The organism is Streptomyces sp. MCA2, from assembly GCF_023544705.1.
GTDB lineage: Bacteria > Actinomycetota > Actinomycetes > Streptomycetales > Streptomycetaceae > Streptomyces > Streptomyces decoyicus.
The window spans coordinates 1-115343 of the sequence record NZ_JAMJFM010000008.1 but is presented as its reverse complement, the minus strand read 5'-3'; the positions used below and the strand labels follow the sequence as shown (position 1 = coordinate 115343).

Sequence of the window (115343 nt, the reverse complement as noted above, 5' to 3'; positions counted from 1 at the left end):
GTCGGAATCCAACTCCGCAACCTGCTGAGGAGACTGCGTTGATCCGCACCGAGGCCGGCGCCCTGGCCGAACTGCCCGCCGGTGCACGGGTGGTGATCAGGCTGCCCAACGGCCGCGCACTGACGGACGTGCTGCTCGCCTGCTTCGACCTGCATCTCGTCGCGGTCCCGCTGCACCCGCGCGCCACCGACCGGGCGGTCGCGGGGATCGCCGAGCGCGTCTCCGCGACGGCTCTGGTGGATGTCCACGGCCTGCACCGCACCGACCTGCCCGACGTCCACGCGGCCCCCGACGACCTCGCCTTCATCATGTTCACCTCGGGCTCCACCGGCCCGCAGAAAGGGGTCATGCTCAGCCGCCGCGCTGTCCTGGGCAACGCGGCCAAGACCGCGGCACTGCACGGATTGGCGCCGGACCGCCCCCACGGGACCTGCCTCCCGCTGTACCACTGCAACGCACTGGTCATGTCCCTGCTCGGCACGCACCTCACCGGCACGCCGCTGACCCAGCAGGCCGCCTTCGACCCGGCCGGCTACTTCGCCGCGCTGGGCGCCGCCGGAGCCAGGACCGCCTCCATCGTGCCCGCCCTGCTGGCGGACCTGCTGGAGGTGGGCCCCGACTGGCCGGACGGCCTGGAGTACCTGATCACCGCGGCCGCCCCGCTGACCAGCGACCTCGCCCGCCGTTTCCACCGCCGCTACGGTCCGCGCCTGCGGCAGGGCTACGGCCTGACCGAGGCGGTCAACTTCAGTTTCACCATGCCCCGGCTCGACGACGCCGAGTTCCGCGACCAGTACCTGGAACACGTACCCCCGGTCGGGGCACCGCTGCCGGACACCGAACTGCGGCTGGAATCCGGTGAGGTGTGGATCAGAACGCCGGACCTGATGACCGGCTACTGGCAGGACGGCCGTACGACCGCCGCCACGGTCACCGACGACGGCTGGCTGCGCACCGGAGACCTGGGCGAACTGCGCGACGGCCTGCTCGTCCTGCGCGGCCGCGCCGGTGAGCGCATCAACCGGGGCGGGGAGAAGCACTACCCGCTCGACATCGAACACGGCTGGCGCCGAGCGGGCCTGTCCGGCCGGTTCGCGGCGGTCGCGGTGGACGAACCCGCACTCGGCCAGGACATCGGGCTGGTCGCCACGGAGCAGCCGGTCTCCGCCGTACGCGCACTGTACGAGCGGGCGCCGCTGCGCCCGGCGGCCCTCCAGTTCGGCGGCCTCCTGGCGACGTCCACCGGCAAGCCCCGGCGCAAGGACATGAGCCGGGTACTCGCCGCGCGCCGGATGGCCCCCGCACGCTACGAACGGCTGCTGCGCTACGCCGCGGCCACCGCTCACGACCTGCTGCGCTCAGGAGCCGAGCACCCCGGCCTGCGCGCGCTGGCCGCGCAGGCGGAGGACCGCCCGCACGCCCACGAGGAGGCCGTCTTCGCCGCCTTCGACTTCCTGCGCGAGCACTGGCACCACGAGGACGACGCGGAACTGTCCCGGGCCAAGGCCCACTGGCGCACGAGGCTGCTCACCGAGTGGCCTCTGGCAGTGCACGGCGAGCTCGCCGCGGAAGTATCGGCCCGCCACGGCTTCGAGGGGCCGCCGGTGCCGTTCGGCACCGAAGCCCGCTTCGGCGGCGGCACCCTGCTCGTGCTCCCGCACGGGCCCCCGGCCGACGGCCCGGTGTGGCCGCTGGGCCCGCTGCTGTCCTTCCTCGACAGTTCCACCGGGGGTGGCGGGACGGATCGCTGGGCGTGGCTGGCCCGGCTGCGCGCCCGCGGATTCCCGGCCACGGGCTGCTCGGTACTGCGCGCCGGGCGACACGACCTGGGCGGCGTGCTGTGGGCACGACAGCCGGATTCCGGACCGAACGAGCACGCTGGAGCGACTGGATGACACACGGCACCGAAACGACCGGGCGGATGAAGCAGTCCCCCGACCACGAGGACGAGATCCTCGACGTCCGGCGGCATCAGGACCCCGGCCGGAACCGGCTGACTCCGGTGGTGCAACTGCCACCGGACGTCGCCCTGAGCGTGGTCGACGCCCTCGCCGGTCTGGTCCGGGCGGCACACCGCACGGAACAGGCCCACCCCACCCCCGCCGATGTGCTCACCCAGGCGCAGGAGTTCGAGGAGGGCGACGTCTTCATGCTGGAGCCCCCCTTCGAGGGCTTCTTCGCCGACCGTTACCTGATGGACTTCTACGACACCGCCGAACGCGACATCTGCTCGCGCATGCACCTGCACACCGGGCTACGGTTCGTGCGGATGATGACCGGTCCGGAGACCACGATCCGGGTCTCCAGCCTGTCCCCGATCACCGTGCGCCCCGCGACGACGGGCTGGACCGGTCCGCTGCGAGCTTTCACCGACGCGTTGCCCGGTACGCCCACCGGGGTGCGCCGGGAGCGGCACAACGTGATCGTGCCGCCGAACGCCTGGGTGGACATGCAGATCCCGCGCGGGGTGTCACACCAGTTCAACGCGGTGGGACCGAACGCGGTGATCGACTCGGTGCACCCGGAGGAATCCCTCGAGACGCTGCGCGAGGGAATGTCGGGATACCGGATGATGGCGCAGACCATCTTCCTCGCCAAGGACAAGAGCCCGGCCACGACCTGCGCCGACATCACCGATCCGGACCACAGCACCCGCCGCTGACCACGGCATCTGGCCGGGTACCTGCTCCGAGTCGGCACGCACCGCCGGCCACGGGCTCCGGACCACCGGCCCGAGGTGCGCAGGGTGCGAGAGCTGTGGCCGGTCGGCGATGCCCGGCGGGGGCGTCGCGCAGTGGACGCTGCCGGCGAGAACGTCACCGCGATCGGCACCTCATCGAAACGGGTACGCCACCGTGCCCGTCGTCGTGCCAGGGAACATCAGGATTCGGACTCGGTCCGCCGCTCACGCCCCAGCAGCGGCAGGCCCGGAGGATGCCGCAGCGCGTCCAACACGACGCGGACCGCCGCGCGAGGTGGTGAGCCGCGGCGGATCGCCGCCGTGATCGTGCGCGTCACGGGGGCCGCGAGCTCCCGGGTGGCGACGCGATAGCGGTGGTCGACCGCCAGGGCGGGCAGCAGCGCGATCGACAGCCCGGCCTCGACGTGCTGAAGGGTCATCATGTAGTTGCTGAACCGGCACACCACCCGCGGCTCGAACCCCGCATGACGGCACAGTCGCAGCGCGAGGTTCGCCATGTAGGACTGTGGGATGTCGAAGGCCCACGGCTCGTCCGCGTAGGCCGCCAGGTCCACCGCGCCGCGTCCTGCCGCGGGGTGCTCGGCCGGGACCACCAGCACGATCGAGTCGGTGGCCAGCGGTACGAGGTCGAGGTCCGGCCCCAACGGCAGTTCGTCGAAGTCCGTGGTGGTGATGATGATGTCCACGTCACCGACCCGCAGTGCGGGCATGCTCGCGTGCGGCTCCAGCTCCAGCAGCTCGACGTCCAGGTGCGGATGCTCGCGCGCCAGCCGGGTCACCGCCGGAACAGCCATGGTGTGGATCGCGCTCTGGAACGCCCCCAGTCGCACCAGCCCGGCCGGTTCCTGGCCGAACCCACGCAGCTCCGTCTCGACGGTGTCCATGTGATCGAGAATCGCCCGCGCCCGCCGCGCGAGGATCAGCCCGGCCGAGGTCAGCCGCACCCGGCGCCCCGTCCGTTCAAGGAGCTGTGTGCGCGTCTCGGCCTCGAGCACGGCGAGCTGCTGAGACACGCTCGACGGGCTCAGGTTGGCAGCCTGGGCAACTGCCCGGACGGTGCCCAGCGTGTCCAACTGACTCAGCAGCCGCAGCCTCCAGGGGTTCATCATGTCGCCATTGTTGTGCGGTTTTTCCGAACAGGACAGCCGGAATGGTGAGATGGACGTGCCACTCGGGGGCGACCTACGGTCGGGGACATGGCTGCTTCGACCACCACCGCACCGTCCACCACAACCTTCTGGGCCGATGCCGAGAGGCATCTCGTACGCTACGGCGGCGAATTCACCCCCGAGATCATCGACCGCGCGGCCGGGAGTTTCCTGTACACCGCGGACGGCCGGAAGATCCTCGACTTCACCTCCGGACAGATGAGCGCGATCCTCGGCCACTCGCACCCGGAGATCGTCGCGACGGTCCAGCGGCAGATCGCAACCCTCGACCACCTCTACAGCGGCATGCTCAGCCGGCCGGTGGTCGACCTCGCCCGGCGGCTGGCCGACACCTTGCCCGCGCCCCTGGAGAAGGCACTGCTGCTGACGACCGGCGCCGAGTCGAACGAAGCCGCAATCCGGATGGCCAAGCTCGTCACCGGCAGGCACGAGATCGTCTCGTTCGCACGGTCCTGGCACGGCATGACGCAGGGCGCCGCGTCCGCCACCTACAGCGCGGGGCGCAAGGGCTACGGCCCGGGTGCGCCCGGCAACTTCGCCATCCCGGTGCCGAACGCGTACCGGCCCGACTTCACCACCGCCGACGGCTCGCTGGACTGGCAGCGCCAGCTGGACTTCGCCTTCGACCTGATCGATGCCCAGTCGACCGGCAGCCTGGCCGCGTGCCTCGTCGAGCCGATACTCAGCTCGGGCGGCATCATCGAGCCACCGGCCGGGTATTTCGCGGCCCTGCAAGCCAAGTGCCGGGAACGCGGCATGCTGCTGATCCTCGACGAGGCCCAGACCGGCCTCTGCCGCACCGGGACCTGGTACGCGTTCGAACGCGACGGTGTCGTCCCCGACATCCTCACCCTGTCCAAGACGCTCGGTGCGGGACTGCCCCTCGCGGCCGTGGTCACCAGCGCCGAGATCGAGCAGGAGGCGCACGAGCGAGGGTTCCTGTTCTTCACCACCCATGTCGCCGACCCGCTGGTGGCAGCGGTCGGCAACACCGTCCTGGACGTCCTGATCGACGACAAACTCGACGAGCGCGCGCACTCGCTCGGCGCGTACCTCCGCCACGGTCTCCAGGACCTCGCCGACCGCCACGAGGTCGTCGGTGACATCCGCGGCCGGGGCCTGCTGGCCGGTCTCGAACTCGTCGTCGACCGCGAGACGAAACAGAGCTCGGACGAACTGGGCGCGCGAGTCACCCGGCGCTGCTTCGAACTCGGCCTGCACATGAACATCGTCCAGCTCCCCGGCATGGGCGGAGTCTTCCGAATCGCGCCGCCGCTGACCGCCACCGAGGACGAGCTCTCGCTCGCCTTGACGATTTTGGATACAGCGATCGGCGAGGCCTGCGCCGTCCTCTGGGGCCGGCAGGCGGAATACTCCGAGCAGGGCCGAGGCTGACCTGATCATGAGTGAGATTCTTGTAACGGGCGCGACCGGCAACGTCGGCCGACAAGTTGTGGTTCAGCTCCTGGCCACGGGCACCGCTGCACGTGCATTGGCGCGCGAACCCGCAACAGCCGGGCTACCGGATGGAGTCAAGGTCGCAGGCGGGGACCTGTCCGAGCCGGACACCCTGGAGGGGGCGCTGAAGGGGACCAACACAGTGTTCCTGATCTGGCCATTCCTTACGACCAAGGGCGCGCCCGCCGTGCTGGAGGCGATCGCACGACAAGACCGCCGCATCGTCTACCTCTCCTCGTCAGGTGTGAACGAGAACGCCGAACGGCAGACCGATCCGATCACCCAGCTCCACGCCGACATGGAGCGCCTGATCGAAGAATCCGGGCTGGAGTGGACCATCCTGCGGTCGAACACCATCGCCTCCAACGGGCGCGGGTGGGCCCAGCAGATCCGCACCACGCGCGCCGTTCGCGGCCCCGACATCGCCGCTACGGCGGTGATCCACGAGCGCGATATCGCGGCCGTGGCGGTCCATGCGCTGACCGAGGACGGGCATGTGGGCGCGAAGCACGTCCTGACCGGCCCGCAGGTACTGAGCAGAGCCGAGCAGGTACAGACGATCGGGGAAGCGATCGGCCGCCCGCTGACCTTCGAAAAGGTCCCCGTACAGGTCGCACGCCGGCAGATGCTCGCCGACGGCAAGCCGCCTGCTCTCGTTGAGGCGCTGCTGGCCAGCGCTGAAACGCGGCCCGAGTCGAACTTGATCACCTCCGCGGTGGAAGAGATCACCGGAGTGCCGGCGCGCACATTCCGCTCATGGGCGGAAGAGCATGCGGACGAATTCCGCTAGACGAGTAAGTCCGAAACAACTCGTGACCTCGGCGACCGGTTGGGGACTCCCAGTGACATGCCGACCCCCGGCGCTGGCCTTGACGCCGGTGTCAAGGTCTAGCGTCTCGGGTGAACAGGGAGGAGCTGCCGTGCGGATTGGGGAACTGGCCGAGCTGGCAGGGGTGAGCACGCGGTCGCTGCGTTACTACGAGGCGCAGGGGCTGCTGAGGGCTCGGCGGGCCGCCAACGGCTACCGCGAGTACGGGGACGAGGACCTGCGGATGGTGCGGGAGATCCGCTCGCTGCTGGAGCTCGGCTTCGGGCTGGAGGAGACCCGGCCGTTCGTCGAGTGCCTGCGCGACGGGCACGAGACCGGCGACCGCTGTCCTGACTCGATCGCCGTCTACCAGCACAAGCTCGCCGAGCTGGACGCCTGCATGACCCGCCTCGGCGCGGTGCGCGAGCGCGTCGCCGGGCAACTGGAGCGGGCTGTCGTGGCCCGAGCGGCCGATCCGCGCTGCGCATTCTCCCCTTGAGTTTCCGGATGATCCAGACCTGCCCGCCCGAGAGCAAGGGACGCCCTGATGACCACCAACGCCACCGCCGTCGTCACCGTAACCGACGACACCTTCGACCATCTGGTGCTGCGAAGCGCGCGACCCGTCCTCGTCGAGTTCTGGGCACCCTGGTGCGGTCCGTGCCGACAGCTGGCGCCGGTCCTGGACCAAATCGCCCATGAGGAGGCCGATCGCCTGACCGTCGCCAAGCTCAACACCGACGAGAACCCCGCCACAATGATCGCCTGCAACGTCCTTGCCGCCCCCACCCTTCAGCTCTACCGCGACGGCGAGCTCGTCAAGGAGATGGTCGGCGCGCGGCCGAAGCGGCGGCTGATGCAGGAACTGAAGGACGTCCTGCCACACGTTGGTCAGACGGATTAACCCCAAGCCGGCCAGAGAAGGAGACGGCCTTGCCTGGCCCCTCGTTCGGGGCGGGAGTGTTCGAAGGCGACTCCCGCCGCAACGTACCGGAGCACAGTGGGCAGCATGCCGGATGTGGACGGTCGTGCGCCTTCGGACGGCCCATACCGTCGCCGGTCAGGCGCGGTGCTGATGCCCGTAGTAGATGCCTACCTGCTCGTGGTATCCGGCATCGCCGAGGTGCTTTTCCTTCTCGAACTCCGGCGCATCCTTGATCTCTGCCTTGGTGCGCTCAACGTAGATCTTCTCTTCCGCGTCATCGATGCGGCTCACCGTCCCGGCGGGCAGCAGCACATGCTTACCGAAGATCCACACTCCGGTATCGACGACCAGATACGAAGCGCCAACTTCGTCCGAGTGCTTGTCGACCTTGCCGATGCTTCCATCGGTGGCCTCGACCTTGTACCCCGTCAGGCTCGCGCCCGCGGTGTAACCGGCGGTCGGCTGATAGCCCCAGATGTCGCTCATGAAATCGTCTCCTTCCTTGACTGCGATGAGGGAAACAGTGCTCTCATTCGAGGGCGCCTCCTCGCTGTCCGCGTGCCCCGCCTAGGGAACTTAACCCGGTGTCGTTGAATTTTTCACGCGTCCGACGACCACCAACCACCACGCCAGGCCTCACTAAGACCCGTCTCGAATCCCTGGTGGATCAGCAAACGGCGTCGGGGATTACGAACAGCCCCTAAAGCGCCGGGAAATCTCCTGCACCGGGCCCCTCAGAGCCTACGCAGATATGCACGCACACGGGTGGCCCGACACGTTCGTGCCGGCCCACCCTCAGCATCGAATTGTCGTTGTCTACCAGCGGTACCAGCGACCGCGCTTGCCGCCGGCTCCGGCGGAACGCAGTACGAATCCGAGCAGCCACACAGCAAGAACGACCACCGCCACGATTCACAGGGCCTTGAGCGCAAAACCAGCACAGAAGAGAAGCAGCAGCGAGCACAAAACGAGAATCAGGGGGCGACAATGATCGACCTCCAGAGCACCGCGTGCCCTCGACAACTCCTACTACTCTCGCCCGCCCGCATGAAGAGCTGGAAGATCCTCCGTGCCTGCCACCTGAAGGGCGACGGCGTCCACCACGCCATGGTCGGTATAGCCCGCCTGCACAACCTAGCCCTCGCCGGGTGAGCGCTGGCGTCACACTGCCGGGACGACTTTCTCGACTGCCTGGCCTCGCGCAGGGACAAACTGTTCGAGCTGACGGACGCATTGCTGTGCCGAGACAGGCCGGTGACCACGCTGCTGGCTCCCTCACGCTGACGGCCAAGCATCGGCGCGGGCACGGCGCAATGTACGTCGCGACATACGGCGCACTGCATGAGCGGGAACGTCGATGTGTCCCGACCGCGGCAGGAGAGGGTATGCCGACGAAGCCACGCCCCGCGTGCGCGTCCTTGCCTTCGTCAGCATCGCCGGCAGCCTCATCTGCTACCGCCCGCTCGGCCGGTGAACACCCCAGGCCGGTCGGCGTGCAGGAGGATTGCGTCCATGGACAGATCGAACGAAGCTCAAGCAACCGTCGGCAAACTCTGGGAAGAGCACCTGGCCGCGGCATTTCCCGCGGCATTGCGCGGTACGGAGCCGGCGGGCATCGACATGGTGATGCTCGATGCAGACATCGCCGGATGTGTGTTGACCTGGCAAAACACAGGCGGCTGCCTCAATGCGGATCGTCAACGGATCCTGCGCAGCCGCCTCAGCGGCCTCGATCGGGTTCTGCCGCTACTTGTCGAGACCAACGAGATCCATTACTACCAACGACTCCGCCGCTTGGCTGTCCTCACATCCGAACACGGCCCAGCGCGCACCAATTGATACGACGTCTGGGGGCGAGTGGATCTCCTTACTACGCTCAGGCCCACGTCTCCAACCCCAAGGGCCTCGACATCGACCACAGGCGTGCCGCTCTTACCTGTGATGCCGTGCGGTTCTGGACCAGGGGCGGTGTACCTGACACGCCACGCTGTTGCATTCGATGCGGCCATCGTGGGGCATACCCGCCGCGAGTTGAAAGTCACCGAAGCCCTCGGCCGCACGCCGTAGCCCCCTCCACCGCGCCAATTCGACAGCCATAGACTTCATGACCTGCGCAAAAGCGACGGGGGAACGGATCCATGAATACGGCGGCGGGTACAGGTGCGGGTGCGATCGGTGCAGCGGACTGCGAGCCTGCTCTGCTCTGCGCGGTCCGTGCCGACGACTCCGGCCTGGTGAAGAGGCTTCTTCTGGAGGGCAGCGACGCGGACGTGTGCGACGTCCGCGGGACGTCCGCGTTCTGCTTGGCGGTCGGGATGCGCTCCGGAGCCATCGCCCAACTGCTGCTCATGCACGGCGCGGATCCCGGGTTGTGCGGGCCGGACAGTCTGCTGCCGCTGCACGAGGCGGTCGATTCCGGCTCGTTGGCGCTGGTCGATGCGCTCCTGGACACCAGAGTCCGGGCACGGTACGACGATTCCGAGCTGCGGGAGGTGGGGAACCTCGCGCGTCACTGGCACGAGACGGGCGTCGAATCCGAACTGCGGCGCCGCACGGGTGCCCGGGGTGCTGTCGTGCGTATCCGGGTCCAGGACGATGAGTTCAACAGCGTCGACGAGTACTCCCTCGGCGGGATGACCGTACGAGACGGGCACGCGGGGATCCTCACGCGCCTGGAGGAACTGCTCGGCATCCACCCCTCCTTCGAGGAACTGATGGACCGGGCGCTGAGCCACCCCGACCAGGACCACACCGCATGGGGAAGTTCCACCATCCTGCTGGCCCATCGGCGCAACCGGGAGACCTGGACGGCGGCCGCGTCGCTGCGCACGCATCCGGACCCGTCCCACCGGTTGTTCGGTGCCGAGGTGTTGCGGCTGACCCATCTCTTCGACAACAGCGACGAGGACGCATTCGCCGGCCCGGCCCTGGACATCTTCGCCGACTGGTCGGCCGAGGAGGCGGACCTCGATGTGCTCACCGAGGTGCTGATAGCTGTCGGAGAACATGCCGGCCCCCGAGCAGAGGCGGCCCTCCTGCCGCACGCCGGCCACCACGACGCCCGAGTACGGCGCGCGGTGGCGCGCGGATTCAGCACCTGGCCCTCGCCACCTGCCGTCTCCGACGCCGTTCACAAGGTGCTGCTGGATCTGATGAGTGACCCGGACGCAGGGGTACGGCACGACGCCTGCCTCACGGTTGCCGATGGCAAGGACCACGATCCCGTCCTCACCGACGCCATGGCCGCTCTCCTGGACGACGCGGACCGCCGGGTCCAGGTCGTCGCGGTGTACGGGCTCGCCCTTCACCACGACGAACGGTGCGTCGAAGGGGCACGCCGACTTGGCCCGCCGCAGCCCGCCCACCCGGGTGAGGAGCACTACCTCGGCGCAGCATGGCGCTACGAGTGGCACCGCGACGGCCGATGACGCCCTCGTACGGGTCGGCCGGGCACCGGAGGGCAGGGAATCCCGTCCCGCGCGATTCAGTAGCCCCACGCGGCCGACCGTTTGCGTGACCGGACGGCTACCTCGCAGACCGCGAGCCGGCCGGAGCGGGCCAGAGCTTCGACGGGTACTGGTGAACCCGGATATCCAAACTTCCGGAATAGTGCAGGCGAGTCGGTCGTGTGGAGTAGCCGGTGCTGCGCCAAGGGTTGAGAGGTTGGCGGTGGCTCCTGGTGGAGGGGCACCGGCCCCCTGCCCTGCAACAGAACATCTTCGACGGCTACGTGGCAACCCTTCGGAATCTGCACCCTGGTGCCTCAAGCAACGAGCTCAGTACAGCGGCCACGCGCTGGGTTGCCCCACTGGAGGCTGCCGGCCATGTGGCCGGGGCGGCCATCGATCTCACGGCGTGCACCAGGGATGGCGCCGAGGTGGACATGGGATGCCCGGAAGCGGCCACGCCGGAGGAGAGCGAGGGAGCCTGCTATACAAAAGCGGAAGGGCTTCCGGAACGGGCACAACGTAATCGTGCGGTGATGGGCGAGGCCCTCAGCGCGGTGGACATGGTCAACTACCCGACTGAGTGGTGGCACTGGTCGTACGGGGACCGCTACTGGGCCCTGTGCACAGGGGCGGCATTCGCCCCCTACGGGCCTTGCGACCTGCCCCGAGGCAGCGTCCGCTGACTGTCCGAAAGGTTGACCTGCGGATCCCCGTACAGCTCAATGAGCAAGTCGACGTCGCCCACGGTCAAGGACGCAGACGAAGTCGATCCGCTTTGATCACACCATCCGTTCGATTCTTCAGGCGTGCTTTCCTCTTCCGAAATGCTTCGTGTGCGCGGAGGCGAGCAGCGCGGCGCATCCGCACCTCGTCCAGCAGGGGACATGAACCTGTAGGCCAAGGCGGGAGGCAAACGGAGAGACCTGGTCGCTTGGTGGGCTCTTACGCTGCGATGGCGTCAAGCCAGTCCTCGACGCCGACGACATCTGCCCATTGCGGGAACAGCTTTCCGGTGAGGACCCGGTGCACCTCGGGGTCGGTGTCGAGGCAGGCATCCGCCAGGACGGTGAGGACGAAATCCAAGTCGTTGGCCTGGCACAGGGTGTACAGCACTACACCGCTGGTGGCGATGCCGGTGAGGACAAGGCTGTCGATACCGCGAGCCCTGAGCACCAGGTCGAGGTCGCTGCCCGAGAACGCACTCGCCCGCCTCTTGGTGACCACGATGTCGCCCTGCTGGGGCGCGACGTCGGGGTGGATCTCGGTGCCGGGGTTGCCCTCGGTGAACAGGCCGTCCCGCACGGCGGCGGTGAGCACCCTGTTCCGAGTGCTGACGTCCGGATAGCCCGGGCGCAACCCGATGACCACGTAGATCACGGGGATGCTCGCCGCCCGGGCACCGTCGATCGCCCTGCGCAGGCGTGGCAGATATCCGGAACCGTCGTCCGCGATGTCCACGATGTCGCGTTGGACGTCCATCACGAGGAGCGCGCTGTCAGCCATGCTTGCGGCCCTTTCTTCACTGGGGAACAGGAGCAAGTCTCGGGAGTCAACCGAGCTGCCGTGGGGAACTTCGGAGGTCCTCACGGCGTCGAGGGCTAGGGCGTGTCCGCAAAGTCCCGCCTGGCTCGCGACGCCTGGCACGCACGCTCGCTGCGTTGTCGGGATCGTCCACGTAGGCCCACTACGAGGACGACCCTCCGCCTTGCGAGCGCACGCACCAGACGCCGCGAGCCCCGCCCTCCGGGCGGACGACAGGACTTTGCGGACACGCCCTAGCGCTCGCCGCCGTGTTGGCGTCCGGTGGCGGCTTGCGACGTCCCTCATGAGGCGACGGGGGAAGCCTGGCGCCTATGAAGGGAAGCGTAAGGGTTGTGCTGACGGCCGCGTTCTGTCACACCGCGCCGGATACCCAGGACGTATCTCGGCGACACACTGGCCGTCCTCGGCTGCCACGAAGCGCCCGAGCAACTCGCCGCCCCTGCCTTGGACCTGGGATACCTACCGCTGGCCCTGTCCCAGGCCGCCGCCTACCTCATCGACGCTGACCTCCCGATCGAGTCGCCCTTCGCCACCGTCCCGCTGCGGACGAAGCTCGCCAAGGGCGCCCGCTCACGAGTGGCTGCCCTGGCGAGGGACTTCCAGCCCGTGGAGTCCGCGCAAGCCCGTTGGCGAGCGGTGAACACGCCCCACCTCGTCGGCCTCGTGCGGGCCGAAGCATGCTGCGAACGCGGCCGCCTCGTCGAGCGCGGTGAAATGATCGCAGCATGAGACCGAACAGCGCCTCAGCCGACGTGCCCAGGCTTGAAGTCCACCTCCCCGCTCCCGGCGGCGGTCGGCTGTGGGCCGAGCGCAGCGGCACCGGCACTCCGGTGGTGCTGCTGCACGGCGCCGGCATGGACTCGCGGCTGTGGGACGCCATCGTCCCCGCACTGGCCAGCCACCACGATGTGATCCGCTACGACGCCCGCGGTCTGGGACGCTCCACACCCCCGGACCAGATGTTCTGCGACATCGAAGATCTAGGGGCCGTGCTCGACTACTTCGGCCTTCACACGGCTGCGTTGGTCGGGCTGAGCATGGGCGGGGAGACCTCGCTGGACTTCGCCCTCGCCCATCCCGAGCGGGTCAGCGCACTGGGCCTGGTCGGCACCTCCGTCAGCGGTCACGTCTGGCCCCAAGACCCGCAGTCGTCGGCCTATGCCACTGCCCGCCGCCAGCAGGATCCCGCGGCCCTGGCCGAGTTGGAACTGTCGATCTGGGCCTCGATGGGCCGCAGTGCTCCCGGAGGAGAACTGATCGAGACGATGGTCACGCAGAACGCACACCGGCGCATCGTCAGCGAGCGACAACTCCAACACTCCCCGGACCGCGATGCCGAAGCCCGGCTCGGCGACATCACCGCGCCGACCCTGGTCATCCACGGTAACTGCGACCACCCCGAGGTCAGCGTGATCGCCGAACAGCTCGTCACGGGCATCCCCGGCGCCCGCGGCCAACTGATCGCGGACGCCGACCACTACCTGCCGCTACGCACCCCCGAGCTCCTCACCAACCTGCTGCTGGCACACCTGCCCTGAGACCCGGAGCAACCACAGCTGAGTCACAACTATTGACAAGTAAAAACTCAGCTCGCCGCATGCCGTGCTGCTTCCGGCCAGGCACCGACGGTCCGATGAAGGCGTCTTCCAGGGCAGCGCCGACGAGGCCTGCCTCAGCATTCAGGAAGCTGACGAGTTGCCGACCGCCCCTGCCAGGAGCGTGCGGCGCGCCGAGGTCAGGAGCCCTTGACCTTCGGCTTGTTCTTGCCGGAGTCCCAGGTCCATTGGGTGTTGGAGAACGGCGTGCGGTTGAGGTAACTGCGGGCGACGGTGCCGAGGCTCGTGTATGCCTCCTCGGCGTAGCCGGTCTTCTTGCGGTCCTTGGCGTACTGGTCGATCTTCCCGTTCACTGTTTGGAGCGTCGTGTACTGGGCGCTGCCGGCGCCGATGATGAAGCGGACGGCGGCGTCGAACTGGTCGCCGGGGTCGTCGGCGCGGTTCTTGGGGCCCGTGAAGAGGTTGCCGGGCAGCCAGATGTAGACCTGCGCGAAGTTGTCCCAGCCGGTCGGCCGAGCGGCACCGGCCTGGTGGGTGATGGTCTTGTTCTTGATGCCGATGGCGAGATCCTTGACCTGCTGACGGTCTCCGGGCACGAGCGTGGTGCCGTACTTGTCGACGTTCTCGAGGATCGCGTTGAGCACCGGGGTCGCGGCGGTGAGGACCTTGTCTTCCAGGACCGCGTTCCACAGCCAGATCAGCCCGACTCTGGGGCTCTTGGGCACGATGTGGTGGTACATGAGCTCGACCGGGTGACCCGAGACCGTCCCGTTCCCTGGGGCCGGGTACGGGTGGGATAGCTCCTGCATGGCGAGGTTGTAGGCAGGCACGGCTGTTGGCGCTCCTCGTCTCGTCGGGCGGCGCGGGGCCGGTGAGCCGATGCTGCCAGGGAGTCCGTCACGGCGGACAGAGGCTGGGAGGGTTTCCGGCCACCGGAACGCTTGTGCGCCTCCTCGCCGCCGATCTGGGCCTCGTCCTCGGCCGCCCGCCGTACGACGGGCGACGGGCGACGGGTTGCACCATGACCCGAGCTTTCCAGGCCACCCTCAGGCTGAGGTAGTGGATACGAAAGCGAAGCGACTCTGATCGTTCACGGCTGCTCCTTGAGCAGCGCGGCCAGGCCCGACTTGCACGCTGCTACCACTCTTTTGGGTGCCGGTCGGGAGCAGTGCCGTTTCTGCTCTGCCGACGTGATCAGGATGGTCCCACGTCGGGTTGGGGCCGAGCGATCGAGGGCGGAAGCTGTGCTGCGCCGCTGGCATGGGGTGAATTGCCGTGGAGGCTTCTCCCCCCGCGCCGATGGCGAATAGCCGGTCCCAGCACGCGGGCCCAGGACAGAAGTTCTGGGGCAGGGGCGAACACAGGGACGTGGCAGTGCACCTGACTCCGCATGAGCAAGAGCGCTTGATGATTCATTTGGCGGCGGATGTCGCCGAGAAGCGGCGGGCCCGGGGGGTGCGGCTCAACTACCCCGAGACGATGGCCCTGTTGATCGTGCACGTCCTTGAGGGGGCCCGGGACGGCAGGACCGTTGCCGACCTGATGTCTTCCGGGCGGAAGGTGCTTGCCCGGGAGGAGGTGATGGAGGGCGTCCCCGAGATGATCGAGAACGTGCAGGTGGAGGCCACGTTCCCCGACGGCACGAAGCTGGTCACCATCCACGGCCCCTTCCCCGAAGTGGGCAAGGACGAAGAGCCGAACATCTCCCCGGGGAAGGTGGACTTCTCCCAGCGGAAGGGCGACGAGGAGGTCGCCTTCAACGACGGCCCCGGGCAACGGGACCACATCACGAAGCTGACGGTCGAAAACCCGACGGACCGACCCGTCCAAGTCGGATCCCACTACCACTTCGCCGAGGCCAACGACGGGCTGAAATTCCACCGCAAGATGGCCTGGGGCAAGCGTCTGAACATTCCCGCCGGCAGCTCTGTACGTTTCGAGCCCGGCATCACCGAAGAAGTCGAGCTCGTCCCCATCGAGGGTGAGCGCGTGGTCCACGGTCTGCGCGGCAAGATCAAGGGTCTGCCCGAGAAGATCAATGGCTCGCTGGACAACACCAAGGGTTCGTTCGACAAGGAGCGGGTGTGAATTCGATGGCTGAGTGCCCCAACTGCTCCTGCTGCCCGGAAGAGACGAACCCTTTCGGCCCGCTGCCCCGGTCCGACTACGCCGACCGGTTCGGCCCGACGGCCCGCGACTGTATCCGTCTCGCCGACACCGCGCTGCGCATCAAGATCGAGGATGACTGGTCGGGCGGGCCCGGCCGCAGCGGCAACGAAATGGTCTTCGGCGGCGGCAAGGTCATCCGCGAATCGATGGGGCAGTCCGTCGTGCCGCGGGACCCCGGCAAGGGCAAGACGGATACGTCAGCCGGCAGCACTGCGACCCTCCCCCCTGACACCGTCATCACCGGCGTTGTCGTCCTGGACCACTGGGGCATCGTCAAGGCCGATGTCGGCATCCGCGACGGCGACATCGTCGCGCTCGGCAAGGCGTACAACCCCGAGACGATGAACCGTCTGCACGACGGCGGGGTCAGCCACAACGGCATCGGCCCCAAGCCCACCGACTTCGTCATCGGCCCCGACACCGAGGTCATCGCGGGCAAGGACAGGATCCTCACCGCCGGCGGGATCGACACGCACGTCCACTTCATCTGCCCCGACCAGATCGATGAGGCACTGGCCGCGGGTGTCACCACGCTCATCGGCGGCGGCACCGGCCCGGCGGAGGGCAGCACCGCCACCACCGTGACGCCCGGGTCCTGGCACATCGACCGTACGTTTGAGGCGCTGGACGCCTACCCGGTCAACATCGGGCTGCTCGGCAAGGGCGCCACGATGTCCACGGAGTCCATGCTCGACCAGGTGGATGCCGGCGTCATCGGGTTCAAGGTTCACGAGGACTGGGGTGCCACCCCCGCCGTCATCGACAAGTGCCTCCAGGTGTGTCAGAAGACCGGTGTCCAGCTCGCGCTCCATGCCGACTCGCTGAACGAGGCCGGCTTCGTCCAGGACACCCTCGACGCCATCAAAAAGCGTTCCATCCATGTCTTCCACGTGGAGGGCGCAGGAGGCGGCCACGCCCCCGACATGATCAAGATGGTGAGCGAGCCGAATGTGCTGCCCGCCTCTACCAACCCCACCCGGCCGCTGACCGTCAACACGGTCAAGGAGCACTTCGACATGGTGATGGTCTGCCATCACCTCAACCCCGCCGTCCCCGAGGACCTGGCCTTCGCGGACTCCCGGATCCGGCCCTCCACCATGGCCGCCGAGGACATCCTGCACGACCTCGGCGCCATCTCCATCATGTCCTCGGACGCCCAGGCCATGGGGCGCATCGGCGAGATGATCATGCGTACCTGGCAGACCGCGCACGTGATGAAGGTACGCCGCGGCTTCCTGGAGGAAGACCAGCCGGCCGACAAGCCGGAGAACAAGCCGAAGGGCAAAAAGGCGAAGGACCGGGTGGCGGTAGACCAGACGCCGGAGCCTGAGCCGCCGCTGGCCGACAACAGGCGCGCCCGCCGGTACGTAGCGAAGTACACCATCAACCCGGCCCTCGCCCAGGGCATCGACGCCGTCGTCGGGTCGGTGGAGACGGGCAAGCTGGCCGACCTGGTGCTGTGGGAGCCGAAGTTCTTCGGGGTCAAGCCGCACATGGTCATCAAGGGCGGACAGATCGCTTATGCGCAGGTGGGCGACGCCAACGCGTCCATTCCCACGCCGCAGCCGGTCCTGCCGCGTCCCATGTGGGGGGCCACCGGCCTGGCTCCTGGCTCCCTCTCCTACAACTTCGTCACCGAGCGGGCCGTCAAGAAGAACCTGTCCAAGGGCCGCACGCTGAACAAGCGGTTCAAGGCCATCAAGGACACGCGTGGCGTCTTCAAGGAGCACATGAAGGAGAACAACGCCACTCCCGACGTCCGCATCGACCCCGACACCTACGAGGTCATCATCGGCGGAGCGAAGGTGACGGATGTGACGGCCTTTGTCGAAGGCCAGATCGTCGACCGTGCCTACGTCTCTGAACTTCCCATGGCCCAGAGGTACTTCCTCTTCTAATCCACCAAGAGACACCCATCGATGACGTAGAAGACCACTAGCGGAGAAACGAAGGAAAGGTGACCTGCGCTCCATGAACCGTGCCGCGCTGTTCGTCCTGGCCGACGGCCGGTTCCCGGCCGGAGGGCACGCGCACTCCGGCGGAGCCGAACCGGCCGTCGCCACGGGCCGCATCAGGGATGCGGCGACGCTGGAGGACTTCTGCCGGGGACGGTTGCATACTGCGGGCCTGGTCGCGGCGGCGCTGGCCGCCGCGGCCGCCGCGGGACACGATCCGCTTCAGCTGGACGAGGCCGCCGACGCCCGCACCCCCGTGCAGGCACTTCGGACCACCGCCCGCAAACTCGGGCGGCAGATGATGCGCGCCGCCCGCGCCACGTGGCCGTCGGCCGAGCTGGACCACCTGGCCACGGCCCGGCCACAGGGCGCGCACCAGCCGGTGGTACTGGGTCTGGCCGCCCGGTCAGCCGGGCTGGCGCCACTGGACGCCGCCTATGCCGCGGCGTACGAAAGCTTCAGCGGACCGGCCACGGCAACGGTCCGGCTGCTGAGCCTGGACCCGTTCGACGCCACCGCTGTCCTCGCCCGCCTGGCCCCGGAACTCGACCAGATCGCCGCAGCCGCCGCCGATGCAGCCCAGCGCATCCCCGACGAGGGCATCGACGCCCTGCCCGCCGCCTCCGCGCCGCTGCTGGACATCACCGCCCAGCACCACGCCGCCTGGCCGGTACGCCTGTTCGCCTCCTGACCACCACACCACACCACCTCGCACAAGACGGGTATGCGCATGCACCTCGGTCACGATCTCGACCAGAAGTTTCCCCACCGGCACACCTACGGCGCCGCCGCCCCCAAGCACCCCGACGGCATCCGGCGCGCCCTGCGGATCGGCCTGGGCGGGCCGGTGGGCTCGGGCAAGACCGCCACGGTCGCCGCCCTGTGCCGGGCGCTGCGCGCCGAGCTGTCCATCGCCGTCGTCACCAACGACATCTACACCCGCGAGGACGCTGATTTCCTGCTGCGTGAGGCAGTGCTGCCGCCCGAGCGCATCAAAGCCGTCGAAACGGGGGCCTGCCCGCACACCGCCATCCGCGACGACATCTCCGCCAACCTCGAAGCCGTCGAGGACCTGGAAGACGAGGTCGGCCCGCTCGACCTCGTCCTGGTGGAGTCCGGCGGTGACAATCTCACCGCAACCTTCTCCAAGGGGCTCGTGGACGCGCAGATCTTCGTCATCGACGTAGCCGGTGGCGACGACATCCCGCGCAAGGGCGGCCCCGGCGTCACCACCGCCGACCTCCTCGTCGTCAACAAGACCGACCTCGCCCCCTACGTCGGTTCCGACCTGGAGGGCATGGCCCGCGATGCAAAGGCCCAGCGCGGCTACCTCCCCGTCGCCTTCACCTCCCTCAAGACCGAGGGCGGCGTCAAACCGGTCGCCGACTGGGTCCGCGAACGCCTCACCCACTGGATCGAAGGCCCCGCATGACCCTCGCAACCGAACCCACCGCGCCGGCCGCCCAGTCGGTATCTGCCCCAGGAGTACAAGCCACCGCCCGCATCACAGCAGCCTTCCTGGGTGGCACCACCACCCTGCCCGTCCTCGACGGCGACGGGCCCTTCGAACTCCGGCGCCTGCGCTCGCGCGGCAGCGAGGCACGCGTGTGCGTGGTCGGCGCCATGTGCGCCCCCCTCGGCGGCGACCGGCTGCGCATCGAAGCCACCGCCCAGCAGAGCGCGGCCCTCCACATCACCTCTGCCGCTGCGACCCTCGCCCTGCCGGGCCCCACCCCGGAACACGCCACCTACGACGTACACCTGACCGTGGCGGAGGACGCGGAGCTCCACTGGCTCCCCAAGCCGTTGATCTGTGCCGCCGGCAGTAATCTGCGGCAGACGTGGACCGTCGACCTCGCTCCCACCGCACGGCTCGTGCTGCGCGAGGAGCAGGTACTCGGACGTGCGGGCGAACCGCCCGGCCATATGGCCACCCGACTCACCGTCCGACGCGGCGGGCGCCTGCTCCTCGACCAGGAAACCGAGTACGGTCCGGACACGCCCGGTTGGGACGGCCCCGCCGTCCTCGCCGACCACCGCGCGACCGGTCACATCCTCACCGTCGACCCGGCCTTCGAAAACAAGCCCCCCGAAGTCCAACTCTTCGTCGACGAGCCGGAAGGCGGCCAAGCCCTCCTGACACCACTCGCGGGACCCGCCGCGCTCGTCACTGCCATCGCCCCGGACGGCCTCCGTCTGCGTCGCCTCCTCGACACGGCACGGATGAGGCCGCCGAGGAGGGCATAGACCGATCCGCCGTCAACGGTCGGCGCCCACCATGGCCTGGTGCGCATCGCCTTCAACGGCTGGTGCAGGTAGTCCCCGGGCTGTCCGCCAAGGCCATGGGCCTGTCGGATGGGGACTGTTGAGAATCGCCGCCGCATGCAACTCACCGCATCCGACCAGCGAAGTGCGTGATCAACAACGCACCAGCACGCCCGTTTGGTGAGTCGCCCGATCAGTGGTTCCCGTCGTGTCGCGGGAGCTTCCGGGGCAGGCTGCCTGCGGGGCACACCGGTGGAGTATCAGCGGCGTCGGCCCATTGATGTTGCCTGTCGGCAGCATGCCTGTGAATGAGGGGGCGGCATGACGCACGGAATCGGGCCTGGGCACGTTCCCAGGGGGAATGATGCGGCATTACTGGCGGCGGGTATCGCCGACATGGCGGTCAGCGGATTGACTACCGTTCTGCGTGGCGTGCGCGGGCTGCTCGGCCGCGCGGACATGGGCGAACTGGCGGATGAAGGGCGGCAGGAGCTCACAGCCCGCGGACGTCTGGCCCTGGACCGTTTCGCCGCCGGCTCACCGGCGCATCTGGAGGTGCTGGCCCAGCACGTCACTGCCCGCCGTGGCTCCGCCGATGACTGACAGCGGCAACCAGTCTGCCTTCAAACCCCGTGTGGACGAGGCGCTGCACCGCTTCGTCGAGGACGAAATCGATCATCTGCTGGCGATCGACGAGGATCTGGCTCCCGTCGCTGAGCAGCTTCAGGTCATCACGACGCACGGAAAGCGTCTGCGGGCAGCCTTCTGTTACTGGGGCTGGCGGGCGGCCGGGCACCGGACTCCGACGCCCTGGTCCGCGCGGCCGCCGCGATGGAACTCGTCCACGCAGCGGCTGTCGTCCATGACGATCTGATCGACAACAGTGCGCTGCGGCACGGCCTGCCCACAGCCCACCTCGGGCTGCGGACCGCGGTGGCCGAGGGCCCGCGTCCGAAGGCCGCGGCCCGTTCGCTGGCGATGCTGGTGGGTGACCTGCTGATGTCGTGGGCCGGGCAGCTGTTCACCACCTGCGGCCTGCCCGCCGCCTATCTCTCGCGAGCGCGCCCGCTATGGGCGGTGCTGGCCCGTGAACTGGTGGCCGGGGAATGCCTGGAAATCCTGCGCACGGGCGGGCGTCCCGATACGGCTGCTTCCTTGCAGGTGATCCGCTACAAGACCGCCAAGTACACCGTCGAGCACCCCCTGCATATCGGCGGGGCGCTGGCCGGAGCCTCCCAAGAACTGCGGGAGCTGTTCACTGATTTCGGGCTACCCCTGGGCGAGGCCTTTCAGCTCCGCGACGACCTGCTGGGGCTGTTCGGCGACCCGGACCGCACCGGCAAGGCAAACGCGGACGACATCGCCGCGCACCGCCCCACCGCGCTGCTGGCACTCACCTGGCAGGACGCCACCGATGCGCAACGGCATGAGCTGCGCACGATGCTGGGGCGTCGCAGCCTCGACGAGGTGTCGGTCGCACGGGTGCGGGAGATCATGCACGCCACCCAGGCCCCCGCCCGCATCGAGCACATGATCACTGAACGGGTTCAGGCCGCCACCACCACCCTGCACCAGGCCCGTCTGCCGGCCGATTCAGCCCGCGCACTTGCCGGCCTGGCACAGACCGCCACCGTTCGCCGCAACTGACCGGACCGTACTCGACGTTCGCCAAATCCGCCCGCAAGGAGCCGTGTGACCTACACCGAAGCATCCATGGATACGCTCCGGCGGGTCGGAGACGAGCTCGCCGACGCGACCGTCGCGACCCTGTTCAGACGGGGGGAAGTGGGGAAGTTCAACACCCTCATGCGCTACCTCTCCACCGTCGGCCAGGACCCGCCCGACGGACTGCCGGAGGTGGCCCGCGAATACCTGCACGCCACCAGCGCACCGCCGGACTGGGTGGACTGGGGCGAGATGGAGAAGGCACGCCTGTTCTTCATCGACAACAACGTGCACATCTCCACCGCGCTGTCGTTCGCTTCCATGCCCGCCTGCTACGTCATCCCGCACATCGCGAAGCTGCTCAGTGCCACCCACTCCCTGAAGTACCCCTCCAAGCGCATGGCGGAGACCGGACAGTTCACGGTCTACCTCATGCAGCCCGACGCCTTCGAAGCGGGCAGCCGCTTCATCCCGGCCGCACAGAAGGTCCGGCTGCTGCACGCCTCCATCCGCCACCATCTCCAGCGCGAAGACCGCTGGGACACCGACAGCCTCGGCACGCCCATCTGTCAGGAGGACATGATCGGCGGGCAGATGCTCTTCTCCCTGCTGGTCCTGGACAGCCTGCACCGCCTGGGTATCCACATGAGCATCGACGGAGCCGAGGCATACTTCTACGCCTGGCGCGTGGTCGGCGCCATGCTCGGCATCGACCAGGATCAAGTCCCCAAGGACCTCGATGCCGCCCGCCAGTTTTTCGACCTGTACATGACCCGCTATATGGGCCCTTCCGATGAAGGCGCCCGCCTCACCCGCCAGCTCATCGACCTGTACGAAGAGGTCGTGCCCGGCACCCTCTTCGACCCCGTCGTCGGAGCGCTGATCCGTTACCTCATCGGAGACACCTGCGCCGACTGGCTCGACGTCCCCCGCACCGCCTGGGACACCGCCATCAAAGCCGCACCTGCGCTGCTCGGCATGCTCGAAAAGATCGAGGACCGCTCACCCCTGGGGGCATGGGCCCTGGACCGCCTCGGCCACTTCACCACCCTGCTCGAACTCAGCTCTCTCACCCGCGGCCGGGTCATGCACTACGCCATCCCCGAACAGCTCAAGAAGGACTTCGGCGTCACCTCCGCCACCCCCCGCACCAACCGCTGGACCCCGCCCGCCCCGAGCGTCACCACGTAAGACCCACCGCGCGTCACCTTCGGAGGCGAGCGGCCGCGCCTCCGCCGTTCTGCGCCATGCGCCCCTGGCCGGGGGCAGCTTCGAAGCGTGCCCACGAGGCCGCCAGAGCGACATCGACCACTGCCGCGACCCAGGCGCGGGGCTGAGGGCTGCTCCTTGCCGCTTCACGCACCGGGACATTCCCGGGACATGCCGGTACATGCCGCCGGGGCGGTGCCCGCGACGACGGATCAGCGTGGAGGTGCGAGAAACCCCTCGGCCACCCGGCGGACCTTGTCCACGACGTCTCCGGCTTCCTCATCGCCAATCCGCAACGCGGTGTTCGCGGCCATGAGGACCGCGTCGATCTGGAAAGCCGCGAGGTCGACATCGAGTGCGGCGATCTCACCGGCGTCGGCGGTGTGGCGCAGCTCGGCGGCGATGAGGTCACGCCAGTCCCGCTGGCAATGAAACAGTGCGTCGCGGACTCGCCCGGGGCGGCTGTCGAAGTCCGCGAGATTAGCCGCCCAGAAGCAGCCTCCCGGGAACAGCGGAACCTCTGCGTACTCGATCCACCGCTCGATCAGCGCACGCACCCGAGCCGCGCCGCGAGGCACGGTCCGAGCGGGGTGGACGACGGCCTCGTTGAACACCTCACGGGCCACCTCGACAGCGGCGGCTTGCAGGTTCTCCTTCGTCCCGAAGAGGGTCTGGACGCCACTCTTGCTGATCCCGAGATCGGTGGCCAGCCGGCCGAGACTGAGCCCGCCCAGCCCCTCCAATGAGGCCACGTCCACGGCATGGCGGACGATCGCCTGCCTGGACCGCGCGCCACGCAGCAGACGTCGGTCCGAAATCACCGTGCCGCTCCCCTCCCCGCCACCTGGGTGGACGACGGCGTCCTCATCCGACCGTTGCCTCAGTTCGCTCATCGCCGTCATTTTGCCAGACCCCTTGCCTAAGCGTACGACCGGTCGTACGTTTTCTTCGGGCGGCAGCTGAGCGCCCTTCATCACAGACTCCGGCCTCTGGCGCACTCGGCTCTTGGGGCTTGGAGTCCGCACGGCAACCGGGGGTGTGCGTTCGTTGGACGGCCGTCGAATGTTCGAACTGGCACAGGAGTTGGCTGTCGCCAAGAGCCGGCAGGACGTGCCCGCGGCCATGAAGCTCTTCCACCGCGACATGGTGCTGGAGGCTCCGGCCTTCGGGACGACGGCCCGCGGCCCGGATGAGAACGAGAAGGCGCTGATCGGGTTCTTTGCCTCGTTTCCGGATTACGGCATCGAACTCCAGGGCCATGCCGACAATGGCGATGCGCTGGTCTGCTGGGGGACAGCGAGGATGACCATGACGGGCGACCGGTTCGGCGTGGTCCCCGACGGGAGGCGTGCCGAGCTGCCGGTGTTCATCCAGTTCGCCTTCAAGGACGGCTTGATCGCCGGCGAGCGGTTCTTCTTCGACCTGTCGACGCTCTGCGCCCAGTCAGGTGTCTCGACCGACGCGGTCAGGCGAACGGTGTTCGGGGGCGCCGTGGATCCCGAGGCGTTACCGCATGGGCACCGCCAACCAGGCTTCTTGGACGCGCGCCACCCGCATCCCCCGTCTTCGACCAGCCGAATCGAACCGATCAGAGGCGAGGAAACGTGACAGCAGATCCACGGGTGAAGAACGTCGGCGAGATCAAGACGGTGCATCTCTTCGACATGGTCGTCGATTTGAATCCGCGGCTGGACATCGGCCACGGCCCGATGGGACAGCGGGTTCTTTTCGGCGCCGTCGGGGGGACATTCGAAGGACCGGGGCTACGGGGCGAAGTGCTGGCGGGCGGGGGCGACTGGACGTTGTTCCGTCCCGACGGAGTGATGACGCTCGACGTCCGGCTGACACTGCACACGCACGATGATGCGCTGCTGCACATGACCTACGGAGGCCGCTGGGTCACCCCGCCCGACCTGCGGGCCGACATGGCCGATGCCGACAAGAGGCACCAGGTCGACCCCGCTCGCTACTACTTCCGGACGAATCCGCTCTTCGAAACGGGGGCGAATCGATACGCATGGCTGAACGACATCGTCTGTGTGGGGTCGGGATACCTGGTCGAAGGCGGAATCGCCTACAAAGTCTCACAGGTCGTGTGAACGACTGCCACCACGTGGGGCTGGCCCTTCACCCGCAACGGCGCCTTGGTGAGCGCCGTGCACTGGAAGACGCAGTCCCTCCTCGGGCAGCGGAAAACCGATCGACAGGCCGGGCCGTACGGGCCATGATCCGCACTTGTGACAACTCCGAAGCAGCTCCTGGTCCAGGCCGCCGCCCGCAACAACGCCGAGTGGTGCGCGGCGATGAGCCGATCGCACGGCTTGGCCGGCGAGTTCGGGGCACAATCCTGGGCCGTTCCGGCTCGCACGCCGCCCTACTACCCCGACGCGGTGACGCTGGTGCCGGGTGCCGACCCGGCCGCGCTGACCGCCCGGATCGACACCACCGCGCCCGGCGCCTCCGTCAAGGACAGCTTCGCCGACCTCGACCTTACGGCCGAAGGCTTCCAGGTGCTGTTCGAAGCACAGTGGATCCACCGCCCGGCGAGTGCGCCCGCCCTCGCGTCGGATCTCGCCTGGGAAGTGGCGAGCACCCCGGACACGTTGAACACCTGGGCGCTCGCCTGGGCCGACGGGGACGGCAACACGGACCTCTTCCGGACCGAACTGCTCGACGACCCCGCCACCTTCGTGCTCGCCGGACACTCCCCTGACGGCAGGGTGGTCGCCGGAGCAGTGGCGAGCCGAAGCACCCAAGTGGTCGGGATCTCCAATGTCTTCGCGCTGGACAGCGCCCTTGACGCAGCCTGGCCAGTCGTACTGGACGCGGTGCACCGGCTGTTCCCCACCCTGCCGGTGGTCGGCTACGAGCACGGCGCTGACCTGGCGGTCGCCATCCGCCATGGCTTCGAGCCGATCGGTCCGCTGCGGATCTGGCTGCACGGCTAACTGAGCGGTGGTTCTCTCCCGTTGTTTCATTCCGAAATCTGAGGTTGGTATGGCCATGTGGGGTCGCGCCAAGAGATGGTGTTCTCGCCGGTGAGACGGCGGGCCATGAGGTGGGTCATCGCGAGGTGGATCATGGCTACGGAGCGGGGAGGGAGCGTCTCTTAGTCGCGGGCCAGGCAACGGTGGAGCATGAGCCATCCGTAGGTCCGCTCCACCGTCCAGCGTTTCGGGATCGGGGTGAACCCCCTGGTCCCAGGAGCATACTGGGTGATTTCCAGGTCGGGGTCGAGGGTCGCCGCGTGCTCGACGAAGTGCTTGCGGCAGCCGCCGTCGACCCACACCTTGGGGATGGTGGGGTGGGTAGCGGCGACCTGGTCGAGCAGGTGGGTGCCGGCCGCGGAGTCCTGGACACCGGCCGCAGTGACCAGCACCGCCGGCAGCAGGCCGAGCGTGTCGGTGACGATGCCGCGTTTCCTGCCATCGATCTTCTTGCCCGCGATCTTCTTGCCCGCGTCTGTGCCCTGACTCCCGGCGGGGACGCCGGTGAAGGTCTTGCCGCTCTATGCGTCGATCACGCGGGCCGACGAGTTCGCACTCCGGTCCTCCTTCTGACGGACGGGCCCGCTCTCGCAGCAGACTGTTGAGCTGGGCGAACAGGCCGGCCTTGTGGCATTTGGCGAGGTAGACCGTCTCCCAGGGGGGAAGTCGTGAGGCAGGTAGCCGCCAGGGAAAACGCCTGGGCATCCGGCGTCGCTGCGCACCGACCCCTCCGCCCGGGCCCCGCTGCGGGGTCCGGGCGGAGGGGTCGGTGTCGGGCGTCAGGCCGGTACCGCCTCCTTGTTCTCCCGGTCGGCCGGGACGGATTCGCCACTCCCGTCGTCGGGCCCGGATACGGATGCGGGGATGACGGCTTCGGATGCCGGGACAGTGGTTTGGCGCGACCTCACAGCGGCTTCCTCCTCGTGCCATCCCGGCGGGCCGAACAGGAAACCGACCCTGCCGCGCCAGGTACGGGCACGGCGGATGTCGCGGACCATCCCAGCGAACTCGTGGTAGTTGGCCTTGACCGGATTGTGGGTGCCGATGTTCGTGGTCAGCCCGTACCTGACGGGTTCGGTCTCCTCCGCATAGCTGCCGAACATCCGGTCCCACACGATGAGGATCCCGCCGTAATTCTTGTCCAGGTACGGGTTGTTGGCGCCGTGGTGGACGCGGTGGTGCGACGGGGTGTTGAACACGAACTCGATCGGTCGGGGAAGGCGGTCGACGCGCTCGGTGTGGATCGGGTACTGGAACAGCAGAACGATGGAGTGCGCCAGGAAGATCATCCAGGCGGGGATGCCGATCAGCGCCAACGGGACGTCCGTGACTGAGGCGAGGAACGATCCTGGGATCAGCCAGGGCAGACGCACCGCCGTGGACAGATTGAAGTGCTGGCTGGAGTGGTGGACGCTGTGGCCCGCCCAGAGCAGGCGGATCCGATGGTCCATCCTGTGCTTGGCGTAGTAGGCGAGATCAGCGAGAGCGAGGGCTGCCACCCACACCCGCCAGTCCGAGGCGGAGAGTGTGTGCGGTGCGAACGCCGCCGCGATCACCACGACCGGGAGCTGGATGAAGTGGTTGACGGGCTTGGCGAGTTGGCCGATCGCGTAGATGGACAGGCTGGTGGCGGTGTCGCGGGCGGAGACCCCGGCCCGGGCGGCCTTCGGTTCCTTCTCGCGGTGGTAGCTGATGAACTCGATGGCCATCAGCAGCAGGAACGCGGGTATCGCGTACAGACCCAGTCGGAGCGTCTCTTCCACTGAGTTACCTTTCCTTGGCTTGGTCGACTCGATCCGCCCCGGCCTCAGGTGTTGTGCCCGAGCACCGGGACGTGCCGTCCGGCGAACGGCGCGCCCCGGCGGCGAGGCGGGCGGTTTCCGGGGTTGCCGTGGAGCGGGAGGGGCGAGGGGCCGGAACGGCTCGCGGCCCCCTGCCGTCACTGGTCGCCGAGGTCCAGGAGGGAGGACCGGGCCCGGACTTCGCGCCAGATGTCCCCGGCGCGCCACTCACCGGCCGGCTCGGCGAGCAGCTCGGTCAGAGCCGCCAGCGCCTGGACGGCCTCGCCGCCGAGGTGCTCACGGATCTCTTCGTCCACCTCACGTCGGGCCTTATGGAACGCCTGGAGGAAGGCGATCGCGTCGGAGGTGGGGCGCACGATCTTCTCGCGACCGTCGCCGGGCGACTTCTCCAGCGACAGGAAACCGCGCTCGCACAGGTCGGCCACCACCTTGCTCGCCCCCTGGCGGCTGATCTGCATCTCGCGGCCGATCCGGGAGACCGTCAGCCCCTCGTTCGCCACGCACAACCGCAGAATCATGCCGTCCGGAAGTCGTCTGTCGGTGAAGCCGGCTGACGCCAGCTTCTGCTCGACCCGACGCCGGTAACCGATCCAGGAACGTACGAGCTGCGGGCCGAGCGCCGGCGCCGCGCTTCCGTCAGAGAATTGCGCAACCATGGGTGACAATATAGATGCGCACCCATGGTTGCGCAATCATGGGTGCGCGTTTTTTGGACGCCGGCAACGGCCACGGCACATGGAGGCGTCCGAGACGGGGCGTTGCGGCCGGCCACCCACTTCAGGCGGTCCCGGCGGCGACGAGTAGTGGAGTACGACGAGTAGTGGAGTACAGCGGGAGACTCGATGGCCGCCCCGGGCCCTCCTGACCAGAAACCCAGGCTGACCCGATTTGCCTCAATGCGACTGTCGGGGCGTGACGTACGACGGCACTCACCCGTGCCGCTTAGGGTGAGCACCGTTCTCGTTCGGCTGGCGTTCCGGACCAGGGGGTCTCGGCTTGGTCGGTGACAAGCCGAGCCGCAGATCGTTCAGAGCGGTGTGGGGCGGGGCGATCTCACCGACAGAGAAGGTGCACGGCGTGAGCCGCGCTTGCCCAGGAGCATTGGCCAGAGCGGGCGTTGGAAGAATCACCGGCTGGTCATCAACGGCATCCGGCAACGGACCGGTATCCCGTGACGGTACCTGCCGACGCGGTTCGACAGCCGGCAGACCTGTTACGACCGTCAGCCGCTGGTCGGCAGACGGCCCATGGGAGAAAATCTCGTGGGCCGTCCAGGCCGACGCCGACCAGCAAGACCGGCCCGGCGGACTCGACGGACTCGGCGGACTCGGCGACGGGAAGCACATTCACCACCGTCAAGGAATTCAGCCTGCCGGGCCGTGCATGCGACTGCACAGGAAACGGCTCAGACGACTATGACCCGGCGCCCTCGCGTATGACCGGCTTGGCTGTCGATGTGCGCCGCCGCGGCCTCGGCGAGCATGTACGACTTCTCGACCGGGATGTGGAGCTTCCCCCGCGAGATGAGGCCGGCGGCCTCGGCGAGTGCGTCCGGCACGCTCCCGGCCACGCCGGAGAATCGGACACCGAACTCCGGCGCACCGAGATCGGCGATGGAGATCACCTTCTGCGGATCCCCGGTCAGCTCGACGAGCTCGCGGATCACGCCCGAGCCGGCCAGATCGAGAGCTGCGTCAACATGGCCGAACTGCCGCACCCGCTCGACCCAGCCCTCGCCGTATGTCGCGGCGAGGGCACCCAGGCTACGCAGATAGTCCTGGTTCACGGCCCCAGCCGTGCCGATCACCGTGATGCCACGGTCGCGGGCGATCTGTAGCACCGCCGACCCGACTCCCCCGGACGCACCGCTGACCAGCAGCGTCTGCCCGGACTGCACACCCACCTCCCGGATGACGCGCAGCGCGGTCTCCACCACGGAGGGGTACCCGGCCGCCTCTTCGAACGTCAGCCCCTCAGGCATACGGGCCCAGGCCGACAGTACGGCGAACTCGGCATAGGTGCTCGAGCCTTCGCCGAACACGCGGTCGCCGACCTCGATCCCGTCGACGCCCTCGCCGACCTCGTCCACCACCCCGGAGGCGTCCAGCCCGACTCCGGCGGGCAACTCGATCGGATGGGCCGTCAGGATCTGGCCTTCACGGACCCTCCAGTCGACGGGGTTCACGCCCGCCGCCCGCACGGCGATGCGTATCTGACCGGGGCCCGCGTGGGGCTCCTCGGCGTCTATGAGTTGTAGAACGTCCGGACCGCCGAACTCGGCGAAGCTCACTTTCTTCATGCGGTCGAACGTAGCACTAACGGTTAGTGTTTTGAAACTGTTCTGGTTTTGCATTTGATAGCGTCAGGGCATGACCGAGCCGTCCGGACGCCGTGAGCGCAAGAAGGCCGCGACCCGCCGGAAGATCGCTGACACCGCCCTGCGGCTCTTCTTGGAACGCGGCTACGAAGCGGTGGGCATCCGTGACGTGGCTGCTGAGGCCGACGTGGCCGTCACCACGCTCTTCTCCCACTTCGCCTCGAAAGAGGCCCTGGTGTTCGAGCAGGACGATGACTTCGAGCAACGTCTCACTCAGACGGTCACCAGCCGGGCGCCGGACGAACCACTCATCCCTGCGCTGCGCCGCGAGATCCAGGCCCTGGTGCGACACTGCACGGCGGACAGCTCCGCCCCGATCTGGCACATGATCGACGCATCACCTGCCCTGCGGGAGTACGAGGAATCGATGCGGCTGCGCCATGCAGAATCGCTGGCAACAGCCATCGCCGCCGACCCCGACCTGTCACAGACCACAACGGCCTGCCGGACGATCGCGAGGTTCGTGATCGACGCCTATTCGCTGGCCCGTGAGGCGGCCGATCCGGAGGACGCGGTGGACGAGATCTTCCGGATGATCGAGGCGGCCTGGGAGGTCACCTGCCCTTGAGGTCCGCCCGGCGGGTCACGAGCGAAGCCAGAGGTGAATGGCAGCAACGGTCACGGTGCCGTGGAAAATGGGCCAACGCACCACGGGAGCGCCCCAGGGCCTCATCTGAAAGACGCTCAACAGACCGACCAAGTCGACCAGGCCGTCAGGGAATACCCGGCTCGACTCTGAGGGCACCCACGGCGTGCTGATGGGCACGGCAGGAGGTCCGGGAATCCACACCGCTGGCCATGCTCCAAGCAATACGGCCCTCAGCATCGGTATCAGTATCGGCATCGGCGTGGACCAACCTGCTGGATCCTCTCCTCTGTGCCGTCCGCCGACCACCTGCGGTGCCTGTCGTGCACGGTCTTCCACCTCCCGAACCGTGCCGGCAGATCGCGCCACGGGACACCAGTCCGCTGCCGGATGAGAATGCCGTCGATCACCCTGCGATGACTCTTCCAACGCCCGCCGCCTCCGCTGTTCTTCGGCAAGTGCGGCTCCAGCCCACTCCACTCCCGATCCGTCAGATCACCCCGCCCCATACTGACCGGAACAATGTGAATGGCGGCCTGGTCACACGCCCCCGTCAGACGGTGCCCGGTGCTGCTCCGCGGAAGCGCGTGGAGGGGGCTGGTCGGATTGGCTTCTGTGGCTGGGTGCTGCCGGAACTCCGCTCAGTTCTCCTGGACTCGGATGACGGGTGTGTGGGTGATCGGGAAGTTCACCGAGCGGGCGATGAAGCACACGCCAGATACGTCGCCGTGCAGCGAGCGGGCCTTCTCCACCATCGACGCGTCGGCGACTGCCACCTCGGGTCGCAGGACAACCTCGGTGATCTGGCCTCCTCCGCCCTCCTCGTCCATGGTCATGACTCCATGGGCGTGGTCCTCGTAGTCGGTGATGGTGACCCCGCCGACCGCACAGAGGTGGAGGTACCAGAGCATGTGGCACTGGGCGACGGAGGCTACGAGCAGCTCCTCGGGGTTCCAGCGTGTGGAGTCGCCGCGGAAGGCGGGATCTGAGGAGGCGGCGATCCCGGCCTTGCCGTCCGCCAACACCTCATGATCTCGGCTGAAGGACCGATAGCTGTCCGTGCCTGATCCGAGGTTACCCGTCCACTCGACCGTGACGTCGTAGGTATGCGTTGTCGTCATAGGCCAGAGCTTAGAAGGCACTGGGGGCGGCACTGCGAGCATTTCATGATGCCGGTGCTGCTCCACGGAAGATCGTGGAGGAATATCGATCGGCCGGGCAGCCAGCCTGCTGAGGTAGTGGTTGCCTGCACAGTCGAGGGCCTCCTCGGGAGAGCTGGCGGGAAGTCCGCTGGGCAGAAGGTTGTCCCGGTAGCTGTCGCTGCCGGCCAGGTAGAGGGCGAAGCCTCAGGTATGCAGGACGCCAGTGAAGCGCAGGCGGCAGAGGGGCCGTGACACCTGGTCCGGCAACTCGCCCTCCACGTAGGAAGCTCTCGCCGCCCGAAGCAACCAAGGTGCTGCACACAACCCACCCGAGGTCATGGCGCACGAGCACACAAGGCTCACCTGTCGGGGTGTCGTCAAGGCTCTGCGTCAGGACGGGGCGAGGACGCAGAACTCGTGGCCCTCCGGGTCCGCCAGGCACGTCCACGGGACGTCGCCCTGGCCGAGGTCGAGGTCGGTGGCGCCGAGGGCCCGCAGCCGGGCCACCTCCGCTGCTTTGTCGTCACCGGGGTACGGCAGCAGGTCAAGATGGACGCGGTCTGGCACGGTCTTCACGCCGGGCGTGCGGAGGAACTCCAGATACGGGCCGACCCCCTTGGCGGAGCGCAGCACCGCATGATCGTCAGTCACCTCGCGCAGGGTCCAGTCCATCGCCTCACCCCAGAACCGCGCCATGGCCCGCGGATCCGCACAGTCGACCACCACCGCGGCGATCGGCCCGGTGTCCCGGTAGATCTCCCGAGGCTCCAGCACGCAGAACTCGTTGCCCTCCGGGTCGGCGAGGACCGTCCACGGCACGTTGCCCTGCCCCACGTGGGCGGGCGTCGCACCGAGCGCCTGGAGGCGCGCGACCAACTCCGCCTGATGGGCCGCAGAAATGGTGGCGAGATCGAGGTGCATACGGTTCTTTGCCGCCGTCTTGGGTTCCGGGACGGGAACGACGTCGACGTAGACGGCAACCGGGTCCGGCCAAACGAGACCACCGTCGGGTCCGACGTACGTGGTCACGCCTGGGCTGTAAGCACTCCAGCCGAGCGCCTCCGCCCAGAACCGGCCGACCGCCGAGCCATCGAGAGCCTTTATGTTCACCTGAGCAGGTCGCAGCGCCATGCCGGCGATCCTATGTGCCGCTCTGCAACGACATACGCAGGAAACGTCGCCAGACAAGGATCAACTCGCTCACCAGCCGCCATGCTCAGCTCGCCAACGAGAGCGTGTCGCGAAAGTGGATCAAGGACGTGGATGATCACGGGCCGTGGGGCGTGGGAATCTGACGAACAGCCAGTGGGCCGTGGAGCCTCCCGGCGACATCGACAGCGAGTCCGGCGATCACGGGCTCGGGCGCGCGCGGTGGGCTGACCACCCTGCTCCACCTGGCGGTCGAGCAGGGGCAGAAGCCGCTGTCCCTGCTCGTCACCGCCGGTCAGCGGCTTTACAGTCCGCAGTTCCAGCCGGTCCTGGCGGGCATCCGGGCGCCCCGGCTCGGCCCGGGCCGACCGCGGGCCAAGGCAGCCAAAGTCCGGGCCGACAAGGCGTATGCGTCCGTTGTGGCCGTCCGATTGCGCATGCCGCAGCGGAGATGGGCATATCCCGCACGACGGCCCACAAGTGGGTCCGGCGGTTCACCGCGGAGGGCGAGTCCGGCCTGCACGACCGCCCCAGCCGCCCGAAGACGACGCCGCACCGCACCCCCGCCGGCACAGAGGTCCGGGTGTGCCGGCTGCGACAGGACCGTCTCCAGCGCGGCCACGACTGAGTACGGCCGGGATCATCCGGTGCTCGTTCTGTCCCCGACCGTAGGCATGGCGGAAGGAACGGCCCGGGCAGATTACGGCGTCCAGCCGAAACCACGGTGAGACGTCCACCGCCAGGACCAGCCGGCCATCCGCCCCTTGTGCCCTGTGCCCTGTGACGATGCAAAGGATCAGACGGAGGTCGGCTTGACGTCCGCTGTACCGGCGGCGACTGCCTGCATGTCGCCCGGCCGGCGGCCTGCTCCGCCGAGCCCCCGGGTCGTCCCCCGCTCTCCCGTTCGCACGTCACAGTTGCGTAATACAGCGATCCTGGCATCAACGCGCAGGGCGCTGCCGGCATCTCACCTCGCAGCAACGACATAAGGAGTTCGAGATGCTTCGTAAGCGCTTACACCTGATCGCCGTGCCGGTCGCGGCCATCACCCTGCCCCTGACTGTTGCAGGCTTCCAGGCCGATGCGGCCGCCGCAGCGGCCCCCGGCGCGGCACGGGGCGGCAAGGTCGCCGCGGCGACGACCCCGTGCCTGGCCGATGCCACGACGCTGGTCGGCGACCTCGACGGCGACGGCCACCCGGACAAGATCAGCAACCCCGGCCTCACCGGCACCAGGATGACGATCCAGTGGGGAGCCGCGAACGGCTCGTTCGGCACCAAGCACGCAGTCAGCGCCCTTCTCGGCGCGAAGAAGGGGGAGGTCGCCTCCGCCGCGGTCGCCGACTTCCAGCGCGACGGCACCCTGGACATGGTCGTCAACCTCGTCAAGCCGTCCGGTGGGGACGACCCCTCGACGGCGCGCGTCGCGGAGTACCGTCCCAGCCCCCTCAAGCGGTCGAACCTCACCTCCGCGAAGTCCCGGCACTCCGACATCGGCGACCAGGGCGAGGTTCAGCAACTTCGGATCGCCAACTACGGCGGCGACGCGTACCCGGACCTCGCGATCCTCAACAACCGCGGTGACGGGCAGCTGGACCGGGACGTACGCCTGACGAAGCCGGGCCACGGCCCGGGGAATTACGACTACGAACTACAGCAGAAGTATGGCGAGTTCGGGACCTCGTCGGAGCCGCCGGCCATGCCCGGCGACGGCTGGAAGCACTTCTACAAAACCTGCTCCTGACCACAACCGGGCGCCGAGGACCCTCCGGACACCGGCGGCGCCCGGCGCCGGAGCGGGCCTGAACCAGCGGGTGAAGACACCGTCCTCGGCACCGGTCCGGTCCGCCCCGTGACTTCCACGAAGCCCAAGAGGGGCGGTGGTTCGCGTGACCCGCGACCGTCCCGCTGCCTGATCGTGTCGGTCGTCGTCGACTCGACCGGGTGCGGGGCGAGCTCAGCATCATGAATCAAGTTTCTTGTGAACCAAGACACGGAGGAACTCGGCCGCCAACGCACCCTGGATTGCTTCGTTGACCGGCGGCACTGCCGTTCTTGCCAGTTGGTGACAAGCCGAGGTACCGCTCGGGCCGCCCGAATACACGCTGATACCGCCGCGAACGCTCGGCAGACCGAACAGCTCCGCGAGAGGCGCCGCACCGCTTACGCCAACCTCATTGAACAGGCCCAGCGCATGGGTGAGTTGGCGTACTGGCATGTGTCCGATGTTCACCGGACCGGCTGCCGACAGGAGCAGCTGCCCCCTCTGCGAGACCTCCGCTTCCGGTTGCGTGACGAGTGCACCAAGCGCCATCTGGTGTGGATCGTCACCTTGGAAGGGCCGAGTGAGGTAGTCGGCGCCGCGGACGGACTTCGACGATCAACCACCCCTCCGTGCGATGCGCTTTGGGCCGCGCTCGAGGGCAATGCGGGTGCCCTCCCCCGCGAAGACACGTATGAGTGCATGGAAAACATCGTGTGACTGAGCGCTTCAATTGGCCAGTTGAGCGGGACGGGCGCATCCATCCCTACCGAGCTTTCCGGCGCGTCCGCAAGAAAACCCGCTGGTCGGCTCCCCAGAGCGCTCTTTAGGCTGAGCAGATGGCCAATGGGAATACCTCGTACGTCTGCCTCTCCTGCCGGGTCTCGTACAAGCAGCCCCACGGCAGGGCCAGACAGCGGATCTGCCCGCGCTGTGCGGAGCCGATGATTCATGCCGGGTCGGCGTTCGCGGCGCCCCGGCGGCGAGACGTCGCGGCATGGCGGACCCTCACCGTATTGCTGAACGCAGGCGTGGGATTCCACAAGAGTTGCTGCGGCTGCCCCGGATACCGGCCCCGAACGTTGCGTGACGTGCGCGAACGGATGACGTACGCGCGGCGCAGCGGTACGCCGGTCGTGGAGGCGCTCGTACGGCGAGATGTGCCATGACGACCACGGAACGTACAGCCGACCAGCTCAAGCACTCACTGGCCAACTGAAGCGCTCAGTCACACATCGGTTCCCGGCCCTCACATATGCCTCCGTTTCAGAAGTCGAGCTCCAAGTAGTCGATGTCGGTGAACTCGACCAGGAGGCCGTCGGCGCGGCGCCCGCGGTCCTTGAAGTAGATCTCCTGCAAGCCCTCGGCCGCGATGTTCTGCAACTGCTGCTCGGGGGCGCCGGCGGCCTGCGCGTCGAAGAGCCGGGCGGCGTAGGCGGGCGGGAGGTGCTGGGTGATCAGGCGGATGCGCCCGTCGTCCGTTGTTCCAGGGGCGGCGGTGAAGCCGAAGCGGGCCCGGGTCTCGATGCTGATACCGCCGGTCTGTGCGGCGCGGCGCTGGGCCTTCTCGCGTACCTTGGGCTGCCAACGACGGCGGACCTCACGCTCTATGCGCGCGGCGAGGTCCTTGCGGGGCCGCTTGATCTGGTCTTTGACATAGCGCTCCACCGTGCGTTGGGAGACGCCCAGGAGCTGGGATACGGCTTTGGTGGAGCCCTTGTGCTGCTTGACCAGGAACCGCATCTGAGCGCCGGCGCTCTTGGGGATGGGGCGGGTGATGTTGGCGGCCGCGGCCTTCTCCAGGCTGTCGCCGAGGATGCCCACGTCGGTCTCCTACTCTCCGCTGTCGGGGGCGTCATCGCCCTTGATGTGCCGGGCCGGGTTGATCTGATCGTCCTCGATGGTCTGGGCGAGCCAGAGGAAGTCGCGGGTGCCTTCGTGCTTGACCATGCCGGGGCTGACGCCGAGGCGGAACCCTCCGGGCAGCGGCTTGCCCTCGTCGGTGTGCGGCATGAAGTCCAGCGGGCCGGGTCCGTGGGAGAGATAGACGGCGCAGTCGGACAGGATCGCCACGGGGAACAGGCCCGCGCGGGCCCATGCCATGAGTTTGCGGTGCTGGTTGGTGCGTACCTTGCCGATCAGCTCGGCCCTGGCGTGGGGACTCCAGGTCGGGCGCTGGAGGGCAGGCCACGGCTCGCCGAACTTGTGCTTGATGCTTTGGGGGCGTTCGCGCAGCTTGCCGATGCCGCCCTTGACCGTCGACTTGATGGCGGAAAGGACGGCCGCCTGTCCCGGGTCTTCGTTCTTGTGTCGGGCCATCGCGGCGAGGAAGTCGGCCTCGCTCATGCCGGCTTCGACGCCGAGGTCCGCCATGGTGGCCATGTAGGCGTCGCGCAGGCGGGTGTACCAGACGTCGAAATAGGCCCCGTGCTCGTAGCGGACGTATGCCTCGGACGGCTGGATGGGGACGCCGAGTTCGACTGCGTAGGCGACGGTCGAGGTGGAGTACCAGGCCGGCCCGGTCGGGCGGGTGCCTCTCGGCGTGAACGGGCTGGGAAGGCGCGGGTCGGTCTCGATGTGCGAGAGGTCGACGAGCCAGGAGCCGGGCAGCTTCGGGTCGAACGCCGGGCTCTTGACGTGGGTTGCCGGGCCGGTGCCGATGACGAGGCGGTTGGCGGCTGCGGCGAAGGCCATGTTGACGTCGATGCCGACGGCGTGGGTGTAGCCCTGGGTGCACTCCTCGTCGGTGAGGGGGCGGAACCAGTCGTACGCCTCCTCGTCGATGACCTGGTCCGGGGTGCGCACGTGGTGGCGGGGGTAGAGGGCGGCGACGAGCGGGTGCTCGGCGGGCGCCTCGGGCGGCGCGGGGTCGACCGGCTCGGCCAGCGAGCCCGGGTTCGGCCCGGACACCCAGGAGCCGGTGGCCGCGTCCTTGACCGCGCGGGTCGGCGGGCGCAGCGCGCTCATCAGCTCCAGGCCGCAGACGGCCGTGGAACCGCGTGGGGTGAGGACGCGGGTGGCGTACGTACCGAGGACGGCAGCGACGTCGGCCGGCGGCAACTGGCCGGTGTCCCCCCAGGAGCGGGTGTCCAGGGCGCCCCATGGCAGGACCGCGAACTGTACGCACTGCCGCTTGCCGCCCTCGGCCGGGCGGTAGACCCGGGCCCAGGGGCCGAACCCGCGCTTGGTCAGTTTCCACTTGGCCTTGGTGAGCTGCTTGATGACCTTGTGGTCGTCGGGCAGACGGAGGCCGCGCCGGTCTTCCAGGACGGCGGGGAGGCCGAGGCGTTCGGCGGCTTCGTCGGTGAGGACGATCAGGGGGTCGGCGTCCTTGCCGTGGCGGTGGAGGCGGGGCGCGCCCAGCTTTGCTTCGGTCAGGGCCCAATCGACGAGCGTGGGGAAGGTCTTGGCCGGGCAGTCCAGGACCAGGCCACCGACGCAGTACGCCGATCCGTCACCGTCCAGCACCGCGAGCGGGCCGTTCGCGAACCGCGCGTCGACGGCGGCCGGAGACGCGACAGACTTCGAGCCTGTCTGCTTCGAGGCGGCCTGCTTCGCGGCCGGACGACGCGACATCGACGGCTTGGCGGGACTCGCCGCGGTCACGGGGTCTGGAGCCGACGCCGTGGAGGGCCGTGCCGGTTCGTCCAGAGGATGGGGGGAGGCCGGCTGTTCCACCACAGAGCTGGGGAGTGCCTCAGGTGTCTCGGGTTCCGGCGCGAGCGGGTACTTGGCCGCCCAGCCCTCCAGCAGGCGCTGATACGCCTGAAGGCGAGGCGGTCGCGGTTCGCTGCGACCGTTCTCCCAGTTCTTCACCGTCTGCGTCGTCGACTTCAGCACCTGGGCCAGGCGCGCCTGAGTGACACCGGCCGCTTCCCGGAGCCGGGCCCGCTCCGTCGGTGACGGCAACTGCGGCTCACCTTCCAGCAGCGCATCGACCGCCGTGAACAGCTCTTCCTCGGTGGGCATGATTTACCTCCACCCCGACCCTAGCACCAATTTAGCCTCGGTTTTACCTTTACATTTAACTAAGAGAATAATGTCAACTCGCCGCAGGCCGCCACGGCAGCCTCGTAGCGCAAAGGGCCGCGGACCGGGCGCCGGCGCATTTCGGGTCGGATGCTCACCAGTATGAGTTGGCCCCGCACCCGCACTGCCGGAGGCAGGGATCAGGGCGTTCGAAGAAGCCCACGGTGTCGACCTGTCGGCGGAGTACCGAGCCTTCGTTCGTCGCGTCGCGGAGTGTCGTGGAGGTGGGCAAAGGCCCTGTCGGTCCAGGTAAGTAGGGAACGCCCCCGCTGGTCCCAGCCACAAGTTGATGCCGTTGTCTCCCGACCGGGCCCTCCTATCGACCGATCCGGGCCCACCGGGACCGGCGTCGCTGTGATTGGCCTCGATGGGCAGACACCGGCCTCTTAATGCCTCTTAGAGCCCGTACGCCCCACGGGCAGAAGGCAGTCACGGCTCTTGCGGCGAGAGCGCCAAGGAACGCCGGAAGGGCAGGAACGCCGGAAGGGCACGGACAGGATGCTCCCACCCCGTAGCGCAGCTCCATCCCGCCCCACCGACGCACCGTAAGCGACGACGTGTGCCGCGGCGTGCCTGCCTGGGCCAGGCAGAGGGTACGCGTGAAGCCGACCGTGGCCTGCCGTGGCCGGTTTGGCCGGTCCGGTTTCGACGAAGGAGGTCGCGCGCCGGCAGCACGGGTGTCGACCAAGGGGCTACGGATTGTTCCGGACGTGGTCGACGAATTCGCGCACCAGCTCCGTGATCGCCGCCCCGCTCAGCGTCCGCTCCCCCAGCGCTGCTGTTGCGGACGGGCGTAGCACCCGAGCACGAATCGGACGGCGCCGTCAGCGGCGTTGCCCCCCTACATTCGATCGGAGAGCAGGGAGAGCAGGGGCCCGCCACTGCGCTCGCACATCACCCGCGCTCAGCACTCCGGCCCCGACGAAGGAAAACCCTCGCCCCTCCCGGCCGCGATCTTCCCGTCCACTGGGCCTCTGACCTGCACAGATGTCCGGCTTTCACGGCGAGCCGGTCACCGATAGGCCGTCGCCATAGTTGCCTCACGGAAATAATTGCCTCATGGCAGTTTTGTGTGTGGCCATCGGGTAGGTGAGGGCGTGACGGCATGACGGGGAGATCAGGGAGGAGCAGCCATGGCAATGGCAACGGCGCAGGCCCGCATTTCGGTGAACCGCTCGGACAGGGACGCCGCACATGAGGCTGCTCGGTCGTCTGTGCCGCGGGTGGAGGAGGCGCAGCGCGTCGCCCCGCAGGACGCACGTCGCCTGTCGAAGGTGTTCTTCGAGCGGCTGTCCGACCTGGAGGAAGGCACGCCGGAGTACCAGTACGCGCGCAACACGCTCATCGAAATGAACCTGTCTCTGGTGCGCTATGTCGCGCGCCGTTTCCGCAGCCGCGGGCAGGAGATGGAAGACATCATCCAGGTGGGCACGATCGGTCTGATCAAGGCCATCGACCGCTTCGATGTGTCACTGGAGAACGAGTTCACCACCTTCGCCATCCCCTACATCACCGGTGAGATCAAGCGGTTCTTCCGTGACACGACCTGGTCCGTGCACGTCCCGCGGCGTCTACAGGAGCTGCGCGTGGACCTTGCCCGCGCCCGTGAAGAGCTAGAAGGGCGCGGCAACCCCGAGCCGTCCGTCGCCGAACTCGCAGCCCAGCTGGGACTGGGCGAGGACGAGGTTATCGAGGGGCTCGTCGCCTGCAATGGTTACGACGCCGGTTCCATCGACCGGCCCATAGAAGCCGGCGGCAGCAAGCAGCAGACCGGACTCGTCGCCGACCTGATCGGCAACGAAGACCCCGCCCTCGCGCTGGCCGAGGACCTCCAGGCCCTCAAACCGCACCTTGCCCAGCTGAATGAGCGGGAGCGCACTCTCCTCGAGCTCCGCTTCGGCTCGGAGATGACACAGACCGAAATCGGCGAGGAAATGGGCCTGTCCCAAATGCACGTCTCCCGCCTCCTCACCCGCACCTACGCCACCCTGCGCGAAAGTCTCCTCGCCGAGGCATGACCGACCACCTCCTCCCTACGAACCAGCTGGTTGGCCGGGCAAACGCCCGGCCAGCGCGCTCCCGGGGCTCCCGACGGTCCGTCAGCAGCATGAGGTCGCCGCACGCCATTCGCACGGCGACGAGTCCCGTGCCCGGCCGCCCGCTGCTCGGCCTGAAGACGATGGGTTTGCGAGCCATGACGTCGACGTAGCCGACCCCTGCGGTTTCCACCTGGATCAGGACCTGGCCTGACTCGAGGGCGGGTTCGGCCCGGTCGGCGCCCCGCAGCACCTTGGACAGACTGGACGGAAAGTATGAGCCGCTGACGGCCCCGGAGTTATCGCACTGGCACACACCACGTGATCATTCCGGGGCCTTCGCCACGCACCTGAGCAGCGATCACACACCACTTACGGTCAGCCACCCGGCAGGCTCTCAAGCGTCGCGCCGGGAGACCCGGGATATCGCGCCGATCAGCGCGACGAGCGTGCAGACCGCGAACCAGCCGAGTCCCGGTAGCGGTGACAGATACCTCGTGGCGGGGACCAAATCGAGGATCCGCTGGCCCGCCTCGGTGGGCCACCACTTGAGCAGCAGGACACCGAGGTCACTGAGCGCACGGAACGTGAGGGGGAGGAGGAACGTCAGGCAGATGCAGGCTGTGATCGCGCCTGCGGAGGCTCGCATCACCAGGCCCATGACAAGCGCGAAGACTCCGAGTACGCCCAGGTAGCAGCCTCCGCCGACCACGACGCGCAGCACGGCCCCGTCGGACAGTGCGGGGTGTGGGGCCGCCGCGCCCAGGGACAGGGACCCGGCGGTGTAGGTGCCGAAGGAAATCAGCAGCCCGGTCACCAAGGAGACGGCGCAGACCACCAGGGCTTTGGCCGCCAGCAGCCGGGGCCGTTTCGGTACCGCGGTGAACGTGCTGCGGATCGAGCCAGTACCGTACTCGGAGGTGGCTGCCAGCGCGCCGAAGAGGCAGATCGCCAGCTGCCCGATCGGAAGTCCTATGAAGATGTCCTTGAGGACGATTTCCGCGGTGTCTCCCTGGTCCGCACCACCGCCACCGAGCGCCCCTGTACCGATCGTGATGAAGGCGGCGGCGAACAGCGTCCACCAGGTGGAGCGGACCGAACTGACCTTTATCCGCTCGAAGGCGATCGCATCGATGAATCGCGTCTGTCGACCGGTCGTGCCGTTGCTCGGGGAGGCGGCTGCGCCGGTGTGTGTCATTGTTGTCGACATGGTTACGCGGCCCCTCCGCTGTGCGTCACTCGGTATTCGACGGCGTCTGCCGTCAGCTCCATAAAGGCCTCTTGCAGCGAGACCCGCTGCGGCGCCAGCTCGTGCAGCCACAGCCCGTTCTGCCCGGCCAGCTCGCCGATCCGCTTCGCGTCCAGCCCCCGTACGAGTAGCGCGTCTGCCGGGGACCGACCGGAGGCGTAGTCGACCGTGGCACCCTCGTACCGCAGCAGGGGAACGAGGTGGGCTGCGTGCGGGCTGCGGACCACGGTGCCGTTGTGGGAACTACGGGCGAGGAACTCCGTCATGGAGCTGTCCGCCGCCAGTCGGCCTCGGCCGATCACAATGAGGTGGTCCGTGGTGTCCTGCATCTCGCTCATCAGATGCGACGACACCAGGACCGTGCGGCCGTTGTCCGCCATGGACCGCATGAACTCGCGCACCCACTGGATGCCTTCGGGGTCCAGCCCGTTGACCGGCTCGTCGAGGATGAGGATCTGGGGGTCTCCCAGCAGTGCTGCCGCGATCCCCAGGCGTTGGCTCATACCGAGGGAGAATCCGCCACTGCGCCTGCGGGCGGCGGTTGCCAGACCGACCATGGCGAGTACTTCGTCGACACGTTGACTCGGTATGTGGTGGGAAGCGGCGAGCCCCCGCAGGTGGTTGCGTGCGGTGCGGCCGCCGTGGAAGGCCTTGGCGTCCAGCAGCGCACCGACGGTGTGCAGAATCCCCCGGCGTACACCGAAAGCCGCTCGCCCGAAGACGACTTGGCCCCTCCACACCTGCACGGGAGCGTCACGGGCAGCCAGGCACAGCGTGACGTACCTGGCGGCGGCGATTCCCAGAAGGCGCGCGTCGAGCATCGCTACGCCATCGCCGACAGCGAAGCCCTGCCCGAGCCGGGCTGGGTGCGGCTCGCTCTCAGCGATCCTCCGCGTGCTCCGCCTCGGGGGATGCGAGAGCCGCCTGCATGGCCACCCCGTCCACGTACAAGTGCTTCTCCTTTACCGCCCCGTTTCGACCAGAAGGAAGTCCGCGAGGTCAACGTCAACCTCGGCGTCGGACACGAAGGTTCCGTTCAGCCTCCATTGGACAGCCCATAAGGCGTCGTTTCATTTGGTGAGGCGGCGGTGGCAGATGAGTGTTGCGGCTATGCCGACGAAGGCAAGGAAGTGCTCGGGTTTGCGAACTGTTCAACGGCCGTCAGCCGCAAAGGAAATGACGTCTCAGAACCTGTGAAGCCTCCGGGCTTGCTTGAGCCGTGATGCCTGGAAACAGGCACGTCCGGTTCTGAGGGGCCGGGTCACGGCGACCTGACCCGGCTACCGGCCAGTGGGCGCGGCATCGCCACTCGCTAGGAGAAGACAGCCACGATCTACCTGGCCGGACTCCACATCGCGGGCATCTTCCTCTGGCCCGCGCGGTGATCCAAACGAAACAGCCTAGGCGTCCGGCTGGGGTGGGACGGTGAGTTCGGCGACGGCCCCGCCATCAGGGGCGTTCGAGAACCGGAGAGTGGTGCCGAGCACCCGCGCCTGCCCCAGGGCGATCGTCAGCCCCAGACCGTGCCCCTTCCGTTTCCCGTTCCCCAGGCGGCTCCGGAAGCGCTGGGGTCCCTGGGCGAGCAGCTCGTCGGGGTAGCCGTCGCCGTGGTCCCGCACAGTGACGACCGGTCCGTCCACGGACACGATCACCGGTGGGCAGCCGTGCTTGTGGGCATTGGCGACGAGGTTCCCCAGCACGCGCTCGAATCTGCGCCGGTCGGTCTCCACCCGGGCGTCGCGCGCCACGCGGACCTCGACCGACAGCCCGGTGGCCCGTATCGCCTGCTCGGACAGCGGCCCCAGTTGGTGCACATCAAGGTCGGCGCGTTCCACCTCCGCGTCGAGCCGGGAGATCTCCAGCAGATCCTCGGCCAGCCGGCGCATGGCCTGGACCCGGTCCTGCACCATTTCCGTCGAGCGCCCGGGAGGCAGCAGTTCGGCGGCCATCTGTAGTCCGGTGAGCGGGGTGCGCAGCTCATGCGCCACATCGGCGGTGAACCGCTGCTCGCTGTGCAGCTTGGCCTGCAGGCTCGTGGCCATCGCGTCGAGGGCGGTGGCCACGGCGGCGGCCTCGTCCTGGGCGTATACCGGGCGTAGGCCGCGGGGGTCGTCCACCCGGGCATCGAGGTCACCGGTGCTGATTCGGCGCGCCACTTGTGCGGTGCGCCGCAGGCGCCGGGTGAGGCCCGAGGCGGTGTACAGCCCGGCGGAGAGGGTCAGCGCGATCGCGAGGCCCGCAGAGCCGATGAGGGCCCGGTCCAATCCGCGAAGGGCCGCCGCACGCTCGCTGTAGTCCTGCTGGACGGCCAGTGCCTTGCCGTCGGCCGGGGCGACCGCCCACATCGTCGGACGCCCGTTGTGCCGGCCGAGCTGGGTGCCGCGCTCGCCCCGCCGCGCCATGTCGCGCAGCGCGGCGGGCAGGTCAGCGGGGTCCACCGCCGCATCCCGTGCGAGGGGCTCACCGGCGATGTATGCCTTGACCGTATCGTCGAGCACGCCCAGGGCCGCGTCGCGGGCATTGGCCTCGCTCTGCACGCCGACCACCACATGCACCAGGACACCGAGGGCCGTGGCGAGAAAGCAGCACATGACCACGATGAAGAAGGCGGCCTTCCAGCGCAGCGTCGCCGTGAGGGCGGAAAGGCGCTTTCCCGCCCAGGACGGACGAGCGCTCACGAGGTGCTCTTACGCGTGGTGGTGGCGTCCACCGCAACGTAGTCGCTGACCCTCGCGATCATGCTCTGCGAATGCTCGTCCCATGAGTAGACCGTGCGCGTGTCGTAACCGGTCAGCTCCGACGGCTCCCGTGTGATCACGTCCCGGCCGGCCACTTCGAGCGAGAGCGGGGCCACCGCGATGTCCAGGATCTGGCTCACCGTTCCGTTCCTGACCTTGAAGATCCACAGGACCAGTTCGTCGTTCCCCGCTTCGATACCGGCGAGCAGTTCGTCCTTCCCGTCGCCGGTCACATCCCGGTACTGAGGAGTCAGTACGGGACACTGCTTGCGCGCAGTGGCACAGTTGTTGATCTTCTGTCTGTCGGCTTGGAGGAACTGCGCCGTACCCCTGGGATATTTTCCCGCGGCGACCTGGGCCTTGACGATGGTGAGCGCGGGCACCTTGCGGATGTCGCCCGACGGGACTCGGGGCATCCCGTGGGACGGCCATGGCGCGTCGTAGGTGTCCCGCTCGTCCTCGTCGTAGGTGGGCCGAGGCGCGGGCGAGCGCTCGGGCCACAGCCGCGCCGGGGCCGAAGCGTCGGGTGTGTGCCCGTCGCTCTTGGGCTCGCCGGTCCCCGAGCAGCCACTCAGCAGCAAGGCTCCGACTCCCGCTGCGAGAACCAGCGGCACGATCCGGGCGCGGCCGGTGGACGGCCGGGAGCGGGGGTGGCGCACAACATTTCCCATCGGTGACACAAAGGAGAGCCTACGTCTCGCCTGATGAGCTGGATTACCGCAGCCCTTCGGCGAAGTAACGACGTACCAAACACCCGATATCGCGGCGATACCGCGTACTCGGAGCTGAACGACCACTGCATTGGCATGCGTGATTTCGGCCTGATCGTGGTCAACTTTCCCTGCACATACTCTTCTTGCTAAAGGCTGTCCCGTAAAAGATCGTCGGGGGGGGGCGGTGTCGGGCAATCCCGTGGCCGCTCGGGCTACGTTGAGAACCGCCAGTCGGTGTCCTCCGTGTCCCGCACGCTCTCACGTCGCGGAAGCCCTCCCACACGGTAGAGCGTCGTCCGGATCGACGGAGAACTCTTCAGGCAGGCTCCCGGAGCGAAAGCTCCAGCCCGCCAACACAGCCGCTCAAAAGCCCTGTCCGGCCCGCAGGTAGCGGCCCATCAGGTTCCGCCCAGCACGGAGCCCCGCGCGCGGGAGCGGCGGCGGGAGGCGGGCGCTCGGACCGACCTCGCGCTCGTCGAGCGGGGTGGCCCCGCCGCCGTCCGACCGCAGCAACCCCCGCCGCATGACGGCTCCGCTACTCCCCGATGCTCACCACGACGTCGAGACCGGCATGCCGCAGGGTGCGCTGAATGGCACGGCGGGCCCCGTGGACGGTGACGGAAACGGTTTCCGGCGCACGGGTGACCGCGCGGAGCAGGGCGTAGGCGCACGCGAGGTCGATCCGCTGCACGCTGCTCATGTCCCATACCCAGGTGCCTGCCTGCCGCAGGCGCCGGTCGCTGAGGAGCTCTTCCAGCTCGGGCAGAGCGTGCGCGTCCAGGGCACCGGCGAACGTCAGGACAGCATGCTGCTCATCAGCCTCGGTGAACGCTACGGGTGCGCGCTCCGGCTGAGCGGACTGAGGGGGCATGGATGCCACGGCGACCTCCTAGCAGCACGACGCGAACGTGCCTCCATGTTCTCAACGGAAGGCGCAGATGGCCCGCTGGTCGACCGTGGCGTGGCCATGCGGGGTCAGCCGACGGGGGCATTCGGGGTCTTTCATGGCCCAGGCTCCGCCGGAGCAGCCTTCCGGGAGGGGAGGGAAGGTGAAGGTGAAGTTCTTGATGTTGGCGCGGGTGTTCCATCGGTGGGACTGTCTGTAGTCGCACTCGATGCCGCTCCCGGGACGGTTTCACCCGAGTGGAAGGTCTGCGCTCCCTCCCGGAGTCCTGCCGTGAGCATCCGGAGCCCGAACGCGAATCTGGCGTCGAAGTCGAGCAGGGCCGGCAGTGGGCTTCGAGCCAGATGCGGGTAGTCCTCGGCGGAGAGCGTCGCTTGCACTCCCTCCACGTCCACCTCAGTGCGCCCTTGCTGTTCCAATGCCTCGCCCAGGACGTAGGAGAAGACTGTGGCGATGGCCCATACCGCGGCCTCTCCGGTGAAACCCGCTTCCTTCATGGCGGCCAGCAAGGAGTCGGCGACCGTCAACGTGGGCTGCCGGGTGGTGTAGGCGCCGCCTACGATGCGGGCTCCGTCGCGTTGGCCGAGCATGGCTGCCCGCAGCCTTCCGGCCAGCACGCTGACGCGGGTCTCCCAGTTCGCCTCGGGGAGCGGGCCGAGTACGGAGGCCAGTACCGCGTCGGCCATCGCGTCCACCAGGGCGTCCTTGTCCTGGAACAGCCGGTACAGGGCGGGCGGCTGGGTCCCCAGCGCGTCGGACAGACGCCGCATGGTCAGTGACTCCAGGCCACCGTGGTTGACCAGGGCCAACGCGGTGTCCACCACGGTGTCCGGCCGGATCGGGCCCTTGCGCGTACCGGCGCCGCTGCTTCCCCGCATTGACATGTTAACGATGTTATCACTAGCGTCATTCCATTGTTGTTAACGCCGTTACTGACGCATGGGCAGCCCACGAGGAGTCCGTCGGAAGGAGGAGGAATGGCGACCAGGACCGTTCCTACCGCCGCTGAACCACAGGCCCCGGAGACCGAGCGGCAGGAAACCTCGGTGATGGTGCGGCAGTTCCGCTGGGAGGCCGCCGGAGTGGTCTCCGTGCTGCCGGCCCGGCCGCACGGCGGGCGACTGCTGCCTTGCTATGTATGGCTGCGGTGGTCAGTGCCGTCCAGGGCAAAGTGGCGCAGCGCGGGAAACTGGACTCGGCAGCAGAGTCCCCTCGCGAACGGGGAACGGCGAAGAGCGAACGCCGAACGGCCCGTCCGTCTCGGCGACACAGCCTTGCCGCCACTGCTCGTAGGCATTCCATTCCCCAGCAGGTTGATGGCCAACTGCTGCTGAATCTCATCGACAAACGCTGTCACTGAAAGCGAACGAAGCCACACGATCGGCTTCCACATCGAACCCGAGCACCGGATGACCGTAATCGCCCTCCGGAACCATCAGCACCGGCTTGCCCAGCCGCCGACCGATGTCCCGCAGAAAACGGCAGAAGACGTCGAGACGCTCCTGTCCCTGAAGCTGCCGCAGATCCACGTCGAAGTCGACTTCCTCCGCCGCCTGGAAACGGAAGATCGCCAGCACCTCGGTAGATGGCCAGACACGCAGCTCAGGGAATTCTGCGCCGGCCGGGCGGGAGAGCACCGTCTCCGCCCTCGGCACCGGCAGCACCGTCTCGCCCTCGGAGTACTGGCACTTCCAGCCGCGCTCACCCACGAGATCGAGGAGTGCCTGCCAGTCCCCCACCGAGGCATCCGGGACACGCACATCCGGCAGCGAACCCATCAGATCAGGATCGAAGAAGTACGCAACGTCATCCCACAGCAGATCAGACACCCCGCCATACTGTCTGGCATCCCATCACGACGCAGCCCGATTTTTTGACGCATCGGTGACGGTGAGCAACAGCAATCGCTCGCTGTCAGTGGAACGTGAGGCTGCCGTCGGGCTCGCCCACGTTGCGGAAGGCGGGTTCGCGCTCGCTCGGCGCCAGGGCGAACTCGGCGCCGTGGTAGCCGGCGTGCTGGGAGAACGCGACCGTCCGCTTGCCGGTTCCCTGGCGGAGCCGATGTCCCAGCCGTGAGCCGCCAAGTTCGGCACGTTGTGGGTGAAGGCCGTGCGCTTGCCCTTGAATGCGGGGGTGCTCGAAGACTTCGGCCCTTGGCCCTGTCGGCCCTGAGCGGGCCGGCGGCTGCCTGGGGGCCGTCAGCGGAGGCCGGCAGTGCGGCGACGACGAGTGCGATTGCGGCAGCGGCGGCGCCGACGGCGGCCAGGTGGCTGATACGCATGAGGAACTCCTTTGGACGGTTACTGGTCGGACACGTGGTGCTGGTGGTTTATGCGGCCCTCGTGTTTCAGGACGCGGCGGGCGGCTGACAGCCAGCGGTCCTTGCGTGCCTTCGCCTTGTGCAGACGGTCTGCGTTCTGCTGGATCATGCGGCGTTGGATGCGGGTCTCGGCTGCTGCCCATACCGTCATCGCCTTGCTGGACCGCTGGCACGCCACATCGGCGCGGGCGGTGGCGCGTTCGGCCGGCGTGGGTGCGTCCGTCTTCCAGCGCTCGCTGACGGCGGCGGCCATCGGCTCGGGGTAGTCGAAGCCCGCCTTCGTCATGCAGGTGTGCCATCTGCGCAGGGCATCGCGTACTTCCGGGGCACGCCGGGAGGTTTCCAGGGCGGTGCCGGTCAGCTGGTTGAAGGCGTGGTAGTCGGGTGGGGCGGTGTCGCCGACGAGTTGGCGCTGGGCGGCCTCGAGACAGCCGCCCTTGCCGGAGGGGCCGTAGGCCGCGCGCTGCACCTCGGCCGGGAGCGCCTCGCGCTCGTCCCAGGCGCGGTTGCGCCGTACCACCGACGGCGGGTCGGGGCGCGGGTGGTACCCGTAGCGGAGGGCTTCCGTCTCGTCGGCTCCGTAGCGGCCGAGGTTGGTCGGCTCGATGTCCTGGGCGGCCACCCGCGGCAGCGCTTTCCACTCCATGCCCAGGTCGTTCATGCACCGGCGCATGAGGATGTCCTGCGCGTCTTCCACGAGGTGGGTCTCGGCGACAGTCGAGGCATAGGCGTCCAGTGGCAGTTGGAGCCGCTTGGCCTGCCGGGCCGCCGGCGATGGTGCGGTGGTGTGCGTGGCGGGCGTGGACTCGTGTTCCGCGGCGGTGCAGGCGGTGGTGACGGCCAGGAGCAGCGCTGCGAGCACGGTGGTGGTCCGGGTGCGGGAGGGCGGCATCGTTGCCTCTCGGAGTGCGTTGCGCGGTGTGCGCTAGACGGGGCGGGGTGCGGTGGCAGACAGGGCGGGGTGCGGCCCGGTCGCCGCACCCCGCCCGTCAGCAACTCGCTGTCAGCGCAGCTCAGAGCTGGCGGTCAGCGGAACATGACGGAGGTCGTGGTGTCGGGCATGCCGCGGTTGCCGAAGTGTGCCTCCCGGTCGCCCGGCGCCAGGGAGAAACTGGCGCCGTGGCCCTTCACGCCGGAGTAGAAGGTGACCGTGCGGTGGCCCTGGTTAATGGCGGAGCTGATCGTGTCGTTCCAGCCGTCCTTGCGCAGGTCCCACATGTCCTCCGTGAAGGTCGTGTTCCTGTTCCTGTAGTTGGCGTCCTGGTAGACCTTGACCTTCCTCTTGGCCATGAGCGCCCCGAGGTCAGCGGCGTGGTGGGCAGCCACCACGGGGGACCGCCCGGCGGACGGCTGAGCGTCGCCGGCGGAGGCCGGCAACGTGACACCGAGCGTGAGTGCGGCGGCGACAGCGCCCGCAGCGGCTATGTGACGGATACGCATGAGAGCTCCTTTGGCGTGCGTGTGAGGGGTGTGCCGTCTGCCCGGCTGGGCGCAGACACCGGATGACGGAAAGCGGCTGACGCTGCTCGCTCGTCCCTTCCGGCGCTTCGTACGCTAGGAGCTCCAGCGCACTGGAGATTCAAGTCATAGTGAGCCACATCACATGGACCATCGGAGAGTTGCCAGCCCGTACCCGGCCTCTCGGTCAGAACGCTTCGGTACTACTCCGATATCGGGCTGCTGCCGCTGGCCAGGCGCAGCTCCAGAAGCCACCGCCGCTACGCACACGAGGCACCGGATCAGCTGAGTCTGATCCAGTGGCTGCGTGCCCTGAACACCCCGATCACTGAAATCGCCCAGCTCATCACCGGTGAACGCACACTCAGTGATCTGGTGACGAACACGCACGACCACGCCTCAAGCCGTGGCACGGCATCGCCACCCGCTATGAGAAGACGGGCAACCGTCTACTTGGCCGGCGTGGACGTCGCGGCATCCTCCTCTGGCCTGCCAGGTGCTCCCAGTGAAACGCCTGGATGCTGATGCTGATGCTGGTGATAACGCCCGGTATCGCCAGGACCGGCAACGATGGTCTGCCGCCAGGGAACAGAACGGGGAACCAGGGGCCACAGCAGGGCTCAGAGCTCGCTCGAGAAGCGCCAACACCATGTACCCGTGGGGCGCGTTCGAGGCCCGATGGCGGACAGCATTGACTGACCTGCGATGGTGTGCGCCATGGACTCTGAGCCGAGCACTGGTCCCGCCCGCCACTACGACCGGGGAGGATGGCTGGCTCAGTTCACTGGCCACATACTTGTGGTCTGTCCTCGATGCTGTGGCTGCGCACTCGTCCTTCCCCGGCCTGGCCTCCCTGAGCGCAAATACGTCTATGAGCTGTTGTTCCAGCCACGCCGCCTGGCCTGCCGAGGGTGTGGTGCCGTCGCTGATTGGGAAGCGGAAGTTCGCGATGCCGGGCTGGTCGCAGTGGCTCCGGGCGGTACAGAGGATCCGTTCTTCCGAAGGCCGCTGTGGCTACAGACGCGCTGTGTCGGCCAGATCCTGTGGGCCTACAACGAAGAGCATGTCAACGAACTGTCGGCCTATGTCGGCGCCACCTTGCGCGAGCACGGGGCGAGTCCAAAGCGGGCGATGCTCACCCGGCTGCCACGGTGGATGATGAGGTCTGGCAACCGCTCTGATGTCCTGGTCGGCCTGGAGACGCTGCGCGTTCTGGCCCAGCGGTCAGCTCCCGCCGATCGGTCCGATGCCGCACATGAGCGTGGTGACCGCCCTCGGCCCTATCGGGCCCTGTACTTCCGGGGCGGTCCGTACGAGACGTCCCGGGAATCTCGGTTGTTCTGAAGCCGGGCGCATGGATGGCGGGACCGTGTCTCAGCCGAGCTGCCCCGTCTTCCCCTCGAACTGCCACCCACCTGGGGAGGGCTTGTCCGCCTTGTTTCTGTCGGTGGACGGCGTCGGGTAGGTACTTTTCCCCGGAAGGGTGAGTACACGACCTGAGGTGTTCCCCTTCCGCTGCTGCTGGAGTGGGCAGCATGGTCACTGATGACGTCCAGCCCCGTATCCATGCCACCTGGTGGAAGGCGCCTTTGGTCGCGTCGCTTCCTGGTCTGCCCGCACTTGTATGGGAGTACATGACGTTCCGGGCCGACGGCTATACCAGCGGGATCGAGATGGCGATCGTGATCGCCATGGTGCTGCTTGCCGGCTCCTGGCTCCTCCCCCACCGCCGTTCCGTGCGCGGCCTGCGCATCGCTGCCGCAGGCACCGCGCTCGGCCTGGCAATGCTCCCCCTGCTCTACGCCATTCTGCTCGGGGCGGCCATGGCCTCGGGATGAACCTCCGCCGACTGGTTCACCGGCGACGTGTGGAGGACGTCATTGTCGCCGGGCAGGAGCCGTCCCGGATGCGTGCGCGACTGGTCCGCTTCTCGCCAGGTGCTCGACCCAACTGGGCTCCTGAACTTGAGTTTCAACTTCTGCCTGGTTGCCCCGGCGCGTATCGAAAGTGGATCTTGAGGTGCGATGATCTTGCTTCGTGGCACGTGGAGACCTGACGGATGTGCAGTGGGCCCGCTTGGAGCCGCTGTTGACGGTGAGTAAGAAGCCGGGACGCCCGCCGATATGGACCAGGCGGCAGCTGATCGACGGCATACGGTGGCGGACGCGGACCGGGGCTCCGTGGCGGGATGTCCCCACGACGTCCGCTGCACCATCGCCAAACCCGACAACCAGGCCTGCAACCGCAAGAAGCGCGGACCCTCCGGCGGCCGCCCACCCGCCTTCGACCGCGAGGTCTACAAGCAGAGGCACGCTGTCGAATGCGGGATCAACCGCCTCAAAAGACACCGCATGGTCGCGACGAGATACGACAAACTCGCCGTCCGCTACGAGGCCACACTGACTATCGCCGCCATCAACGAGTGGCTGTGACCAGAACAGTCAACGCGCCTCCTCCGGTTATGCAGTCGTACCATGCGACCATGACGCTCGAAATGTCCCTTGAGTGGATCAGTCAGCCGGACGCGGAAGAGCGTCTCTACGAGGAGCTGTACGCCAGGGCTGGCCAACCCTTGCCTTCTCTGGACGATGACGAGAACCGCCCGCGCACCATCGGGAACGTCGCGGCTCGGCGCGAGGGGACTCTGCTGGGCTGGGCATGGCTCTACGAGGACCCAGACGGCGAGCACGCCGCGCGCGTGCAGGCCCTGTATGTACCGCGCGAAGCCCACCGCCTCGAAACCGGCCACTACAGCCCTCTCCCGCCGCCCGCCGAGGAGTTCGAGATGGTCACAGGCCTGTACCGCCGGGCCGCGCAAGAGGCCCGAGCCGCCAGCTACCGCACCCTGCGGTGGAGCGGCCCGGATACCGGTCCCGACGGCCAGGCCGCGACCGCCCTGAACGCATACGGACACGGCGAATACGCCCGTACCTGGAGCACCAACCCGGCCACGTGGCAGCCCCCTGTCGGCCTGCCCGACACCCCCGCCCGGCGGCTGCCCGAACCGGACCTCACGCTGGCAACGGCGGACGCGGAAATCTCGGCCGCCATCGAGGGACACATGGCTCACCTCAACGCCGGGAAAGCAATCCGTTACCAGCGCACCGAGCCGCGCACCCTCGCCCCGCTCATCGCGCAACTCGTCACACACCTGCGGCACGACCACCCCTCGGTCACCGAACTGAGCATCTGGGAATTCGACGAGACCGTACGCCAGGCCCTGCCACTGGCAGGGCTGAGCATCACCGGACGTCACATGGCGTATGAGCTTCCCCTCACGCCTTCATGACCTCGCCGCGCCCCAGGGGTTCGGCCAGCACATTCGAAACACGCCCTAGCCGCGCGGAGTTGCTCGTTGCGACTACCAGCCCCGGGGTGGTCACGTCTGGGCAGCTGCGGTGTCAGTGGCGGCTGCCAGAATGAAGCTCATGACCATCAAGGATGTCGCCCGGCACGACGTGAGTGAGCAGCGGATCGAGCAGGCACTGGCGGATATCGAGCGGCGGGCCCACAGCCGCTGGCACACGATGCAATACGACTGCTACTCCGATGAGACGTTGCAGGGATTGCGCGACGAACTCCTCGACCACATAGCCGCCCGCACGGTGGCGGATCCCGGGCCCGGCACCGCCCCGTCGCACATCGTCCTGCGCACCGCGGCCGAGTGCGCCCTGGGACTCCTGAGCCTGGGCTGCTATCCGAACGGCGACCAAGAGATCTCCTTCACCCTCATCGGCGAGAAGCTCAGCAGCGACGGCTATGACTTCGAAGCAGTGGTGGAGCAGGCGGCCACCGCGAGTACCTGGCTGGACGCATTCGCGTTGTCTGTGATCAGCGGCATCGTCTGGGAACAGGGCTTGGTCATCGGGCTGATGCTGCGCGACGACTATGCGCCTGACATCCGTAACGGTGTGCCGCACTCCAAGCTGGAATCGGAGTCGGACCCTGGCGAGCTGGCGGAGATGGACGCCTTGTGCGGCTATCTCACTCAGGCCGAAGGGCATCTGCCCCGGCACTGGCCGTCGGTAACGCTGTGCAAGCCGACCGCCGACGAACGTGCCGAGGCAATGCGGCAGCTGGATACTCTTGACGCGCTGACGCCAGATCAGCGCCTGCTTCGCGTGCTGTTGGAGGACGACCAGACGGCTTTCGAACAGGCCCTGGGGCAGCGCCTCGTCCAGCACCGGAAGAACGCCCCCGCCGATGCGGCGCCCCGCAGCCTCCTGCCACGGAAGACCATCGCACTGGCCGCGCTGGCAGTCCAAATACACGGCTGGGACTTGCGCGTCCAATCTGCCTACCTGCCGCAGGCGTTGCTGAGTGCTCCGGAAGGTGCACCGTCGGTCGGTGGCTGAACCGGTGCCCTCGCCACTGTGTCGAGCGCTGTCTCAGGATGAGCCTTGACCGCCGACGCCGGCTGGTTCGGTAGTCATGTCGCTGTACCGATCAGCAAGGTGCAGGGGCGAAGGCCGCATCTTTCATCGCTCGGGTTCGTCTGTCGACTTTCAGGTTCGCCTGTCACCTCTCAGACTCGCCCTGTCGCCTCTCAGGTTCGTCTGTCGACTCTCAAGTCCATCTGTCACCTCCCGGGCTACCGTGGGCAGGTGGACTTCGAAGCCAGAACCTTCCCTCCCCACCCCATCCGGGGTGTCCAGGCTGTGTATGCGCGTCAGAGCAGTTGTCCCGCCGATTTCGCGCTGGTCACCGTGGACTTCGAGCCCTGGGAGGAGGGCATCACGTTCCAGGTGGCCGCCGATCTGGACATTCCGGAGCGCGATCGATCTGCCTTCACCCAGTCGGACATAGCCACCTTCCAAACCGCTGTCGATCGGGGAGTCCGCGAAGAGCTGGCTGAGCTGCGCGCCGGAACCACTGTGGCGGTATCGGTGGTACTGCGCGGCATGCGCCTCCACATCACGGATTCTCACCCCAAAGCCTTTCAAGCGGTCGGACACGTCGCAGTACGCAATGCCCTCGCTCTGACCTACGGGCCGTCCCCGGGGCCCCGGCGTCGTCGCACATGACCACTCGCTGCTGCTGTGCCACCGGTCCCACCTGGAGAGTCGCCACCAGGGCACTGACCGGCATCACCGGGACGCCAACAGTGCCGCGGAAAAGGCTGCCTTCATAGCCAGCCAGAGCCGGTGATGTGTCATGCCTCCTCGGCTGCTTCCCCGGTCCGGCGTCGCGCCGTACGAGCTCCACCCCGCGAGCCACGGGTGGACCTGCAACGGAGTGACCCACTTCGGCTGCTACCGCCGGGCCGTGCCGCGCTGGCCGTCCCCGCCTCCCTCTTGACGTCCTGTGGCGGCTTTGGTCAACCCGTCGCTCCCAGTGCACGGGCCAGGCCGATCACATCGTCGGCGACGAGGTCGACCCCAGCGGGTGGGTCGACCCGCTCGGCGTCCGGCCCCCACTCCAGCGGGCGTGGGATATAGGCGGTGCGCAGCCCGGCCTCGGCGGCGGCTTCGAGGTCGTCGGGGTGGCAGGCCACCATGAGGAGCCGGCGCGGCTCCACCTCGAGCAGCTCGGCGGCCATGCGGTAGACACGGAGGTCGGGCTTGTAGGACCTGGCCAGCTCGGCCGACAGGATGCAGTCGAACCGCAGCCCGGCCTGTTTGGTGAGGCCTGCGAGCAGGCCGACACCCCCGTTGGACAGCGTCGCGGTGATCACACGGGTGTGGTGGAGCATTCCCAGACCGGCTGCGGCGTCGGGCCAGGGGCGCAGACGGTGCCAGGCCTGCACGAGCGCGTCCCGTTCGACCTCGCCGAGGCCTTCGAGGTCGTACTCGGTCACGACGTCATCGAGCATGAGCCGGTGCAGATCGTCCAGCGGCCGCCAGGGCAGCTCTCCGCCCAGGACCCGCTCCAGCACCGGGCGGTAGCGGCGTCGCCAGGCATCGGCGACAGCGGGCCAGTCGGCATCCAGCCCGGCCCGACCGCCGATATCGGCCAGCTCAGCGGTCACACTGGAGCGCCAGTCGGTCATCGTCCCGAAAACATCGAACACGGCGGCATCAACGTCCATGCCACATCCCTGCCCTTCAACTCGTCCTGCTGCTCGCTGACTTGGTGCGCCGCCGATCATGCCGCACCTTGCCTTTCCGTATGCGTGGTGAGGGGCGTTCCGGTGCCACAGCGAAACGCCGACGCAGGTGGGAGGGTGGTTCCGGTGCAACAGCGGCGACAGAGCGCGTGGAACGAAGAGCCCGGCGCCAAGCTCACCTTTGGGTTACCGCGGCAATTGCCGTGTCCGCCTTCCTCGGTGTCTCGCTTTCGAGGGGCAGAAGCAGACAGTGGTCTGGCTGGGATTCCGCTCGGGTGTCTCGGTTGGCGGGCGTCGACGTTGCGCCTCGGAATGCGCCCCTGGGGGGGGTGACGGCATAACGGCTGACGCATACCTGGCGCGCCCCGCTGCGACGCCGAAAAATCCGCCGAGACCGACGGCCTCTTCGCCTCTGAGCGCAGTTGGCCGGTCCGGGTCGAGAACCACACCGAACTCTGACAACTGCTCGCGACCAGGGGCTGCCACCGCCCCCGCCCGGGCCGCGACAACTGCCCCAACTCCCGGAAAAGCGGCTGCCGATGCCTTCTCCCATTGCGTCGTCGATCTTCACGTAGAGTGCGGTCAGGAAGGTGTTCAGGTCTGTCGTCGCACACGGATCTTGGGCACCCTCTGCCCGCTCCGGAGGCCAAGCGGCAGAGACACGCGTCGTTGCGCTCGGCGGAACTGCGTAGCGATGGCAGAAATCGAAGTCGGCACCAAGGTGGAGGCCGCAGTGAAGTGCCCTGACACATCGCGCGGTGCGCGTCTGACCGCCCACAGTGCCGTCTCCACGTCCCTGGCCTTGTGCAGTGATCGCGCCCTGCGCGAGCTCGTGGATAGGGCCGTGCCGATCGGATCCGGCATCGGCGGGGAGTCGGCCCTGCTGGAGGTCGCCGGAACCCCGGTCTTCGTGAAGCGGGTGCCCCTCACCGACCTGGAGAGGCACCCTGAGCACGTCCGATCCACGGCGAATCTGTTCGAGCTGCCTGTCTTCTGCCATTACGGCATCGGGACCATCGGCATGCCGGGCTGGGGGGCCTGGCGAGAGCTCGCCGTGCACACCATGACGACGAACTGGGTGCTCGCGGCGCAATACGAGGGCTTCCCTCTGATGTACCACTGGCGGGTGCTGCCGGACGCAACGCCCCTGCCCGAAGAACTGGCCGACATCGAACGGGCCGTCGTCTACTGGGGCAGGGGATCGCAGGTGCGCCGCCGGATCGAGGCTCTCCAGCAGTCCTCGGCGAGCGTCGCGCTGTTCCTTGAGTACATCCCCGAAAACCTGCACCAGTGGCTGGACACGCAGGTCGAAGCAGGAGGCGAGACCGCTAACCGAGCCTGCGCCATGGTGGAGAGGGAACTGGCAGCCGGCACCTCGTTCATGAACAGCCGCGGGCTCCTGCACTTCGACGCGCACTTCGAGAACATCCTGACCGACGGCCGGCGCCTCTACTTCGCGGACTACGGCCTCGCTATGTCCTCCGGGTTCGAGCTGTCGCAGGACGAGGCCGATTTCTTCGACCGGCATCAGACCTACGACCGCTGTTACACCGCCACGTATCTGGTGAACTGGCTGGTCACCGCGCTGTACGGATACCAGAGGGAGGACCAGGAGGACCGCTACGCGCTGGTACGCGCCTACGCAGAGGGCAAGCGCCCCACAGGAATCCCAGAGGTGGCCGCGGCGATACTCGCCCGGCACGCGCCGATCGCCGCACTGATGTCCGACTTCAATCTCAAGTTCCAGCGCCAGAGCAGGCACACCCCATACCCGCTGGAGGAGATCCGCCAGCTTGGCGGGATGCCCGGCTCCTCCATTTGCTGACGGTCGGACGCCTGGAGGCCGGCACTCGACATGGATCAGTCCCCCTACATCGCCGTCCAGCAGCACCCACGGGCGCTACGCCGGCCCGACCACGCGCGCATGCAACACCAACCCGCACAACACAGCTCGGACAATGGAACTGCTCGTCTAGGCTGCGATGATGGACCCAGTAACCGATGTGCCCGAGACTCTCGCCCAGTCTGCCGATCCGGCCCGGGTGAATGACTATGACAGCTTCGCCGAGGCATACTCGGCGGACAACGAGAACAACCTCGTGAACGCGTACTACGCGCGGCCGGCGATGTTAGCCCTCGCCGGAGACGTGGCCGGCCGCCGGATCCTGGACGCCGGCTGCGGATCGGGCCCCCTGTCCGCTGCACTACGCGACCGCGGTGCCGACGTCACCGGCATCGACGCCAGTGCCCGGATGCTGGCACTGGCCAGACGGCGGCTCGGGGACGACGCGGCCCTGCACGTGGCCGACTTGAGCGACCCCCTGCCGTTCGCCGACGGCGCGTTCGACGACGTGGTCTCGTCGCTGGTCCTGCACTACCTGGAAGACTGGGGGCCCACGCTGGCCGAGATACGGCGCGTGCTCAAACCCGGCGGCCGGCTGATCGCTTCGGTGGACCACCCTTTCGTGGCCTACACGATCCAGGATCCCCGGCCCGACTACTTTGCGACCACCAGCTATACCTTCGACTGGACGTTCGGCGGGCAGACCGTCCCGATGAAGTTCTGGCGCAAGCCGTTGCACGCGATGACCGATGCCTTCACCACCGCCGGCTTCCGACTTTCCATCATCAGCGAGCCACAGCCCGATCCGGCCGCCCGTGAACTGTTCCCAGACGAATTCCACGACTTCTCGACCAAAACCTGCTTCCTGTTCTTCGTCGTGGAGGTACCGCCGTCGGCTACCGGCTCGGACGACTAGCCAGTCGCTACCCGCTCATCCTCGTTGATGCACACCTCTCGGGCGCGACGAGTCTGATGCGCCGGATCGGGTTCACGCCGCAGGTCCCGGCTCGCAGGGCCGCGGAACGCAACGAGAAGGCCGTCACCTCCTGGAAGGAGGTGACATGGGCGGAGGTAAAACCACCCGGGCGGCCTGCGGCGGCTGGATCTGCTTCGAGGACGAGGTGGGGTTCACCCGCAGGCCACCGACCGGACGTACCTGGGGACGGCGCGGCATCACCCCGGTCGTGAAGGTGAACGGCCGCGGCTCCGGGCGGGTCTCGGTCGCCGGGCTGATCACGATGCGTCCGGGCTCGCGGACCCGGCTGGGCCACCGGGTGCGTCGCCACACCGGACGCAAGGGCGAGCGCCGCAGCTTGTCCGAGCGCGACTACATCGCCCTCGTCGACGGCGTGCACCAACTGGTCAAGGCGCCGATCGTGCTCGTGTGGGACCGCCTGAACACCCACGTCTCCCACCAGATGCGCGACCTGATCGACGCACGCAGCTGGCTGACAGTGTTCGCCCTGCCCGCCTACGCACCCGAGCTGAACGCGGTCGAGTACCTGTGGGCCCACGTGAAACACAGCCTCGCGAACCTCGCCGGCGTTGCCCTCGACCGACTCGCCGCTCTCGTGCGCAACCGACTCAAGCGCCTCCCGTACCGCCCCGACGTCCTCGACGGCTTCCTCGCCGGGACCGGACTCGCCATCGACCTCCCGCCACTATCACCCTGAAGCGCTTGGTCAGTTAATCGGTTGCACGCCACCGGGACGGGGTGTCGGATCCCGGCTATGACGATTGTGCTGAGTACGCCGACGACCGACCGGGTGCGCGAGGCCATTGCGGCGCTGCGGGAGTGGCAGCATGACGAAGCGCCGATGCAGCTGCATCCCGGGGACATCGGCTGGAACTACCGGTTCGGAACGGCCGAGACGGCCGCGGTGGTCCGGACCTGGAGCCGGGACGGACGGATCCTCGCTGTCGGGATGCTGGATTCGCCGACGGTGGTGCGGATGACGGTCGCTCCCGACGCTTTCCAGGACGAGGACTTGGCGCGGCGGCTCGTCGAGGACTTCTCACTGCCTGAGCGCGGCGTGCTGCCGGAAGGAGCGGTGTCCATCGAGGCGCCGCCGGGCCTGCTGCTCCACGACCTGTTGACCAAGGAGGGCTGGGGTGTCGACGAACCGTGGACGCCGCTCTTCCGCGACCTCGCCGAAGCGGTGGAGGACCCCGGCGTGTGGATCAAGGCGATCGGCCCGGAACAGGCACAGGACTTCGCCGACGTCCTGCGGTCCGCGTTCAACACCACGAGGCCCACGCGCGAGTACCGGCACAAGATGTCCGCGGCACCGTTCTACGCCGAAGCCCGATGCCTGGGTGCCTACGACGACCAGGGCAACCCCACGGCGGTGGTGACGGTCTGGTCGGCCGGCCCGGGGAAGCCGGGACTGGTCGAGCCGATGGGCGTCCACGCGGACCACCGCGGGCGCGGCTACGGCCGGGCGATCACCGTCGCCGGGGCGGCCGCACTGCGGGAGATGGGCTCGTCGAGCGTGCGCGTGTGCACGCCGAGCTCTAACGTCGGCGGCGTCGCGACGTACAAGGCGGCCGGGTTCGCGGCGAGGCCGGAGATCGCCGACCGGATCCGGAAGGCCTGACATCAGGGTCTGGGGACCTTCTCACCATGCGGCAGCACCTCGTACTGCGGCCGTGCGCGGCAGAGCCTCGTGCGGTAGCCGTACGAGGTGCTCTGCTCTCGACTCGATGGAATATCCACTGCTCCCACTCCGAGGGAGTCCGGCCGACGAGGGCGGTTCCATCCGTCATCCGCGTAGCGCATAGCGCATAGCAACGACGTACTGCGCAAATGACCGTCCGCCAGCCGTACAAACCAGCCAACCACCTCGAAGCGCCGAAATCAGTACCGTTCTCTCCAGAGCCATGCGGGCCGCGGCGATGAGCTCCTTCCTGGCCTGGTCGCTCAGCCTCGCCCTCGCCCTCTCTCGATCAAGAGGAGGGGTCTCAGACGTCCCACGCGCGTACCCGCCACGCCGCCACCACCCGACCTCGCCCACCGAGATCTCCCTCCCCGCCCGGCGAGCTCAGCCCCCGGCTATCCCACTGATCACAGCCCGGCGGAAGCGACGTGAGCCCAGGAAAGCGGAAGCAGCACCGAACCACCTGGGCCGTTCGCGCGTCCATATATGTGGACGCCGCGGCCTGCCCAGGGCGGGTTACGGTGACGAGGCGAATCGAACGTGTACAGGGCTGGTGGAGGACGCGCAGTGTCGGATGAGGGGCGGCTCATTGCTGGGCGCTACCGGCTCACGGAGCACGTCGGCCGCGGCGGCATGGGCACGGTGTGGCGCGCCGAGGACGAGGTTCTCGGCCGCCAGGTCGCGCTCAAGCGACTGCACACGCAGCCGCACCTGCCCGATGACGAGCTCGCCACGCTGTACGAGCGCACGCGCCGTGAGGCACGCAGCGCCGCCCGCATCACGCATCCGAACGTGATCGTCGTCCACGACGTCGTGGACGACGACGGCCTGCCCTGCATCGTCATGGAGTACGTCCCGTCGCCCACGCTCAGCGAGCTCCTCAAGGACGGCCGGACCATCGGGCCGGAGGAGGCGGCCCGCATCGGCCTGGGCATGGTCGCCGCCCTGCGGGCCGCGCACGGCGCCGGTGTGCTGCACCGCGACGTCAAACCCGGCAACGTCCTCCTCGGCGTGGGCGAGCGGGTGGTGCTCACCGATTTCGGCATCGCGATGACTGCCGGGGCGTCGACGCTGACCAAGACCGGCGAGATGGTCGGGTCGATCGACTACATGGCAGCGGAACGCGTCCGCGGGCTGAAGCCCGGAACGGCTTCCGACCTGTGGGCGCTGGGCGCGACCCTGTACCAGGCAGTGGAGGGGCGGCCGCCGTTCCGACGTGACACCGCGGTGGAGACCGCGTACGCCATCGCCGTCGACCCGCCGGAGCCGATGAAGCGGGCCGGCCCGCTGGAACCGCTCATCGAGGCCCTCCTGTCCAAGGAACCCGACGATCGCCCGTCGGCGGATCAGACGGAGCAAGCCCTGCGGGACGCACGGTCGGGCGGATCGACGGGGGTGCCGCCGCCCGCCACCGGTGCGAGCTCACCCGCGGACCGGAAACCCGTCGGCAGGAACGACGCACCCCCGGATCCTGACCCGGGAGTACATCGGGCCTCCAGCGACATGCACGTACCCCCGGCACCACCAGTGCCCACACGGGCCACCGCCGGCCAAGTGCGGCGCCGGTCCCGCAAGCGCCTCATCATGGCGTCGGCCGCCGTCACCGTGACCGCGGCCGCCACGGCGGGTGCGCTCTATGCGACATCGCACCGCGGCGCGGACACACCCGATGTCCAGAAGAGCCACCACGCCACCTCACCCTCGTCGGCGGCCTCGCCCGTGCCCCAGGGCTTTCACCCGGTCAGGGAGCGGAAACTCGGCGTCTCCTTCCCAGTTCCGGACGGCTGGAAGGCCCGCGTGCGGACAGCCGAACAGATCACCTACATCGACCCGTCCGCACTGGTCGAAATCACGATCAGGACAGTGGCTCCCGCGGGCACCAACCCCGTTTCCCACTTCGCGGACAAGGAGACGAATACGAAGGCGAACTACTCCGTATACCGCAGGCTGCGCATGCAGCAGACCACTTTCCGGGATCAGCCGGCGGCGGTGTGGGAGTACACCTTCCAGGGACGGGAACGCGGCTTCCGCGCCGTCGAACTCGGCTTCGGCCGCGAAGGCGGCCGGGAATACGACATCTCCGTCTCGGCGCCGGAAGCGAAGTGGGACTCCTACCGTCCCGTTTTCGACAAGGTCAGGGACGGCTTCCTCCCGACCGGTTCCTGAGACGGCCGATCATCGACTCGACCATGTGCCGTGCTCACCAGCACGAGGTACGACAAGCTCGCGGTCCGCTATGAGAGGACGGTCCTCGTCGCGGTCCTCGTCGCGACGCTCAACGAGTCCCTCTTTGCAGTGCGAGACAGGCCTTAAACCAGCCACTTCCCCTCACGCATCAGGGTCCGTCCGTTCATCTCGGGCACCGTTCCCCACGCCTGCAAAACCTCTGGGACAACCTGGAAGAAGACGTAAGAGCGATGATCCTGCCGAGGATCCCAGCCGTCCTTGGCAGCAAAGGCATCGCCCACCTCAGCGGGAAGCTCCTCGCGGGTCAGCATGCGCGCGGTGCCGTGGACCAGGACCACGTCCCGGGTGTGGCCGAAGCAAAGGCGGGCCTGCCCTGTGGCAGACAGGTTGCGCCCAGTCGGGTTGGTGACGCGGGTGGACAGCCACACAGCCTCGCCGTCCCACCAGAAGGCAAGCGGAACGAGGCACGGCTCGCCGGTGGTGTCGGCCGTAGCGACCCATACATCGTTGTCCCGCGTGAGCCGTTTCAGCGCCTCGCGCTTGCGCTGCTCGGGGCTGCGGGGTCCGCTGAGACGAGAGTCAACTGACGTCATGGAGCGAGGTTATGGCTTCAGGCACTTCACCACATCCGTCAGCGGAACTAGGGCGAAGGACCGAGAATCGGTCTCCTGCCGGCAGTGGGATTCCGCAACTGACTCGCCTGTACAGCTGGTTTGAGGCCAGGATTTCGAAGCACGTCCCAGAAGTGGCCCCATGTTGCGGGCGCGCGCCGGGCGTTGTGCACGAATTCCTCCAACGCCATCAGGCCCACCGGTGGCGGGGGCCGAGCGGCGGCGCTGCCTTCCTGCTGGTGGCGAGGGCTTCCACGACGAGGTTCAGCACCTGGGCGTAGTCGCAGTCGCCATGCAGCTCGCTGAGCGGACGTCATACGGTCAGCCGGACTGATCGCCGGGGTGAGAAGACTGACTCATGACGTTCCCTCCCCGCTCTGCCTTCTCCGGCTCAGGACCTTTGGCGAGCACCCGGCGCCAGGGCCGTTCGTACGGTCCACCGCACGTCCGGCACACGGCCGTATAGAGCCCGGCGGCCGGGCCCATCTCTTCGGCCGGCTCGGCCGGGTACTCGGCACGCGAGATCTTCGCCACCAGCTGCGGTTGGGGGCAGGTGCATTCCTCCGGCTTACGGCGACGGTGCGCCTTGGCCCCATACGGCACCAAGGCCCGGGCAGGCGGGTCAGTCATGAAGTCCGTCTGCCACCCGTCGATCGGTACTTTCCTGCGACGCCGGGTATTGCGCTCGAATCGCTCTTTGCGAGCCTTGGTCGAGAAGAGCAGGAGCAGTCCGGCCAGCAGCCGGAACGCGTCGTGGCTGAGCTGGCCGGGCTCCGGATCGAGGACGGCGGTGGGGACCCCCTCATCGGTTCTGATCAGCGGCACGCCGCCCGCCCAGTGGCCTTCGGACGAGCTCCAGCCCGCAGTCACAGGGATGTTGTAGGCATCGCTCGCCAGGAAGGTCACCGCCCGCTGCACGTCCGCACGCTCCATGAGCTCGTCGTGCAGCCCCGGTCCGGCGCGGCGGTGCGGTTGCCGCGCCCTCTTCTCCACGATCGTGGCTTTGGCGATGGCCCGCGCACGGGACTCCGCGTTGCGGGCACGCTTTTGGGCGAGCTCCTTCTCCCACTTCTCGCGGCAGGCGGCCTGCCGCTCCTGCTGGAGGCGCTGCCGCTTCTCCGCTTCGGCCAGGTGAGCGTCCTCGGCGGTGACGTACTGCGGCGCCGTCCACACCTGCGGCAGTTGCCGCAGCGGGTACCGGAGCGTCGTACGCGGGGCGTGCGGGAGGACCTTGCCGGCGAAGACCCAGCACAGGAAGTCGGTGAGGCTCGCCCGCGCCGGTATCTGCCAGCCCGACCCGGTGAACCGCACCAGGCCCTCGACGACCGTGAGGCCGCGGTCGGCATCAGCGGCCAGCCGTATGGAGGGGACCGTGCCGAGCCAGGGCGGGCGGGGCCGGTCACTGAACCAGCACGAGGTGACGCCGTGCTCGCGCATCCGGACGGTGCGGGTGGTGATGTCCGCAGCCGTGATCGGGGAGAGCTGGGCCTCCAGCGCCATCGTCCATCCGCCGCCCGGGTCGGTGGCCAGCACGTCGGCCCGCCAGGAACCGTCAGGTGCCCGCACCTCCATTTCGGCATGGGCGCCGGCGTCCCGGGCCGCGCTGGCGAGTTCGAGCTTGAGGAGGTGGTGGGCCTCGGACTCGCCCTGTCGGGCGACCTCGCAGTCGGGCGCGTGCGGGGCATGAGCAAAGAACCGTAAGCCGCTGCGGGAGGTCTTCGCGTGCATCGGATGCCGGCACTCGGCGCAGGCGATTGGCGCGGGCGGCCTCACCTTCCACACCGCATCCCACGACTGCTCGCATCCGAGGTCAGGCAGGTGCGCGAAGACGGTCCCCCACTTCGCGTGCACAGCTCGAAACGCCATCGGCCCCCCTCTGAACGACAATCACGTCAGATTGTTCCACCGACCACTGACAGCCACCCGGACATCGCCCACCGTCCGTCGCGACGACACGACTGGGGAAGTCCGCCGCGCTCACCCCACCGGGTCCTGGGCAGGGCGCGAACTACCCCCAGGGCCATAGATGTTGAGGTCCGATCCGGGACAGCCCTTAGGGCCGGTCGGGGCCCGGAACAGAGGTTATGGCGTCTGCGTTCTCCGCACGGCCCACAGCCACCCGCAGCGTCAGTGCAGCCACGCATCCCGCCACCAGGCCGCAGGTCAGGGCCGCCGGGACACCCTCACCGATGCCGGCGGACAGGCGCAGCAGGTCCCAGCGCAGGCCCGAACTCATCCCGTCCACCGCCACCCTCAGCAGCTGACTCGCCAGCAGTCCGAGGACGGTCGCGCAGACTGCGCCGGCCGCCATCGCAGGGACCGTGGCTCGGGTGAGCAGTCCGGGCAGCCGGCGCAGTGCCCACCACACCACGGCGAGCAGCAGCACGTCGACGGCGCGATACAGGAGCCAGCCACCGAGCGGCGCGCCCCCCGGGCCCACCCAGCCGCCGAGCAGCAGCCACTGGCGCAGGAGGTCGCCCGGTTCGGCGAGCAGCCCGATGTTCGGGGAGACCGTCTGGAGGGCGGCGGCGACCGGCTGGTACGAGAGGATCACCAGGGAGAGTGCGATCACCGCGGTCCCGGCGGTGGCGGCCAGGCGGGCGGCGCGCGCCGGGACTTCCTCCTGCGGCAGCGGACCGGCCCCCTTGGCAGTGACTCGCGCTATGAGCACTGTCACCGCCGCCGCGACCAGCGCGGTCACCACCAACACCTGCCGCCCGGAGGAGATCACGCTCGCCAGCTGGGGCAGGAAGCGGTAACTGCCGTGCCCTCCCGAGGCGATCAGCCACGGCGCGGAGACGGTCACCGCCAGGGTTCCGGCCACCAGACCCCAGGCCCATACTGCGAGCAGCGCGGCCGGCATCCGGCCGTGCACCGGCGGCAACCTGCGGACCAGGAGCAGCGCCCCAGGTACGAAGAAGGCGAAGACCGCGCCGAACCGGATCTGTAGAGCAGTGGTGTGCAACGTGAGGTAGCTGGTGCCGGCGGTCCCCGCTGCGTTCCCGATCCCGCCGGACACCTCTTGGCCGGACTGAAGCGAGGCGGGAGGGTCGTACGACCAGGGCGTGAGCCACCGCGCCAGCTCGGCGGCGGACTGGCCGTCGAACATGGCAGTGGCGCCCGGCAGGCGCAGTGCGTGCGCGCTTGCCCCCGCCCACCACAGAAGGGCCGTGAGCAGCAGCGCTCCGGCCAGTGCCGGTATCACCGCGCGCCGGTATGTCATGACTTTCCCCCGTCTTGGTCACGCATCCCCTGATTCCTCTGCCCAGCGGAGATTACGGGGCGTTGATCACATACGGATCACGGCGGTGCGCTGGTTTGGCCGGGCGCCGGAGGCGACGGATTCAGCTGGATCCTGGAGACGGCCGGGCAGTTGGCGATTTTTTCGCGTGGCTCCGTGCAGGCCGAGCGGCCGTCTCTGGTTCCCTGTCGGCGGGAGGGAGCGCGGGCCGCTGAGGTGGACGTCGGGGCTGGGCCGTGGGGCGGCCCGCCCCACGGCGTACCGATAGCGCAATTGCGGTGAGACTTAGAGATGCGGGTGGCGCGCCCGGAACCTACGCGAGGCGTGTGGTCACCGGAGCCCGCCCGCGTTGGGGGAAAAGGGTCGGTAGTGGTTGCTCACGTCTGCGTACTGGTCGGGCCGGGCAGCTCGGTGGGCTTCAGGGTGGTCGAACGGGCGCCGACGTCCGCGGCGCAGGGATGATGCTGCCCGGGAGACCAGACGGCTGAGGGCGCTTTTCATTGGTCCTCCACTCATGGCGTTCAGTACTTCGAGCGTACGGAACGCAGGGAGAGCGTGAAGCGATCTGAGGGAGATTTGAGGGAGCACAACGGGACTACCCAACCGCCCGTGTTCGCACCGGTAATGGGCACCCGCTTACCCTCACCCACCCCCAGCGCACCTCGGCGCCTGCGTGGTAACGCCCCTTCCACAGGCCACCATTGAGTCTGATCCGGCGTGGCCCCGCTCGGCGCTCGGGAGCGTCTCTTCGATCGGACAGCTCGACATTGTGGTTGGGACCTGGCCACACCAGACAGGTCATCCGGCGGCTGAGGTACCCCCCTTCGCGTGCCCGAGTAGACGAGAATCGGAGGCATGGGAAAGACACACGAACGCATAGACGGAAGACTCCGCGCCTTCATCGAGTCACAGCCCATCTTCTTCACCGCGACGGCGCCGTTGTCCGGCGACGGTACGGTCAACCTGTCGCCCAAAGGCCTCGTCGGCTCGTTCGCCGTACTCGACGAACAAACGGTGGCCTACCTCGACTTCGCCGGCAGCAACGCCGAGACGGTTTCACACCTGCGCGAGAACGGCCGTATCACCCTGATGTGGTGCGCCTTCCAGGGCCCACCGAACATCGTGCGCATTCACGGCCGTGGAGAGCCGGTCTTCCGCGACGACCCACGTTTCGAGGGCCTGCTCGCGAACTTCCCGGACATCGACCCGGCATCGCACGGCCTGCGCGCCATCATCGTGGTGACGGCCGGTCTGGTCCGTGACACCTGCGGCTACGCAGTTCCGTTCCTGGCATACGAAGGGGACCGCGATCTGCATCGCAAGCGCTTCGAGCGTGAGGACGACGATTCCCTGGCGCGCTACTTCGAGAAGAAGGAGCACATCGCGGCAAGCCTCGACGGTCTGCCCGGTCTGCCGCTTCCGCTGCCGCCCCTCAGTCTCTAGTACGTGCCCCTTCGAGCCGTAGCTCGTTGTTCCGGCCCAAGCGGCAGCAGTTGTGGTCGGCGGACGACACCTGGGAACGGCTGCTCCAGCACATCCAGCCCGCCGTCGACGCCAAGGGCGGCATCGACCGGGAGATCCATGCCGACTCCACCTCGGTGCGGACCCACCAGCACGCCGACGAGGCTCCGAAGGCCCCGGCGGCACCACCCAAGGCCTCAAACAGAGCCGCACAAAGGCCAGTTCACGTGGCTGCGTACTTGCGCCTACGCATGTTCCTGAAGGTACCGGTTGTGGGCGCGGGCTTCGGCGGCGGACTTCAGTTCGCGCAGCCAGGCCTCGAGGCCCTCACGGAGGATCTTGGTCGCGGTGGGAACGTCCGCTTCCACCTGGTCACCGGTGTGGGTCTCCTCGGTGCTCACACGGACGCCGCCCTTGACCTCGGTGAAGTTCCAGACATGGACACCGTCGATGCGCAGTCCTTCGCCGATCGCGGGACCGGTCCAGCGGATGCACGAGTTGCGCCTGATCTGCTGGACGGTAGAGGTGATCTCCAGGCTGGTGGCGGGAGTCGAGGGGTTAGGGGGTATCGGGGTCGTCCACCGGAATGCCGAACCCTTGCGGAGGGGACCGTGGTCGAGGCGTTCCACGCTCTCGACGGGGGGCTGCCAGGACGGCCAGCGCTCCACGTCGGTCTGTAGCTTCCAGACGGTGCGCAGCGGGGCGTTGATCACGGTCTCGGTCCGGTGGCGGACGAGAGCATCGGGGTCGACGCCCTTCCCGCGGCAGGTGAGGGACTTGCCGGGTTGGGACGTGGGCGAGGCGTGGGACGTGTGGGAGCCGACGGCCCCGGCGGGTGCGGCAGCGGCGCCGATCAGGCCGAGGACGAGCGGGACGGGTAACAGGGCGGCGCGGATGCCGGTACTGCGGATGCCGGACATGACGATCTCCTCTGTCGGTCGGGACATGAGCGCTGCCAGTCGGCCACACCGAGCAGCCCCGATAGAAGCTCACGTGTTCGTTATAAGTTATAACGTCACGCGGAGCGGCAGGTCAATGGATGCGTGATAGCTTCTAACCAACCCTTGAGGATGTAGCCAGATGAATGGAGGCGGTGGCAGGCCATGGCGACGACGGGCGCGAACACCCCGCGGGAGCGCTATCGGGCCCAGGTGCGAGCGGAGATCACGCAACGCGCCTGGGAACAGATCGCCACGGCGGGAGCGTCCGCGCTCTCCCTCAACGCGATCGCCAAGCAGATGGGCATGAGCGGACCGGCGCTCTACCGCTACTTCGCCGGCCGCGACGAGCTGATCACCGAACTCGTCCGGGAGGCGTACCGAAGCCTCGCTGAGACTCTCCGCACGGCCTCCGCCACCGGCGCCGACCTGGCCGGGCTGGCACACGCCCTGCGCGACTGGGCCCTGGCGGACCCTCAGCGGTACTTCCTCGTCTACGGCACCCCCATCCCCGGCTACCACGCGCCCGCGGACACCACCGCCATCTCCTCCGAGATCATGACGACCCTGCTCGACGCGTGCACGGCGCTCGCACCGGACGACGTCGCGACGCCCTTCGGCACCTACCTGGAGGACCACCGGGACTGGGCCGCCGGCCACCCCGCCTCACCCGAGGCCCTCCACCGGTTCCTGACCTTCTGGACCCGCCTGCACGGCGTCCTGTCGTTGGAGCTCGCCGGTCACTTCACCGGCATGGGCCTCGACCCCGCCCTGCTCTTCGCGGCCGAACTGGACGACCTGCTGGCACCCCGATCCTGAGATCCTGAGGTCGCATGCGGTGGAGTGCCCACGGTCCGGTTCGGAGACCGGCGGATCGCAGGCGACGCGCTGACCAGGAGAGTGGACCGACGCAGACGAGCTCCGGGGCGTTGGTCCAGCGCCACGACGGGACGCTGGACCGGCGGCGGCACAAGGCGCCTTCCTGACTAGTGATGCACTGGGGTCAGACACAGCGTGATATCGCCGAGCCGGCTGCCCCGCTCGGTGTACTCGTCGAATTCCGCTGGGCATTTTTCTTGGCGCGTGGCGCTGAACCTGACCCTGTAGTCGGCTTTGGCGTCACCGCAGGCGACAGTGAAAAGGACGGGGTCCGCGTGTGTGCCACGGTTTTCCAGACAGTCCCCGGCGACCGCGTCGCGAGCGCCTCTCTCAGGGGGCTTACCGTCGTCGGTCGCCATGCTCAATACCCAGAACCCTGCGAAGGCCACGGTTACGGCGCCGAGCGCGATGAGCGGCCGGAGCCAAGGGCGTCGCGCAGGCCCCGTCGGCGTGAACATCGGGACGCCGGACTGCTGGACCGGCAACGGCCCGTACGCAGGCTGCTGACCTTGGAAGAACGGACCAGTGGCAGGCGACCCGTAGGGGGCCGGGCCACCGTGACTCGGCGGCGGCCCGTACGGGGTCGGGCCGGGCTGCCGGCCGTAGGGAGTCGGCCCTTGTGGTGGCGGTGAGTACGCAGACATACGGGTCCCCCTGTGGTGATGCGGTGGCCTGGCGCGCCGGATCAAGTTCGATCACCAGGCTATGAGGTCCCCGTACCTCTGCCGCACACCGGGCCACTTCGTGCTGTGTTCCTGTCCTGCGGTCACCCGCCACGCCTGCCAGTCGGCTGGCGGGCTGGCGGGCTGGCGGGCTGGCGGGCTGGCGGGCTGGCGGGCTGGCGGGCTGGCGGGCTGGCGGGCTGGCGGGCTGGACGAAGGCATACCAACGGCCCATGGACCATGCCCTCCGCAGCGGCCACGGGCGCCCAAGTACATCGGGTACGGCCGCCTATTCCCACACCTCGGGCCCACCGCCCTGCCACTCGATCAGGCTACGGTCATCGAGGGCGATGAGGCTGTCGTCGATACCGGCCTGTCGCAGAAACCGCACCACATCAGCGGTGTTGTAGGCCACACCGAGAGCCACCCCGCCGAGGGTCACCGGACGGCCTCCGTCGCTGGCGGGCGGACAGACATGAAGAGGGGCATGCTTCACCATGTCCTCTAGCTTTCACCCGAACATCTCCCGCCGCACCTGCTGTCGCCCTCATCAACAGGTGGCCGTCCATCGCCGAGACGGGAGAGGGCGGAGACGTTCGTGCGGGTCACCGCTGCCTGGGTGCTCCAGGCCGAAGACAAGGTCGACTACCGAGCGGTCCTCTTCGGCACTCTGGCTCAGGACTCGGCGTGCACCGTTTCCCTCCGGCCCGTTGACCAGAGGTATCAGCGATCCCGGCGGGTTCGGTCGCGGCGTCTACCAGGGCACGGCCTGCCCCTGGTAATCGAGAAAGTGGAGACCGGGCTTCCCCCGGTGGCACTCGATCGTCTCCGCCACCCCGGGGATGCTCTCCTCCACGCTGAGATCGGCGTCAGGTCCACCGAGTTCGGTGCGCACCCAACCCGGGTCCATGAGCAGCAGCGTCCGTGTGTCCTCGGCATTGCGGGCGGCGTGGCTGCGCATCAGCTGGTTCAGCGCGGACTTGCTGGCCCGGTACAGGTCCTGCCCGCCTTCGGTGTTCAGAGCGATGCTCCCCTGGTCGGAGGACATCACGCCGATGGTCCCGGTCGGCGCGACCAGCGGGCGGAGGGACTCCACGACACGCATCGGGCTGAGTGCGTTGGTGATCATGACCTCGGTGAACATGTCCGTCGGGACCTCACCGATGGGGATATCGCCGCGCGTGATGGCGGCGTTGACGAAGAGCAGGTCGAGGGTGCGCTGTGCCAGTCGGTCGCGCAGTGCCGATATCTGCTCCGGCTCGGTCATCTCCAGGGACTCGATGGTCAGCCGCCCTCCGGACGCTTCGGCCAGGTCGTGGAGGCCGGTGTGCCGGCTGCCGCGGACCGTACCGATGACGTCCCACTCGCGACGGAGGTATTCGGCGGCGAGCGCGAGGCCCAGGGTCCGGGAGGCCCCGACGATGAGGGCGGTCTTGCGGGTGTCGGTCATGTGGTGCGGTTCCTATCGTGGGTCAGGACTGTCGCGAAGCATCGTTCAGGGCCGTCGTCGGTCGGCGAGCGTTCGCCGGCGGACGGCCGCAGCGGGAGCAAGTGCGGCAGCGGGTGGGGCGGGAGCGGGTGGTGCGGGAGCGGCCGTATTCAGCCGGGTACGGCCGACGGGAAGGCCTGCTCGCACCAGTGGCGGAAGGTGAGGGGGCTCGTGGTCGGCGCGGTGCGGGCTCGCCGCGTCGAGGCCCTCGCCCTTGTCGCCTGCTTGCGCAGGATCCGGCTGTCCAAGCCGACCGCCGGAGAGGTGATGGCGGTCATGATTCAAGTCTCCGAGCGGTTCGGCCGGACGTCCAATACCCTTTCGATCACATTGATACCTTTCAGGCATGGATTTAGATCTGCGGAAGCTCCGCTACTTCGTCGCGGTGGCCGAGCATCGGCAATTCGGCCGGGCGGCACAGGCGCTGTTCATCGCACAGCCGGTCCTCAGCCGGCAGATCCGCGCGTTCGAGCAGGAGTTGGGATGCCTGCTGTTCACGCGGACCACGCGCAGCGTCGAACTGACCCCCGCGGGGCGGCAGCTGTACGACGAGGCACGGAGGATCACCACGGTGGTGGACACGGCCCTGCGGCGCGTGCACGAGGCCGAGCGGGGCGAGCAGCGGCTCGTCATCGCCTTCTCGCCCGGCCTTCACGTGTCGGACGCGATCCGGGCGTTCACGGCGAGCCACCCGAAGGTCGAGATCGATGTCTTTCCGCTGCGCTGGTGGGAACAGGACGCGCCGCTTCGCGACGGCCGCGCCCACGTCGGATACCTCCGGCGCCCCTTCGACGATTCGGGGCTGCGCACGGTCCCCATCGGTCACGAGACCAAGGTCGCGTGCCTGCCCGTGACGCATCCACTGGCCGGCCATCACACACTCACATCGGCTGATCTCGAGGGGGAGCCGATCCTCGACGTCAGGACGCGCCGGACGTCCTCGCTGGAGGAGAAGTTCGAGCTCATCGCCTCCGGGCAGGGCCTCGCGCTCGTCCCCCTCAGCGTCGCGGGCTCGTACTCCCGCCCTGACCTCGTCTACCTGCCGGTGACCGATGCCCTGCCCGTCGAGACCTGCCTGGCGGTACCGGAGAGCAGCTGCGCGGGCCCCGTACCGGACTTCCTGGACATCGCCACCGCCACACTGCGCCGGCACTCCGGCGATACGGAGGGGAGAAAGCCGGGACCGCCGGCCCAGCGCCCGACGACAGCGGCCGCCGAGGCCGGAGAACCGGCGCACGCACCGTCCGCAGACTGACCGAGTAGGCGGAGTAGACGAAGCAGACCGAGTAGGCGGAACACCAGCACGCCGCAGCCCTCTGCTCAGATCACCGCCATATCCGCCATGTCCGCCATGGTCACAGCCCTCCTGGACCGCTTCGGCCGCTCCTGGACATCAGGAACCTTCTGGACCGCCGCTGGCGTCGTGGCAGGCGTCGATGAAGCGCGGCCCGTCGGCCACGGCGTCGCCGACGGATGGTTTCGTGAGCAGGCGAAAATTCGGGTGAGATCGACGCGACGATGCGAAACACTCGCGCCGACCGATGAGTTTTACTACGCGTGCCGGTCTCTTCCTACAATCACCACCCACGTCCGTGCCGACAGCCCCTGGCTGCGAGGCGACTGTGACCAGGAACCCCCAGCGAGGTGCTGCCATGTCAGCTGTGACCCAAGAACGACCACCCGTGCAGGCGGGCCGCATACCTACCGTGGTGCGGCTGCTGGTGCTGGCCACGTTCGTAGTGATCCTGAACGAGACGATCTTGATCAACGCCATCCCGAGGTTGATGGAGTCGTTGCACGTCACCCAGCAGTCGGCGCAGTGGGTCTCCACCGCGTTCATGCTGACCATGGCCGCTGTGATTCCGGTCACCGGCTGGTTCCTCCAGCGGGTCACCACCCGCCAGGCCTACGCCATCGCGATGGGCGTGTTCCTCGCCGGTACCGCCCTGTCAGCCGTCGCGCCGTCCTTCGAGGTGCTGCTGCTGGGTCGGATCGTGCAGGCCGCAGGTACCGCCGTGATGATGCCCCTGCTGATGACCACGTTGATGATCGTGGTGCCCGAGCAGGACCGCGGCCGGGTGATGGGCAACGTCACCCTGGCGATCTCGGTGGCGCCCGCGCTCGGACCTGCCGTGTCCGGGCTGATCCTCCAGGTCGGCTCCTGGCGAATGCTGTTCGTGGCCGTCCTGCCGATCGCGGCTCTGGTGACCTTCTTCGGGCTGCGCAAGGTCGACAACATCAGCGAGCCCCAGGTGAGCTCCATCGACTGGCTCAGTGTCTCCGTGGCGGCGCTCGGCTTCGGCGGTCTGGTGTACGGACTGAGCCTCCTCGGCGAAACCGGCGGCAGGGTCGGGCTCGGCATCGGCATCGTCATCGCCGGGGTCGTGGCCATCGCGGTTTTCGTGATCCGCCAGCTCAAGCTGCAACGCACCGGCGTGCCGCTGATGGATCTGCGCACCCTCGGGTACCGCACCTTCGGCCTGTCCTTGGCCCTCATTTCCATCGGCTTCCTGGCGATGCTCGGGTCGATGATCCTGCTGCCGTTGTACCTCCAGAACATGCGCGGGCTCAGCCCGCTGGAGACCGGCCTGCTGGTCATGCCGGGCGGTCTGGCCATGGGACTGCTCGGACCGACCGTCGGAAAGATATTCGACCGGTTCGGCAGTCGGCCGCTGGTACTGCCCGGCTCGATCGGCATGGTGCTCGCCCTCGCCGGTTTCACCCAGGTCTCGATGACGATGCCGTACTGGCAGGTGCTGGCACTGCACGCGCTGCTGATGGTGAGCCTCGCGGCGACGTTCACCCCCGTCTTCACTCTTGGCATGGGCGGGCTGCCCCCGCACCTGTACTCGCACGGCAGCTCGATGCTCGGGACGTTGCAGCAAGTCGCCGCAGCGTTCGGGACCGCGCTTGTGGTCACCGTGATGACCGCGCGCACCGGTCACCTGGTCGCCGACGGCATCGCCGCCGTGCCCGCGGAGCTGAGCGGGATGAAGCTGGCCTTTGGTGTCGCCGCCGCTCTCGCCGTGGTGACGATCGTCGTTGCCGCGAAACTGCCGCGCCGGATCGCTGCCGACGGCGCCGAGGACGGCAGCGTCGCGGACCAGCCCGCCGGGGCATGAGGGCCGCCGGGTGAGGCTCAGGCCGCCCGAATTGCAGCAACAGCACGGCAAACCATTATGTACCGGCCAAGCGGTACGTAGCCTCGCCCTGAACCTGGCCGGACCGACCTGTGCACTGGCCTTGTCCCGGGCCTGCGCGCCGGAGACGTCCGAGGCAGGCGAGCGCGATCTCACAAGACAGGACATCGAACAAGCCGGCAGACCACATCGTCTGAGGCCGCGAGCGATGCGGACCAGTTCATGTGAGACCGGGCCGGGCCGGATCGACGGAGACGGGGCACGCCGGGCGGTGGCGACAGACCACCACCGGTTGTCCCGTCTCGGCGAAGTCCGGCCTGTCACCGGCGCTGATTTCCCCCGAGACCGCAGGCCGCACCGACATCCCCGTCCACCCCGGCTGCGACCGGCCGAGGATGCGAGCCCTTTCCAGCGCCCAGCACGTACACGGCGAGGACGGCACGGGTGTCATCGGCCTGACCGCTCCGCCCACCGCCTGCCAGAGCACCGACGAGACCCTGGTTCATGGCCTGATCCCCCCGGCTGCTGAGCCCCCGCTCACTGAGCCGACCTGACCCTGCCTGATCCGACCGGGGCCGGACCCGAACGAAAGACCCTAGCCTTGGCGGCCGATGGCGCGACAGTGCGCACACCTCGGAGGGGCGACAGCAACGATGCGGGCAGGGATCGAACTACACGACACCGACTGGACCGAGGCGGAACACGCCTACGGCGACGGAGCGGACACCCTCAAGTGGCTTCTCGACGCCTGTGGCGAGGACCCGGACCGTGCCGAGCGGGCCGTTGGCGTCCTCCACAACTGCCTGGTCCACCAGGGAAGCGTCTACGCGGGGTCGGCCAAGGCGTACCCCGTTCTCGTGGACCTTCTGCTCGACCCCGCGGCACCTGGCCGGGCAACCCTCGCTGACCTGTTGCTCGGCATCACCATCGGCATCGCGGAGACCGAAGCCGTACACCACGAGATCCGTGCGGCTCACGCGCGGGCGACACCCCGCCTGCTCCCCCTCCTCGCCGACCCGGTCCGTGAAGTGCGGCACCGCGTCGCCTACGTGACCGGGTTGCGCACCGGGCACGAGGAGCTTGCCGTACGCACGTTGGGCGAGCGCGCGCTCAACGAACCGGATCCGCTCATCGCGGCGGTCATGACCGGTGGCGTCGCCCGGCACGACGTCGCCGGCCGCGCCGCGTGGCTCTCCGGCGCTCTGGCCTCCCGTCACACACCTGCTGTGCGCGCCGCCGCGGCGTGGGGCATCGCCCAAGCCGGACTGCCGTGGACCACCGAGGTGACCACCGCCGTCGCCGAGGCTTGGGAGCACGGCGACGTGCTCAACGGCGATGTCATCGAAGGCGAACAGTGGCGCTGGTCGGACAACCCGCTGGCAGAGACGCTCGTCGCCATGGCTGACCCGGTCCGCGCGGCGGAGATCTGCCTACGGCTGACCCAGTCGGAAGACGAGGACACCGCGGAGTGCGGTGCCGTCGCCGCCGTGGGCCTGTTGGCGGAACACCCGCACGCGTACCCGGCGTTCGCCCCCGTGATCGCCGCCGTCCGCACCCACCGGGACATCCAAATCCGCTCTTACGCCAATGACCTCGCCGCCCTCACACCGGTGGACGAGGGGGACCACACCGTGCGCTAGGCGTGGTCGCGCGACCTGCTCCCCGCGGTGCGGCGGTGATCCCACTGCACCACGCATGTCGCCCAGCTGGGGTGCTGCTGCTACGCGATCCGGTCCGACTCCAGCACGACGTTCCGCAGGCTCGGGGATGATTGCGCTCCGCGTACACGGGGGCGGGTATCTGCCCGTTCTCCCCCGGCCACGAGGATCGTTCGATGACGTACGGCTCGGTGTGGTGGCGCAGCTCGATCGGGTTCTCCCGGCGGCGCGGACCATGCCGGGCAGGCCCGGCGCCCGCTCTCGGCAGACTCAAGCCTCAGTTCGTTCTTCGACCGGCCGATATGGCCTTGTCGGGGTGCCATGAGAGTGGCTCTGTCGCTCTGCCTAAGCTGCGCGCATGTGGAAAGAGCTCGCCCGACAAGCGTTCCCTGCGGTGGAATTCAGCGAACCCGTCGACGCGGCGAGGGTGGCTGCCGCTGAGCAATGCCTGGGATGTCCGCTGCCATCCGAGCTGGTGAGCCTGTTCCGGGAGACCGACGGCATGGTGGGGCACGACGGGGTGGACACGGTCTGGCCCCTGGAGCAGATCGTCGAGCAGAACCTTCATTTCTGGTCCGACGACGCCTTCGGCGAGCTGTACATGCCGTTCGACGCACTCCTCTTCTTCGGCGACCAGGGCGGCGGCGACCAGTTCGCCGTCGTCCGTACCCCCTCACGAGCAGACATCTTCGTGTGGGAGCACGAAGACGACAGCCGCCGGTGGGTGGCCCGGGACCTGGAGGACTATCTCGGCCGGTCTCTGACCGATGGCGGAGACGACTGGTACCGGTAGCCGAGGACGTCCGGCAGCGGTTCGGCCGAGGGACTGGTCTGCCACGTCCACGTCTACGGCCGTGCAAGGTCCGCGTCCGTGGCCCAGTTCGTCGCGGGCTGAAGAACGAGCTTAAGACCCAGACCTGGTGGGCTCGGGTCGAGCCTGCCGCTTGCCGGAGCAGTCCCGGCGAGCCCGCAGGAAGGCCGTGGCGGCCAGTGCCGGGAATGCGATGACGCCGACCAGACCAGAGACCACGGCCGGCTCACCACCACCTTCCTGGAGCACGGCCGCCAAAAGCTGGGCACCGGCCAGCACTGTCAGTCCCAGATACACCCACCGTGCCCAGGCGGGGTCTTCGGGTTCTGTGTGGGACGGCACCGATGCGATGTCGCTGTGATGGGCCATGTCCTTCGTGTGCCCCGCAGCGCACAGCTCATGACCCACCACTGCCCGGCGCCCGGGGTCAAGTTCCTGTTGGCGGCTTTGCACTCCATACGTGAGGGCCGTATCCCCGCCATGTGACCAACGGATTGTTCAGCCGACCAAAGCATTGCCATTCCCGAACCGGCGGGTTGAGCCTGGCCGTTGGCGGGCGCCCGAGTGCAGTGCGTACAGGTCAGTGCCTGAAGCTGTAGCGGGTGAGGCGTGCGCGGGCGTCTTTCTCGGTCAAACCGAGTGCCTGCCCGATCGTCTCCCACGACGCTGCGTCGCACTCCGCGGCGTAGGCGGCCTCACGGCCGACGCGGCCGGTGGTGCGCTCCAGTGCCGCGACGGCTTTCAGCGCAGCCAGCGGTGCCTGGTCGGCCAGGGCGCTCGTCCAGCCGGTCCAGCAGGTCTGCCAGTTCGGTCGGCAGCGGTACCGATCGTGACTCGACCTCGCCGATGTGTTCTTTCCAGTCTTCGTACGGGCCCGGGGTGTCGAGGTCGTAACGCCGTCCGTCGTTCGCTTGGTCCCAGTCGATCGGGTAGCGGCGCGTGCCGCGCCAGCCGCACGAGCACGAACCCCGCATGTGGTCCGCCCGCTGCCGGCCCAGCCTTCCGTTATAGGCCCACCACTGACTGGTCTGGTGCATGTGGCTACCGCTCCCGATGTCCAGGTACACCGGTCCCGGCTCACTGCCGTCGGCGAGGACTGCCCCCGCCATCCCCTCATGAGACGACCCGAACTCCTCGCTCTGCCACTCCATGACGTCTCCTTCGCCAACCGTGCGGCATATGCCAAACGAAAGAATGCCCCAGCCGGGGAGCCGTCCACCGGAACATCCCCGAACCGGTCACGCTCGCACGCTCTTCTGCCACTGCCGAACAGACAGGGACATAGGGGCGTTTCAACGAACCGGGACCGGTGGACAGGCCGCCCGCGCTCACAACCCAGCCGGTGCGGGCGCACGCAGACCACGGCCTCGGTGCGTGCCCGTCAGTGCCGCGGCCGGCAGGACGCCTCACTGGTTCTGTAGGAGCGCATAGCGACGATGACGCGGTTCGACCGCGGGGATGAGGACAGCGACCTCCCGCCCTTCCGCCCCCTTCACCCGCTGGGCGTAGTGGGCCCCGTACGGCCTTCGGTTTCGGCCGGGGTGCGCGCTTCAGCCAGACCAGGTGGCGCTTCACCCGCTGAGAGCGGTGCCGGTGAGGGCGCAGGGGCAGGCTCAGGCGGGCCGGGGCACCGTTCGCTCGCCCACCGCCAGCGACGGTGTCCTGACCTGTGCGGAGACGAACTCCACGGCCGCCACTTGCTCCCGCGAACCGCGATCCAGCAGGACCACTGATATCGCCTCCGGTACGGGGCCGGCAGCTGGGCTCGCCGGTGGGGCGGCTGGATCCGGGAGCCCGGCGGCTTGTGCTGATGGAGCGTCGGCTTCGTCGGCCGTCCATGGGGCACGTGGCTGTGCCGCTCCGGGTCCGGACAACGCCCCGAGCAAGCGGTCCAGGCCCCGGCTATGCCGGGTGAAGGCGCGTTGCGGGGCCCACCGGCCTCGGGCTTCCTGGCCCGACAGCGCCTCGGTCACCCCTACGTCCAGCACCACCAGGTGCAGTTCGCGTCCTTGGCGTCCGGCACTTCTGGCCAGCCACCGGCGCATCCACGGCCGCCCACCGCAATCGTGGACCAGCAGGGACTCGCCGTGGCGAACCGCCGTACGCAGCCACCGGAAGTACCTCCACCGCGCCCAGGGCCGGTACATCGCGTACGGCAGGCGGGCCGGCATCGCCGCCTCACAGGCGACGTGGACGACTCGCGGATCTATGACGGCCGCGGCCGTGGACCAACGTCGCAGCAGGGTGCTCTTACCGCTCCCGGGCAATCCGGAGACCACCACGACCGCCCCGGCGGGATACGACAACCGAGCCGGAATGTCTGCCGGGCCCCGCAGGTCCACCAGTCCTCGCGGCCGCAACGCCGACTCCTCCTGCGCAGCAACGGAGTTCTCCGTCGCGCCCGACCAGACCGAATTGCCCACTACCCGTCCTTTGACCTGACTGATGGCCCCCGCAACCGCGACCAGCGATCTTCACACAGCGCACAAGGACTTCAAAGCCGAGGCGGTTTCTGTCCGTTCCTGTCCTGCTCGACCACCGCGCCGTGCCCCGGGCCTCTCCGCTCAGCGGTTCGGTCCCTGCCCGGACCGCAGCACCCACCAGTCTCTGCCGCCCGCTCGGCTGCGTACACGATCGCCGACGCCTGCCGACCGGCATCGTGGGGGGAGGGTGGACGCTCTCTCATCGGGCAGTGGGCTCGCTCAGCGTCCCGGGGAGGTCGTCGAGGGCGCGGGCGGGGGCGGGTGTGCGCGCAGCACGCCGTACACGGACCAGGCCACAGAGACCAGCGGTACGGCGACGACTGCTCCGGGCACGCCCGCCGTGACGCTGCCGCAGACGACCGAGAGCGCCACCACCACCGGGTGCATGCGGACGGCCCGGCTCATCACGAGGGGGTGCAGCACATGGCCTTCGATCTGTCCGATGACGACGATCAGCAGCACGACGACCGCGGCCACCAGCGGCCCCTTCGCGGCCAGTGCCACCACGGCGGCCACGGCCAGCGCCACCGGCGAACCCACCAGCGGGATGAATGCGGCGAAGAACTCCAGCACGGCGAGGGGGACGGCGAGGGGCACCCCCAAGGCGAAGAGCCCTACTCCCACCAGGACTGCGTTGCTCGCGGCGACCACCACGATCCCGCGGGTGTACCCGGTGAAGGTCACCCACGCCGCACGCCCCGCGAGACGTACGGGCCGGCGCCCGCGCCGCGGCAGCTGACTGCCGAACCACGTCCACATCCGGTCGCCCGAATGCAGAAAGAAAACCGAGCAGAACAGCGCCAGCGCCGCGACGGCCAGGACTTCCACGAGCTGGCTCACGCCGCTGAGCGCTTTGCTGAGCAGACTCGCACGGTGGCTCGACACGAACCGCGACACCCGCTCCTGCACATCCGAGAGAGTCCCCGCGCGCAGACGGAAAGGCGGGCCTTCGAGCCAGCGCTCGATCCTGGCCACGCCGCCGACGAACTCCCGGCGCAGCCCCTGCCACTCACCGGCGACATTCGCCCCGATCAGGCTCAGGATGCCGAAGAGCAGCACAATGCCGATCAGCAGACCGGCCGCTACCGCCCACGAGCGCGGTATCCAGCGGTTCAGGAGACTGACCAGGGGTTCCAGAAGTGCCGTCAGCACCATGGCCAGGAACACCGCCAGTGTCACCAGCTGGAACCGTCCCAGTGCCGCGAAGATCGCGTAGACGGCCGCACCCACGATGATCAGGCGCCAGCCGTACGCCGCCGCCACCCTCAGCGTCGGAGAGACTTCGGTGGCCTCCCCCGCACAGCCCGGCCTCTCACCCGCCGGCCGGCCCACGCCTAGGGCTCGCGCCCCGCGGGCCAGTCGCGCGGTGCTCTTGCTGCGCCGCCGTGCCCTGCCCTCGGGGGCGGCGGGGGAACGCCCGCGCTCCCTGCCGGATCGGTTCCGCACTTGGCCGCCACCGCCTCCCACCCCTCCCGTGCCCAGGGCCGGAAGGGGGACGCCTGCCGCGCGAGGGGCAGGCACCCGCCCTCCGCGCATACCCGAGGTGGTATCACCCCCGGACGGTCTTCGAACGTGTGCGGGCCCGTATTCCCCCGAAGGCACGCGGCAAAGGGAGGCTCCGGGCCGGGCGGGCGCGGCTGAGGCGGCTGAGGCAGCCGGCAGGGCTGAGGCGGCTGAAACGGCCGGCACGGCTGAGGGGCCCGGCGCGGGGCTGACGGCCCGGTGTGCGCCCCCTCCATGGGCCCCCGACACCGCCGAGCACGCTTTCGCCGCCGTGCGGGCCCTCCACTCCGGTGCTTCCGCTGAGGGCTCAAGCTGGGAGGTGAGGGTGTCTCCGCTCCCCCGCCGTAGGAGCGGGTGTCTCCGCTCCCCCGCCGTAGGAGTGGGCGCAAAAAAATCCCGGGCCGGTCGACTCCCCGTGTCGATACGGGACGAGGTCATTCGTATAGAGGGTGAGAGGCCGGCAAGGCGCCGGCGGAACGCTCGGCCGAGGAGGCCCACCATGACGCACTACCTGCTCAGCATTTACCAGCCCGACGGGGACGGGACCCCGCCGCCGCCGGAGTTCCTGGAGCCGATCATGCGGGACGTCGAGGCCCTGAAGACCGAGCTCAGGGAGGCCGGCGCCTGGGTGTTCTCCGGAGGTCTGCACGCGCCGAGCACGGCCACCGTGGTGCGGCTGAAGGACAACGAGATGCTGACGACCGACGGGCCGTACATCGAGGGCAAGGAGCACATCGGCGGCTTCACCGTCATCCAGGCGCCCGACCTCGATGCCGCGCTCGAATGGGGCCGCAAGCTCGCCCGCGCCACCACCCTCCCCATCGAGGTCAGGCCGCTACAGCACGGGTCCTGCGGGTGACATCCGGCATGCCGAAGGCGACCGCGGCGGACATCTCGGGGGTGTTCCGTGAGGAGTACGGCCGTGCGGTCGCCGTCCTGGTCCGCGTCTTCGGCGATATCGACATCGCCGAAGAAGCGGTCCAGGACGCCTTCACCGCGGCGGTGGCGCGGTGGCCGTCCACCGGGCTGCCGCCGAGCCCGGCGGGCTGGATCATCACCACCGCCCGCAACCGGGCGATCGACCGCCTCCGCCGGGAAGCGTCCCGCGAGGACCGGCAGGCCCGAGCGGCGCTGCTGCACGCCGGCGACGAACCGGCCGAGGAGGGACCCGTGCGCGACGACCGGCTTCGGCTGATCTTCACCTGCTGCCACCCCGCGCTCGCTCCCGCCGCCCAGGTCGCCCTGACCCTCCGGCTCCTCGGCGGGCTCACCACCACGGAGATCGCCCGCGCCTTCCTGGTCGCCGAGCCGACCATGGCGCAGCGGCTCGTGCGGGCCAAAGGCAAGATCCGCGACGCCCGGATCCCGTATCGGATCCCCACCGACGCCGACCTCCCCGACCGCCTCCGCGCTGTACTGGCCGTCGTCTACCTCATCTTCAACGAGGGCTACACGGCGAGCTCCGGTGAGGCACTGATCCGCGAGGATCTCTGCCGGGAGGCGATCCGCCTCGGCCGGCTCCTCGTCGAGCTGATGCCCGACGAGCCCGAGGCCATGGGTCTGCTCGCGCTCATGCTGCTGACCGAATCGCGCCGCGCCGCCCGCACCGGACCGGACGGCAACCTCGTGCTGCTGGCCGACCAGGACCGCGACCTCTGGGACCACGGCCTCATCGCGGAGGGCCACGCCCTCGTCCGCCGGTGCCTGCGACGCGGCCAGCCGGGTCCGTACCAGATCCAGGCGGCGATCAACGCGGTCCACAGCGACGCGCCGACCGCGGCGGTCACCGACTGGCGCCAGATCCTCCAGCTGTACGACCTGTTGCTCTCCTTCGACCCGAGCCCCGTCGTGGCCCTCAACCGTGCGGTCGCGGTGGCCGAGGTCCGGGGGCCGGAAGAGGCGCTCGCCCTCGTCGAGAGCCTCACGCTCGACCGCTACCACGTGTTCCACGCCGTCCGTGCCGACCTGCTCCGTCGCCTCGACCGCAACGCCGAGGCGGCCCTGGCGTACGACAAGGCGCTCGCCCGCACCGAGAACGCGGCGGAGCGTGACTTCCTGCGGCGCAGTCGTCAAGCCCTCCCCGGGGAGGGCGGAGGCCGGCAGTGAAGGAGTCAGCGGCAGGACCCGCGACGCACCGGCGGCACATCACGTCCTGTGGTGACGGACCTGCGGCGGTGGTGGGTGACCATGAAGTGCCGCAGGCCGAGGAGCCGAGGGGCGGCGGACGGATGTGGCGTGGTCGTTATGCCGAGGCGGCGGCCAGGGACGGAAGCTGGGTGGGCGGCGCGGGGGTGGCGGCGTCGAGGATCTGGCATTCGTCCGCGTCGTGGTGGGCGAGAACGGCGCTGAGGGCTTCTTCCGCCTGGCCGTGCGGCTGGGTGTCCGGCAGAACGGTGATCGACAGATGGCGCAGCAGCTCGGTATGGGCGGCCAGGACCTGACGGGTGCGGGTATCGGCGTGGTCGGTGAGCAGCAAGCGGGCCGCGGTGTTGGCGGCGCGCAGCCGGGGCTGGTGGATGCGGCGGTGGGAGCGGGGAAGGGCGCGCCAGGCGGTGTTGGCCACGGTCACCAGGCGCCAGATCTCGTTGTCGGCGGGTTCGGTGTCGTAGAACCGCAGGCCGTAGCGGCTCACCAGCCAGTAGGAAGCGGTCAGGGTGACAGCGGTGGCGGTGTCGAAGGCCAGCCAGAGCTGTAGCAGAGGAGGCTGGCCGTAGGCCGCTCGGACCGCGAGGGCTGCGCCGGCCCCGCCGGCTCCGAACAGCAGCGCCCCGGCGAGCAGGAGGAGGAAGGCGGCCGGAAGGGCACCGATCCCGTTGTTGCTGTCCAGGCGCGCCATGCCCTTCCAATGGGGCGCCAGATAGCGGGCGTAGCGGGCCGGCTTGGGGGCGGGCTCGATCAGGGCGATGCGTCCGGCCCAGCTGACGCTCATCGGTCTGTTCATCGTCTTGGCACCCAGGGGGTCGCTACAGGGAATCATGTGAGCGACAACGAGCCGTGAGGGAAAACGCGACATGCGGGGCGGAGGTTTAGGCAGCAGATTCCTCCCTCCGGCCGGGCGCGCGACGCATCGGGCGGAATGCGCCGGTGGAACACCTGGCCGATCATCCGACACATAGTCACCCCGACAGTCTCTGCGACAGTCACCGTGAACCGCGCTCATCGGCCGTCCATGTGACCGCCGCGCCGCACCGTCCGTTCGGCGTCCCTTCGGCTTCTCCAGGGGGCGCTGCCGCCAGTACGACGCGCGGTGGCTCCGGGGGTGTGAGCGTGAGCGCGCTGCGGCCGGAGGGGGCGTCCCCGGCCGGACGGGGGGCCGGCCGGGGACTACAGAGCGTGTGCCCTCCGCGGCACCACCGAAACGCGGAGTCCCGGTCGATGTTCCCGCCCGCGCAGGCGAGTTGGTGCAGTGGCGGCCCCGAGGGCCTCGCGTGGGTGAGCCACCGACAGGCGTTACGGCGCGTCCCGTCCGTTCGGGCGGTATTCCTCGGGGATCGGCTGCTCGAACCAGACGACCTTGCCCGTGCTCAGCCGTGTCGCTCCCCAGCGCTGCGCGAGCCGGTCGACCAGGAACAGACCGCGTCCGCCCTCGTCACCGGCCTGAGCTCGTCGCATCCGGGGTACCTGCGGTGAATCGTCGCCCACTTCGCAGCGGAGCACATCGGTGCGCAGGAGCCGCAGCGCGATCGGCCGGTTGGCGTAGCGCACCGCGTTCGTCACCACCTCGCTGACCAGGAGTTCGGTCGTATCGAGCAGTGGGTCCAGGCCCCAGCGGTGCAGCGCTCTGCGGGTCAGTTGCCGGGCCCGGCCGGCCGTTTGCGGCTCGGGGTTGAGGAACCAGTACGCGACATTGCGCGGCGGAAAACCGTCGAACCGGGCGGCGAGCAGCGCGACATCGTCGTCCCGGGCGTCCTGGTCCAGGAGGGTCAGCACCGCGTCGCAGAGCATTTCCAGCGGCGGGGAGGCGACCACGGCGGCAGCGGCTTGCAGGCGGGCGCACAGCAGCTCCACTCCTGTCCAGACGTCCCTGCCCCGGGACTCGACGAGGCCGTCGGTGTACAGGAGCAGGGTCGCGCCGGTGGGCGCGGGCATCTCCACGGATTCGAAGGGGACGCCGCCCACACCGATCGGCGCGCCGGGCGGGATCCGGAGAACTTCGCCCGACCCGTCCGGGTGCAGCAGTACCGGGGGCAGATGGCCCGCGTCGGCCACCAGCAGCCGCTGCGATATGGGGTCGTAGACGGCGTAGAGGCAAGTCGCCATGTGCTCGCTGCCGAGGCGCTGGGCCTGCTCGTCGAGGTGGTGCAGGACCTCTTCCGGCGGCAGGTCGAGCCCGGCGAGGGTCTGCACGGTGGTACGCAGCTGCCCCATGATCGCGGCGGAGGTCATGGAGTGGCCCATGACGTCGCCGACGACCAGCGCGACGCGGTTGCCGGGCAGCGGGATCGCGTCGTACCAGTCGCCGCCCACCTGGGAGGTCTCGGCGGCCGGCAGGTACCGGCTCGCCAGCCGGACACCCGTGGTCTCGGGGAGCGAGGAGGGCAGCATCGTGAGCTGGAGCGCGTCGGCGAGCGAGGCTTCGTGTCCGTAGAGCGCCGCCTTGTCGACGCCGAAGGCGGTGTGGGTGGCGAGCTGGGAGGCGACGAGGAGGTCGTCCCCCGTGAAGGCGATCCGCTCGGCGCCGCGCAGCAGGGCGACGGTTCCCATGAGGCGACGGCGGCCGTACAGCGGGGCGATGATCAACCGTCGGCCCGGTGGCGGGGAAGGCGGCATGCTCGCCACCGGATCCAGCAGTTCGGTCACCGCGGGCGCGATCTCCGGGGCGTCGCCGAACACGGGACGCCCGGTCAGCAGCAGCTCGGCGAATCGGCCGGTGACCGTCAGCTGTACGAAGTCCGCGGCTCCCGGGGGCGCGGCGGTGACCGAATCCTCCGGCCCCTGAGCGATGCTGTGCAGCCGCAGGACGAGGGGCTCGGCCGGCTGCCTCTCCCCCGTCGGAAGTGGATCACGCAGGTGGACGAGGACGGCGTCGGCGAACGTGGGGATCGCGGCCCGGCACAGTTCCCGGAGGGTTTCGTCCAGGTCGATTCCCCGGGCGATCCGCCGCGTGGCGGCTTCGAGGTAGCGAAGCCGGTCGGTCGATGTGCCGGGGGCACGCTCCGCCTCGTCCCGGACGCCCTCCGTGGGGCGCTCGGCGGCGGCCTGATCCGACCCCGGACGGGTAGCCGGGTCCGGACCCGGCCGGGTGGTGCCGCGGCCGGGAGGGGCCGGGTCCTCCGGGGGCACGCTGCCGGGACGGCCGCTTCCGGGAGAAGGCGGCCGGGGCGGCGGGGCCGCGCCCGGGTCCACCGGCGCGGCGCCCACTGCCAGGTCCTGGGGCGCACGACGGCCCTCGGTCCCGGCGGAGAGACTGCCGGAGCCTTGGTCGGGGGTGCGGGGGTCCATTGCTCGTCTCGTCCGTCCGGTGGGCGCCAGGGACCGCGGGGCGGCCTCAGCCGCGCCGCGAGCAGTTGAGGAACAGCTGTTCCTCGGGCGGCACGTCCGAGATCGCGGGGGCGTAGGTGTAAGAGCACTCCTCGACGACCTCGAAGTCCGCCTCCTCGATGACCGTGCGCAGGTCGTCCCGCAGGTAGCCGGACACCCGGATGGTGTTGCCGAGGAAGGGGATCGTGAAGTAGTCCACATCGGCCTCCACCATCGACAGGGTGAACAGGCCACCGGGAACCAGCAGGCCGTGGATCGTCCGCAGCGCCCCGGGGATCTCGGCGCGCGGCAGCATCAGCAGGGAGAAAAAGGCCGCGACCGCATCGAAACGACCCAGGTCGTGGGGGCCGTCGGGCTCCAGGTCGGCGATGTCCAGCCGGTGGAACGTTGCACGGGGCACATACTCCCGGGCGAGATCCACCATCCCACGGGACAGGTCCACGCCGACCACCTCAAGACCCGCCTCCACCAGCTGCCGGGCGGTCGGGAGGCCGGTTCCACAGCCCAGATCCAGCACGCGGGACCCGGCGGGCAGCGTCCTGATCAGCCACTCGGCGGCGGCGAGCTGCCCCTTCTTGTACGGGAACGCCTCGTCATAGCGGTCGCCGATCGCGTCGAACGCCTCGGCCTGCCCCTCGCGATCGGGCCGTATGCCCTCGGGGGCGGCCTCATCGCTCTCGTAACCGGTCTCCAGAAAACCTTCGCTCACGAATGACGCCTCTTCACGTGCGTTTATTCGATTACCTCCATCATGCACCCCTGGCGACCGCCACCGCCCCCTGCACAGCGGCAGGCCGCCGGGGCTCGCAGGGAGCGCGCAGGGTGACCCGGACCGGCCGCTCGTCCGGCAGCCCGACCGGCGGCGGGGCGCCCGGCTCCGGAGCGCGGGGGTGGGCCGGCGGGTGAGCGACGACCACTGCCGAGGACTTCCCCCCAGCCGCGTCGGCCGACGCCCTTCCACGCACCCGGGGCCGGGCACCGTGCCGCCGAACACCCCGTCGGCCGCGTGGAGTTGAGCGTCGGCCGAACGGTTTGCGGAGCCGCCGCCACGGATAGTTCCCCCGTACCCAGACGTACCGCGGCACAGGTCACGGGGACAGGAGACCAGATGGCAACGGAACCGGTGGAGGCCCTCGACCTGGCGGCGTTAGGGGAGGATTACGTCCGCGATCCGCACGAGGTGTACGCGCGGCTGCGCGAGCGGGGGCCCGTACACCGCGTACGTCTCCCGGAGGGCACGGTCGTCTGGCTGGTCGTCGGCTACGAAGAGGTGCGCGCGGCCCTCAGTGATCCTCGTCTGTCGAAGGAGTGGCGGCACGCCTCGTCCGCGCAGCCCATGCAGCCGGTGTCCATCGGCGTGTCGATGCTCCGCTCCGACGCGCCGCAGCACACCCGCATCCGCGGACTGGTCGCCCGTGCCTTCACCGCGCGTCGGGTGGCGTCCCTCGCGCCACGTATCCAGGAGATGACCGACGAGCTCCTCGCGGCGATGCTCGCCGCACCCGAAGGCCGCGCCGACCTCGTCGAGGCGCTGTCCTTCCCGCTCCCGGTCACCGTCATCTGCGAGCTCTTGGGAGTGCCCTTCCTGGAGCGGGACATCTTCCGCACCTGGACCGACATCCTGATGGTGGGTGCCGCGACGCCGCAGACCAGGGAAGCCGTGACATCCATGGCCGGCTACCTCGACGACCTGGTGAAGACCAAGCGCGCCCGGCCCGGCGACGATCTGCTGACCGATCTGATCGCGGTGAGCGACGAGGACGGCGACCGGCTCAGCCAGGTGGAACTCCTGGGAATGGCACAGTTGTTGCTGATCGCCGGCTATGAGACCACCGCCAATCTGATCTCCAACGGTGTCCTGGCGCTGCTCACCCACCCGGATCAACTCGCCCTGCTGCGCGCCGATCTGTCCCTCGTCGACGGCGCGGTCGAGGAGATGCTGCGCTATGACGGGCCGCTGGAGACCTCCACGTTCCGTTTCACCCTTGAGCCGACCGAGATCGCGGGCACGGTGATCCCCGGTGGCGGCGAGGTGGTGCTCCCCGTGATCGCCGACTCGGGACGCGACCCCCGCCGCTTCGACGATCCCGGCCGCTTCGACATCACCCGCGACGCCAGGGGCCATGTGGCCTTCGGCCATGGCATCCACTTCTGTCTCGGGGCCCCGCTCGCCCGGCTGGAAGCGCGGATCGCGGTGCGCACGCTCCTGGAGCGCTGCCCGAAGCTGGAACTGGACGCTCACCCGGCCGACCTGTCCTGGCGGTTGGGCGCCTTGCTCCGTGGTCCGCGGAGTCTGCCCGTCCGCTGGTCGTGAAGGAGCTTGCCGGCAGGCCATCCCGGCGGATGGTGGCGTCGGCGCTCGGTCGGTCAGCTCCGCCGCCACGTACGAACGCCGGTGGCCGTACCCCACCGTTCGGGTACGGCCACCGGCGTCAGTGTGCCTGCTGCTCAGCGGACTACTTGGTGAAGCCGATGCGCTCGTAGACCACGTCGGTCATGCCGAGCGCACCCATGTTGACGAGGTTCTTCTTGATCGCCGCGATGTCGGGACGCTGGTAGAGCGGCAGGACTCCGGCGAGCTGCCACGCCTCGGCGTCGGCCTGGTTGGTCTGCTTGAGCGCGCCGGCCGGGTCGGCGGCGTTGGCGCTGGCCGCGTAGAGGAGGTCGTCCAGCTTCTTGCTGCCGACGTTGGCGTCGTTGTTGCCGCCCTTGGCGCTGTAGACGTTGGTGGAGCCACTGGCGGGGAACGGCGTGCCGAGCAGGGTGTAGGGCGTGATGTCGAAGTCGCCCGGGGTGATGTACTTGTCGAAGAAGTCGTTGAACGGCACCGTCTGGACCTGAAGCTTGACGCCGACCTGCTGGTACATCTGCGTCAGCATCGACCCTTCGTTGGTGGCCGCGGGGGTGTTCGCCGGGATGATGAACCGCAGCGACAGCTCCTTGCCGCCCTTCTTACGGGTCTTGCCACTGAGCTTCCAGCCGGCCTCGTCGAGCAGCTTTCCGGCCGCCTTCGGGTCGTACGTACCAAGCTTGCCCGAGTTGTCCTGGTACCCCTTCTGGTTGGCGATCAGGAGGTGGTTGTCCATGGTGGAGGGCTTCCAGCCCAGGCCCTTGAGGTCCGACTTGGCGATCGTGGCGCGGTCGGTGGCCATGAAGAGCGCCTGGCGGACCTTCGGGTCCTTCAGCTTGCCGCTCTCACCGTTGAAGGTGAGCTGACGGTAGTTGGGACCGCCCGCTTCACGGAGCTCACCGGCCGACACCTTGGACGCCTGCTTGTAGGCGGAGGAGTCGCCACCGACGTCGAAGTAGTCGATCTCGCCGTTGGCGAAGGCGCCGGGCATCGAGGACTGGTCCATCGCGTGGAAGACGATCTTGTCCAGCTTGGGCTTGTCACCCCACCACTTCGGATCGGCCACCACCGTGACCGTCTTGGCGGACTTGTCGATGCTGCCCAGCTTGAAGGCGTTGCCGGTGACCGGGATCTTGTTGACGTAGGCGGTGTTGAAGGTCTTGGCGTCCGCGACGTACTTCGCCGGGTACAGCGGCTGGTTGGCCGACGCGTTGAACATGCCCTTCCAGTCCGCGAACGGCTTGGCGAAGGTCATGACGGCCTCGTACTCGTCCTTGCCCTTCTTGACGTCCTCCACCTGGTCGAACCCCACGGTGGAACCCACCTTGTACGCCTTGTCGTGACCGTCGAGGGCCTTGGTGTTGGCCGCGATGTCCTTCCAGGTGATGGGCGTGCCGTCGGACCACTTGGCCTTGGGATTCAGTTGCCAGGTGACGACCTGCTTGCCCTTGACCGTCGCGGACGAGGCGTCCAGCAGGAACGCCTTGTTGGGGTTCTGCACCCCGTGCGCGTCCGAATGCCACAGGCTCGGCATCAGGGACTTCATGACATCCGTGGGGCCGGACTGCACGCCGTCGACCTCCGCGATGTTCCACTGGGTGGCGAACACCTGGATGGCCCAGTTCATCGTCCCGCCCTGCTTGAGCTTCGCAGGGTCCGTCGCCTTGATGTTGACGGCGGTTGTGCCCTGTGGAGCCTTCTGCTGGGCGTCGTCGCTGTCCGAGCCGCCACAGGCGGTCAGTGCCAGCGACGACACGGTGAGGGTCGCGACGAGGGCGAGTGGATAGCGGGAGACCTTCACGGATGCCTCTTCCTGAGCTGTCGGAAACGTGCCGGCTACGGATGTGCGGGTGCGGAGCGGAGGTGCGGGCGGATCAGTGCGCCGCGGGCTGGACGACATCGAGCGGCGTCGCGTAGTGGCAGGCCGCCGTGTGGTCCGTGCCGAGGACGGCCGTGGCGGGGTCCTCGTCCCGGCAGCGCGCCTGCTCGCTGTCGTTGAGCCCGGCGTACTTCGGGCAGCGGCCGGCGAACCGGCAGCCGGACGGCACGTCCGCCGGACTGGGCAGGTCGCCGCTGAGCAGGATCCGGGTGCGTTCCCGCTCCTTGCGCGGGTCGGGCAGCGGGACCGCGGACAGCAGCGCCTGGGTGTACGGATGGGACGGCGCGGCGAAGACCTCGTCGGCCGCGCCGAGCTCCACGATCCGGCCGAGGTACATCACCGCGATGCGGTCGGCGATATGCCGTACGACGGACAGGTCGTGGGCGACGAAGAGGTAGCTGAGCCCGAGGCGGGTCTTCAGCTCGTCGAGGAGGTTGAGGACGCCCGCCTGGATGGACACATCGAGGGCGGAGACCGGCTCGTCGAGAATGACCAGCTTGGGTTCCAGCGCGAGGGCGCGGGCGATGGAGATGCGCTGGCGCTGGCCGCCGGAGAACTCCTGCGGGTAGCGGTCGGCGTGCTCGGCCTCCAGGCCGACCATGTCGAGGAGTTCGGGGATGCGGGCGGCGATGCGTTCCTTGTCCCAGCCGTGTGTCTTCAGCGGCTCGGCGAGGATGTCGCCGACCGGCATCCGGGCGTCGAGCGCCGCCATCGGGTCCTGGAAGACGATCTGCATGTCGCGGCGGAGCCCCTTGCGGTCCGCCCGGCTCAGGCCGCGGATGTCCTTGCCGAAGACGGTGACGGTGCCGGCCTGGCCGCTGGGCAGGTCGAGGATCTCCAGCAGGGTGGTGGTCTTGCCGCAGCCGGACTCACCGACCAGGCCCAGCGTCTCGCCCTCGCGGATGTCCAGGGTGATGCCGTCCACGGCCCGTACGGTGCCGACGGTGCGCTTGACGATGGCGCCCTTGGTGAGCGGGAAGTGCTTGACGAGCCCGTCGAGTGCGAGAACGGTGGGGCGCTCGTCCCGCGGCAGCCGCTCGATCGCGCCGGCTTCCGGGAGGACCGGCAGCGGGTAGACGGCGTCGCGGTCGAGCCCGGCGCCGATCTCGTGCGCGCGGTGGCAGGCGGTCGGGTGGTCGGAACCCTCGGCGACGGTCAACTCCGGTTCCGCCGTGTGGCACTCGTCGATCGCCACCGGGCAGCGCGGGGCGAAGGGGCAACCGGGCGCCAGGTCGACCATCTTGGGCGGGTTGCCGTCGATGGGGGTGAGGGCACGGCGCGCGGTGCCCTCCGTCCGGGCCTCGTCCAGCCGCGGGATCGAGCCGAGCAGGCCGATGGTGTACGGCATCCGCGGCCGGTAGTAGACCTCGTCCACCGGGCCCGCCTCGACCGGCTTGCCCGCGTACATGACCTGCACCCGGTCGGCGAAACCGGCGATGACACCGAGGTCATGGGTGATCATGACGATGGCGGCGCCGGTGACCTCCTGAGCGGTCTTGAGCACCTCCAGGACCTGGGCCTGGATGGTCACATCGAGGGCGGTGGTGGGCTCGTCGGCGACGATGACCTTGGGGTCGTTGGCGATGGCCATGGCGATCATCGCGCGCTGGCGCATACCGCCGGAGAACTCGTGGGGGAACGCGTCCACCCGCCGCTTCGAGTCGGGGATACCGACCACGTCGAGGAGGTCGACGGCCCGTTTGCGGGCGACCTTCTTGTCCAGCGACTGGTGGGCCCGGATGGCCTCGATGATCTGGTCGCCGACGGTGTAGACGGGGGTCAGCGCGGACAGCGGGTCCTGGAAGACCATGCCGATGTCCTTGCCGCGGATCTTCGACATGGCGGCGTCGCCGAGGCCGAGCAGTTCGCGCCCGGCGAGCTTGACCGACCCGGCGACCTCGGCGCTCTCGGGGAGCAGCCCGAGTACGGCCATGGAGGAGACGGACTTGCCGGAGCCGGACTCACCGACGATGCCGAGCACCTCGCCGGGACGCACGGCGTAGGAGACGCCGCGTACGGCCTGCACCTCGCCCGCTTCGCTGGGGAAGGAGACCGTCAGATCGCTGACGTCGAGGACGGGCTGTGCCGCGTCGAGAGCCTCGGTGGGCTGGGACGACCTGGTCTCGGTCACCGTCGGGGTCCTTCCTGGGGCGCGCGGTGCGCGGGGTACTGGTGCTGATGCCGGGGGTGGACAGCGCGCTTCACGAGGCGGCGCCCTGGCTGCCGGCGGACGTCTCGGGCTCGTCGGGCCGAGTGCCGGAAGCCGTCGCCTGAGCCGGAACCCTCGCGCCCGGGGCCGGTCGGCGCTGCTTCAGCTGCTTCTTCTTGCGGGGCGAACGTGCCTTTGCGCCCGACGCGTTGGGGTCGAGCGCGTCGCGCAGCCCATCGCCGACGAAGGAGATGGATACGCCGATCAGCACCAGACAGCCGGCCGGGAAGAAGAACAGCCACGGGTAGGTGGAGGCGTTGGTGGTGTTGTCGGCGATCACCGTGCCGAGGGAGACATCGGGTGCCTGCACGCCGAATCCGAAGTACGACAGGCTGCTCTCGCCGATGACCGCCGCGCCGACCTGGATGACGGTGTCGATGATGAGCATCGAGGCCATGCTGGGCAGGATGTGCCGGAAGATGATGACCGGCGCGGGGACGCCCATGTACTTGGCGGCCTTGACGAATTCGCGGTCCTTGAGCGTGAAGGTCATCGAGCGTACGACGCGGCCGGTGACCATCCAGCTGAAGGCGCCGAGCAGGACCACGAAGATCAGCCAGGTGGCGCCGCGGAAGGCGGGCGACAGGACGGCGATGATCAGGAACGAGGGCATCACCAGCAGCAGGTCGACGATCCACATCAGCACCCGGTCGGTCCAGCCGCCGAAGTACGCGGCGAAGGCGCCGACCGTGGCGGCCAGGAAGGTGGAGATGACACCGACGAGGAGGCCGATGATCAGCGACTTCTGGAGGCCTCGCATGGTGAGCGAGAAGAGGTCGACACCGCCTTGCGTGGTGCCCCACCAGTGGTCCTCGGAGGGACTGGCGAGGAAGTTCATGAAGTCGTGCTGCTGGTAGTCCCACTTGGTGAGGAGCGGGCCGCCGTATGCGCCGAGGAACAGCAGCACCAGCAGGAACAGTCCGAACAGTGCCAGTCGGTTCCGGGTGAAGCGACGGACCGTCAGCCGCAGCCGGGAGGTACGGGCCTTGGCGGGGCGGCCTTCGGCGTCAGTGGGCGGGACGGGGCCGGGGACCGGTTCGGTCGCGGGGGGCAGCTGGACGCTCATCGCGCGCTCTCCTGAAGGGCGGTGGGGGTGGGGGCCGGTCGGCGAGAGGGGTACCTCCCAGCGGTAGCCGGGGGTGGGGGCACCTCCCAGCGGTAGCTGGGGGAGTCAGCGGACCCGTACGCGCGGATCGAGCGCCGCATACAGCAGATCGGACAGCAGTCCCGCGATCAGCACCAGGACGGCGGTGAACAGCCCGACGGTGGCCACGGAGTTGACGTCCTGCTTGTTGATCGAGTCGACGAGCAGCTCACCCATGCCGTGCCAGCCGAAGGTCTTCTCGGTGAAGGTCGCACCGGTGAAGAGCAGCACGATGTTGTAGACCAGCAGGGGTACGACGGGCAGGATCGCGGTGCGCAGCCCGTGTTTGACCAGGGCCTTTCGGCGGCGCAGTCCCTTGGCCCTGGCGGTGCGCAGAAAGTCGCTGCCGAGGACGTCGAGCATGGTGGAGCGCTGGTAGCGGCTGTAGAGCGCGACCTGAAGGATGATCAGGGTGAGCGCGGGGAGCAGCATGTGCTGGGCGCGGTTGACGAGGGCTTCGAAGTTCCACTGGCCCGCGTACTGCGGGTCGTACTCGCCGAGGACCTTGATGGTCTGGGAGCCGTCGTTCAGCGCGGTGGCGCCGATCTTCAGTGCGACACCGATCACGAAGACCGGCATGGCCAGCACGAAGAAGGAGGCGAGGGTGGTGAACCGGTCGAAGAAGCGGTACTGGCGGATGGCGCCGAACGCGCCGAGCGCGACACCGCCGAGGGAGCCGATGAGGGTGGCGATCAGCAGCAGCCGGGTGGAGACGCCCACCCGGCGGCCGAAGTCGTCGTTGACGTCGTCACCTTCGATGGTCTTGCCGAGGTCGCCGTGGACGACGCCCTCCGCCCAGTGCCCGAACCGGGACAGGATCGGGGTGTCCGGGTTCATGTTGTAGTCGTCGAGCGTCTTGGTGATCGACGACGCGGGCAACGGCGGGTTACGGCCCTCGAACTTGGCGCGGGGATTGAGGCTGAGCCCGGCCAGAAAGTAGGTGAGGGAGGCAGCCACGATGACCAGTACCAGATAGTTCGCCAGCCTGCGCAGCAAGTAACGGCCCATGCCGATGTCTCTCCCTAGCGCGCACCGATTCAGCCATGTTCAGCCGAAGTGGGGGTCGGTGCGGATCGAGCACATCTTTCATGTATTCAACACGTTTGTCGATAACGAGATGTTTACGGATGGGTAACGTCAACTCCCCTGGTGAGCAAGGACATTGCGGACGCCACTAGCGGATTCCATGGAAGTGACGAAGGATCACTTTCGATTCCCAGGCATTGACCGCTCCCCGGCGGGGCGATACCCAATATGCGGACACCCTGCGAACGTGATGTGGCGCGCGGGCAGTTGACGAAGACTTTACGACAGCGGAGGTAGTGGGTACGCACAGCGGGCCTCACCTCCCCCACCCTCCCCACCTGCCGCCAAAGGCCCGGTGACGGCCGCGCGGACGAAGTGGCCGACGGGAATCACCATGCCCCTCGACCGGGTCACGAAGCCCGGTGGGCGACTCGATGCGTTCAAGGGATCAATCGGGATGTTCCGGGGCAGCTGACCCTAGGGTGGCGTCGTGAACGGCCACCAGCGAGTACAGGACGACGAGGGGAGCGCGGCCCGGCTCCTCGCGCTGTCGGACGGTGTGTTCGCCATCGCGATAACGCTGCTGGCGCTGGACATCACACTGCCCGCCGGACTGGATCCCGCCGGTTTCGAGCGGGCGCTGAGCGACGTGATGCCCAAGGTGTGGGCGTACGCCCTCAGCCTGCTGGTCATCGCGGCGTTCTGGCGGGGCCACCACCAGATCTTCCGGTATGTGCGGGAGGTGGACGGGACGGTCATCCGGCTCGGTCTGCTGGGGCTGGGGCTGATCGCCCTGATGCCCTTCCCCACCACTCTGCTGGCCGAGTACGGGGACCTGCCGCAGTCGGTGGCCGTCTACTCCGGCGCCGTCGCGGCGATGGGGGCCACCCAGCTCGCACTGACGGTCGTCCTGTGGAAGCGCCCGTGGCTGGGGAGGGCGGCACTGCCCGGTCCCGTCGCACGCAACGATGTGGCCGACCTCGCGGCGACGGTGCTGGTCTTCGCCGTCGCCGTACCGCTCGCCTTCGTCTCCCCGACCGGCGCGAAGCTGTGGTGGACGGTACTGATCCCGGTCAGAGTGGTGACGGGCAAACGGGGCAAGCGCCTGCGCGCGGCCGCTCAGCAGTCCGGCGCCTAAGGCATGTCTTTCGGATCACCCCGGTCACCCCGGTCACCCCGGGGCCGCGACGCCTGGCGCGACCGCACGCGGGGCATGGGAGCACAGCCGCCGCCGCATGGCTGAGCCCGGGACGAGGTGACGTGCCCGTTCGGGGGAACGGCGGGTGTCGCGGAGAGCGGCCGGGAGGAGCGGCTCGTACGTTCGGTCGGCATGACGTACCTATCGGGTGATCGTGTATCCGGCCCCACCCGCCGCACCACGCTTGCCGGGCTCGTCGGTGGGGCCGGGGCCGTATTGGCTGCCGGGTGCAGCCCCTCGGGTGCGTCGCCCGCGCACGAACCCGAACTCCGTCGCAGGGCAGGGGTCTACGCCCCGGCGGCTGATCCCACGCCCGGGGCGATGACGCTCTTCAAGGACCCGGGCTTCAACTTCAACGGGCTCCTCGCGCTCGGCTCGTCCGGCTACGGCGCCGGTGAGGTGGGCGAGGTGCTCACCGCGGTGAACACGATCAACAAGGCCGGCCTCTCCGCACAGACGTACACCGAGACCTTCAGGAAACTCGGCGACCAGCTGATGGCGGCGCCCCAGGGCAGCAGGCCCGGAGCGCAGACCACACGCTTCCGTGCGCTGCGCGCCGCGCAGTACTACGCCCAGGCACTGTTCTTCGTCCTCGGCTCCGACACCCCCGGTATCGAGGAGCAGTTGTACAAGGCCGGGCGCGGAGCCTGGGACAAGTTCTGCGGACTGTGCGATCCAGCGCCGGTGACCGCGCACATCCCGTACGGGAAGACTCCGTTGCCGGTGTGGTTCTTCCGGCCGGACGACTCCGGCAGGCGGCGCCCCACCGTGATCCTCACCAACGGCAGCGACGGACAGAACGTCGACATGTGGACCTACGGCGTCCCGGCCGCGCTCGATCGCGGCTGGAACGCCCTGGTGTACGACGGGCCCGGACAGGGGCAGCTGCTCTTCGTCGACCAGGTGGTCTTCACTCCGCGCTGGGAGACCGTCGTGACGCCGCTCGTCGACTGGCTGTCCGCCCGCTCGGACGTGGACACCGGCAAGATCGCCCTGACCGGGCTGAGCATGGCCGGGGATCTGGCCCCCCGAGCCGCCGCGTTCGAGCGGCGGATCGCCGCTCTGGTGGCGATGCCCGGTGTGCTCTCGCCCTGGCTGGGCTTCCCGCCGGAAGTCCGGGAGATCCTCACCCCGGACAAGGAGAAGACCAACAACATCTGGAACAAGGAGGTCGTCCCCGAGCTGCCGCCGTCCGCGGCCGCGACGATGAAGAAGCGCATCGAGCCCTTCTCCGTGCCGGCGATGCTCGCCGCCCGCCAGGGCAAGATGTTCACCGACTTCTACACCCCCGCCACCCTCATCAAGTCGCTGGACATCACGGACGTCGTGGGCCGCATCAAGATGCCCACCCTGGTCCTCGACTACGAGTACGAGCAGTTCTATCCGGGGCAGCCGCGCCAGATGTTCGACAAGCTGACGGCTCCCAAGGACTACGTGAAGCTCACCGCGGCCACCGGCGCACAGCTGCACTGCTCCCCGATGGCCCCGCAGCAGCACTGCGAGGTCGTCTTCGACTGGCTACAGGAGACACTGCCAGGCGCCTGACCTCCGCGGCGGGCCTCACCGGCCTCGTGGCGCCCTTGCAGGGCAGGGATGTTACGGCCACTGTGGTCGGACGTGGCCGTTGCCCTGGTTCCGTCAGACCTTTGGAGTGCGCGTGGCTTCCTTCGTACTGCCTCATGCCCTGCACGGCCGGGGATCGCACAAGGTCATCGCCGTGCACGGGTGGTTCGCCGACAGATCCGCCTTCGACCCGGTCCTGCCGGATCTCGATCAGGAGGCGTTCCAGTACGCGCTGGTCGATCTCCGTGGCTACGGCGAGGCGAGAGGCGAGACCGGCTCGTACACCTCCGGCGAAGGGGCGGCCGATGTCCTGGCGCTCGCCGACCGGCTGGGCTGGGACCGGTTCTCGGCGGTCGGCCATTCGATGGGCGCCAGTGTCGTCCAACGGGTGCTGGCCGCGGCTCCGCACCGGGTGCGCAGGCTCGTGGGCATCTCGCCGGTCCCCGCCTCCGGGCTGCCCCTGCCGCCGCAGCAGTGGGAGCTGTTCTCCTCCGCGGCCCATCTGCCGGAGAACCGGCGGGCCATCATCGACCTCACCACCGGCGGGCGGCGCCCCGCCGCTTGGCTGGACCGGATGGTGCAGCGGTCACTGGCGTGCAGTGACCCGAAGGCGTTCCGGTCCTGGCTGGACTCCTGGTCCGGGGAGGCGTTCGCCGCCGAGGTCGAGGGCTCGGCGGTGCCGGCGCTGGCCGTGACCGGGGCGCTGGATCCCGCGCTGACCGCCGAACTGACGCGTCAGACATGGATGCGGTGGTACGCCCGCAGCGAGCTGGTCGAGCTGCGATCGGCGGGGCACTACGCCATGGACGAAACCCCGCTGGAGCTGATCCGGGCCGTGGAGGACTTTCTGCGTGCCGACGGTGACGTGCGGGCAGCCTGATGACCGTGCCCGCACGGGATGTCGCCCCTCCGGATGTGCCAGATGTCTTCGACCCGCGCGGCTACGTGGACGGGCTGCCGCACACGGCGTACCGGCTGTTGCGCGATCATCATCCGGTGGCCTGGCAGGAGGAGCACGAGGTGCTCGGCTGGCCGGCCGGCCCCGGCTTCTGGGCGGTCACGCGGCACGACGACGTCGTACGGGTCCTGAAGGACGCGCGCACCTTCTCCTCCCACCTGGGGGCCACCCAGATCCGCGATCCCGCCCCCGCCGACCTGCCGTTCATCCGCCGCATGATGCTCAATCAGGATCCCCCGGACCACGGGCGGCTGCGGCGCCTGGTGAGCCGTGCCTTCACGCCCCGCCGCGTCGAGCGTTTCGGGACGGCGGTACGCGCACGGGCCCGTGGCCTGCTGACCGCGGCGGTGGACGCGGCGCGTACGGGGAACGGGGTGCGCGATCTCGTCACCGATGTCACGGACGACTTCGCCCTGCTCAACCTCGCCGATCTGCTCGGGGTGCCGCCCGCCGAACGCGGGCTGCTGCTGGCGTGGACCCGGCGGGTCATCGGCTACCAGGATCCGGACGAAGCGGGCCCGTCGTCATCGGGGCCGGACGGGCAGCCCGCCGATCCGCGGTCGCCGTCGATGCTTCAGGACATGTTCGACTTCGCGCGGGAGCTGGCCGTCCACAAGCGACGGCATCCGGGCGACGACGTCATGACCGTCCTCGCGTCGGACGACGAACTGGCCACGCCCGAACTGGAGATGTTCTTCTTCCTGCTGACCATCGCGGGCAACGACACCGTACGCAGCGCGGCCCCCGGCGGCCTGCTGGCGCTGGCCCGGCATCCGGACGCCTACCGCGGGCTGCGCAGCGGGGCGGTGGGGGCGGCGACCTGTGTGGAGGAGCTGCTGCGCTGGCATCCGCCGGTGCTCAGCTTCCGCCGGACCGCGGCGTGCGACACCGAGTTGGCCGGCCGCCGCATCCGCGCAGGCGACAAGGTGGTGGTCTTCCACGGCTCGGCGAACTACGACGAGCGGGTCTTCGCCGCCCCGCACCGTCTCGACCTGACCCGGTCCCCCAACCCTCATGTCTCGTTCGGCGACGGCCCGCACGTCTGCCTGGGCGCGCATCTCGCCCGGTTGCAGTTGCGGGTGCTGTACGAGGAGACGGGCAGCCTGCTGCCCGCTCTGGCGGTCGCCGGTCCGCCGCAGCGGCTGGTGTCGAACTTCATCAACGGGCTGAAGTCGCTGCCGCTGCGGCTGGTGGACGGCTCGCCCCGGTAGGGGCCCTGCGGGAAGCGGCGCCGCCTGCTCACGTTCCGTGTGCCGCTCCCGCGTCGGACGGTGCGGCGCTCGGCGTGGCCCCGCGGTCGGGTGCGGCCCGCAGCAGTGCGGCGGTGAGGGGGTGTCGGGGGTCGGCCAGGAGCTGCTCGGTCGGGCCCTGTTCGACGAGGCGGCCGTTGTCGAGCACCGCCGTGCGGGTGGCCAGGGCCGCGGTGTCGCGGTCGTGGGTGATCAGGACCAGGGACAGGTCAGGGTGGGTCCGCAGGAGGTCCGCGAGGAGGGTGCGGAGGTTCCGGCGGGCGACGGTGTCCAGGCCGGAGGTGATCTCGTCGCAGAGCAGGACCCTCGGGCGGGCCAGCAGTGCGCGGGCCAGGGCGGCGCGCTGGAGTTCGCCGCCGGAGAGTTCCGTGGGCTTGCGGCGGATGAGGTCGCCGGCCAGACCCAGGGAGCTCAGGATGCGCTCGGCGTCGGCCGGCGCCTCGGGCGGTGGGACCTTGCGCAGGCGGATGGCAGTGCGGCTCACCTGGTCGAGGACCGGGCGGTGTTCGTCGAAGGCGGACCGGGCGTCCTGGAAGACGTACTGGACTGCCGCCAGTTGTTCGCGGGTACGGTCGCGCAGGCTACGGGGCAGTGCGGCACCGTCGAGCAGGACCTCCCCGTCGTAGGTCCGGTGGAGACCGGCCAGGCAGCGGGCGAGGGTGGTTTTGCCGCTGCCCGAGCGGCCCACGACGGCCGTGCAGCCCGGCGGGAGGAGGAGATCGGTGGGGTGCAGGACGGTGGTCCTGCCGTGGCGGGCGGTGAGGGCACGCACCTGAAGTACGGGGTCCTGGGCGGTGAGCGGGCTCGCGGGGCTTCTGCGCCGTGTGCCGGGTCCTGTGGTGGCGGCGCCTGTGGTGACGGCGTCTGTTATGGCGGCGCCTGTGGTGACGGCGTCTGTTGTGGCGGCGTCGCGGTGCGCAGGCACACCGTCTGGCGGCTCGGCGGAATCGGCCGCGGCGAGGAGTTCGCGGGTCCAGGGGTGCCGGGGGGAGAGCCGGAGTTCTTCCGGCGGGCCGGATTCCACGATGCGGCCGGCGCGCATGACGTGGACGTCATCGGCCAGGGCGTGGACTACCTCCAGGTCGTGGCTCAGGAGCAGTATGGCGAGGCCCTGCCGGGCCAAGGCGGCGAGTTGGGCGGTGATCTGCTGCTTCGTCAGTGCGTCCTGACCGGTGGTCGGTTCGTCCGCGATGAGGGTGGTGGCACCGGTCAGGAGGGCCTGGGCGAGGACCACACGTTGCTGCTGGCCGCCGGAGAGCTGGTGGGGGTAGCGGTGCAGCAGGGTCTCGCCGTCGGGCAGCTGAGCCCGGTCCAACGCGCGCAGCACGCGGTGCCGGACCGCGGAGCGGCGGGCACGGCGCGGCAGATGGCGCACCTGGGTGCGCGCGATGTCCTGGAGGAGGGCGGCCACGGGCCGGGCGGGGTTGAGGACGGTGGCGGGGTGCTGCGGTACGTACCCGATGAGGGCGTCGGGGACGTTCACCTCGCCGGTCACCACGGCGCCGGGCGGATACTCGTGGAGCAGGGCGAGGCCGGTGGTGGTCTTGCCGCTGCCGGAGGCGCCGATCAGGGCGGTGATCTTGCCGGGGACCAGCTGGAGGCTCACCCCGTCGACGAGGGCCCGGCCGCCGGTCTCGACCCGGAGGTCCTGGAGTCGGGCGATGGCGGTTGCGTTCATGGACTGCTCTTCTCGCTTCGCCTCGGCCCGGGGGCCGTACCGTCGGTGGGCGGGTGGTCAGGGCCCGGGCCGGGACGCGGTGGACGCGGTGGACGGGCCGGCCGCGGTCGTGGGTCGCGTCGGGTCAGGGCCGCGTCGAAGAGCAGGTTGAAGCCCATGGTCAGGGCCATGATCAGCAACGCGGGCAGCGCAACGGCCCAGGGCTGGACGAACATGCCCGTCCGGTTGCGGTCGACCATCACCGCCCAGTCGGCGGCGTCCGGTTCGGCGCCGACACCGAGGAAGGCGGCCGTGGCCACCAGGTAGAGCACTCCCGTCAGCCGCACCCCGGCGTCGGCGGCAAGGGTGCGCAGGGCCGAGCGGCCGGCGTAGCCCACGGCCATCCGCCACCAGGTCTCGCCCTGCATCCGCAGCGCCTCGACCGCGGGCGACGCGGCCGCCTCCGCGGCGGCTGCCCGGACCGTCCGGGCGGCGTCCGGGACATTGACCAGCGCCACCAGGAGCGCGAGCCCCCCGGCGCCGGGCGTCAGGACCGCCGACACCAGCAGGATGACCAGCAGCGACGGCACGGCGAGCAGCACGTCCAACGGGCGCATCAACAGCTCTTCCAGCCAGCCGCGACGGGTGAGCGCACTGATGAGGCCCAGCGGCAGCGCCACCGCGTAGGCCAGCGCCGTCGCCGCGAGCGCGGCCAGGACGACGGGGCGGCCGCCGAGCAGCACCTGCCGCCAGACGTCCCGGCCGACGAAGTCGGTGCCGGCCCAATGTCCGCCGCCGACAGTGAAGGAAGCGGCCCGGGGGCCCGGTTCCCCGGCCAACAGCGGCCCGAGCAGGGCGAGCAGCAGCGGTACGGCGATGATCAGCACGGCGAAGGCGAAGCGTGCCGGACCGCCGGTCGTACGTCGTCTCATGCCGCCGCCCCGGTCCGGGGCACGAAACGGTGCATGACCAGGTCCGCGCCGAGGTTGAGGACGACGGCGGTGCAGCCGAAGACGACCGCCAGGCCCTGGATGACGGGGACATCGCGTTCCGTCACGGCGTTCATCAGGACCGTTCCGAGTCCGGGGATCACGAAGAGGGCTTCCACGACGATGACTCCGCACAGCAGCCAGTCGATGGTGCGGGCCAGCTGCTGGGCGGCGGGCGCCAGGGCATGCGGCAGGGCGTGCGCGTAGCGGATGCGTGCGCCGGGGATGCCGTAGCGGCGGGCTTGTGCGACGTACGGCGAGGCCAGGGCGTCGATCATGCCGGCGCGGACCAGCCGCGTCAGCGAGCACACCGGCCGGGACAGCAGCACCGCCACGGGCAGCACCAGCGCCGCGGGGTGGGCGAGCAGATCGCCGCCGTAGCCGACGGCGGTCGGTGGCAGCCAGCCCAGGCGCAGCGCGAGGACCGCGACCAGCAGCACACCGAGGGCGAACTCCGGTACGGCGTACACGGCCAGGGTCACCGAGCTGATGAGGCGGTCGCCGAGCCGTCCTTCGTACCGGGCGGCCAGGACGCCGAGGCCGACCCCGACCGGCACGAGCAGGAGCAGGGTGAGCGCGGCGAGCACCACGGTCGGCCCGAAGCCGTCGGCGAGGTAGGAGCTGACCGGCCGGCCGGAGGTCAGCGAGCTGCCGAGGTCCGCGTGCAGCAGTCCGGCCGCCCACTCCCCCAGGCGTTCGTAGGCGGGCCGGTCCAGGTGCATGGCCTCCCGGATGGCGGCGATCCGCCCGGGGTCGGGCTGGTCGCCGGCGAGCGCCACCGCGGCGTCGCCGGGCAGTGCCTCGGTGAGGGCGAAGACGAGCAGGACGACGGCGACGGTCTGCCCGGCGCCGAGCAGCAGCCGGCGGAGCAGCCAGGACCGCAGGCCGGTCACGCGAGCCACACCTTGTCGAAGCGGGCCCAGTCGAGCGTGTTGGCGGGGGCCTGGTGCGCGACGCCGCGGACGTTGCGGGCGGTGCCCAGGATCCAGTCGGCGAAGCCCCAGACCAGGAAGCCGCCCTCGGCGTACAGCCGGCGCTGCATGCGCGCGTACACGGCGGTCCGGTCCTTCTTGCTCCTGGTGGACTGGGCCTGCTGGTAGAGGGCGTCGAAGTCCTTGTGCTGCCACTTGGTGGCGTTGGTGGTGGAGCCGGTCAGCAGCCGCTGGGAGAAGTGCGATTCGATCGGCATCGCGCCGGAGCGGTAGCAGCACAGGGTTCCGGAGTCGAGGGTGTCCTGCCAGTAGCTGTCCTTGCTGCCCATCGCCACCTTCACCTGCACTCCGGCCTTGGCGGCCTGGTCGCGGAAGATGGCGGCGGCCTCGGTGAACCCGGCGGCGACGGCGGAGGTGTCCAGGGTGACCCGCAGTCCGTCGGCGCCGGCCTTCTTCAGCAGATGGCGGGCGCGGTCCAGGTCCTGTTCGCGCTGCGGCAGGCCGTCCTCGTAGTACTCGTATCCCTTGCCGAACAGGTCGTTGCCGATCTCACCGGCTCCGGAGAGCGCACCGTCGACCAGTTCCTTGCGGTCGGCGAGGAGGAAGAACGCCTTGCGCACCCGCTTGTCGTCGAACGGCGCCCGGTCGGTCTTCATGGCGAACGACTGCATCGCGCTGTTGCGCAGCCGCACGATCTCGATCTGCCCCTGGCCCTCGTGTGCGCGGGCCGTCGTCGGCGCCAGCTCGTGTGCGTACTCGACCTGGCCGCCGAGCAGGGAGTTGACGCGTGCGGACTCCTCGTTGGCGACCAGGAACTCCAGCTGGTCCAGGTAGGGCGCGCCCTCCCAGTAGTCGTCGTTGCGCCGGAAGACGGCGGACCGTCCGGGCGTGAAGGAGACGAAGCGGAAGGGGCCGCTGCCGACCGGCTTGCGGTCGAAGTCCTGCGCGCCGTCGGGGACGACATAGGCGCCGAACGCGGCGAGGAGGTTGGGGAATTCGGCGGTCGGCCGCTTCAGCGCGAACTCGACGGTGCGCTCGTCGACGGCCCGGCTCGCTCCGAGGTCGAGGGGCTCCAGTGAGGCCTTGGCGCGGAACGCCTTCTTGGGGTCGGCGATACGGCGGTAGCTGTAGAGGACGTCCCGGGCGGTGACCGGCTTGCCGTTGTGGAAGGCCGCCTTGCGCAGCTTCACCGTCCAGCGGTCGAGTCCGGCGTTCGGCTCCCAGGACGCGGCGAGCCGCGGTTCGGCGGAGAGATCGGCGCTGAAGTCGGCGAGCTTGTCGAAGAGGGCCTTGGCGCGGGCGGCGTCGGCGAAGAGGTTGGCCAGGTGCGGGTCGAGGGTCTCGCCGGCGCCGCCGCCGGCGAACGCGGCGCGCAGCTTCCCACCGCGCCGGGGTTTGCCGCCGCCGGCGGCGTCACCGGAGGGGCCTGCGCATCCGGCGAGGGCGAGCGCGCCGAGTCCGGCCGCGCCGCCGGCGGCGGCGAGGAAGCCGCGGCGGTGCAGGCCGGGGAAGCGGGGAGGGTGGACGGGACCGTCGTACATGCCGGTTTCCTTGCTGTGTGCGGACGGAGGTGGCGGAGAGCGGAGGCGGAGGCGAGTGGAGCGGGCGTCAGTCGTGCCGGGTCAGCCGGGCGACGAGGTGGAGCCGGTCCTGGTCGGTGCGCTCCCCCGGTCCGGCGCCCTCCTGCCAGGCCGGTTCCGTCCGTGGCCCCGGCCCGTCGTGCAGGTCGAGGACCTCGAAGCCGTGGCTGGCGAGGACATGGCGCAGTTCCTGGGGGAAGAGCAGCCGCCATGCGGAGCGCTGCTCGTGCGGCGGGGAGCCGTCGTCGGCCGTCCAGATGCGGGTACGGCGCAGGAGTTGGGCGGTGCGGTCGACGGACAGCGTGGTCGTGGAGGTGTAGGCGGTGCCCTGCCAGGTGAAGCCGTTGACGGCCGGGGCGTCGAGCAGTTCGGTGCGGCCGAGGAAGAAGGCGCCGTTGCGCATCTCGGCGACGAGCAGCCCGCCGGGGGTGAGGCTGCGCCGGCAGGACGCGAGGAAGCCGTCGAGTTCGGCGTTGGTGTGGCAGTAGAGCAGCGCGCTGTCCAGGCAGACGACGGCGTCCACGGGCTCCTCGTGGAGGTCGAAGTCCCGCAGATCGGCCCGTACGTAGTCCGGCCCCCGGTGGTGGGTACGGGCGTACGCGAGCATCGCTTCGGAGAGATCGGCCGCGACAACCGTACGGCCCGCCGCATGCAGATGTGCGGCGTCGCGTCCGGTGCCGCAGCCGATGTCCAGGACGCGGGCGCCCGCACCGTGCCGTCGCAGGCAGTCCTCGGCCCAGCGGCCGGCCAGGCGGTCGGCGTCGGGGAAGCGTGCCTCGTAGAGTTCCGGGTTGTCGGTCAGCAGGTTTTCGTTGCTGCGCGTGGTGTTCACGGGGCTGCGCGTGGTGCTCAGGGGGCTGCGTGTGGTGTTCACGGGTGGTGTCATGCCTTTCCCGCCGCCGTGACCGGTGCCGTCGCCGCCGCCTCGGCCGCCCGGCCCGGCAGCCCTCGCAGCCGGTGCAGCCAGGCGACACCGGCCGCGGAGACGAGTCCGAAGGCCAGACAGCACGCCCAGGGCAGCCACGGCGCACGGTGGTGTTCACCGGTGTCCATGGCCCAGCCGACGACGGTGTTGCCCACCGCCGCGGCGATGCCGGAGACCACGTAGAACAGCCCGAAGTACGTGCCGGTGAGCTCGGCCCGGCCGAAGGCGGGGATGAGCTCCATCACGAACGGCTGGGCGATCATCACGCCCAGGTAGAGCAGCAACGCCCCGGCCAGTACGGGCAGTACGCGCAGCGCGGCGCCGCCTGCCCCGCCGGACGGCGATACCGGGCCGGCGACGGCCATCGGCGGCACGAAGGCGAGGCCCATCAGGACGAGCCCCGCGCCGATCCACCAGGCCCGGTCGCCGCGCCCCTTGAGCGCGCGGGTGATCCGCATCTGGAGCGAGAGGTTGGCGACGGTACCGACGAGGAAGACGAGACCGGCCGCGCCGTCCCAGCCGGTGGCCCGCCGCGCGCCCTCGGGCAGCAGCAGGTACAGCTGGTTCTGGAGGGTGAACATGCCGACCATGGCCAGCGCGAAGGCCACGAAGACGCGGTTGCCGAGGACTTCGCGCCAGTCGCCGAGGACGCTGTTCGTGGCCGGGGCGACCGTGCGGGCCGGCAGCACCAGGGCCTGCGCGACGGTGAGCAGCGCGAAGAGGCCGGCGGCGGTGAGCGCGGAGGTCCGGAAGTCGACGAGCAGCAGGGCGCTGCCGAGCAGTGGCCCGATCAGGGCGCCGGTGGTCGCGAACACGTTGAAGAGGGCGAACGCCTCGGGCTTGCGGTCGCCCGCCTCCTGCGCGAGGTAGGCCCGGACGGCGGGGTTGAACAGCGCGCCGGCCAGCCCGCTGAGGACGGAGGCGGCGACGAGTACGGCCAGGCCGTCGCCGAGCGCGAAGAGCCCGAAGCCGACGGTCCGCAGCGCACAGCCGGCGATGATGACCCCGCGCGCACCCAGTCGGTCGGACGCCGAGCCGCCGATGAGGAACAGTCCCTGCTGGCTCAGGTTGCGGACGCCGAGCACGATGCCGACGACCGCGGCGGACATCCCCAGGTCCTCGCCCAGGTGCACGGCGAGGTACGGGATGAGCAGGTAGAACCCGGTGTTGACACCGAGCTGGTTGATCAGCAACAGCCGGATCGCGAACGGGTAGCGGCGCATCTCGTGCCAGATCTTCACTGTGCCGCCTCCGCACCGCGGACCGGCTCCGGCGCCGACTCGCCCGGCCCCGTCTCGCCCGGCGGTATCTCGCCGCGCGCCGGCCGTACGCCGAGCCCCGGCTGCCCGCCGGCTCCTACGGTGCCGTCCGTGCCGCCGATCCCGGTCCACGGGTCGTGGGCGAGCAACAGGTGGCCGTCCAGGTCGGTCCAGCGGGCGCGGTCGGCGAGGTGGACGGCGGGGGCGAGACCGAGCGTGCTGGCGGTGAGGCAGCCGAGCATCAGCTCGGTGCCGCTGCCGGCGATCAGGTCGGCGATGCGCAGTGCCGCGCCGACACCGCCGCACTTGGCGAGCTTGACGTTGATGCCGTGCACCCGGCCGGCCAGCCGCCGGGCGTCCTCGAAGCCGACCACGTCCTCGTCGGCGATGACCGGCAGCGGCGAGCCTTCGGCGAGCCGGGCGAGCGTCTCGGGGTCTCCGGGGGCGAGGGGCTGCTCCACGGCCTCGACGCCGAGGTCCGCGTAACGGGGCAGCAGGGCCTGCGCCAGGGCGGGGGCCCAGGCACCGTTGGGGTCGAGCAACAGCCGGGCGTGCGGGGCGGCCTGGCGCACGGCCCGTACGCGGTCGAGGTCGTCCTCGGGGTCCGGGGCACCGGCCTTGATCTTGAGGACGGAGAAGCCCTGCCGGACCAAGCGGCCCGCCTGCTCCGCGGCCGCGCGGCGCGAGGTGATGCCGAGGGTGCGGGCGGTGGCGGCGCGCGGCGCTTCGGTGCCGCCGAGCAACCGGTGCACGGGGAGGCCCGCGCGCTTGCCGACGAGGTCGAGCAGCGCGGACTCCACCGCCGCGGTCACCGCGGCGGGCGTGCCGGGCGTGAGCAGCTCGCCCGCGCGCAGGGCTTCGAGTGCGGTCTCCGGGTCGGCGCAGCGGGCGAGTTCGCGTGCGGTCCCGTGCAGCAGCCGGCCGAGGGTGGCGGCGTCCAGACCGTAGTAGGTGCTGGTGACGGCTTCTCCGTAGCCGCGTCGGCCGTGGTGTTCGATGCCGAGCCATACGGCGTCGCGGGCCGCCATCGTGGAGCGGGATATCCGTAGCGGCTCGGTGAGTGGGAGTCGTACGGTGCGCTGACTGACCTTCACGGGGCTTCTTTCCGGGTGGTGCGATGGGTGGGGTGGCGCGGTCCGGCGGCGGGCGCCTGGACGGGGCCGGTGCCGGGTGCCGTGGGACGCGGGGCGGTCGGAGCGGGTGACGGGACGCCCGCGGCGGGGGGCGCCAGCGGGTCGGTGACCGTCCGGCAGCGGGTCCATCCCCGCGCCTCCGCCGCCTGCGGGTGCGGGATCTCGACCGGACGGGTGGCGGCGCAGGTCAGGTCCAGGCCGTGGGCGGTGGCGAAGTCGTCGTCGTAGACGCTGCCCAGGTAGCGCTGCGGCCCGTCGGGGAAGACCGTGGCGACCACGGCTCCGGGATGGACGCGGGCGGCCCACGCGGCGACGAGTGCGACGGCGCCGGTGCTCCAGCCGCCGCTGACGAAGTTGCCGGCGGCGAGCCTGCGGCAGGCATCGGCGGACTCGGCCGGGCCGACCCAGTGCACCTCGTCGAACGCGTCGTAGGCGACATTGCGCGGGTGGATGCTGCTGCCGAGGCCCCGCATCAGCCGGGTCCTGGCGGGCTGGCCGAAGATCGTCGATCCGGTGGCGTCCACGCCGATCAGCCGCAGGTGCGGCCAGTGCCGGCGCAGGGGGGCGACGACTCCGGCGCTGTGGCCTCCGGTGCCGACGCTGCACACCAGGACGTCGAGATGGTCCAGCTCGGCGGCCATTTCGGCGGCGAGGGAGCCGTAACCGGCCACGTTGTCGGGGTTGTTGTACTGGTCGGGCCAGTACGCACCGGGCAGTTCGGCGAGCAGCTGCCGCAGCCGGGCCAGCCGGGCCGCCTGCCAGCCGCCCTCGGCCGCCGGCCGGTCGACCAGTTCGAGCCGGACTCCATACGTCCGCAGCAGCCGCCGCATCGAGGGCTCCAGCTCGGTGTCGCCGACCAGGACGATGGGGTGGCCGAGCGCCTGGCCCGCGAAGGCCAGGCCGATGCCGAGGGTGCCGGAGGTGGATTCCACCACGGGGGCGCCGGGGCGGAGTTCGCCGCGCTCCTTGGCGCCGAGCAGCATGGAGACGGCGGCGCGCGCCTTCATGCCGCCCGCGCCGAGCCCTTCGAGCTTGGCCCAGAAGCCGGGGTGCGGGCAGGGCAGATCGGCGGTGACGCGGGCGAGCGGGGTGCGGCCGAGCAGGCCGAGGAGCTCCCGGTTGCCGGTGGGGTGCACGACGGCGGTGGTCACCGGGCGGCCCCCCGTATCTCGCCGTGGTAGCGATGGATGATGCCGGATCCGCCGTCGAGCCAGAAGAACGGGTAGGGCTCCGCACACACCGCGCTCACCCCTGAGCCGAGGAACCGCGGCAGCACCGCACTCCCGGTCTGGGCGAACATCACCAGGGGCTTGCGGTGCCGCAGTGCATGCTCCCGCAGCGGCTCGAAACTGCCGTTGCCCAGTGTCATGCCGGAGGCGAGCACGGCGTCGCAGCGCTCCAACTCGGCGAGCGCGTCGGTGTGTACGGGCTCGCCCCACTCCGTCGTGCCGCCCTTGAGGTCGCACGGCACATACGCCAGACCGCGCTCCCGCAGCGCCTCCAGCAGCGAGTTGACCACGCCGATCACGAGCACCCGTGCGCCGGGCACGACGTCGATCAGCCCGGTGACGGCCCGTGCCCTGGCCCGCGACTTCCGCAGGGACGACCCGGCCGGCAGCGACCAGGAACGGGCGCCGTTCGCGGGCGTGTGCGGGCGTACGTGCAGCAGATACGCGTCGAGGGCGGCCACCCGCACCGGGCGCAGCTCGTGCCCCAGGAGGCGGTCGAGGTCCGCGCCGACGCAGTCCTCGATCGCGGCGTCCGGCAACTCACCGGGCTCCACCGCGCAGGAGCCGACCGCCGCGCCGAGCCGCAGGCTCAGCACCTCATTGCGGTAGCCGCCTTCGCGGCCCTCGTGGCGTACGGCCTGCCGGGTGCTGAAGGCGACGGCGATCCGCTGGGTGGACGGGTCGGGCCCGAACTCGCCGGCCCGCACACGGGCCACGAGATCGTCGTACGAAGCGGCCGGGGCGGGGGCGTTGCCGGCGGGGGTGCGGATGACGACCTGGTTCATCGGTTCACCACCCGCGGGCGCAGCTCGGCGAGCAGCGTTTCGACGCGTCGGCGGGCGGCCGGGCCTTCGGCGTCGCCGGCCATGAGGTATCCCAGGTAGGCGTTGTTGCTGCCGGCCTCCCTGACCGCCGTGCCGGGCTCGGCGAGCTGGAGTTCGAGCACTCCCGGCGCCGCGCGCACGAGGTCACCGCCGTCGACCGCCTCCAGGACGCCCGCGGTCTGCGGCACGAGGAAGCCGATGGCGGCGCTGCGCAGTCCGGTGTCCCGTCGGCGCAGATCGGGCCGCTCGCCCCGGGCCACGTCCACACAGGCCGCGGCGACGTCGATACCGGTGACATGGCGGATCAGTTCGGTGATGCGGTTGCCCGCGGGCCGGGGATTGACCTCGACCACCCGCGGCCCGTCGGGCGTCAGCTTGATCTCGGTGTGCGCCACGACGCCGTCGAGTCCGAGGGCCTTCAGGGCGAGTACGGCGGTCTCCTCCGCCGCCGCCCGGTCGGCCGCCGGGAGCGCCGCGGGGAACATGTGGCCGGTCTCGATGAAGGCCGGTGCTCCGCCGACGCTCTTGTCGGTCACCCCGATCACCTGGGTACTGCCGTCGGACGTCACGGTCTCGACGCTGACTTCGGGGCCGTGGAGCAACTCCTCCAGGAGGACCACGGGTGCCCGGCGCTGGCCGCGCGCATTGACGGGAAAGCCGTCGAGCGCGCGGTAGGCGCGGGTCAGCTCCGCCTCGTCGTCGATGCGCCGGACGAACATCCCCGCGCACAGGTCGACCGGCTTCAGCACCAGCGGATAGCCGATCTCCGCGGCCGCGGCGGCCGCTTCGGACCGGTCCGCGCAGACCGCGAAGCGCGGCCCGGGTACTCCCGCGGCGGCGAGCACCCGCCGGGTGGCGTCCTTGCGGCAGGCGTTCTCGACCGCCTCGGGCGCCGGGCCGGGCAGTCCGAGGCGGCCGGCGATGCGGGCGACCGTCGGGAGGTAGTAGTCGCAGGAGGTGAGCACACCGTCGAAGCCGAACGCGGAGTGCAGCCGCTCGGCATACGGCAGCAGTGTTTCGAGGTCGTTGGTGTCGGCGGTCAGCACATTGCGGGCGCCGAGCAGCGGGTGGGCGGCGCCCTCGGGTGCGGAGCGCAGGTAGTGGTGCAGATCGCGGGTGAGGAAGGTGAACTCGTGTCCGCCCTCACGGATCGCGCGTGGGAGCAACCTGCTCATCGCTCCGACCCAGCTCTCGACCATCAGCAGATGAGCCACGGTTTCCCTTCTTCGCAGGCGTTGTCCGTGCGTGGTTGCGGCGGTATTTGACGGGGCGGCGCCTCGGTGAGGGCCGTCCGGCTTGACCGGCCCATACTGTAAACGATAATCATTTTCATTGCCACCACGTACCGCGGCGCCCGTCGCCGCGCTCCCGAATGTGAGACCTGTGATTCCTGCCGTACGCCGCACGGGGCTGCTCTGCGCCCTGACGGCCACCGCCGCCCTGCTCCCGGCCACCCCCGTTCCCGCCGCTCCCCCGCCGGCGGCCGCGCTCCGCTTCGGCGCCTGCCCGGACTCCCTGCCGGCTCCGCCCCCGCCCGCCCGCGTCGAATGCGGCCGGCTGAGCGTGCCCCTGGACCGGAGCCACCCGGGCGGCGCACACCTGCGCATCGCCGTCTCCCGTATCCGCGCCTCGGGACCGGCGTCCGAACGGCGCGGCGTCCTGCTGGTCAACCCGGGCGGGCCGGGCGGCTCGGGGCTCTCCTACGCGGTCACCAAACGCGCCAAACTGCCGGAGCGCGTGCGGCGTTCGTACGACGTGATCGGGTTTGACCCGCGCGGCACCGGCGCGAGCGCCCCCGCGGACTGCGGACCGATGGGCGGCCTCTTCGACAGCCCCGGGCCGGACCCCGTCCCCGAGGGCCGGGCGGCCGGTAAGGCCTACCTCGACACCCTGCGGCGGACCGCGGACGACTGCGCCCACGGCGTCAAGGACGCCCTGCCGTATCTGTCGACCACCGAGACCGCCCGGGACATGGACGCCATACGGGCGGCGCTCGGCGAACCGCGGATCGGCTTCCTCGGCGTCTCGTACGGCAGCTACCTCGGGGCCGCCTACGCCGCCCAATTCCCCCGGCGGGTCGGCCGGATGGTGCTGGACAGCGTCGTCGGGCCCTGGGCGTGGTACGACTTCGATCTCGTCCAGAGCCGGGCTCTGATACGCCAGCGGGCGGTCTTCTTCGCCTGGGCCGCCCGGCACGAGAAGCGTTTCGGGCTCGGTGCCGACGGTGCGGCGGTCCGCGCCGCCTACCAGCGGGTGCGGGAGGGTCTCGCGAAGCACCCCGTGGACGGCTTCGGGGCAGCGGAGTTCGACCGCACCGTGTACCGGGCGCTGGGCCGCACCGAACGCTGGGCGGGCCTCGCCGACGGCCTGCGGACGTATCTGCGCGACGGGACCACCGGGCCGCTGCGCCCGGCAGAGCCCTTCGACGGCGCCGCCTCACGTACGTACGAGGCCGCCAACCGCACCGTCAAGTGCGCGGACGGACCAGCTCCCACGTCCTCCCGCGTGATGGCCGACATCCGGCGGATGCGGCGGCTCGACCCGCAGCCACTGCTCACCGGCATGGAGGCCTCGGTGTGTACGTACTGGCACCACCGCCCCGCGCACCGTACGCCGCTGGGCAGCCCCGAGGCCCCGCCGGTCCTGCTGATCGCCTCCGCGCACGACCCCGTCACCCCCGCCGAAGGGGCCCGGGCGCTCCAGCGGCGACTGCCCGGCTCACGGCTGGTCTCGCTGCACCACGACTACTCACACGGGGTGTTCGCCAGCCGGGGCAACGGGTGCGTGGACGGTACGGCCGCGGCGTACCTGGTCGACGGGACCGTGCCCGCTGCCGATGTGCACTGCTCGGGGCCCGGACTGCCCACGCCCTGAGCACCGTTGACCGTTCGCCGGCGCGCCACGCACCGCATGTCCCGCTCCGGGAGGCAGGCGGGGCCGGGCGCGGCGTCGGCGAACGGCGGTCCGTGAGGCGCGGCTACCGCTCCCCCGGGATCGCGGCCTCCAGCGCGTCGATGCTGCCGGACATGACCGCCGGGATGTGCTCGGTGAGGTGCTCCACCGGCCAGTCCCACCAGGCCACCGCCAGCAGACGGGCGATGTCCGCCTCGTCGAAGCGACGACGGATGAGACGGGCCGGGTTGCCGCCCACGATCCCGTAGTCAGGGACGTCGTCGACGACAACGGAACCGGACGCGATGACCGCCCCGTGGCCGATACGGACGCCGGGCATCACCGTGGCCCGGTATCCGAACCAGACATCATGGCCGACCACGGTGTCGCCCCGGCCGGGCAGACCGGTGATCAGATCGAAGTGTGCGGCCCAGGAACCGCCCATGATCGGGAAAGGGAACGTCGAGGGGCCGTCCATACGGTGGTTGGCGCCGTTCATGATGAACGGCACCCCCTCCCCCAGCGCACAGAACTTCCCGATGACCAGCTTCTCCGGCCCGTAGTGGTAGAGCACATTGCGGGTCTCGAAGGCAGTCGGGTCGTCCGGATCGTCGTAGTAGGAGAACTCCCCGACCTCGATCAACGGCGAGGTCACCAGCGGTTTCAGCAGCACCACCCGGGGCTGCCCGGGCATCGGGTGCACCACGGTCGGATCGGCAGGAACGGCAGGCACCATGACGCTTCCTCACCACGTGCGGCAGACAGTCCTCCCATGATCGCAACCCGCTCCCGGAACGGGCCACGCCTTTTCCTCGCCACGCCTTTTCCTCGCCGGGCCGGCCGTCGCGGCGCCCGGTCGGGCGGCTTCCCTTCGAGCGCGGCGCCACCCGGCCGCCTGCTCCTCGGCCGCAGTGTCCTGGCTACGGCGTACCACGTCGTGACGCGCACGATCACCCATACGGGCCGGCATGCCACGGGGCACCTGGGTCCCGGCCGCTCTCCCGGCGGATCGACGCCGCAGGAACACCGCCCGGCGCGCCCACTCGCCGGGCGGAACCGGGCTCGGTGGGCGAGGCTGAACCGTGGAGGTGGATCATGGAACAGCTACAGGCCGACGTATGCGTGGTGGGCGCG

General features: G+C 69.3%; 104 protein-coding genes and 11 pseudogenes (1 of these 115 running past the window's edge). 60 read left to right on the top strand and 55 right to left on the bottom strand.

Annotated features, from left to right (window positions below; all coding sequences use genetic code 11):
- The 3 genes in view from M8I34_RS08930 to M8I34_RS08920 are tightly spaced (each overlapping or abutting the next) and all read left to right on the top strand, a layout consistent with a single transcriptional unit that may run on beyond the window.
- On the top strand, positions 1–42 hold the final stretch of the coding sequence (locus tag M8I34_RS08930) for an amino acid adenylation domain-containing protein (protein ID WP_250048702.1). The gene continues 11292 nt to the left of window position 1, outside the view; 42 of the gene's 11334 nt are visible here — the last part of the coding sequence; the start codon falls outside the window, past its left edge; it ends in the stop codon at positions 40–42.
- Positions 39–1895, top strand: coding sequence for a class I adenylate-forming enzyme family protein (locus tag M8I34_RS08925; RefSeq protein ID WP_250048701.1), 1857 nt, complete (start codon positions 39–41; stop codon positions 1893–1895). Before M8I34_RS08930 ends, M8I34_RS08925 begins: the two co-directional genes overlap by 4 nt.
- Positions 1892–2662, top strand: a complete 771-nt coding sequence (locus M8I34_RS08920) for a hypothetical protein (protein WP_250048700.1) — start codon at positions 1892–1894, stop codon at positions 2660–2662. The genes M8I34_RS08925 and M8I34_RS08920 overlap by 4 nt, the downstream gene beginning before the upstream one ends.
- A 218-nt stretch (positions 2663–2880) precedes the next feature.
- Here M8I34_RS08920 and M8I34_RS08915 read toward each other — a convergent pair whose 3' ends face one another.
- The gene (locus M8I34_RS08915; RefSeq protein WP_250048699.1) at positions 2881–3810 is read right to left on the bottom strand and encodes a LysR family transcriptional regulator; all 930 of its coding nucleotides are present in this window, start codon (positions 3808–3810) and stop codon (positions 2881–2883) included.
- Positions 3811–3897: 87 nt separating this feature from the next.
- On the opposite strand from M8I34_RS08915, the gene M8I34_RS08910 reads away from it, so the two are divergent.
- From M8I34_RS08910 to trxA, 4 genes are all read left to right on the top strand, one after another.
- Entirely contained in the window at positions 3898–5265 is a 1368-nt protein-coding gene (locus M8I34_RS08910; RefSeq protein ID WP_250048698.1) for an aspartate aminotransferase family protein, read from the top strand.
- A gap of 7 nt (positions 5266–5272) precedes the next feature.
- On the top strand, positions 5273–6118 hold the full coding sequence (locus M8I34_RS08905) for an NAD(P)H-binding protein (protein ID WP_250048697.1): 846 nt from the start codon (positions 5273–5275) through the stop codon (positions 6116–6118).
- A gap of 130 nt (positions 6119–6248) precedes the next feature.
- Positions 6249–6635 carry a MerR family transcriptional regulator gene (locus M8I34_RS08900; RefSeq protein ID WP_250048696.1) on the top strand — a complete coding sequence of 129 codons (387 nt, stop codon included), beginning with the start codon at positions 6249–6251 and terminating at the stop codon, positions 6633–6635.
- Positions 6636–6683: 48 nt separating this feature from the next.
- On the top strand, positions 6684–7040 hold the full coding sequence (trxA, locus tag M8I34_RS08895) for a thioredoxin (RefSeq protein WP_250048695.1): 357 nt from the start codon (positions 6684–6686) through the stop codon (positions 7038–7040).
- Positions 7041–7196: 156 nt separating this feature from the next.
- Here trxA and M8I34_RS08890 read toward each other — a convergent pair whose 3' ends face one another.
- Positions 7197–7547: a PRC-barrel domain containing protein gene (locus M8I34_RS08890; protein WP_250048694.1), complete on the bottom strand. Its 351-nt coding sequence runs from the start codon at positions 7545–7547 to the stop codon at positions 7197–7199.
- Between the two features lie 330 nt (positions 7548–7877).
- Positions 7878–8063: pseudogene (locus M8I34_RS08885) on the bottom strand (hydrophobic protein).
- A 39-nt stretch (positions 8064–8102) separates the two neighbouring features.
- Here M8I34_RS08885 and M8I34_RS08880 point away from each other — a divergent pair.
- The 5 genes and pseudogenes from M8I34_RS08880 to M8I34_RS08865 all read left to right on the top strand — a co-directional run.
- Positions 8103–8213: pseudogene (locus M8I34_RS08880) on the top strand (IS5/IS1182 family transposase); the annotation flags it as partial.
- 3 nt (positions 8214–8216) lie between these two features.
- Positions 8217–8438, top strand: a pseudogene (locus M8I34_RS41235) (transposase); the annotation flags it as partial.
- Positions 8439–8573: 135 nt separating this feature from the next.
- Positions 8574–8900 (top strand): hypothetical protein, encoded by a 327-nt coding sequence (locus M8I34_RS08875; RefSeq protein WP_250048693.1) that lies wholly within the window; start codon positions 8574–8576, stop codon positions 8898–8900.
- A 299-nt stretch (positions 8901–9199) separates the two neighbouring features.
- The gene (locus M8I34_RS08870; RefSeq protein ID WP_250048692.1) at positions 9200–10489 is read left to right on the top strand and encodes an ankyrin repeat domain-containing protein; all 1290 of its coding nucleotides are present in this window, start codon (positions 9200–9202) and stop codon (positions 10487–10489) included.
- A gap of 212 nt (positions 10490–10701) precedes the next feature.
- Complete coding sequence (locus M8I34_RS08865; RefSeq protein WP_308372092.1) at positions 10702–11193, top strand: M15 family metallopeptidase; 492 nt, start codon at positions 10702–10704, stop codon at positions 11191–11193.
- Positions 11194–11452: 259 nt separating this feature from the next.
- On the opposite strand, the gene M8I34_RS08860 is transcribed toward M8I34_RS08865, so the two are convergent.
- On the bottom strand, positions 11453–12013 hold the full coding sequence (locus tag M8I34_RS08860) for a cysteine hydrolase family protein (protein ID WP_250048690.1): 561 nt from the start codon (positions 12011–12013) through the stop codon (positions 11453–11455).
- 549 nt (positions 12014–12562) lie between these two features.
- Between M8I34_RS08860 and M8I34_RS08855 the strand changes: the two are divergent.
- Positions 12563–12781 (top strand): annotated as a pseudogene (locus tag M8I34_RS08855) (IS256 family transposase); the annotation flags it as partial.
- Positions 12778–13590: an alpha/beta fold hydrolase gene (locus tag M8I34_RS08850; RefSeq protein ID WP_250048689.1), complete on the top strand. Its 813-nt coding sequence runs from the start codon at positions 12778–12780 to the stop codon at positions 13588–13590. The pseudogene M8I34_RS08855 and the gene M8I34_RS08850, both read left to right, overlap by 4 nt.
- Positions 13591–13787: 197 nt before the next feature.
- On the opposite strand, the gene M8I34_RS08845 is transcribed toward M8I34_RS08850, so the two are convergent.
- The gene (locus M8I34_RS08845; RefSeq protein WP_250048688.1) at positions 13788–14438 is read right to left on the bottom strand and encodes a hypothetical protein; all 651 of its coding nucleotides are present in this window, start codon (positions 14436–14438) and stop codon (positions 13788–13790) included.
- A 544-nt stretch (positions 14439–14982) separates the two neighbouring features.
- Between M8I34_RS08845 and M8I34_RS08840 the strand changes: the two genes are divergently transcribed.
- The 8 genes and pseudogenes from M8I34_RS08840 (at position 14983) to M8I34_RS08805 (ending at position 22853) form a co-directional block, all read left to right on the top strand.
- Positions 14983–15696: an urease subunit gamma gene (locus M8I34_RS08840; RefSeq protein WP_308372108.1), complete on the top strand. Its 714-nt coding sequence runs from the start codon at positions 14983–14985 to the stop codon at positions 15694–15696.
- Positions 15697–15701: 5 nt separating this feature from the next.
- Positions 15702–17675, top strand: coding sequence for an urease subunit alpha (locus tag M8I34_RS08835; RefSeq protein WP_250048768.1), 1974 nt, complete (start codon positions 15702–15704; stop codon positions 17673–17675).
- A gap of 73 nt (positions 17676–17748) precedes the next feature.
- The gene (locus M8I34_RS08830) at positions 17749–18423 is read left to right on the top strand and encodes an urease accessory protein UreF (RefSeq protein WP_250048686.1); all 675 of its coding nucleotides are present in this window, start codon (positions 17749–17751) and stop codon (positions 18421–18423) included.
- A gap of 39 nt (positions 18424–18462) precedes the next feature.
- The gene (gene ureG / locus M8I34_RS08825; RefSeq protein ID WP_250048767.1) at positions 18463–19164 is read left to right on the top strand and encodes an urease accessory protein UreG; all 702 of its coding nucleotides are present in this window, start codon (positions 18463–18465) and stop codon (positions 19162–19164) included.
- Positions 19161–19979, top strand: a complete 819-nt coding sequence (locus M8I34_RS08820) for an urease accessory protein UreD (RefSeq protein ID WP_250048685.1) — start codon at positions 19161–19163, stop codon at positions 19977–19979. Before ureG ends, M8I34_RS08820 begins: the two co-directional genes overlap by 4 nt.
- A 339-nt stretch (positions 19980–20318) precedes the next feature.
- Positions 20319–20600 (top strand): hypothetical protein, encoded by a 282-nt coding sequence (locus tag M8I34_RS08815; RefSeq protein WP_250048684.1) that lies wholly within the window; start codon positions 20319–20321, stop codon positions 20598–20600.
- Positions 20593–21644, top strand: a pseudogene (locus M8I34_RS08810) (polyprenyl synthetase family protein). Before M8I34_RS08815 ends, M8I34_RS08810 begins: the two are co-directional and overlap by 8 nt.
- A gap of 45 nt (positions 21645–21689) precedes the next feature.
- Positions 21690–22853 carry an oxygenase MpaB family protein gene (locus M8I34_RS08805; RefSeq protein ID WP_250048683.1) on the top strand — a complete coding sequence of 388 codons (1164 nt, stop codon included), beginning with the start codon at positions 21690–21692 and terminating at the stop codon, positions 22851–22853.
- Between the two features lie 230 nt (positions 22854–23083).
- Here the strand turns inward: M8I34_RS08805 and M8I34_RS08800 are convergent, their stop codons facing one another.
- On the bottom strand, positions 23084–23773 hold the full coding sequence (locus M8I34_RS08800) for a TetR/AcrR family transcriptional regulator (protein ID WP_250048682.1): 690 nt from the start codon (positions 23771–23773) through the stop codon (positions 23084–23086).
- Positions 23774–23933: 160 nt separating this feature from the next.
- Between M8I34_RS08800 and M8I34_RS08795 the strand changes: the two genes are divergently transcribed.
- The 3 genes from M8I34_RS08795 (at position 23934) to M8I34_RS08785 (ending at position 25819) form a co-directional block, all read left to right on the top strand.
- A complete protein-coding gene (locus M8I34_RS08795) occupies positions 23934–24479 on the top strand; it encodes an ester cyclase (protein ID WP_250048681.1) in 546 nt (181 codons plus the stop codon).
- A 14-nt stretch (positions 24480–24493) separates the two neighbouring features.
- Positions 24494–24970 carry a DUF3237 domain-containing protein gene (locus M8I34_RS08790; protein ID WP_250048680.1) on the top strand — a complete coding sequence of 159 codons (477 nt, stop codon included), beginning with the start codon at positions 24494–24496 and terminating at the stop codon, positions 24968–24970.
- A gap of 138 nt (positions 24971–25108) precedes the next feature.
- The gene (locus M8I34_RS08785; RefSeq protein ID WP_250048679.1) at positions 25109–25819 is read left to right on the top strand and encodes a hypothetical protein; all 711 of its coding nucleotides are present in this window, start codon (positions 25109–25111) and stop codon (positions 25817–25819) included.
- Positions 25820–25845: 26 nt separating this feature from the next.
- Here the strand turns inward: M8I34_RS08785 and M8I34_RS41600 are convergent.
- The 3 genes and pseudogenes from M8I34_RS41600 to M8I34_RS08770 all read right to left on the bottom strand — a co-directional run.
- Positions 25846–26538: pseudogene (locus M8I34_RS41600) on the bottom strand (transposase); the annotation flags it as partial.
- Between the two features lie 99 nt (positions 26539–26637).
- Positions 26638–27621, bottom strand: coding sequence for a sterol desaturase family protein (locus M8I34_RS08775; protein WP_250048678.1), 984 nt, complete (start codon positions 27619–27621; stop codon positions 26638–26640).
- A 176-nt stretch (positions 27622–27797) separates the two neighbouring features.
- Entirely contained in the window at positions 27798–28316 is a 519-nt protein-coding gene (locus tag M8I34_RS08770; RefSeq protein ID WP_250048677.1) for a MarR family winged helix-turn-helix transcriptional regulator, read from the bottom strand.
- A 381-nt stretch (positions 28317–28697) separates the two neighbouring features.
- Between M8I34_RS08770 and M8I34_RS08765 the strand changes: the two are divergent.
- A pseudogene (locus M8I34_RS08765) lies at positions 28698–28959 on the top strand (transposase); the annotation flags it as partial.
- 106 nt (positions 28960–29065) lie between these two features.
- On the opposite strand, the gene M8I34_RS08760 reads toward M8I34_RS08765, so the two are convergent.
- Entirely contained in the window at positions 29066–29959 is an 894-nt protein-coding gene (locus tag M8I34_RS08760) for an NADP-dependent oxidoreductase (protein WP_250048676.1), read from the bottom strand.
- A gap of 70 nt (positions 29960–30029) precedes the next feature.
- On the opposite strand from M8I34_RS08760, the gene M8I34_RS08755 reads away from it, so the two are divergent.
- Positions 30030–30605 (top strand): TetR/AcrR family transcriptional regulator, encoded by a 576-nt coding sequence (locus M8I34_RS08755; protein WP_250048675.1) that lies wholly within the window; start codon positions 30030–30032, stop codon positions 30603–30605.
- Between the two features lie 13 nt (positions 30606–30618).
- On the opposite strand, the pseudogene M8I34_RS08750 reads toward M8I34_RS08755, so the two are convergent.
- The 3 genes and pseudogenes from M8I34_RS08750 to M8I34_RS08740 all read right to left on the bottom strand — a co-directional run.
- Positions 30619–31132: pseudogene (locus tag M8I34_RS08750) on the bottom strand (transposase); the annotation flags it as partial.
- 132 nt (positions 31133–31264) lie between these two features.
- Positions 31265–31744 (bottom strand): OsmC family protein, encoded by a 480-nt coding sequence (locus tag M8I34_RS08745; protein ID WP_250048674.1) that lies wholly within the window; start codon positions 31742–31744, stop codon positions 31265–31267.
- A gap of 411 nt (positions 31745–32155) precedes the next feature.
- The gene (locus M8I34_RS08740; protein WP_250048673.1) at positions 32156–32896 is read right to left on the bottom strand and encodes a VOC family protein; all 741 of its coding nucleotides are present in this window, start codon (positions 32894–32896) and stop codon (positions 32156–32158) included.
- A gap of 430 nt (positions 32897–33326) precedes the next feature.
- Here M8I34_RS08740 and M8I34_RS08735 point away from each other — a divergent pair.
- Together M8I34_RS08735 and M8I34_RS08730 are read left to right on the top strand one after the other, a co-directional pair.
- Positions 33327–33521, top strand: a pseudogene (locus M8I34_RS08735) (helix-turn-helix domain-containing protein); the annotation flags it as partial.
- Positions 33522–33913: 392 nt separating this feature from the next.
- Positions 33914–34657 carry a VCBS repeat-containing protein gene (locus tag M8I34_RS08730; protein WP_250048672.1) on the top strand — a complete coding sequence of 248 codons (744 nt, stop codon included), beginning with the start codon at positions 33914–33916 and terminating at the stop codon, positions 34655–34657.
- A 219-nt stretch (positions 34658–34876) separates the two neighbouring features.
- Here M8I34_RS08730 and M8I34_RS08725 read toward each other — a convergent pair whose 3' ends face one another.
- Positions 34877–35227, bottom strand: coding sequence for a hypothetical protein (locus tag M8I34_RS08725; RefSeq protein WP_250048671.1), 351 nt, complete (start codon positions 35225–35227; stop codon positions 34877–34879).
- Between the two features lie 287 nt (positions 35228–35514).
- On the opposite strand from M8I34_RS08725, the gene M8I34_RS08720 reads away from it, so the two are divergent.
- Entirely contained in the window at positions 35515–35844 is a 330-nt protein-coding gene (locus M8I34_RS08720; protein WP_250048670.1) for a deoxyxylulose-5-phosphate synthase, read from the top strand.
- Between the two features lie 97 nt (positions 35845–35941).
- Here the strand turns inward: M8I34_RS08720 and M8I34_RS08715 are convergent, their stop codons facing one another.
- Complete coding sequence (locus M8I34_RS08715) at positions 35942–36499, bottom strand: XRE family transcriptional regulator (protein ID WP_250048669.1); 558 nt, start codon at positions 36497–36499, stop codon at positions 35942–35944.
- A 9-nt stretch (positions 36500–36508) separates the two neighbouring features.
- Entirely contained in the window at positions 36509–38644 is a 2136-nt protein-coding gene (locus M8I34_RS08710; RefSeq protein ID WP_250048668.1) for a helix-turn-helix domain-containing protein, read from the bottom strand.
- A gap of 1199 nt (positions 38645–39843) precedes the next feature.
- Between M8I34_RS08710 and M8I34_RS08705 the strand changes: the two genes are divergently transcribed.
- Entirely contained in the window at positions 39844–40722 is an 879-nt protein-coding gene (locus tag M8I34_RS08705) for a SigB/SigF/SigG family RNA polymerase sigma factor (protein WP_250048667.1), read from the top strand.
- Between the two features lie 415 nt (positions 40723–41137).
- Here M8I34_RS08705 and M8I34_RS08700 read toward each other — a convergent pair whose 3' ends face one another.
- The 7 genes from M8I34_RS08700 to M8I34_RS08670 form a co-directional block, all read right to left on the bottom strand.
- Positions 41138–41950 carry a hypothetical protein gene (locus tag M8I34_RS08700; RefSeq protein WP_250048666.1) on the bottom strand — a complete coding sequence of 271 codons (813 nt, stop codon included), beginning with the start codon at positions 41948–41950 and terminating at the stop codon, positions 41138–41140.
- A gap of 2 nt (positions 41951–41952) precedes the next feature.
- On the bottom strand, positions 41953–42810 hold the full coding sequence (locus M8I34_RS08695) for an ATP-binding cassette domain-containing protein (protein ID WP_250048665.1): 858 nt from the start codon (positions 42808–42810) through the stop codon (positions 41953–41955).
- Between the two features lie 579 nt (positions 42811–43389).
- Entirely contained in the window at positions 43390–44667 is a 1278-nt protein-coding gene (locus M8I34_RS08690; RefSeq protein ID WP_250048664.1) for a HAMP domain-containing sensor histidine kinase, read from the bottom strand.
- A complete protein-coding gene (locus tag M8I34_RS08685) occupies positions 44664–45398 on the bottom strand; it encodes a hypothetical protein (RefSeq protein ID WP_250048663.1) in 735 nt (244 codons plus the stop codon). Before M8I34_RS08685 ends, M8I34_RS08690 begins: the two co-directional genes overlap by 4 nt.
- 577 nt (positions 45399–45975) lie before the next feature.
- Positions 45976–46311, bottom strand: coding sequence for an STAS domain-containing protein (locus M8I34_RS08680; RefSeq protein WP_250048765.1), 336 nt, complete (start codon positions 46309–46311; stop codon positions 45976–45978).
- A 131-nt stretch (positions 46312–46442) separates the two neighbouring features.
- Positions 46443–47228, bottom strand: coding sequence for a TetR/AcrR family transcriptional regulator C-terminal domain-containing protein (locus M8I34_RS08675; protein WP_250048662.1), 786 nt, complete (start codon positions 47226–47228; stop codon positions 46443–46445).
- 453 nt (positions 47229–47681) lie between these two features.
- On the bottom strand, positions 47682–48173 hold the full coding sequence (locus M8I34_RS08670; RefSeq protein WP_250048661.1) for a hypothetical protein: 492 nt from the start codon (positions 48171–48173) through the stop codon (positions 47682–47684).
- A 55-nt stretch (positions 48174–48228) separates the two neighbouring features.
- Between M8I34_RS08670 and M8I34_RS08665 the strand changes: the two genes are divergently transcribed.
- Positions 48229–48420, top strand: a complete 192-nt coding sequence (locus M8I34_RS08665) for a hypothetical protein (protein ID WP_250048660.1) — start codon at positions 48229–48231, stop codon at positions 48418–48420.
- A gap of 224 nt (positions 48421–48644) precedes the next feature.
- Here the strand turns inward: M8I34_RS08665 and M8I34_RS08660 are convergent, their stop codons facing one another.
- Together M8I34_RS08660 and M8I34_RS08655 are read right to left on the bottom strand one after the other, a co-directional pair.
- The gene (locus M8I34_RS08660; RefSeq protein ID WP_250048659.1) at positions 48645–49556 is read right to left on the bottom strand and encodes a hypothetical protein; all 912 of its coding nucleotides are present in this window, start codon (positions 49554–49556) and stop codon (positions 48645–48647) included.
- 134 nt (positions 49557–49690) lie between these two features.
- Positions 49691–50104 carry a peptidase inhibitor family I36 protein gene (locus tag M8I34_RS08655; RefSeq protein WP_250048658.1) on the bottom strand — a complete coding sequence of 138 codons (414 nt, stop codon included), beginning with the start codon at positions 50102–50104 and terminating at the stop codon, positions 49691–49693.
- Positions 50105–50335: 231 nt separating this feature from the next.
- Here M8I34_RS08655 and M8I34_RS08650 point away from each other — a divergent pair, with 231 nt between their 5' ends.
- The 8 genes and pseudogenes from M8I34_RS08650 to M8I34_RS08615 all read left to right on the top strand — a co-directional run bounded on the left by M8I34_RS08650 (position 50336) and on the right by M8I34_RS08615 (position 55146).
- Positions 50336–50647, top strand: a complete 312-nt coding sequence (locus M8I34_RS08650) for a hypothetical protein (protein WP_250048764.1) — start codon at positions 50336–50338, stop codon at positions 50645–50647.
- Positions 50648–51657: 1010 nt separating this feature from the next.
- A complete protein-coding gene (locus M8I34_RS08645; protein WP_250048657.1) occupies positions 51658–51960 on the top strand; it encodes a hypothetical protein in 303 nt (100 codons plus the stop codon).
- Between the two features lie 27 nt (positions 51961–51987).
- A pseudogene (locus M8I34_RS08640) lies at positions 51988–52076 on the top strand (cupin domain-containing protein); the annotation flags it as partial.
- Between the two features lie 83 nt (positions 52077–52159).
- A pseudogene (locus tag M8I34_RS41595) lies at positions 52160–52264 on the top strand (transposase); the annotation flags it as partial.
- A gap of 38 nt (positions 52265–52302) precedes the next feature.
- On the top strand, positions 52303–52554 hold the full coding sequence (locus M8I34_RS08630; protein WP_250048773.1) for a hypothetical protein: 252 nt from the start codon (positions 52303–52305) through the stop codon (positions 52552–52554).
- A gap of 50 nt (positions 52555–52604) precedes the next feature.
- The gene (locus M8I34_RS08625; protein WP_250048656.1) at positions 52605–53411 is read left to right on the top strand and encodes a hypothetical protein; all 807 of its coding nucleotides are present in this window, start codon (positions 52605–52607) and stop codon (positions 53409–53411) included.
- A gap of 139 nt (positions 53412–53550) precedes the next feature.
- The gene (locus M8I34_RS08620; RefSeq protein ID WP_284050109.1) at positions 53551–54477 is read left to right on the top strand and encodes an immunity 49 family protein; all 927 of its coding nucleotides are present in this window, start codon (positions 53551–53553) and stop codon (positions 54475–54477) included.
- A 249-nt stretch (positions 54478–54726) separates the two neighbouring features.
- Positions 54727–55146 (top strand): hypothetical protein, encoded by a 420-nt coding sequence (locus M8I34_RS08615; RefSeq protein ID WP_250048655.1) that lies wholly within the window; start codon positions 54727–54729, stop codon positions 55144–55146.
- Positions 55147–55439: 293 nt separating this feature from the next.
- Here M8I34_RS08615 and M8I34_RS08610 read toward each other — a convergent pair whose 3' ends face one another.
- Positions 55440–56150, bottom strand: coding sequence for a haloacid dehalogenase type II (locus M8I34_RS08610; RefSeq protein ID WP_250048654.1), 711 nt, complete (start codon positions 56148–56150; stop codon positions 55440–55442).
- A gap of 712 nt (positions 56151–56862) precedes the next feature.
- Between M8I34_RS08610 and M8I34_RS08605 the strand changes: the two genes are divergently transcribed.
- From M8I34_RS08605 to M8I34_RS08585, 6 genes are all read left to right on the top strand, one after another.
- Positions 56863–57993, top strand: coding sequence for a protein kinase family protein (locus tag M8I34_RS08605; RefSeq protein WP_250048653.1), 1131 nt, complete (start codon positions 56863–56865; stop codon positions 57991–57993).
- Between the two features lie 160 nt (positions 57994–58153).
- Entirely contained in the window at positions 58154–58927 is a 774-nt protein-coding gene (locus tag M8I34_RS08600; RefSeq protein WP_250048652.1) for a class I SAM-dependent methyltransferase, read from the top strand.
- Between the two features lie 56 nt (positions 58928–58983).
- Positions 58984–59199 (top strand): winged helix-turn-helix domain-containing protein, encoded by a 216-nt coding sequence (locus tag M8I34_RS41850; RefSeq protein WP_374210876.1) that lies wholly within the window; start codon positions 58984–58986, stop codon positions 59197–59199.
- Positions 59133–59684 (top strand): transposase, encoded by a 552-nt coding sequence (locus M8I34_RS08595; RefSeq protein ID WP_374210880.1) that lies wholly within the window; start codon positions 59133–59135, stop codon positions 59682–59684. Before M8I34_RS41850 ends, M8I34_RS08595 begins: the two co-directional genes overlap by 67 nt.
- A 57-nt stretch (positions 59685–59741) precedes the next feature.
- A complete protein-coding gene (locus M8I34_RS08590; protein WP_250048650.1) occupies positions 59742–60608 on the top strand; it encodes a GNAT family N-acetyltransferase in 867 nt (288 codons plus the stop codon).
- Between the two features lie 627 nt (positions 60609–61235).
- Positions 61236–62834: a serine/threonine-protein kinase gene (locus M8I34_RS08585; RefSeq protein ID WP_250048649.1), complete on the top strand. Its 1599-nt coding sequence runs from the start codon at positions 61236–61238 to the stop codon at positions 62832–62834.
- Positions 62835–62977: 143 nt separating this feature from the next.
- On the opposite strand, the gene M8I34_RS08580 is transcribed toward M8I34_RS08585, so the two are convergent.
- The 3 genes from M8I34_RS08580 to M8I34_RS08570 all read right to left on the bottom strand — a co-directional run bounded on the left by M8I34_RS08580 (position 62978) and on the right by M8I34_RS08570 (position 66689).
- Positions 62978–63448: a pyridoxamine 5'-phosphate oxidase family protein gene (locus tag M8I34_RS08580; RefSeq protein WP_250048648.1), complete on the bottom strand. Its 471-nt coding sequence runs from the start codon at positions 63446–63448 to the stop codon at positions 62978–62980.
- Positions 63449–63787: 339 nt separating this feature from the next.
- Positions 63788–65332 (bottom strand): competence protein CoiA family protein, encoded by a 1545-nt coding sequence (locus M8I34_RS08575; RefSeq protein ID WP_284050108.1) that lies wholly within the window; start codon positions 65330–65332, stop codon positions 63788–63790.
- Positions 65333–65519: 187 nt separating this feature from the next.
- The gene (locus M8I34_RS08570) at positions 65520–66689 is read right to left on the bottom strand and encodes a hypothetical protein (RefSeq protein ID WP_250048646.1); all 1170 of its coding nucleotides are present in this window, start codon (positions 66687–66689) and stop codon (positions 65520–65522) included.
- A gap of 873 nt (positions 66690–67562) precedes the next feature.
- On the opposite strand from M8I34_RS08570, the gene M8I34_RS08565 reads away from it, so the two are divergent.
- On the top strand, positions 67563–68150 hold the full coding sequence (locus M8I34_RS08565) for a pyridoxamine 5'-phosphate oxidase family protein (protein WP_250048645.1): 588 nt from the start codon (positions 67563–67565) through the stop codon (positions 68148–68150).
- Positions 68151–68413: 263 nt separating this feature from the next.
- On the opposite strand, the gene M8I34_RS08560 is transcribed toward M8I34_RS08565, so the two are convergent.
- A complete protein-coding gene (locus tag M8I34_RS08560; RefSeq protein ID WP_250048644.1) occupies positions 68414–69088 on the bottom strand; it encodes an SRPBCC family protein in 675 nt (224 codons plus the stop codon).
- A 183-nt stretch (positions 69089–69271) separates the two neighbouring features.
- On the opposite strand from M8I34_RS08560, the gene M8I34_RS08555 reads away from it, so the two are divergent.
- Complete coding sequence (locus tag M8I34_RS08555; protein WP_250048643.1) at positions 69272–69925, top strand: TetR/AcrR family transcriptional regulator; 654 nt, start codon at positions 69272–69274, stop codon at positions 69923–69925.
- Between the two features lie 167 nt (positions 69926–70092).
- Here M8I34_RS08555 and M8I34_RS08550 read toward each other — a convergent pair whose 3' ends face one another.
- From M8I34_RS08550 to M8I34_RS08535, 4 genes are all read right to left on the bottom strand, one after another.
- On the bottom strand, positions 70093–70344 hold the full coding sequence (locus M8I34_RS08550; protein WP_250048642.1) for a hypothetical protein: 252 nt from the start codon (positions 70342–70344) through the stop codon (positions 70093–70095).
- A gap of 592 nt (positions 70345–70936) precedes the next feature.
- Positions 70937–71074: a hypothetical protein gene (locus M8I34_RS08545; protein WP_308372083.1), complete on the bottom strand. Its 138-nt coding sequence runs from the start codon at positions 71072–71074 to the stop codon at positions 70937–70939.
- A gap of 327 nt (positions 71075–71401) precedes the next feature.
- A complete protein-coding gene (locus M8I34_RS08540; RefSeq protein ID WP_250048641.1) occupies positions 71402–72097 on the bottom strand; it encodes an SDR family NAD(P)-dependent oxidoreductase in 696 nt (231 codons plus the stop codon).
- Positions 72098–72246: 149 nt separating this feature from the next.
- Positions 72247–72414, bottom strand: coding sequence for a hypothetical protein (locus tag M8I34_RS08535; RefSeq protein ID WP_250048640.1), 168 nt, complete (start codon positions 72412–72414; stop codon positions 72247–72249).
- Between the two features lie 68 nt (positions 72415–72482).
- Here M8I34_RS08535 and M8I34_RS08530 point away from each other — a divergent pair, with 68 nt between their 5' ends.
- From M8I34_RS08530 to M8I34_RS08515, 4 genes are all read left to right on the top strand, one after another.
- Positions 72483–73391 (top strand): LysR family transcriptional regulator, encoded by a 909-nt coding sequence (locus tag M8I34_RS08530; protein ID WP_250048639.1) that lies wholly within the window; start codon positions 72483–72485, stop codon positions 73389–73391.
- A gap of 397 nt (positions 73392–73788) precedes the next feature.
- Entirely contained in the window at positions 73789–75258 is a 1470-nt protein-coding gene (locus M8I34_RS08525; RefSeq protein WP_250048638.1) for an MDR family MFS transporter, read from the top strand.
- 671 nt (positions 75259–75929) lie between these two features.
- Complete coding sequence (locus M8I34_RS08520) at positions 75930–76916, top strand: hypothetical protein (RefSeq protein WP_250048637.1); 987 nt, start codon at positions 75930–75932, stop codon at positions 76914–76916.
- Positions 76917–77292: 376 nt separating this feature from the next.
- Positions 77293–77727 carry an SMI1/KNR4 family protein gene (locus tag M8I34_RS08515; protein ID WP_250048636.1) on the top strand — a complete coding sequence of 145 codons (435 nt, stop codon included), beginning with the start codon at positions 77293–77295 and terminating at the stop codon, positions 77725–77727.
- A 713-nt stretch (positions 77728–78440) separates the two neighbouring features.
- On the opposite strand, the gene M8I34_RS08510 is transcribed toward M8I34_RS08515, so the two are convergent.
- The 3 genes from M8I34_RS08510 to M8I34_RS08500 form a co-directional block, all read right to left on the bottom strand.
- A complete protein-coding gene (locus M8I34_RS08510; RefSeq protein WP_308372082.1) occupies positions 78441–78896 on the bottom strand; it encodes a hypothetical protein in 456 nt (151 codons plus the stop codon).
- A 462-nt stretch (positions 78897–79358) separates the two neighbouring features.
- Complete coding sequence (locus M8I34_RS08505) at positions 79359–80024, bottom strand: TGBp1 family protein (protein WP_250048762.1); 666 nt, start codon at positions 80022–80024, stop codon at positions 79359–79361.
- 423 nt (positions 80025–80447) lie between these two features.
- Positions 80448–81491 (bottom strand): AI-2E family transporter, encoded by a 1044-nt coding sequence (locus tag M8I34_RS08500; protein WP_374210875.1) that lies wholly within the window; start codon positions 81489–81491, stop codon positions 80448–80450.
- Positions 81492–82230: 739 nt separating this feature from the next.
- On the opposite strand from M8I34_RS08500, the gene M8I34_RS08495 reads away from it, so the two are divergent.
- Both M8I34_RS08495 and M8I34_RS08490 read left to right on the top strand, forming a co-directional pair.
- Complete coding sequence (locus M8I34_RS08495; RefSeq protein WP_030993176.1) at positions 82231–82590, top strand: YciI family protein; 360 nt, start codon at positions 82231–82233, stop codon at positions 82588–82590.
- Positions 82591–82598: 8 nt separating this feature from the next.
- Positions 82599–83837: an RNA polymerase sigma factor gene (locus tag M8I34_RS08490; protein WP_250048635.1), complete on the top strand. Its 1239-nt coding sequence runs from the start codon at positions 82599–82601 to the stop codon at positions 83835–83837.
- Positions 83838–83973: 136 nt separating this feature from the next.
- On the opposite strand, the gene M8I34_RS08485 is transcribed toward M8I34_RS08490, so the two are convergent.
- The 3 genes from M8I34_RS08485 to M8I34_RS08475 form a co-directional block, all read right to left on the bottom strand.
- Positions 83974–84660, bottom strand: a complete 687-nt coding sequence (locus tag M8I34_RS08485) for a hypothetical protein (protein ID WP_250048634.1) — start codon at positions 84658–84660, stop codon at positions 83974–83976.
- 521 nt (positions 84661–85181) lie between these two features.
- A complete protein-coding gene (locus M8I34_RS08480; RefSeq protein ID WP_250048633.1) occupies positions 85182–87173 on the bottom strand; it encodes a SpoIIE family protein phosphatase in 1992 nt (663 codons plus the stop codon).
- A 46-nt stretch (positions 87174–87219) separates the two neighbouring features.
- Positions 87220–87921: a class I SAM-dependent methyltransferase gene (locus M8I34_RS08475; protein ID WP_250048632.1), complete on the bottom strand. Its 702-nt coding sequence runs from the start codon at positions 87919–87921 to the stop codon at positions 87220–87222.
- A gap of 399 nt (positions 87922–88320) precedes the next feature.
- Between M8I34_RS08475 and M8I34_RS08470 the strand changes: the two genes are divergently transcribed.
- Complete coding sequence (locus tag M8I34_RS08470) at positions 88321–89526, top strand: cytochrome P450 (RefSeq protein ID WP_250048631.1); 1206 nt, start codon at positions 88321–88323, stop codon at positions 89524–89526.
- Positions 89527–89668: 142 nt separating this feature from the next.
- Here M8I34_RS08470 and M8I34_RS08465 read toward each other — a convergent pair whose 3' ends face one another.
- The 4 genes from M8I34_RS08465 to M8I34_RS08450 all read right to left on the bottom strand — a co-directional run bounded on the left by M8I34_RS08465 (position 89669) and on the right by M8I34_RS08450 (position 95802).
- Complete coding sequence (locus M8I34_RS08465) at positions 89669–91363, bottom strand: ABC transporter family substrate-binding protein (RefSeq protein WP_250048630.1); 1695 nt, start codon at positions 91361–91363, stop codon at positions 89669–89671.
- A 73-nt stretch (positions 91364–91436) separates the two neighbouring features.
- A complete protein-coding gene (locus M8I34_RS08460; protein WP_250048629.1) occupies positions 91437–93572 on the bottom strand; it encodes an ABC transporter ATP-binding protein in 2136 nt (711 codons plus the stop codon).
- 70 nt (positions 93573–93642) lie between these two features.
- Positions 93643–94716: an ABC transporter permease gene (locus M8I34_RS08455; protein ID WP_250048628.1), complete on the bottom strand. Its 1074-nt coding sequence runs from the start codon at positions 94714–94716 to the stop codon at positions 93643–93645.
- Between the two features lie 105 nt (positions 94717–94821).
- The gene (locus M8I34_RS08450) at positions 94822–95802 is read right to left on the bottom strand and encodes an ABC transporter permease (RefSeq protein ID WP_250048627.1); all 981 of its coding nucleotides are present in this window, start codon (positions 95800–95802) and stop codon (positions 94822–94824) included.
- Positions 95803–96310: 508 nt separating this feature from the next.
- On the opposite strand from M8I34_RS08450, the gene M8I34_RS08445 reads away from it, so the two are divergent.
- The 4 genes from M8I34_RS08445 (at position 96311) to M8I34_RS08430 (ending at position 100750) form a co-directional block, all read left to right on the top strand.
- Positions 96311–96958, top strand: coding sequence for a TMEM175 family protein (locus M8I34_RS08445; RefSeq protein WP_250048626.1), 648 nt, complete (start codon positions 96311–96313; stop codon positions 96956–96958).
- A gap of 381 nt (positions 96959–97339) precedes the next feature.
- A complete protein-coding gene (locus tag M8I34_RS08440) occupies positions 97340–98563 on the top strand; it encodes a S9 family peptidase (protein WP_250048625.1) in 1224 nt (407 codons plus the stop codon).
- A gap of 112 nt (positions 98564–98675) precedes the next feature.
- A complete protein-coding gene (locus tag M8I34_RS08435) occupies positions 98676–99461 on the top strand; it encodes an alpha/beta fold hydrolase (RefSeq protein ID WP_250048624.1) in 786 nt (261 codons plus the stop codon).
- A 5-nt stretch (positions 99462–99466) separates the two neighbouring features.
- Complete coding sequence (locus tag M8I34_RS08430; protein ID WP_374210874.1) at positions 99467–100750, top strand: cytochrome P450; 1284 nt, start codon at positions 99467–99469, stop codon at positions 100748–100750.
- 28 nt (positions 100751–100778) lie between these two features.
- On the opposite strand, the gene M8I34_RS08425 is transcribed toward M8I34_RS08430, so the two are convergent.
- The 10 genes from M8I34_RS08425 to M8I34_RS08380 form a co-directional block, all read right to left on the bottom strand.
- Entirely contained in the window at positions 100779–102467 is a 1689-nt protein-coding gene (locus M8I34_RS08425) for an ABC transporter ATP-binding protein (protein WP_250048622.1), read from the bottom strand.
- Positions 102464–103378 (bottom strand): ABC transporter permease subunit, encoded by a 915-nt coding sequence (locus M8I34_RS08420; protein WP_250048621.1) that lies wholly within the window; start codon positions 103376–103378, stop codon positions 102464–102466. Before M8I34_RS08420 ends, M8I34_RS08425 begins: the two co-directional genes overlap by 4 nt.
- Positions 103375–104328 (bottom strand): ABC transporter permease, encoded by a 954-nt coding sequence (locus M8I34_RS08415; protein ID WP_250048620.1) that lies wholly within the window; start codon positions 104326–104328, stop codon positions 103375–103377. Before M8I34_RS08415 ends, M8I34_RS08420 begins: the two co-directional genes overlap by 4 nt.
- Positions 104325–105908 carry an ABC transporter substrate-binding protein gene (locus M8I34_RS08410; protein WP_250048619.1) on the bottom strand — a complete coding sequence of 528 codons (1584 nt, stop codon included), beginning with the start codon at positions 105906–105908 and terminating at the stop codon, positions 104325–104327. Before M8I34_RS08410 ends, M8I34_RS08415 begins: the two co-directional genes overlap by 4 nt.
- Positions 105909–105975: 67 nt before the next feature.
- Positions 105976–106779 carry a methyltransferase domain-containing protein gene (locus M8I34_RS08405; protein ID WP_250048618.1) on the bottom strand — a complete coding sequence of 268 codons (804 nt, stop codon included), beginning with the start codon at positions 106777–106779 and terminating at the stop codon, positions 105976–105978.
- A 50-nt stretch (positions 106780–106829) separates the two neighbouring features.
- A complete protein-coding gene (locus tag M8I34_RS08400; RefSeq protein ID WP_250048617.1) occupies positions 106830–108113 on the bottom strand; it encodes an MFS transporter in 1284 nt (427 codons plus the stop codon).
- On the bottom strand, positions 108110–109225 hold the full coding sequence (locus tag M8I34_RS08395; protein WP_250048616.1) for a dipeptide epimerase: 1116 nt from the start codon (positions 109223–109225) through the stop codon (positions 108110–108112). Before M8I34_RS08395 ends, M8I34_RS08400 begins: the two co-directional genes overlap by 4 nt.
- Entirely contained in the window at positions 109222–110415 is a 1194-nt protein-coding gene (locus M8I34_RS08390) for a cysteine synthase family protein (protein WP_308372079.1), read from the bottom strand. Before M8I34_RS08390 ends, M8I34_RS08395 begins: the two co-directional genes overlap by 4 nt.
- On the bottom strand, positions 110412–111278 hold the full coding sequence (locus M8I34_RS08385; RefSeq protein WP_250048615.1) for a Rossmann-like domain-containing protein: 867 nt from the start codon (positions 111276–111278) through the stop codon (positions 110412–110414). The genes M8I34_RS08390 and M8I34_RS08385 overlap by 4 nt, the downstream gene beginning before the upstream one ends.
- Positions 111275–112531, bottom strand: coding sequence for an ATP-grasp domain-containing protein (locus M8I34_RS08380; protein WP_250048614.1), 1257 nt, complete (start codon positions 112529–112531; stop codon positions 111275–111277). The genes M8I34_RS08385 and M8I34_RS08380 overlap by 4 nt, the downstream gene beginning before the upstream one ends.
- A gap of 169 nt (positions 112532–112700) precedes the next feature.
- Between M8I34_RS08380 and M8I34_RS08375 the strand changes: the two genes are divergently transcribed.
- Entirely contained in the window at positions 112701–114191 is a 1491-nt protein-coding gene (locus tag M8I34_RS08375; protein ID WP_250048613.1) for an alpha/beta hydrolase, read from the top strand.
- A gap of 103 nt (positions 114192–114294) precedes the next feature.
- Here the strand turns inward: M8I34_RS08375 and M8I34_RS08370 are convergent, their stop codons facing one another.
- Positions 114295–114945 (bottom strand): CatB-related O-acetyltransferase, encoded by a 651-nt coding sequence (locus M8I34_RS08370; RefSeq protein ID WP_284050107.1) that lies wholly within the window; start codon positions 114943–114945, stop codon positions 114295–114297.
- Positions 114946–115343 lie beyond the last annotated feature (398 nt).

Coding starts and splice junctions, on each gene's coding strand:
- M8I34_RS08920 (WP_250048700.1), top strand. CDS start 1,892: ATGACACACGGCACCGAAACGACCGGGCGGATGAAGCAGTCCCCCGAC.
- M8I34_RS08915 (WP_250048699.1), bottom strand. CDS start 3,810: ATGATGAACCCCTGGAGGCTGCGGCTGCTGAGTCAGTTGGACACGCTG.
- M8I34_RS08910 (WP_250048698.1), top strand. CDS start 3,898: ATGGCTGCTTCGACCACCACCGCACCGTCCACCACAACCTTCTGGGCC.
- M8I34_RS08905 (WP_250048697.1), top strand. CDS start 5,273: ATGAGTGAGATTCTTGTAACGGGCGCGACCGGCAACGTCGGCCGACAA.
- trxA (WP_250048695.1), top strand. CDS start 6,684: ATGACCACCAACGCCACCGCCGTCGTCACCGTAACCGACGACACCTTC.
- M8I34_RS08890 (WP_250048694.1), bottom strand. CDS start 7,547: ATGAGCGACATCTGGGGCTATCAGCCGACCGCCGGTTACACCGCGGGC.
- M8I34_RS08875 (WP_250048693.1), top strand. CDS start 8,574: ATGGACAGATCGAACGAAGCTCAAGCAACCGTCGGCAAACTCTGGGAA.
- M8I34_RS08870 (WP_250048692.1), top strand. CDS start 9,200: ATGAATACGGCGGCGGGTACAGGTGCGGGTGCGATCGGTGCAGCGGAC.
- M8I34_RS08860 (WP_250048690.1), bottom strand. CDS start 12,013: ATGGCTGACAGCGCGCTCCTCGTGATGGACGTCCAACGCGACATCGTG.
- M8I34_RS08850 (WP_250048689.1), top strand. CDS start 12,778: ATGAGACCGAACAGCGCCTCAGCCGACGTGCCCAGGCTTGAAGTCCAC.
- M8I34_RS08835 (WP_250048768.1), top strand. CDS start 15,702: ATGGCTGAGTGCCCCAACTGCTCCTGCTGCCCGGAAGAGACGAACCCT.
- M8I34_RS08830 (WP_250048686.1), top strand. CDS start 17,749: ATGAACCGTGCCGCGCTGTTCGTCCTGGCCGACGGCCGGTTCCCGGCC.
- ureG (WP_250048767.1), top strand. CDS start 18,463: ATGCACCTCGGTCACGATCTCGACCAGAAGTTTCCCCACCGGCACACC.
- M8I34_RS08820 (WP_250048685.1), top strand. CDS start 19,161: ATGACCCTCGCAACCGAACCCACCGCGCCGGCCGCCCAGTCGGTATCT.
- M8I34_RS08815 (WP_250048684.1), top strand. CDS start 20,319: ATGACGCACGGAATCGGGCCTGGGCACGTTCCCAGGGGGAATGATGCG.
- M8I34_RS08800 (WP_250048682.1), bottom strand. CDS start 23,773: ATGACGGCGATGAGCGAACTGAGGCAACGGTCGGATGAGGACGCCGTC.
- M8I34_RS08795 (WP_250048681.1), top strand. CDS start 23,934: ATGTTCGAACTGGCACAGGAGTTGGCTGTCGCCAAGAGCCGGCAGGAC.
- M8I34_RS08770 (WP_250048677.1), bottom strand. CDS start 28,316: ATGGTTGCGCAATTCTCTGACGGAAGCGCGGCGCCGGCGCTCGGCCCG.
- M8I34_RS08760 (WP_250048676.1), bottom strand. CDS start 29,959: ATGAAGAAAGTGAGCTTCGCCGAGTTCGGCGGTCCGGACGTTCTACAA.
- M8I34_RS08755 (WP_250048675.1), top strand. CDS start 30,030: ATGACCGAGCCGTCCGGACGCCGTGAGCGCAAGAAGGCCGCGACCCGC.
- M8I34_RS08745 (WP_250048674.1), bottom strand. CDS start 31,744: ATGACGACAACGCATACCTACGACGTCACGGTCGAGTGGACGGGTAAC.
- M8I34_RS08740 (WP_250048673.1), bottom strand. CDS start 32,896: ATGGCGCTGCGACCTGCTCAGGTGAACATAAAGGCTCTCGATGGCTCG.
- M8I34_RS08730 (WP_250048672.1), top strand. CDS start 33,914: ATGCTTCGTAAGCGCTTACACCTGATCGCCGTGCCGGTCGCGGCCATC.
- M8I34_RS08725 (WP_250048671.1), bottom strand. CDS start 35,227: ATGGCGCTTGGTGCACTCGTCACGCAACCGGAAGCGGAGGTCTCGCAG.
- M8I34_RS08720 (WP_250048670.1), top strand. CDS start 35,515: ATGGCCAATGGGAATACCTCGTACGTCTGCCTCTCCTGCCGGGTCTCG.
- M8I34_RS08710 (WP_250048668.1), bottom strand. CDS start 38,644: ATGCCCACCGAGGAAGAGCTGTTCACGGCGGTCGATGCGCTGCTGGAA.
- M8I34_RS08705 (WP_250048667.1), top strand. CDS start 39,844: ATGGCAACGGCGCAGGCCCGCATTTCGGTGAACCGCTCGGACAGGGAC.
- M8I34_RS08700 (WP_250048666.1), bottom strand. CDS start 41,950: ATGTCGACAACAATGACACACACCGGCGCAGCCGCCTCCCCGAGCAAC.
- M8I34_RS08695 (WP_250048665.1), bottom strand. CDS start 42,810: ATGCTCGACGCGCGCCTTCTGGGAATCGCCGCCGCCAGGTACGTCACG.
- M8I34_RS08685 (WP_250048663.1), bottom strand. CDS start 45,398: ATGGGAAATGTTGTGCGCCACCCCCGCTCCCGGCCGTCCACCGGCCGC.
- M8I34_RS08680 (WP_250048765.1), bottom strand. CDS start 46,311: ATGCCCCCTCAGTCCGCTCAGCCGGAGCGCGCACCCGTAGCGTTCACC.
- M8I34_RS08675 (WP_250048662.1), bottom strand. CDS start 47,228: ATGTCAATGCGGGGAAGCAGCGGCGCCGGTACGCGCAAGGGCCCGATC.
- M8I34_RS08660 (WP_250048659.1), bottom strand. CDS start 49,556: ATGCCGCCCTCCCGCACCCGGACCACCACCGTGCTCGCAGCGCTGCTC.
- M8I34_RS08655 (WP_250048658.1), bottom strand. CDS start 50,104: ATGCGTATCCGTCACATAGCCGCTGCGGGCGCTGTCGCCGCCGCACTC.
- M8I34_RS08645 (WP_250048657.1), top strand. CDS start 51,658: ATGGTCACTGATGACGTCCAGCCCCGTATCCATGCCACCTGGTGGAAG.
- M8I34_RS08625 (WP_250048656.1), top strand. CDS start 52,605: ATGACGCTCGAAATGTCCCTTGAGTGGATCAGTCAGCCGGACGCGGAA.
- M8I34_RS08620 (WP_284050109.1), top strand. CDS start 53,551: ATGACCATCAAGGATGTCGCCCGGCACGACGTGAGTGAGCAGCGGATC.
- M8I34_RS08610 (WP_250048654.1), bottom strand. CDS start 56,150: ATGGACGTTGATGCCGCCGTGTTCGATGTTTTCGGGACGATGACCGAC.
- M8I34_RS08605 (WP_250048653.1), top strand. CDS start 56,863: ATGGCAGAAATCGAAGTCGGCACCAAGGTGGAGGCCGCAGTGAAGTGC.
- M8I34_RS08600 (WP_250048652.1), top strand. CDS start 58,154: ATGGACCCAGTAACCGATGTGCCCGAGACTCTCGCCCAGTCTGCCGAT.
- M8I34_RS41850 (WP_374210876.1), top strand. CDS start 58,984: ATGCGCCGGATCGGGTTCACGCCGCAGGTCCCGGCTCGCAGGGCCGCG.
- M8I34_RS08590 (WP_250048650.1), top strand. CDS start 59,742: ATGACGATTGTGCTGAGTACGCCGACGACCGACCGGGTGCGCGAGGCC.
- M8I34_RS08580 (WP_250048648.1), bottom strand. CDS start 63,448: ATGACGTCAGTTGACTCTCGTCTCAGCGGACCCCGCAGCCCCGAGCAG.
- M8I34_RS08575 (WP_284050108.1), bottom strand. CDS start 65,332: ATGGCGTTTCGAGCTGTGCACGCGAAGTGGGGGACCGTCTTCGCGCAC.
- M8I34_RS08570 (WP_250048646.1), bottom strand. CDS start 66,689: ATGACATACCGGCGCGCGGTGATACCGGCACTGGCCGGAGCGCTGCTG.
- M8I34_RS08565 (WP_250048645.1), top strand. CDS start 67,563: ATGGGAAAGACACACGAACGCATAGACGGAAGACTCCGCGCCTTCATC.
- M8I34_RS08560 (WP_250048644.1), bottom strand. CDS start 69,088: ATGTCCGGCATCCGCAGTACCGGCATCCGCGCCGCCCTGTTACCCGTC.
- M8I34_RS08555 (WP_250048643.1), top strand. CDS start 69,272: ATGGCGACGACGGGCGCGAACACCCCGCGGGAGCGCTATCGGGCCCAG.
- M8I34_RS08550 (WP_250048642.1), bottom strand. CDS start 70,344: ATGGCGACCGACGACGGTAAGCCCCCTGAGAGAGGCGCTCGCGACGCG.
- M8I34_RS08540 (WP_250048641.1), bottom strand. CDS start 72,097: ATGACCGACACCCGCAAGACCGCCCTCATCGTCGGGGCCTCCCGGACC.
- M8I34_RS08535 (WP_250048640.1), bottom strand. CDS start 72,414: ATGACCGCCATCACCTCTCCGGCGGTCGGCTTGGACAGCCGGATCCTG.
- M8I34_RS08530 (WP_250048639.1), top strand. CDS start 72,483: ATGGATTTAGATCTGCGGAAGCTCCGCTACTTCGTCGCGGTGGCCGAG.
- M8I34_RS08525 (WP_250048638.1), top strand. CDS start 73,789: ATGTCAGCTGTGACCCAAGAACGACCACCCGTGCAGGCGGGCCGCATA.
- M8I34_RS08520 (WP_250048637.1), top strand. CDS start 75,930: ATGCGGGCAGGGATCGAACTACACGACACCGACTGGACCGAGGCGGAA.
- M8I34_RS08515 (WP_250048636.1), top strand. CDS start 77,293: ATGTGGAAAGAGCTCGCCCGACAAGCGTTCCCTGCGGTGGAATTCAGC.
- M8I34_RS08510 (WP_308372082.1), bottom strand. CDS start 78,896: ATGGAGTGGCAGAGCGAGGAGTTCGGGTCGTCTCATGAGGGGATGGCG.
- M8I34_RS08495 (WP_030993176.1), top strand. CDS start 82,231: ATGACGCACTACCTGCTCAGCATTTACCAGCCCGACGGGGACGGGACC.
- M8I34_RS08490 (WP_250048635.1), top strand. CDS start 82,599: ATGCCGAAGGCGACCGCGGCGGACATCTCGGGGGTGTTCCGTGAGGAG.
- M8I34_RS08485 (WP_250048634.1), bottom strand. CDS start 84,660: ATGAGCGTCAGCTGGGCCGGACGCATCGCCCTGATCGAGCCCGCCCCC.
- M8I34_RS08480 (WP_250048633.1), bottom strand. CDS start 87,173: ATGGACCCCCGCACCCCCGACCAAGGCTCCGGCAGTCTCTCCGCCGGG.
- M8I34_RS08470 (WP_250048631.1), top strand. CDS start 88,321: ATGGCAACGGAACCGGTGGAGGCCCTCGACCTGGCGGCGTTAGGGGAG.
- M8I34_RS08455 (WP_250048628.1), bottom strand. CDS start 94,716: ATGAGCGTCCAGCTGCCCCCCGCGACCGAACCGGTCCCCGGCCCCGTC.
- M8I34_RS08450 (WP_250048627.1), bottom strand. CDS start 95,802: ATGGGCCGTTACTTGCTGCGCAGGCTGGCGAACTATCTGGTACTGGTC.
- M8I34_RS08440 (WP_250048625.1), top strand. CDS start 97,340: ATGACGCTCTTCAAGGACCCGGGCTTCAACTTCAACGGGCTCCTCGCG.
- M8I34_RS08425 (WP_250048622.1), bottom strand. CDS start 102,467: ATGAACGCAACCGCCATCGCCCGACTCCAGGACCTCCGGGTCGAGACC.
- M8I34_RS08420 (WP_250048621.1), bottom strand. CDS start 103,378: ATGAGACGACGTACGACCGGCGGTCCGGCACGCTTCGCCTTCGCCGTG.
- M8I34_RS08410 (WP_250048619.1), bottom strand. CDS start 105,908: ATGTACGACGGTCCCGTCCACCCTCCCCGCTTCCCCGGCCTGCACCGC.
- M8I34_RS08385 (WP_250048615.1), bottom strand. CDS start 111,278: ATGAACCAGGTCGTCATCCGCACCCCCGCCGGCAACGCCCCCGCCCCG.
- M8I34_RS08370 (WP_284050107.1), bottom strand. CDS start 114,945: ATGGTGCCTGCCGTTCCTGCCGATCCGACCGTGGTGCACCCGATGCCC.